At 45.3% G+C, this 115,343-nt stretch carries 92 protein-coding genes (1 of these 92 running past the window's edge); 36 read left to right on the top strand and 56 right to left on the bottom strand.

What is annotated here, in order from left to right; all coding sequences use genetic code 11:
- The 11 genes from ACYTPF_RS15080 to ACYTPF_RS15030 all read right to left on the bottom strand — a co-directional run.
- A protein-coding gene (locus ACYTPF_RS15080; RefSeq protein ID WP_461852799.1) for an alginate export family protein crosses the window boundary here: on the bottom strand, window positions 1-989 show its 5' portion. The gene continues 232 nt to the left of window position 1, outside the view; only the first 989 of its 1,221 coding nucleotides appear in the window; it begins with the start codon at window positions 987-989; its stop codon lies beyond the left edge, outside the window.
- 136 nt (window positions 990-1,125) lie between these two features.
- Window positions 1,126-2,001 carry an ABC transporter ATP-binding protein gene (locus ACYTPF_RS15075; protein ID WP_461852798.1) on the bottom strand — a complete coding sequence of 292 codons (876 nt, stop codon included), beginning with the start codon at window positions 1,999-2,001 and terminating at the stop codon, window positions 1,126-1,128.
- A gap of 16 nt (window positions 2,002-2,017) precedes the next feature.
- Window positions 2,018-3,013, bottom strand: coding sequence for an ABC transporter permease (locus tag ACYTPF_RS15070; protein ID WP_269917222.1), 996 nt, complete (start codon window positions 3,011-3,013; stop codon window positions 2,018-2,020).
- Between the two features lie 86 nt (window positions 3,014-3,099).
- Window positions 3,100-4,509: a CmpA/NrtA family ABC transporter substrate-binding protein gene (locus ACYTPF_RS15065; protein WP_461852797.1), complete on the bottom strand. Its 1,410-nt coding sequence runs from the start codon at window positions 4,507-4,509 to the stop codon at window positions 3,100-3,102.
- Window positions 4,510-5,089: 580 nt separating this feature from the next.
- A complete protein-coding gene (locus tag ACYTPF_RS15060; protein ID WP_461852796.1) occupies window positions 5,090-6,406 on the bottom strand; it encodes a methyl-accepting chemotaxis protein in 1,317 nt (438 codons plus the stop codon).
- 567 nt (window positions 6,407-6,973) lie between these two features.
- A complete protein-coding gene (locus tag ACYTPF_RS15055; RefSeq protein WP_461852795.1) occupies window positions 6,974-7,960 on the bottom strand; it encodes a glycosyl transferase family protein in 987 nt (328 codons plus the stop codon).
- The gene (gene cobA / locus ACYTPF_RS15050) at window positions 7,944-8,921 is read right to left on the bottom strand and encodes a uroporphyrinogen-III C-methyltransferase (protein ID WP_461852794.1); all 978 of its coding nucleotides are present in this window, start codon (window positions 8,919-8,921) and stop codon (window positions 7,944-7,946) included. The genes ACYTPF_RS15055 and cobA overlap by 17 nt, the downstream gene beginning before the upstream one ends.
- Before the next feature lie 12 nt (window positions 8,922-8,933).
- Window positions 8,934-11,807, bottom strand: a complete 2,874-nt coding sequence (locus ACYTPF_RS15045; protein WP_461852793.1) for a nitrate reductase — start codon at window positions 11,805-11,807, stop codon at window positions 8,934-8,936.
- A gap of 94 nt (window positions 11,808-11,901) precedes the next feature.
- A complete protein-coding gene (gene nirD, locus ACYTPF_RS15040) occupies window positions 11,902-12,270 on the bottom strand; it encodes a nitrite reductase small subunit NirD (RefSeq protein ID WP_179982348.1) in 369 nt (122 codons plus the stop codon).
- Between the two features lie 57 nt (window positions 12,271-12,327).
- Window positions 12,328-14,877 carry a nitrite reductase large subunit NirB gene (gene nirB, locus ACYTPF_RS15035; protein ID WP_461852792.1) on the bottom strand — a complete coding sequence of 850 codons (2,550 nt, stop codon included), beginning with the start codon at window positions 14,875-14,877 and terminating at the stop codon, window positions 12,328-12,330.
- 312 nt (window positions 14,878-15,189) lie between these two features.
- The gene (locus tag ACYTPF_RS15030; protein WP_461852791.1) at window positions 15,190-16,755 is read right to left on the bottom strand and encodes a SulP family inorganic anion transporter; all 1,566 of its coding nucleotides are present in this window, start codon (window positions 16,753-16,755) and stop codon (window positions 15,190-15,192) included.
- Window positions 16,756-17,214: 459 nt separating this feature from the next.
- Between ACYTPF_RS15030 and ACYTPF_RS15025 the strand changes: the two genes are divergently transcribed.
- Window positions 17,215-17,502 carry a hypothetical protein gene (locus tag ACYTPF_RS15025; protein ID WP_179982345.1) on the top strand — a complete coding sequence of 96 codons (288 nt, stop codon included), beginning with the start codon at window positions 17,215-17,217 and terminating at the stop codon, window positions 17,500-17,502.
- Between the two features lie 305 nt (window positions 17,503-17,807).
- Window positions 17,808-19,148: a nitrate- and nitrite sensing domain-containing protein gene (locus ACYTPF_RS15020; RefSeq protein WP_461852790.1), complete on the top strand. Its 1,341-nt coding sequence runs from the start codon at window positions 17,808-17,810 to the stop codon at window positions 19,146-19,148.
- 18 nt (window positions 19,149-19,166) lie between these two features.
- Here the strand turns inward: ACYTPF_RS15020 and ACYTPF_RS15015 are convergent, their stop codons facing one another.
- Genes ACYTPF_RS15015 through ACYTPF_RS15000 form a run of 4 tightly spaced genes read right to left on the bottom strand, consistent with a single transcriptional unit; the run spans window position 19,167 to window position 21,515 of the window.
- Window positions 19,167-19,808 (bottom strand): nucleotidyltransferase family protein, encoded by a 642-nt coding sequence (locus ACYTPF_RS15015; RefSeq protein WP_461852789.1) that lies wholly within the window; start codon window positions 19,806-19,808, stop codon window positions 19,167-19,169.
- 2 nt (window positions 19,809-19,810) lie between these two features.
- Window positions 19,811-20,503 (bottom strand): phosphatase PAP2 family protein, encoded by a 693-nt coding sequence (locus tag ACYTPF_RS15010; protein ID WP_461852788.1) that lies wholly within the window; start codon window positions 20,501-20,503, stop codon window positions 19,811-19,813.
- Between the two features lie 32 nt (window positions 20,504-20,535).
- On the bottom strand, window positions 20,536-20,856 hold the full coding sequence (locus ACYTPF_RS15005; RefSeq protein WP_025256584.1) for a BolA family protein: 321 nt from the start codon (window positions 20,854-20,856) through the stop codon (window positions 20,536-20,538).
- Between the two features lie 5 nt (window positions 20,857-20,861).
- Entirely contained in the window at window positions 20,862-21,515 is a 654-nt protein-coding gene (locus tag ACYTPF_RS15000) for an alpha-ketoglutarate-dependent dioxygenase AlkB family protein (protein ID WP_461852787.1), read from the bottom strand.
- 305 nt (window positions 21,516-21,820) lie between these two features.
- Between ACYTPF_RS15000 and ACYTPF_RS14995 the strand changes: the two genes are divergently transcribed.
- Together ACYTPF_RS14995 and ACYTPF_RS14990 are read left to right on the top strand one after the other, a co-directional pair.
- The gene (locus ACYTPF_RS14995) at window positions 21,821-23,053 is read left to right on the top strand and encodes a methyltransferase (protein ID WP_461852786.1); all 1,233 of its coding nucleotides are present in this window, start codon (window positions 21,821-21,823) and stop codon (window positions 23,051-23,053) included.
- Between the two features lie 74 nt (window positions 23,054-23,127).
- Window positions 23,128-23,736, top strand: a complete 609-nt coding sequence (locus tag ACYTPF_RS14990) for a peptidylprolyl isomerase (protein WP_179982338.1) — start codon at window positions 23,128-23,130, stop codon at window positions 23,734-23,736.
- Window positions 23,737-23,792: 56 nt separating this feature from the next.
- Here ACYTPF_RS14990 and ACYTPF_RS14985 read toward each other — a convergent pair whose 3' ends face one another.
- The 5 genes from ACYTPF_RS14985 to efp all read right to left on the bottom strand — a co-directional run bounded on the left by ACYTPF_RS14985 (window position 23,793) and on the right by efp (window position 29,435).
- Window positions 23,793-24,311 carry a GNAT family N-acetyltransferase gene (locus ACYTPF_RS14985; RefSeq protein WP_461852785.1) on the bottom strand — a complete coding sequence of 173 codons (519 nt, stop codon included), beginning with the start codon at window positions 24,309-24,311 and terminating at the stop codon, window positions 23,793-23,795.
- Window positions 24,312-24,350: 39 nt separating this feature from the next.
- On the bottom strand, window positions 24,351-24,974 hold the full coding sequence (locus ACYTPF_RS14980; RefSeq protein WP_461852784.1) for a gamma-glutamylcyclotransferase: 624 nt from the start codon (window positions 24,972-24,974) through the stop codon (window positions 24,351-24,353).
- Window positions 24,975-25,163: 189 nt separating this feature from the next.
- On the bottom strand, window positions 25,164-27,629 hold the full coding sequence (locus ACYTPF_RS14975) for a TonB-dependent receptor (protein ID WP_461852783.1): 2,466 nt from the start codon (window positions 27,627-27,629) through the stop codon (window positions 25,164-25,166).
- A gap of 165 nt (window positions 27,630-27,794) precedes the next feature.
- A complete protein-coding gene (gene epmA, locus ACYTPF_RS14970) occupies window positions 27,795-28,763 on the bottom strand; it encodes an elongation factor P--(R)-beta-lysine ligase (protein WP_461852782.1) in 969 nt (322 codons plus the stop codon).
- Between the two features lie 102 nt (window positions 28,764-28,865).
- Window positions 28,866-29,435 carry an elongation factor P gene (gene efp / locus ACYTPF_RS14965; RefSeq protein WP_179982333.1) on the bottom strand — a complete coding sequence of 190 codons (570 nt, stop codon included), beginning with the start codon at window positions 29,433-29,435 and terminating at the stop codon, window positions 28,866-28,868.
- Window positions 29,436-29,471: 36 nt separating this feature from the next.
- Between efp and epmB the strand changes: the two genes are divergently transcribed.
- Window positions 29,472-30,497: an EF-P beta-lysylation protein EpmB gene (gene epmB, locus ACYTPF_RS14960; RefSeq protein ID WP_461852781.1), complete on the top strand. Its 1,026-nt coding sequence runs from the start codon at window positions 29,472-29,474 to the stop codon at window positions 30,495-30,497.
- 1 nt (window position 30,498) lies between these two features.
- On the opposite strand, the gene ACYTPF_RS14955 is transcribed toward epmB, so the two are convergent.
- A complete protein-coding gene (locus ACYTPF_RS14955; protein WP_179982331.1) occupies window positions 30,499-30,690 on the bottom strand; it encodes a hypothetical protein in 192 nt (63 codons plus the stop codon).
- A gap of 278 nt (window positions 30,691-30,968) precedes the next feature.
- Between ACYTPF_RS14955 and ACYTPF_RS14950 the strand changes: the two genes are divergently transcribed.
- Window positions 30,969-31,301, top strand: coding sequence for a hypothetical protein (locus tag ACYTPF_RS14950; RefSeq protein ID WP_179982330.1), 333 nt, complete (start codon window positions 30,969-30,971; stop codon window positions 31,299-31,301).
- 96 nt (window positions 31,302-31,397) lie between these two features.
- On the opposite strand, the gene ACYTPF_RS14945 is transcribed toward ACYTPF_RS14950, so the two are convergent.
- A complete protein-coding gene (locus ACYTPF_RS14945; RefSeq protein WP_461852780.1) occupies window positions 31,398-32,693 on the bottom strand; it encodes a hypothetical protein in 1,296 nt (431 codons plus the stop codon).
- A gap of 188 nt (window positions 32,694-32,881) precedes the next feature.
- A complete protein-coding gene (locus ACYTPF_RS14940; RefSeq protein WP_461852779.1) occupies window positions 32,882-33,586 on the bottom strand; it encodes an HAD family hydrolase in 705 nt (234 codons plus the stop codon).
- Window positions 33,587-33,794: 208 nt separating this feature from the next.
- Between ACYTPF_RS14940 and ACYTPF_RS14935 the strand changes: the two genes are divergently transcribed.
- Window positions 33,795-34,469 carry a hypothetical protein gene (locus ACYTPF_RS14935; RefSeq protein WP_461852778.1) on the top strand — a complete coding sequence of 225 codons (675 nt, stop codon included), beginning with the start codon at window positions 33,795-33,797 and terminating at the stop codon, window positions 34,467-34,469.
- Between the two features lie 124 nt (window positions 34,470-34,593).
- On the opposite strand, the gene parE is transcribed toward ACYTPF_RS14935, so the two are convergent.
- From parE to nudF, 5 genes are all read right to left on the bottom strand, one after another.
- Window positions 34,594-36,489, bottom strand: coding sequence for a DNA topoisomerase IV subunit B (gene parE / locus ACYTPF_RS14930; protein WP_179982326.1), 1,896 nt, complete (start codon window positions 36,487-36,489; stop codon window positions 34,594-34,596).
- 119 nt (window positions 36,490-36,608) lie between these two features.
- Window positions 36,609-37,190, bottom strand: coding sequence for a YqiA/YcfP family alpha/beta fold hydrolase (locus ACYTPF_RS14925; protein WP_461852777.1), 582 nt, complete (start codon window positions 37,188-37,190; stop codon window positions 36,609-36,611).
- Window positions 37,191-37,236: 46 nt separating this feature from the next.
- The gene (locus ACYTPF_RS14920) at window positions 37,237-38,058 is read right to left on the bottom strand and encodes a metallophosphoesterase (RefSeq protein WP_461852776.1); all 822 of its coding nucleotides are present in this window, start codon (window positions 38,056-38,058) and stop codon (window positions 37,237-37,239) included.
- Complete coding sequence (locus ACYTPF_RS14915) at window positions 38,055-38,450, bottom strand: DUF1249 domain-containing protein (RefSeq protein WP_461852864.1); 396 nt, start codon at window positions 38,448-38,450, stop codon at window positions 38,055-38,057. Before ACYTPF_RS14915 ends, ACYTPF_RS14920 begins: the two co-directional genes overlap by 4 nt.
- 41 nt (window positions 38,451-38,491) lie before the next feature.
- Entirely contained in the window at window positions 38,492-39,118 is a 627-nt protein-coding gene (nudF, locus tag ACYTPF_RS14910; protein WP_179982323.1) for an ADP-ribose diphosphatase, read from the bottom strand.
- 296 nt (window positions 39,119-39,414) lie between these two features.
- Here nudF and tolC point away from each other — a divergent pair, with 296 nt between their 5' ends.
- Window positions 39,415-40,812: an outer membrane channel protein TolC gene (gene tolC / locus ACYTPF_RS14905; protein ID WP_179982322.1), complete on the top strand. Its 1,398-nt coding sequence runs from the start codon at window positions 39,415-39,417 to the stop codon at window positions 40,810-40,812.
- 117 nt (window positions 40,813-40,929) lie between these two features.
- Here tolC and ACYTPF_RS14900 read toward each other — a convergent pair whose 3' ends face one another.
- A complete protein-coding gene (locus ACYTPF_RS14900; protein ID WP_461852775.1) occupies window positions 40,930-41,082 on the bottom strand; it encodes a hypothetical protein in 153 nt (50 codons plus the stop codon).
- A gap of 188 nt (window positions 41,083-41,270) precedes the next feature.
- Between ACYTPF_RS14900 and ACYTPF_RS14895 the strand changes: the two genes are divergently transcribed.
- A complete protein-coding gene (locus tag ACYTPF_RS14895; RefSeq protein ID WP_461852774.1) occupies window positions 41,271-42,107 on the top strand; it encodes an ion transporter in 837 nt (278 codons plus the stop codon).
- 168 nt (window positions 42,108-42,275) lie between these two features.
- Here the strand turns inward: ACYTPF_RS14895 and prsT are convergent, their stop codons facing one another.
- Window positions 42,276-45,050, bottom strand: a complete 2,775-nt coding sequence (prsT, locus tag ACYTPF_RS14890) for an XrtA/PEP-CTERM system TPR-repeat protein PrsT (protein ID WP_461852773.1) — start codon at window positions 45,048-45,050, stop codon at window positions 42,276-42,278.
- Window positions 45,051-45,355: 305 nt separating this feature from the next.
- Here prsT and ACYTPF_RS14885 point away from each other — a divergent pair, with 305 nt between their 5' ends.
- The 3 genes from ACYTPF_RS14885 to ACYTPF_RS14875 all read left to right on the top strand — a co-directional run bounded on the left by ACYTPF_RS14885 (window position 45,356) and on the right by ACYTPF_RS14875 (window position 49,823).
- Entirely contained in the window at window positions 45,356-47,140 is a 1,785-nt protein-coding gene (locus ACYTPF_RS14885; protein WP_461852772.1) for a DEAD/DEAH box helicase, read from the top strand.
- A 129-nt stretch (window positions 47,141-47,269) separates the two neighbouring features.
- The gene (gene cysG / locus ACYTPF_RS14880) at window positions 47,270-48,655 is read left to right on the top strand and encodes a siroheme synthase CysG (protein WP_461852771.1); all 1,386 of its coding nucleotides are present in this window, start codon (window positions 47,270-47,272) and stop codon (window positions 48,653-48,655) included.
- Window positions 48,656-48,812: 157 nt separating this feature from the next.
- Window positions 48,813-49,823 carry a hypothetical protein gene (locus ACYTPF_RS14875; protein ID WP_461852770.1) on the top strand — a complete coding sequence of 337 codons (1,011 nt, stop codon included), beginning with the start codon at window positions 48,813-48,815 and terminating at the stop codon, window positions 49,821-49,823.
- Window positions 49,824-49,936: 113 nt separating this feature from the next.
- Here ACYTPF_RS14875 and ACYTPF_RS14870 read toward each other — a convergent pair whose 3' ends face one another.
- Window positions 49,937-51,334, bottom strand: coding sequence for a PhoH family protein (locus tag ACYTPF_RS14870; RefSeq protein ID WP_461852769.1), 1,398 nt, complete (start codon window positions 51,332-51,334; stop codon window positions 49,937-49,939).
- 308 nt (window positions 51,335-51,642) lie between these two features.
- A complete protein-coding gene (locus ACYTPF_RS14865; RefSeq protein ID WP_461852768.1) occupies window positions 51,643-53,718 on the bottom strand; it encodes an extracellular solute-binding protein in 2,076 nt (691 codons plus the stop codon).
- Between the two features lie 221 nt (window positions 53,719-53,939).
- Between ACYTPF_RS14865 and ACYTPF_RS14860 the strand changes: the two genes are divergently transcribed.
- Window positions 53,940-55,304, top strand: a complete 1,365-nt coding sequence (locus ACYTPF_RS14860) for a gluzincin family metallopeptidase (protein WP_461852767.1) — start codon at window positions 53,940-53,942, stop codon at window positions 55,302-55,304.
- Window position 55,305: 1 nt separating this feature from the next.
- Here the strand turns inward: ACYTPF_RS14860 and ACYTPF_RS14855 are convergent, their stop codons facing one another.
- On the bottom strand, window positions 55,306-56,097 hold the full coding sequence (locus tag ACYTPF_RS14855; RefSeq protein WP_461852766.1) for a DUF4019 domain-containing protein: 792 nt from the start codon (window positions 56,095-56,097) through the stop codon (window positions 55,306-55,308).
- Between the two features lie 332 nt (window positions 56,098-56,429).
- Here ACYTPF_RS14855 and rapA point away from each other — a divergent pair, with 332 nt between their 5' ends.
- The 6 genes from rapA to ACYTPF_RS14825 all read left to right on the top strand — a co-directional run bounded on the left by rapA (window position 56,430) and on the right by ACYTPF_RS14825 (window position 65,350).
- The gene (gene rapA, locus ACYTPF_RS14850) at window positions 56,430-59,291 is read left to right on the top strand and encodes an RNA polymerase-associated protein RapA (protein WP_461852765.1); all 2,862 of its coding nucleotides are present in this window, start codon (window positions 56,430-56,432) and stop codon (window positions 59,289-59,291) included.
- 50 nt (window positions 59,292-59,341) lie between these two features.
- Window positions 59,342-60,058, top strand: coding sequence for a bifunctional tRNA pseudouridine(32) synthase/23S rRNA pseudouridine(746) synthase RluA (rluA, locus tag ACYTPF_RS14845; protein ID WP_179982312.1), 717 nt, complete (start codon window positions 59,342-59,344; stop codon window positions 60,056-60,058).
- A 206-nt stretch (window positions 60,059-60,264) separates the two neighbouring features.
- Window positions 60,265-61,152, top strand: a complete 888-nt coding sequence (locus tag ACYTPF_RS14840; RefSeq protein WP_461852764.1) for a DUF3530 family protein — start codon at window positions 60,265-60,267, stop codon at window positions 61,150-61,152.
- Window positions 61,153-61,294: 142 nt separating this feature from the next.
- Window positions 61,295-61,618, top strand: a complete 324-nt coding sequence (locus ACYTPF_RS14835; protein WP_179982310.1) for a hypothetical protein — start codon at window positions 61,295-61,297, stop codon at window positions 61,616-61,618.
- 103 nt (window positions 61,619-61,721) lie between these two features.
- The gene (locus ACYTPF_RS14830) at window positions 61,722-63,068 is read left to right on the top strand and encodes an AmpG family muropeptide MFS transporter (RefSeq protein WP_461852763.1); all 1,347 of its coding nucleotides are present in this window, start codon (window positions 61,722-61,724) and stop codon (window positions 63,066-63,068) included.
- A gap of 104 nt (window positions 63,069-63,172) precedes the next feature.
- Complete coding sequence (locus tag ACYTPF_RS14825; RefSeq protein WP_461852762.1) at window positions 63,173-65,350, top strand: response regulator; 2,178 nt, start codon at window positions 63,173-63,175, stop codon at window positions 65,348-65,350.
- 10 nt (window positions 65,351-65,360) lie between these two features.
- Here the strand turns inward: ACYTPF_RS14825 and ACYTPF_RS14820 are convergent, their stop codons facing one another.
- The 7 genes from ACYTPF_RS14820 to rppH all read right to left on the bottom strand — a co-directional run bounded on the left by ACYTPF_RS14820 (window position 65,361) and on the right by rppH (window position 72,833).
- Complete coding sequence (locus ACYTPF_RS14820) at window positions 65,361-66,335, bottom strand: sensor domain-containing diguanylate cyclase (RefSeq protein ID WP_461852761.1); 975 nt, start codon at window positions 66,333-66,335, stop codon at window positions 65,361-65,363.
- Complete coding sequence (locus ACYTPF_RS14815; RefSeq protein ID WP_461852760.1) at window positions 66,332-67,402, bottom strand: response regulator; 1,071 nt, start codon at window positions 67,400-67,402, stop codon at window positions 66,332-66,334. Before ACYTPF_RS14815 ends, ACYTPF_RS14820 begins: the two co-directional genes overlap by 4 nt.
- Before the next feature lie 9 nt (window positions 67,403-67,411).
- A complete protein-coding gene (locus ACYTPF_RS14810; RefSeq protein WP_461852759.1) occupies window positions 67,412-68,245 on the bottom strand; it encodes a thymidylate synthase in 834 nt (277 codons plus the stop codon).
- An 8-nt stretch (window positions 68,246-68,253) separates the two neighbouring features.
- Complete coding sequence (gene lgt, locus ACYTPF_RS14805; protein ID WP_461852758.1) at window positions 68,254-69,066, bottom strand: prolipoprotein diacylglyceryl transferase; 813 nt, start codon at window positions 69,064-69,066, stop codon at window positions 68,254-68,256.
- Between the two features lie 4 nt (window positions 69,067-69,070).
- Window positions 69,071-69,877 (bottom strand): sulfite exporter TauE/SafE family protein, encoded by an 807-nt coding sequence (locus tag ACYTPF_RS14800; RefSeq protein ID WP_179982304.1) that lies wholly within the window; start codon window positions 69,875-69,877, stop codon window positions 69,071-69,073.
- Window positions 69,878-69,880: 3 nt separating this feature from the next.
- On the bottom strand, window positions 69,881-72,172 hold the full coding sequence (gene ptsP, locus ACYTPF_RS14795) for a phosphoenolpyruvate--protein phosphotransferase (protein WP_461852863.1): 2,292 nt from the start codon (window positions 72,170-72,172) through the stop codon (window positions 69,881-69,883).
- A gap of 118 nt (window positions 72,173-72,290) precedes the next feature.
- Window positions 72,291-72,833, bottom strand: coding sequence for an RNA pyrophosphohydrolase (gene rppH, locus ACYTPF_RS14790; RefSeq protein WP_118490338.1), 543 nt, complete (start codon window positions 72,831-72,833; stop codon window positions 72,291-72,293).
- Between the two features lie 112 nt (window positions 72,834-72,945).
- On the opposite strand from rppH, the gene mutH reads away from it, so the two are divergent.
- Complete coding sequence (gene mutH, locus ACYTPF_RS14785) at window positions 72,946-73,623, top strand: DNA mismatch repair endonuclease MutH (RefSeq protein WP_461852757.1); 678 nt, start codon at window positions 72,946-72,948, stop codon at window positions 73,621-73,623.
- Between the two features lie 28 nt (window positions 73,624-73,651).
- On the opposite strand, the gene ACYTPF_RS14780 is transcribed toward mutH, so the two are convergent.
- The gene (locus tag ACYTPF_RS14780; protein WP_179982302.1) at window positions 73,652-74,731 is read right to left on the bottom strand and encodes a helix-turn-helix domain-containing protein; all 1,080 of its coding nucleotides are present in this window, start codon (window positions 74,729-74,731) and stop codon (window positions 73,652-73,654) included.
- 59 nt (window positions 74,732-74,790) lie between these two features.
- The gene (locus tag ACYTPF_RS14775; protein WP_461852756.1) at window positions 74,791-76,296 is read right to left on the bottom strand and encodes a CYTH domain-containing protein; all 1,506 of its coding nucleotides are present in this window, start codon (window positions 76,294-76,296) and stop codon (window positions 74,791-74,793) included.
- 172 nt (window positions 76,297-76,468) lie between these two features.
- On the opposite strand from ACYTPF_RS14775, the gene ACYTPF_RS14770 reads away from it, so the two are divergent.
- The gene (locus tag ACYTPF_RS14770; protein WP_232091101.1) at window positions 76,469-77,071 is read left to right on the top strand and encodes a TIGR04211 family SH3 domain-containing protein; all 603 of its coding nucleotides are present in this window, start codon (window positions 76,469-76,471) and stop codon (window positions 77,069-77,071) included.
- 157 nt (window positions 77,072-77,228) lie between these two features.
- On the opposite strand, the gene ACYTPF_RS14765 is transcribed toward ACYTPF_RS14770, so the two are convergent.
- From ACYTPF_RS14765 to putA, 6 genes are all read right to left on the bottom strand, one after another.
- Entirely contained in the window at window positions 77,229-78,563 is a 1,335-nt protein-coding gene (locus tag ACYTPF_RS14765) for a sensor histidine kinase (protein ID WP_461852755.1), read from the bottom strand.
- Complete coding sequence (locus tag ACYTPF_RS14760; RefSeq protein WP_461852754.1) at window positions 78,557-79,297, bottom strand: response regulator transcription factor; 741 nt, start codon at window positions 79,295-79,297, stop codon at window positions 78,557-78,559. Before ACYTPF_RS14760 ends, ACYTPF_RS14765 begins: the two co-directional genes overlap by 7 nt.
- The gene (locus ACYTPF_RS14755; RefSeq protein ID WP_461852753.1) at window positions 79,269-82,496 is read right to left on the bottom strand and encodes an efflux RND transporter permease subunit; all 3,228 of its coding nucleotides are present in this window, start codon (window positions 82,494-82,496) and stop codon (window positions 79,269-79,271) included. Before ACYTPF_RS14755 ends, ACYTPF_RS14760 begins: the two co-directional genes overlap by 29 nt.
- Window positions 82,486-83,988, bottom strand: coding sequence for an efflux RND transporter periplasmic adaptor subunit (locus ACYTPF_RS14750; protein WP_461852752.1), 1,503 nt, complete (start codon window positions 83,986-83,988; stop codon window positions 82,486-82,488). The genes ACYTPF_RS14755 and ACYTPF_RS14750 overlap by 11 nt, the downstream gene beginning before the upstream one ends.
- Window positions 83,985-85,439: a TolC family protein gene (locus ACYTPF_RS14745; RefSeq protein ID WP_461852751.1), complete on the bottom strand. Its 1,455-nt coding sequence runs from the start codon at window positions 85,437-85,439 to the stop codon at window positions 83,985-83,987. Before ACYTPF_RS14745 ends, ACYTPF_RS14750 begins: the two co-directional genes overlap by 4 nt.
- 250 nt (window positions 85,440-85,689) lie before the next feature.
- Window positions 85,690-89,487 (bottom strand): bifunctional proline dehydrogenase/L-glutamate gamma-semialdehyde dehydrogenase PutA, encoded by a 3,798-nt coding sequence (gene putA / locus ACYTPF_RS14740; RefSeq protein ID WP_461852750.1) that lies wholly within the window; start codon window positions 89,485-89,487, stop codon window positions 85,690-85,692.
- A gap of 445 nt (window positions 89,488-89,932) precedes the next feature.
- On the opposite strand from putA, the gene ACYTPF_RS14735 reads away from it, so the two are divergent.
- The 10 genes from ACYTPF_RS14735 to rpoS all read left to right on the top strand — a co-directional run bounded on the left by ACYTPF_RS14735 (window position 89,933) and on the right by rpoS (window position 99,539).
- Window positions 89,933-91,555 carry a methyl-accepting chemotaxis protein gene (locus ACYTPF_RS14735; protein WP_461852749.1) on the top strand — a complete coding sequence of 541 codons (1,623 nt, stop codon included), beginning with the start codon at window positions 89,933-89,935 and terminating at the stop codon, window positions 91,553-91,555.
- Window positions 91,556-91,886: 331 nt separating this feature from the next.
- Window positions 91,887-93,602, top strand: coding sequence for a TIGR03545 family protein (locus ACYTPF_RS14730; protein ID WP_461852748.1), 1,716 nt, complete (start codon window positions 91,887-91,889; stop codon window positions 93,600-93,602).
- A gap of 99 nt (window positions 93,603-93,701) precedes the next feature.
- The gene (gene ftsB / locus ACYTPF_RS14725) at window positions 93,702-93,992 is read left to right on the top strand and encodes a cell division protein FtsB (RefSeq protein ID WP_179982290.1); all 291 of its coding nucleotides are present in this window, start codon (window positions 93,702-93,704) and stop codon (window positions 93,990-93,992) included.
- Window positions 93,993-93,997: 5 nt separating this feature from the next.
- Window positions 93,998-94,756, top strand: a complete 759-nt coding sequence (ispD, locus tag ACYTPF_RS14720) for a 2-C-methyl-D-erythritol 4-phosphate cytidylyltransferase (protein WP_461852747.1) — start codon at window positions 93,998-94,000, stop codon at window positions 94,754-94,756.
- A complete protein-coding gene (gene ispF, locus ACYTPF_RS14715) occupies window positions 94,756-95,229 on the top strand; it encodes a 2-C-methyl-D-erythritol 2,4-cyclodiphosphate synthase (protein ID WP_461852746.1) in 474 nt (157 codons plus the stop codon). The genes ispD and ispF overlap by 1 nt, the downstream gene beginning before the upstream one ends.
- Window positions 95,226-96,311 (top strand): tRNA pseudouridine(13) synthase TruD, encoded by a 1,086-nt coding sequence (gene truD, locus ACYTPF_RS14710; protein ID WP_179982288.1) that lies wholly within the window; start codon window positions 95,226-95,228, stop codon window positions 96,309-96,311. Before ispF ends, truD begins: the two co-directional genes overlap by 4 nt.
- Window positions 96,312-96,392: 81 nt before the next feature.
- Window positions 96,393-97,028: a protein-L-isoaspartate(D-aspartate) O-methyltransferase gene (locus ACYTPF_RS14705; RefSeq protein ID WP_118490353.1), complete on the top strand. Its 636-nt coding sequence runs from the start codon at window positions 96,393-96,395 to the stop codon at window positions 97,026-97,028.
- Window positions 97,025-97,603, top strand: a complete 579-nt coding sequence (locus ACYTPF_RS14700) for a YqaA family protein (protein WP_269917160.1) — start codon at window positions 97,025-97,027, stop codon at window positions 97,601-97,603. Before ACYTPF_RS14705 ends, ACYTPF_RS14700 begins: the two co-directional genes overlap by 4 nt.
- Window position 97,604: 1 nt before the next feature.
- Window positions 97,605-98,474, top strand: a complete 870-nt coding sequence (locus ACYTPF_RS14695) for a peptidoglycan DD-metalloendopeptidase family protein (RefSeq protein ID WP_461852745.1) — start codon at window positions 97,605-97,607, stop codon at window positions 98,472-98,474.
- A 72-nt stretch (window positions 98,475-98,546) separates the two neighbouring features.
- Complete coding sequence (gene rpoS, locus ACYTPF_RS14690) at window positions 98,547-99,539, top strand: RNA polymerase sigma factor RpoS (protein WP_118490355.1); 993 nt, start codon at window positions 98,547-98,549, stop codon at window positions 99,537-99,539.
- A gap of 138 nt (window positions 99,540-99,677) precedes the next feature.
- Here rpoS and folA read toward each other — a convergent pair whose 3' ends face one another.
- Window positions 99,678-100,187, bottom strand: a complete 510-nt coding sequence (folA, locus tag ACYTPF_RS14685) for a type 3 dihydrofolate reductase (protein WP_461852744.1) — start codon at window positions 100,185-100,187, stop codon at window positions 99,678-99,680.
- Between the two features lie 151 nt (window positions 100,188-100,338).
- Here folA and ACYTPF_RS14680 point away from each other — a divergent pair, with 151 nt between their 5' ends.
- On the top strand, window positions 100,339-100,704 hold the full coding sequence (locus ACYTPF_RS14680) for a hypothetical protein (protein WP_461852743.1): 366 nt from the start codon (window positions 100,339-100,341) through the stop codon (window positions 100,702-100,704).
- 171 nt (window positions 100,705-100,875) lie between these two features.
- Here the strand turns inward: ACYTPF_RS14680 and cgtA are convergent, their stop codons facing one another.
- From cgtA to rplU, 3 genes are all read right to left on the bottom strand, one after another.
- Complete coding sequence (gene cgtA / locus ACYTPF_RS14675) at window positions 100,876-102,042, bottom strand: Obg family GTPase CgtA (RefSeq protein WP_461852742.1); 1,167 nt, start codon at window positions 102,040-102,042, stop codon at window positions 100,876-100,878.
- A 256-nt stretch (window positions 102,043-102,298) separates the two neighbouring features.
- A complete protein-coding gene (gene rpmA / locus ACYTPF_RS14670) occupies window positions 102,299-102,556 on the bottom strand; it encodes a 50S ribosomal protein L27 (protein ID WP_012517170.1) in 258 nt (85 codons plus the stop codon).
- A gap of 15 nt (window positions 102,557-102,571) precedes the next feature.
- Window positions 102,572-102,883 (bottom strand): 50S ribosomal protein L21, encoded by a 312-nt coding sequence (gene rplU, locus ACYTPF_RS14665; protein WP_012517169.1) that lies wholly within the window; start codon window positions 102,881-102,883, stop codon window positions 102,572-102,574.
- Between the two features lie 1,055 nt (window positions 102,884-103,938).
- Between rplU and ispB the strand changes: the two genes are divergently transcribed.
- Complete coding sequence (gene ispB / locus ACYTPF_RS14660; RefSeq protein ID WP_179982283.1) at window positions 103,939-104,913, top strand: octaprenyl diphosphate synthase; 975 nt, start codon at window positions 103,939-103,941, stop codon at window positions 104,911-104,913.
- A gap of 204 nt (window positions 104,914-105,117) precedes the next feature.
- Here ispB and ACYTPF_RS14655 read toward each other — a convergent pair whose 3' ends face one another.
- The 3 genes from ACYTPF_RS14655 to ACYTPF_RS14645 form a co-directional block, all read right to left on the bottom strand.
- A complete protein-coding gene (locus tag ACYTPF_RS14655) occupies window positions 105,118-105,834 on the bottom strand; it encodes a ZIP family metal transporter (protein ID WP_179982282.1) in 717 nt (238 codons plus the stop codon).
- Between the two features lie 260 nt (window positions 105,835-106,094).
- Entirely contained in the window at window positions 106,095-107,426 is a 1,332-nt protein-coding gene (pepQ, locus tag ACYTPF_RS14650) for a Xaa-Pro dipeptidase (protein ID WP_461852741.1), read from the bottom strand.
- Window positions 107,427-107,598: 172 nt separating this feature from the next.
- Window positions 107,599-109,662: a transglycosylase SLT domain-containing protein gene (locus tag ACYTPF_RS14645; RefSeq protein WP_461852740.1), complete on the bottom strand. Its 2,064-nt coding sequence runs from the start codon at window positions 109,660-109,662 to the stop codon at window positions 107,599-107,601.
- A gap of 495 nt (window positions 109,663-110,157) precedes the next feature.
- On the opposite strand from ACYTPF_RS14645, the gene fadB reads away from it, so the two are divergent.
- Window positions 110,158-112,308, top strand: a complete 2,151-nt coding sequence (gene fadB, locus ACYTPF_RS14640; RefSeq protein ID WP_461852739.1) for a fatty acid oxidation complex subunit alpha FadB — start codon at window positions 110,158-110,160, stop codon at window positions 112,306-112,308.
- 18 nt (window positions 112,309-112,326) lie between these two features.
- Entirely contained in the window at window positions 112,327-113,490 is a 1,164-nt protein-coding gene (fadA, locus tag ACYTPF_RS14635; protein ID WP_024015658.1) for an acetyl-CoA C-acyltransferase FadA, read from the top strand.
- 75 nt (window positions 113,491-113,565) lie between these two features.
- Here the strand turns inward: fadA and ACYTPF_RS14630 are convergent, their stop codons facing one another.
- A complete protein-coding gene (locus tag ACYTPF_RS14630) occupies window positions 113,566-114,534 on the bottom strand; it encodes an integron integrase (RefSeq protein ID WP_461852738.1) in 969 nt (322 codons plus the stop codon).
- Between the two features lie 279 nt (window positions 114,535-114,813).
- Between ACYTPF_RS14630 and ACYTPF_RS14625 the strand changes: the two genes are divergently transcribed.
- Window positions 114,814-115,122 carry a DUF6980 family protein gene (locus ACYTPF_RS14625; RefSeq protein ID WP_461852737.1) on the top strand — a complete coding sequence of 103 codons (309 nt, stop codon included), beginning with the start codon at window positions 114,814-114,816 and terminating at the stop codon, window positions 115,120-115,122.
- Window positions 115,123-115,343: the final 221 nt, after the last annotated feature.

The following is a 115,343-nucleotide window of genomic DNA, read 5'->3' as shown; positions in this document are numbered from 1 at the left end:
TTAAGGTCTTGTAAGCCTTGTGCTGGCGTACCCAAAAACTGATCGGTCCAACCGTTGAACTTGTGTAGGGTAGCAAGAGGCGTAGCAAAACCATACAGTCCATCATCTGAACCTAGTACTTCATAATCGACTTTAGCCGTTACACCAGAGATGGTTGCGGCTAGATAAGCATTTAGGTAAGACGCATCGAAATCAGTGGCTGTTTCTCCTGCGCCAGCTTCGCTCGATTGCGTAGCAAACTCAGCGCCATAAGCCCAATTTACGCTGTCACCTTTCATCTTTCCATCATAGCTTACACCATACGTATCCAGAGCATTGTCTGTATCATTATCTACTTCTAATAAATACGCGTAGGCCACAAACTTACCGATTTTCGACTTATAAGTAGCGTGAAGGATATGATCTTTTGAATCTAAATCAGCAGCTTCGGCGAAAATGCGGTTACGCTTATATAAATAGCTGTAGAAAAGCTCTAGATTGTCAGTTGCCGCATACTTTGCGCTTACGGCATCAAAGGTCTGGCGGTCCTGTCTCCAACCAACGTGACCAACAAATCTGTGGTCGTCTAGCGTAATAACTTGGCGCCCAACTTTGGCTGTAAAGCCATCTGTTTTGTATTGAATAAAGGCTTGGTCAACTTCGGTCGTTTCCGGGTCAGCAATAACAGAGTATTCACCCACATTGAAGCCAGTAGGCCCTACGGTAAACTCATCTTGCCCCATTACAATGCGGCTGTCTTCAACCTCCGCGGTAAATGAGAAACCATTAACACTTCCTGAGCTAAAGCCTAAACGTGTACGTAAGGTCAACGCGCTTGCATCTTCTAGCGCGTTGTCTTGATCTACGGCCTCATAACGCAAATTAAGGTCAGCCCATGCCTTTGAGTCACTTAGTGCAGTGTGAATATCAGCAGCCATCGCACTGCCACCGAGTACTGCCATAACAGAGGCAGCTAACATATTAATGCTTAGTTTTTGAAACGTGTTCATGCGTGTTCCCTATCGGTTTTTCGGTTTTGTTTTTTATTAGTCAACACTTACCCGGCCAGCATAAAAATGCCGGTTGAAAAGTGAAAGTTATACGTTGTGGCGGTACAACTACCGCCCTTATCAGATGCCGATAGTGCTAGGCAGCATCTGATTTTTTAGTGTCTTTTTTTTCAGATGTCACCCCGCTGGGTTTTGATGTTCCGTTGTTAGTACGTGAAGTAACGGTTTCAACCTTTTTCTGCTTGTCGTAAAGGAAGGTTAATACCTCATGTCGGTAGTGGTTATATTGTTTGTTGTCGGCAAGTGCTAATCGGTCACGCGGGCGAGGCAACTCAATATCTAGAATTTCACCAATGGTGGCGGCGGGCCCATTGTTCATCATTACGATGCGATCAGATAGCAACACGGCCTCATCCACATCATGAGTAATCATGATGACGGTGTTACCCAAGTCAGCATGTATTTCCATTAAAGAGTCTTGAAGGTGTGCACGCGTTAATGCGTCAAGCGCGCCGAACGGTTCGTCCATCAATAGCACTTTAGGTTCCATTGCCAATGCACGAGCGATACCTACTCGTTGTTTCATACCCCCTGAGATCTCACTTGGCAATTTGTCGAGTGCGTGAGTCATGTGTACAAGCTCTAAGTTATGCATGATCCATTCGCGCATCTCGCCTTTACTCTTACCTCGCATGGTCGATTTAACGGCCAGCTCAACATTTTTATAAACAGTAAGCCAGGGTAATAGCGAATGGTTTTGAAATACTACGGCGCGCTCAGGTCCAGGCTGCTTCACTTCAGCGCCATCCAATATCACGCCTCCTGAAGTCGCTTGGTGTAAACCCGCAATAATATTTAGTACTGTCGACTTTCCGCAACCAGAGTGGCCAATCAATGAAACAAATTCGCCTTTGCTGATTTTAAGATTTACATCTTGAAGCGCAGTAAATGGCCCTTTGGGTGTTGGGAAGTCGATACCTACCTGCTCTAACTCTAAGTGTCTAGTCTGCATAAATTTCTCCTCAAAATTAGCGTAATACGCTCGACTTATCCCAGCTTACCGCGCGCTGAATTGATAACATTAAACGGTCCAGTACGAAGCCGATTACACCGATAGTTAATACTGCCACCATGATTCGGGCTAAGGATTCTGAGCTACCGTTTTGAAACTCATCCCAGACAAACTTTCCTAACCCTGGGTTTTGGGCAAGCATCTCTGCTGCTATGAGTACCATCCAACCGATACCAAGCGATAATCGAAGCCCAGTGAAAATCATTGGAATTGAAGATGGCAGTACTATTTTAGTAAGGTGCGCAAAAGGCGTAAGACGCAGCACTTTGCTCACGTTGATAAGATCTTTTTCAATGTTTGACACCCCTACCGCAGTGTTAATAAGGGTTGGCCATAGGCAGCAAAGCGAGACCGTGAAGGCAGAAGTAACAAACGACTTTGAAAACGCTGGGTCTTCGCTGACATAAAGCGCACTTACTACCATAGTAACTAGTGGCAACCATGCTAGTGGCGAAACGGGTTTGAATAATTGAATAAGCGGGTTTATAGCCGTGTAGGCTGATTTACTTAAACCACACAAAATTCCTAATGGGACTGCGACTACTGATGCAATAAAGAATCCAACCATAACCGTGTAAAGGCTGGTCCAAATTTGATCGAAGAAAGTAGGTGCACCGGTAAAGTCTCGTACCTTTGGCTCATAAGTAGGGTCTTGCGCCACACGAGCTGCATTTCGTTCTTCTTGGCGTTGATAAAACGCGTCTGCCTTTTCACGCTGGGCGACATGCTCGTCTATTAAAGCACCCGCTTGTTCAAAAACTTGTGCAGGGCCTGGAAATTGGCCTAACGATGTATCGATACTTTTTGCAACGCCATTCCAAATGGCCAGAAACATCAGCAAACCGATTACAGGCAGCAACAACGCAGGTGTGGATTGATATAAACGACTCAATAAAGAGTTCGCGTTTGACGGCGATGATGGAAGGCGAAGAATGGTTGTCATCTTGCTCATTGCTTGCTCCTGATATTTAATGTGCGCTATTGCGCTTTGAATGCCCCGTCTCACCTGAGGGTCGACGGGGCAACTTTACGAGACACTTACAGAACAGTGTCGCCTTTAAGACCAATATCAAATTGCTCTAAGTAAGCGTTAGGCTTGCTTCCATCAAACGTTACGCCATCAATAAACTCGCTCTGAGGCGGCTTATAACCTGTTTCCGTTCCAAACTCAGGGAAATCAGATGCCTTTGCTTTACCCTCAGCGATAAGCGCTTTAGCAGCTTGGGCATAAACTTCTGGCTTGTAGACTTTTTTGGCCGTTTCTTTGTACCAATCGTCAGACTTAGCTTCTGAAATTTGTCCCCAGCGGCGCATTTGTGTGAGATACCAAATTGCATCACTGTAGTACGGGTAAGTAGCGTTGTAGCGGAAGAACACATTGAAGTCTGGCACGTCACGCTTGTCGCCTTTTTCGTATTCGAAAGTGCCCGTCATGCTGTTAGCCAGTACGTCTTCGTCTGCGCCAACGTAGTTGCTTTTAGCAAGAATCTTAACTGCTTCAGGACGGTTAGCATTGTCGTTTTCATCCAACCACATTGCTGCACGAATTAATGCTTTCACCACGCGTATGTGAGTATTTGGATACTTGTCAGCCCAACCTTGGCTTACGCCAAACACTTTTTCAGGGTTGTTTTTCCAGATCTCATAATCGGTAATTACAGGTACACCGATACCTTTAAATACCGCTTGCTGGTTCCATGGCTCACCTACGCAGTAGCCATAAATAGTGCCCGCTTCCATTGTCGCTGGCATTTGTGGTGGCGGCGTTACAGACAATAGCGCTTGGGCATCTATTTGGCCTGCGGTATCACCTTTGTGAGGGGCGTAATAACCTGGGTGAATGCCACCTGCTGCTAGCCAATAACGCAGCTCGTAGTTGTGGGTAGATACAGGAAATACCATGCCCATGTTGAAAGGTTTACCGGCGTTGCGGTACTCATCAACAACCGGTTTGAGATAATCAGCTTTGATTGGGTGTACAGGCTTGCCATTTTCCTGTGGAATATGCGCCTTCATTTTCTCCCAAATCTCATTTGATACAGTAATACCATTGCCGTTTAGGTCCATGCTAAACGCAGTAACTACATGAGCTTCCGTACCAAAACCAATAGTCGCGCCAAGCGGTTGACCTGCAAGCATGTGAGCGCCATCTAGCTGACCATCAATAACCCGATCTAGCAGCACTTTCCAGTTAGCTTGTGCTTCTAATGTGACATAAAGCCCTTCATCTTCGAAAAAGCCTTTTTCATACGCCACAGCAAGCGGCGCCATGTCTGTCAGTTTAATAAAACCAAATTTCAGCTCTTCTTTCTCTGGCCATCCTACTGCGGGCGCTTGTGCTGAAACAGATGTTGAAAATGTTGCTACAGAGACGACAAGTGCAGCACAAACGCTTGCGCCCACCGTTCTAAAGCGTTTTAGTAATGATGTTGTCTTTAACCCAGTCATACGTGTTCCTCGTAGCCAAAAAAAAACCCACCAGCTATAGACATTTACATGTCTAGCACGGTGGGCTTCGTTGCCGTGTTAGTAACATCGGAGTAATTACTAACGCATCAAGTTGTAATTGGTAAGTCAGGAATTCCCGCTCACACACCTCATCTTAAAGGGAGGTTATATAAAAGCTTTAGCTTAATAAAACCATCTTTTTTATTGTTATTATCATTTGCCATAAATGTAGGAGAAGTTGGAGCTTCCTTACTACTCTCCACTGATTCCTAATAATTTTTCTTATTCACACTATGGAAAATGTTGCGCATGACACGACGCCTAATGAGTCGTGTTGCACTCGCTGCCTTACACGGCACCGTTATTTTGCACGTAAAGGTTTGCAGTCAACGTGCCAAAAATTCAAGATACTGATTATTATGGGAATTATTCAAAACAGGGGCGTATAGTTACAACACAATGAAAGATTTGGTGCACCAAAACGGGGGAGGTGTTCAACCGTGGTGCGAGCTAGTAAGCACCACTATTGAATAAATTTAAACGAGGAAATGCGCCCAACACGATTGGTAGGCGCAATGCCCTATAGACGTTTTGTGAACTGTCCGATAGCGCTCACTACCTCATTCGCTCCACTTTGAATTTCACCCATCGCGTTACCCGATTGTGTTGAATATTCTAATGCGTCGCGGGCTTTTTCCTGCCCAGCCTCAATAAGCTGAACGGCATTTTCAGTAAGTTTTCTGTTCTCTACCACAACGTTGACTATCTCTTCCGTAGCGCTACTTGTCCGTGAAGCCAATTGTCTTACTTCATCGGCCACTACAGCAAACCCTCTACCCTGATCTCCTGCGCGAGCGGCTTCAATAGCGGCGTTCAGCGCAAGTAGATTGGTTTGGTCGGCAATTCCACTAATACTTTTAACCAAATCAGCAACTTTTTGAGATTGCTCATCGAGGTCTTTGATGCCTTCGCTCGCATTCCCCATCTGTGTGGTAAGCTCGTTCATTGCTTTAACTGTAGCATTAAGTACTTCATTACCTTTGCGGGCCTGCTCCCCCGTTTCTTGCGATATGTTAAACGCGACGTTAGCCGCTTCAGAAATAGCAAATTCACGCTGCATTTGCTCAGTAATGACAGTGGCGAACTTAACGACTTTATAAAGGTTTCCGTCTTCATTTCTAATAGGGTTATACGACGCCTCTAACCAAACTTCGTTGCCTCTACTGTCTATTCGCTTAAACCTACCTGACTCTAATTTCCCTTCAGATAAGTCCCGCCAGAAGTGTTTATATTCTTCTGAGTTAGCCTCTTGTTCGGTGCAGAAAATTCTGTGATGCTTACCTTCTATTTGCTCTAGGGTATAACCCATACCTTTAAGAAAGTTGTCATTCGCTGTTATTATTGTTCCATCCAGATTGAACTCGATGACAGCAGAAGAGCGGTGAAGCGCAGCAATCATATCGCGCAATTCGTTGCTAAGAGTGATATTTCGCGTTTGTTCGGCCATGTAGAAGGCGATATATCTCACATTACCGTTTGCATCATCAACTGGCTGTACAATACCTCGCACCCACATTTCTTGACCTCTCGCATCCATAAAGCTAACAGCTCCGTGCCAATGGCGATGCGTTTTAATGGCGCCGAGCATATCCTGACCAGCAGGCTTTCTGAGTGCATTTGGGCTCATCATACTCTCAAGAGACTTTCCCTCTAATTCACCTATTGAGTAGCCAGTTGCTTGAGAACACAAGTCATTAATAGCATTAACCCTACCGTCAGGGTTCAACTCTATATAAAGCATTTCTTCGCGCAGCTCCTCCTGAACTGTCTGATATGCTTCAATTTCCTTTTGCAAACGTGAGTTTTCAGCTATCAACTCTTTATTTTTGAAAAACATCCTCTGCTCCTGATGAACTAAGCGCGCTTATTCTTCAGCCTGTAAGCCTTCGGTGAGGCAGCACACTACAGATAAGACGTGCAACGTCACTCGCAATTACGGTTAGTGTCTAAAACGATAAGCTAATTTTTTTCGGTTTTGATTAAAGATAGCAGAGGAATTGAAGTTTATACCAATCCGCATAGATAATTGCCCACTCAGAAGGCGCTGGCAAGTTTCCTAGCGAAGCGTGGGAATGCAGGAATGTGTTCCCTTTCAAATTCCCAGAATGAAGCTAGGAAGTTTGCCAGACCTTCCCGAAGGGCGAGTTTAAAACGTCCGTACTCTTTGTTGTGTCACCTTGATGTAGAGCCACTATACCTTCGGTAACACGCCGCGATTACGAACATTTTAAATCTCGCTGAGTGGGTAATTATCTATACGGACTGGTATGACATGAAAATAACGAAAATAAGGTCAAAATGGTAATATTAGTTAGAGCTTTCACAGCGCTTACTAGAAACGCTGCGAGCAAGAAATATTAAGCTGCAATTTGATAAAAACAAGGGCTGTGCCGCGCATGAAAAGCTAGAATGGCATTGCCGTTTTTTGTCTTTTTGACCAAAGCTCCCTAGCTTGAGATAAGGCATCCGCCACATCACAATTATGAAGAAGTACTAAGTAGCTGCTAAGCGTACTTAAAATGGCCTGTTCACCGTAGAGGCTACTCGCTTTACCTGTCCACACATCAAGCATGTCGTCTACGTTCATATCTTTATCTTTAAGCGCCCACTTGTCAGCAACCACCGGCATTTTTACTTCGTCAGTTTTACCATTACGGGTAATGAAGAGTTCGGTTTCTCGTTCTCCGTTAACCTCGGGGTCGCCACCATCGCCGCGGAAACAAAGGGCGTTTATCGACGGGTAATTTTCATTAACGCGACAATGCTTATGATCAAGGTGCATATGGTAAACCCCCTGCACACAAAACTCTGCGCTGGTGGGGTTCAATAGCCTGGCTAGGGTGTTAGCGCAAGAGCGCAGTCCAAACACGTCGCGCAGCTTAATAATGGTATCAAGCGCGGGCAGTAAATATGATAGGTCGAGATAGGTTACGCCTTTATCAGCAAGCTGCTGGTTTGCCTCAGCAATACTAGTAACCTCAACAAGGCCTAACTTGGGTAGCGCTATGCTTGCATAAAGGCGCCCTGAACCCGGCTCATGGGCACCGTGAAGCATAATGGAATAGCCGTTTTTGGCCAGTACGGCTACCGCCAGTAAGTACCAAGGAAGCTGGCGACGTTTTCCTGCATAACACCCAATATCTAACGTTGGGGTAAGTGTCTTGACTTCTGGCTCAATCAGTTCTCGGCACGCATCGACAAAACCAATCACTTCTTCTGGCGTTTCTTCACGGGTGCGAAGTAGCATAAGAAATGCGCCCCGTTGATCGCCGGTCACTTCATTGGCCAATACCATTTTCATGGCATGATAAGCTTCATCACGGGTAAGGCTACGCCCCCCTTTTTGACCCTTACCAATAATTTTTATGTATTCGCTAAATGGTTGCTGCATGCTCGGATGAATGTAGTAGAAGTGTATTTACCTGTTGTCGAGACTCTACCACCTTTCCAAATATAAGTAACGTGGGCCCAGTTAAATTTGCCGCCTTTACTTTGCCATAAATATTAGCAAGCTCGCCAGTAATTACGCGCTGTTGAGGTGATGTAGCATTTTCAATCGCCGCTACCGGCCACGAACATGGCACCTTGTGCTGCATCAAACCTTTGCAAAGCCCCTCAAGGCGGCTTAGCCCCATATAAACCACCATGGTTTGCTTTAATACATTCTGCGCCATTGGCGCCATTTCAGGCCATTGTTCTGCATCTTTAAAATGTGCAGTCATAAAACTCACCGATTGGGCACAGCGCCTGTCGGTTAGAGGGATACCCGTATAGGCAGACACACCCGAGGCGGCTGTAATACCAGGGACAATAGCAAAAGGAATGTTAGCTTTTGTTAGCGCATCGGTTTCTTCACAGGTTCTCGCAAACAAGGCTGGGTCACCACCTTTTAGTCGCACCACGGTATGCCCCAAACTGGCAAGTTCAACCACCCGCTTGCAAATAGCGTCTTGGGTAAAACTATGCTTCTTACAGCGCTTTCCCACGTACTCTTTCGCTACGCTAGATGGAATGAGCGAAAGAATATCTTCGCTTACAAGTGCGTCAAACAATACCACATCGGCTTGCTGTAAAAGGCGAAGCGCTTTTAAGGTAAGTAGCTCTGCATCGCCAGGACCTGCGCCTACTATAAATACTTGGCCCTGCTTCTGACGCTCATCGCCAAGGTTTGTTGTATTCAGCCACTTGTTCAGGTACGTATACTTAGCTAAAGATTTGAGATCGTCATTACGCTTACGAGTGGTCGAAGTCTTATTCGAAGTTTCATCGCGATAAAAAAGATTAAACAGAGGTTTCTGCTGTTTGAATAAGGTGCGCAAAAACGGTAAAGACCAACTAGATGCAATTGACATAATTTAACGCTCCTAAACAGATTGGGTTTCTATAACTAAATGCTTGTCTATAAGCTCAGACAAGGCGGGCTTGCAAGAACCACAGTTCGTGCCGCATTTTAACTGCTTACCAAGTTCGGTTACCGATGAACAGCCTTTGGTGATGACATCTGTAATCGTCTTTTCACGCACTTCAAAACAGCTACAAACTACATCACCATTTAAAAATGCTTCATCCGCTTGGCCTCGTAATAAATTGCGTTGTGACTCAGTGGAAATCGCCGTATTTAATAGGCTGGCAAGCCACGCATTTGGTACTGACCAAGTGCTTTGTGTGTGTGCCTCCGCTTGAGCCGAACCTGTATTTTCTGGCTCATCACCCAAAAATGCGGCGAAGCACAGTAGGTCATCGACAAGCGCAAGGCATACTGAAAAAGTGTGATGGTGGAACTGTAATAGCACCGCGTTTTCCGGTAACTGTGGTATCAAGCTTTGAGTAAATTCACGACGGCTTTTGTTCGAAGCTACGTTTAACACCGATAGTGCTTCTTCAGAACTACTTCCTTTTGATGTAGCGCCCTCTCCCTCAAGCGGTGTTTTATTCCAGTAATCACATACTTTCTTTAGCGTATCGTGCTTATCAATGCTGGTTTTTGAGTCGTATGCCGAATGTAGTTTTGATGATAAAAAGAGTTTTCCATACGTAGCGTAACGTACCGGTGCAATAGCCACTGCAGCATGTTTTAATTCCGGCTGCCCTGAAATCGGATCTACCGCGCTCGCGTAAAGTGCACCTAGCTTACTGTGAGACCCCCATTGTGCCGACCAGTGTATAGGTATAAACACTTCCTTTTCGCGCATGTCCGCATCTGTTTTTACCGGATAGATAACTGGGGCGTCTTGACACACCGCACTTGTCAGAGAAACGAGGTCATTATTTGCAACACCTAACTCAGCAGCGTCTTTAGGGTTTATGTAGACAGAGGCGCTCGGCATATGGGCTAGTAACTTTGCGGCTTTACCCGTGCGCGTCATGGTATGCCATTGATCTCGAGCTCGACCGCTGTTAACGACAAAAGGGTAAGCATCTGACGTAACCTGCAATGGGGCTTTATAGGTTACCGGAATGAGTCTAGCCTTACCGCTAGGCGTTGAAAACTGCTTATCTTCAAAAGGACGCTTACTGATAAGGTTGGGCTTTGTGTGTTCGTTAAGCTTGGTACCAGATGAGGGAATATTCAAAACGGTGTTTTGAAAAGGCCACTGGATAGGTGATAGAGCGTTGTACTGAGCTTCATTTAGACTTTGCAAAGGCGATAAGTCTAACTGGCGTTTGCCATTATTGTGATAGCCAGTTAAGCCAGCGTATTCACAGAATATTTGCGACGGATGAGTAAAGCTAAATGCCTCACCAAAACCCATTTTAGCCGCCACGTCGCACATAATTTGCCAATCGTGTTTTGCACTTCCTGGCGGGGGCAAGATGCCGCGCTGACGTGATATACGGCGCTCTGAATTCGTCACTGTGCCGTCTTTTTCCGACCACCCCGTGGCAGGAAGGGCAATATGGGCGTAGTTAAGCGTATCATTCGATTCAACAATATCAGACACTACGACCATCTCGCACTTTGCAAGTGCGCGCTCAACTTGGCCTCGGTTGGGCATACTGACAACAGGGTTAGTCCCCATTATCCAAACAAATTTTACCTTTCCTTCTTCAATGGCATTAAATAGGTCTACCGCTTTAAGCCCCTGCCCTTTAGGCATAACAGGGGCGTTCCAATAGGTTTTAACAGTGCTGATATGCTCAGGGTTTTCTAAATCCATGTGGGCAGCTAGCATGTTAGCTAAACCACCAACTTCACGCCCCCCCATAGCATTGGGCTGACCTGTGATGGAAAATGGGCCACAACCCTCTCTGGCAATTAAATCTGTAGCCAAGTGGCAGTTAATAATGGCTTGGGCTTTATCTACGCCAGCGGAAGACTGATTTACGCCCATTGAATAAAAAGTAATGGCACTAGATGCTTCACAGAATGCGTCGAAAAAGGCCTTAACGTTGCTTTTTTCTATATCGCATACGCTAGCCACGTCATCCAGCGTTAAGCCATTTACACTTTCAAGCGCTTCATCAAGCCCCTCGGCATAGCTCTCGACGGTGGTTCTATCTATTCTACCTTGTGCGTCTGCATAGCTAAGTAAGCCGTTAAACAGCGCCACGTCGCTACCTGGTTTTATAGGAAGATGTAAATCGGCTATCGTACAGGTTTCAGTTTTGCGCGGGTCGACAACGATGACCTTCATATTTGGGTTCCTCAACTTTGCCCGCTGAATACGTTGAAAAAGCACTGGATGGGCCCACGCCGTATTACTTCCCGTAATTACCAATAAATCTGTACACTCTAAGTCGGTGTAATCGCAAGGCACCACATCTTCACCGAAGGCGCGCTTATAAGCAGCTACGGCTGATGACATGCAAAGACGAGAGTTGGTATCGATATTGGCACTGCCGATATAACCTTTCATAAGCTTATTGGCAATGTAGTAGTCTTCAGTAAGAAGCTGGCCTGATACATAAAAAGCAACGGCATCCGCGCCATACTGCGCAATGGTAGATGTGATCTTATCCGCAATCACATCGGTGGCCGTGTCCCAATCCACCGATTGACCTGCTATGGTTGGGTGAAGCAAACGCCCATTTAGGTCGTTTGTTTCAAGCAGGTTTGTTCCTTTAACACACAATCTTCCATAATTGGCGGGATGCTCTGGCGTGCCTTTAACAGTGTCCAGGGTTACGGCACGCTTGCTTACGTTGCAACTGATATCTACACCACACCCTACGCCGCAGTATGGGCATGTTGTTTGTCTTAATTGTTCAGACATCATGTCGGGTTGTCGTGTAGCCATATTCATTTCATTACCTTTTTCGATATCGAAGTAGTTGAATGCGTTTTTGCAAGAAGGCTCTATTTATGTAGGCACTCAAATAGGGGCTGCTTGCTCAAACGCCTACAAAAACCTTCTCGCTCTCGACCTTCACAGGGTAAGCCGTTACGGATACATCATCGTGTTCTTTACACAATCCTGTTTCTAAAAAGTAATGCTCTTTGTACAACGGCGAAGCGACAACTGGCGCACCGCCTATAGACCCCAAAAGCCCGCGATAAAGCACATTTGCTTTACCAATAGGGTCGTAGTTACTAATGGCAAAAACCTGAGTTTCGCCCTTTATTTTCAAGCAGAAAATGGCCACTTGCTGTGAGTCAACAAGGGCGCAAACGCCGCTGTTTGTCACTAGGTCCTTCGTCTCACAAACAAGGTGCCATTGCACTGCCTGTTCTGACGCTATTACGTTTTGCGCAGCTGTCATAATTTGTATCTCCTAACAAGGTTGATAAGCCAGTGGCTACACCATTAAGTCTATGGACTACACCATAGAGACGGGAATAAACTGATCTTTCCCTGCTACTTTTTCAGCTTCAGTAGCTGGACGAACCTGCCCTCGCTCTGAAACAAACTGAATATTGGTGTCGCTGGCACTACTGTTTACAAATTGACGGAAACGCTTACGAGATTCAGGATCTTCAATCGTGGTTTTCCACTCACATTGATAAGCGTCGACTACAGCATCCATCTGTGCTTCAAGCTCTTCATTAATGCCAAGTGCATCGTTAATCACAACATCTTGCAGATAAGCTAACCCACCTTCTAGGTTGTCCATCCACACCGATGTACGCTGTAAGCGGTCGGCCGTTTTCACATAAAACATCAGCACGCGGTCGATGTATTTGATTAGCGTTTCCGTATCTAGGTCTGTGGCAAATAGGTCTGCATGTCGCGGTTTCATACCGCCGTTTCCGCACACATATAGGTTCCAGCCTTGCTCAGTAGCAATAACACCAATGTCTTTGCTTTGAGCCTCTGCACACTCTCGGGTACAACCCGATACGGCAAATTTAATTTTGTGCGGTGCACGTAGGCCTTTGTATCGGTTTTCCAAATCAATAGCCGTGCCTACTGAGTCCTGCACACCGTAGCGACACCATGTACTTCCCACGCACGATTTCACTGTACGCAGCGCTTTCGCATACGCGTGACCGGTTTCAAACCCACCGGCTACTAGCTTTTCCCATATATCAGGTAAATGCTCTACGCGAGCGCCAAATAAATCTATGCGCTGCCCACCAGTGATTTTGGTGTAAAGGTTGTATTCTTTCGCCACTTCTCCTAACAAAATGAGCTTCTCGGGCGTAATTTCTCCGCCAGGAACGCGAGGCACTACAGAATAGGTACCGTCTTTTTGCATATTGCCAAGGTAGATGTCGTTGGTGTCTTGCAGGGGTAGGTGTGAAGCTTTTAGGATGTAGTCGTTGTAGACTGATGCCAGAATAGACCCCACAGCAGGCTTACAAATTTCACAACCTAAACCTTCACCATGCTGTTCAAGTAACTCGTCGAAGGTGCGAATGCCGTTAACCTTAACAATGTGAAACAGCTCTTGTCGGGTGTAATTGAAGTGCTCACAAATCGCTTTTGATACTTCAACACCGCGCTTTTCAAGCTCGCTATCTACCACATTTTTAAGCAACGCAGCACAGCCCCCACAACCAGTACTGGCTTTAGTTTCACCTTTTACATCGCCAACGCTGCAACAGCCACCTTCAATAGCTGAAACAATGTCGCCTTTCGTTACATTTAGGCACGAGCATATAGATGCAGTGTCTGGCAGTGCATCGGCACCTAATGCTGGTGCGGCATCGGATGATGGCAGAATTAGGCTCTCTGGGTGTTCAGGCAATTCGATGTTGTTAAGCGCATATTGTAATAGCGTATCGTAGTCGCTGGTATCGCCAACGAGTACGGCACCAAGCACGAGCTTTTGTTCGCTATCTACCACCAGCTTTTTATACACGCCTTCAGGCTGATTTAAGTAGGTGTAACTTAGGGCACCTTCCGTACGTTCATGCGCATCGCCAATAGAACCCACTTCTACGCCCATAAGTTTGAGTTTAGTGCTCATATCTGCGCCAGCGAACTCGGCATCGCCACCTGTTATATGACTTACTGCCGTGCGCGCCATGGTATAACCAGGTGCAACCAAGCCAAAAATTTTGTTGTCCCACAGCGCACATTCGCCCACTGCGTAAATATTAGGGTCAGAGGTCACGCAGTGGTTATCAATGACAATACCGCCGCGCTCACCAAGAGTTAGCGCTGATTTTCTGCCGAGCTGATCGGAAGGTCGAATACCGGCAGAGAATAAAATCATGTCAGTTTCTAACGCAGTGCCGTCTGCAAACACCATTTTATAGCGACAGGTATCACCAGCTTCGATAGTTTGGGTTGCTTTTTGGGTATGAACGGTTACGCCTAAATCTTCAATTTTGTCTTTAAGTACGGTACCACCGGCTTGGTCTAGCTGCACCGCCATAAGCTGTGGTGCGAATTCAACCACGTGAGTATCTAGCCCAGCTTGCTTTAAGGCATTCGCAGCTTCTAAACCTAGAAGACCACCACCAACGACAACGCCTACTTTGCTCACCGCTGCTGACGCTTCAATAGCGAGTAGATCGTCTATGGTGCGGTACACTAAGCAATGCTCTTGGTCGTTCCCGGGAATGGGGGGCACGAATGGATAAGAACCAGTGGCAAGAACCAGCTTATCGTAGCTAAACACCTGCCCTTCTGAAGTCGTGACTTTATTATTATCACGGTCAATATCGGTCACTAAGGCATTGGTGACTACGTTTACGCCCCATTCAGCGTATTGAGCGGGTGTGGTAAGCGCTAGGTCATCAGCACTAGCGCCACTAAAAAATGATGACAGATAAACGCGATCGTACGCGAGGCGAGACTCGCCGCATAAAACGGTTATTTCTACATTGGCATCGCTTTGGTGAAGCTGCTCTACAAAATGATGCCCCACCATGCCGTTGCCTACGACGACAATTTGCGTTTTTGAGTCCAATGAAGTCATGATATTCCCCTTTTTTCGGGACAAAAAAAAAGCCCGCTTCAACTTTCGTTGATGCGGGCTTCGTTGCCTATTTTGCCAACGGTTTAGGTCGGCTAACACATTTTACGGAGTGTTATAAATCACACAATTTTCAGCGATTGACACAAATCACCAAAACACACTTTACGTTTATAGCTATCCAAGTTCAGTGCCAAAAACGTAATTCATTGTTTTTATTTGATTTACTGCAAAATAAGCATTATTCAGACTTCATAACTGCACCAAACAAACGCAAAACTGTGTTTACTTGGTGCATTGAGGCTATCAAATAACTTAGGCCAGCTTATCCGTCGCTACGCGGTAGCGAGGGTCTTCAACCACGTTAATTTCAACAAACTTATCAGCCTTACGAAGCAGTGAACGACATTCATCACTGATATGGCGAATGTGTAGCTTTTTACCCTGCTCTTCGTATTTATCAGCAAGGGTATCTAGCGCATCGATACCTGATGAATCCCAAATGCGAGAGTCTTTAAAGTCAATAACTACATCGTTAGGATCGTTGGCTATATCAAACAGGTCTTTGAAATGCGATACCGAGCCGAAGAAGAGCGGGCCGTCTAGCTCATAGACTTTCCAACCGTCGTTATCGATATGAGATCTCGCTTCGATATGACGAGCGTGTTTCCATGCAAACACCAGTGCGGAAACAATAACACCCACAACAACTGCAATAGCCAGGTCAGCGATAACGGTAACGCCTGTGACTAGAAATAATACAAAGGCATCTTCTTTGTTTACGCCGCGAATAATTCTGAATGAGGCCCACTCGAAGGTAGCGATAACTACCACGAACATAACGCCAACAAGAGCAGCAAGCGGGATCATTTCAATAAGCGGTGCTGCAAATAGAATGAAGCCCAATAGTACAAGTGCGGCAGTAATACCGGATAAGCGGCCACGGCCACCAGAGTTAATATTAATCATACTTTGACCAATCATGGCGCAACCGCCCATACCACCGAAGAAACCGTTAACAGTATTTGCAACGCCTTGGCCAACGCACTCTTTGTTACCACGTCCGCGGGTATCCGTCATTTCATCAATTAATGAAAGGGTAAGAAGCGATTCAATTAGACCAACCAAGCAAAGGATCACTGAGGTTGGTAGTACTATCATGAAGGTTTCCCAGGTGAACGGCACCATAGGAATAGCAAAGCTAGGAAGCTCGCCAGCAAGCGTTGCAGTGTCGCGCTGGTCAGCCGGTAGCAAGTCACGAACAAAGTCGATTACCGTACGTGCTTCAAGGTCAAGACCGTGTACTAATGCTGTTACCGTAACAATCGCTACTAGCGACGCAGGAACAGCTTTGGTTAGCTTAGGCAGTAAATAGATAATGGCCATGGTTAACGCCACTAGCCCTAGCATCCAGTATAACAGCGTACCTTCCATCCACTGCAATTCTCCAGCAGCGTTAGTAACTTTAAACTGGCCTAGCTGAGCTAAGAAAATAACGATTGCAAGACCGTTTACAAAGCCAAGCATTACCGGATATGGCACTAAACGAATAAACTTACCGAGCTTGAATATACCGCACATAATTTGCAGTAAGCCGGCTAAAATAACCGCGGCAAATAAATACTGCACGCCGTGCTGGGCAACCAGTGCCACCATTACAACGGCCATGGCGCCGGTAGCACCAGAAATCATTCCAGGGCGACCGCCAATAGCAGAAGTGATCAAGCCCATCATGAAAGCCGCATAAAGGCCAATCATTGGTTCTACGCCGGCTACAAATGCAAATGCGACGGCTTCAGGGACCAGGGCAAGTGCCACTGTAATACCTGATAGCACGTCGTTCTTAACGTTGCTGTCTTTACTGGTAATTAAATCGAACATGTTCTCTCAGAAGCTAAGATGTTAAACACAACAACCCACCGTGGCGTAAACCGCGTGATAGCAGTACACCAAGTAGGCAGGATGATTTTTCGGCGATTCTACCACCATTGTAGCTTAAAATCTTTTAATAGATTGTTACTGACGCATAAACACAGTTCAGAGGGGCCAGCGGCAAGACAACAAAAGCAAAAGCCATTTAGTTTCTTGTTAACGCGGCTTCTCGGTTTAGTTTCAGGTGCGCTAAATTTTTAGGGCCTTTGCTGACAAAAGGCCTCTTACGTGGCATCGTATTGCAGTATTTTAATAACCTAGCCCATCGGTGCGCTTAGCTCGTAGCATTAGTCCGTAGCATTAGCTCGTAGCTTTAGCTCGTGTAATTGGCCCGCTACTTTGCGCTGAGTTGCACTTAATGATGTGGCAATGATGTAAGGCATAGGTCTTATTTAACGAGGAGTTTACGTGGTACCTTATATTCTTACCATTTTGTGCGTGCTAGTAGCAGGCGCTATTCACTGGATGTCGCCAAAGGCTTATTGGAAAGCCACCATTATGTCTACCGCCGTTATCTTACTATTTTCTGTCGCTGCGCTGTTTATTTTCAAGGCTTCAGGAATGCTGGTAAGCGAACATACTGGGGAAAGTGCAGACTTCTCAGGGCAAATGCTCACCATTACTACGATGATTGCCTTCTTCGGCTTCTTGATTTCTCTCTTTGTCGGTTGGTTTCTCCGCGTAGTAAGAAACTAGCTTTGTATTAAATCAAAGTATCTACAGGCGCATTGCACCACTAAAGTGCAATGCCGCTTGCGATCTCTCCTAAAGTGCCCGGCACTTTCAACTCATCAAATAGCAAGTGATTTTGCTTAATACCTATAAAAGTCACGCCTATTGCGCAATCAGCACATTACGCCCCCGAACAAGGTCTTGCCTAACTACATTCTTATAAACAGGGCATAAGTGTTGCTTAATTTAGTGTGCTTTGAAGCAATACTTCGCAAAAAACTATCAATAAAAAAGCGAATTGCGTAAACCAACATTTAGCAGGGCCTCTTATGCTGCACGAACCTGAACAAACCATTGCGCTTTGTAGCGATGCGACCAAACGTTTTTTGCTGGCCGCAAAACATGCAGAAATCACGGTGTTAGAACAGCTTTCTAGTAACTGTCGTATTGTTATTGCGGTTCGTGAGCTCATACATGAACTGCAAAAAGAGCGCGGAGCCAGCAATATCTTTCTTGCGTCTAAAGCCGAGCGCTACCAAGTTGAGCGAATGCAGTATGTCAGTGCTAGTGAACAAGCAGAGTCAATGCTAAAAAGCCATTTGAAGTCTCTTTACTTAACTGATGAGATAACCTCTGGTAACCCGCGCCTATTAAGCAGTATTACTTTAGCCATGCAGGCGACAGACTATTTGCCACGCTTAAGAGAACAAGTCAGTAAGCAACAGCTAACGCCACTGGAATCAACACGAGCCTACAGCCGCTTAGTGGCAAGTTTGCTTACTGTCATTTTTGAAGCTGCAGATATAGCAAGCGACCCAACCATTACCCGTTTGCTGGTTGCCTTGTTCAACTTCATGCAGGCCAAAGAGTATGCTGGGCAAGAACGTGCGTGGGGAGCAATAGGTTTTGCAGAAACCCATTTCGACGCGCGTCTATGTGAAAAGCTTGCTGCGCTTCAGCAAGCCCAAGAACATCACTTTAATATATTCTGTGAGTTTAGCTGTAAGCAGCATAAAGAGGCATTGGAAGCATTAAATAAAAGCCCTGCCGCAATAGATATTAGACAGCTTAGAAATATGATCGCGCAGCTTGGAGACGGCAGCCCGATTGCCGGTGAAATATCAGAAGTTTGGTTCGATGTAGCGACTCGTCGTATAGATGCAATGCAGAGTATCGAGGTAGCACTGACCGAAGCCTTGACACAGCAAGCTAACAGTAAAGTAGCCAATGCAAAAAATGAAATGGCCAATCATCAACAGTTACTTACGCGCTTTAACGATGAGCACGCCAATGATGGCTCGCCGCTCACCTTACTGTTTGACCCCAGCATGCCCGGCTTAGCAGAAGATACAAAAGACGACGAGATTAAAACGCTGTCACTTAATGAGCAGACTAAAACCTTATCGGCCCACCGCTCTTTTTACGACTTACTGCGTTCACAAGCCCAGCATATAGAAGACATGGGGCGAGAGCTTGAAGAAGCTAAACGTGCAATTCAAGATCAGAAGCTGATAAGCCGAGCAAAGCTGGTAGTAATGGAACAATTTGGACTAAGCGAAAACAATGCGTATCGCCGACTGCAAAAACAAGCTATGAGCGAAAATACGACCATAGCGGCTATTGCCACTAAGATAGTTGATATTACTACGAAAAACTCTTTGAGAAAGTAGCTAAACCTATTTTAACCTCTATTCGCGTAGCTTAAGCAAAGGCCACACGTAAAGCCAATTCTTAGATGCGACTCGCTTTCTAAAAACATCAGGTCTTGGATATTGTGGGTTAATACTTATGGTGCCGGCAAAATTTGCTGCTAAGCCAAATGTTGCAAGTACGTCTAAATCATCATTCGCTAATAAGCGAACCGCTACGCATGTCTCACGCTCTGGCCAATATGAAATGGCTTCGTGACTGCTTTTATAGGGAGAGTGCCCGTGAGACAAATGCATACGTGCCTGGTTCTTCACCTGCCAATTAGCTTGGGGCATTATTTTAGTTAGCTGGTGTTCAATGGCTTTTTCTTGGGTTTTTATTTCTGATTTAGTGGCCGCAGTTATTAGTGAGTGTTCTTGTCGTTGAAATACTGGTTCTGTTGAAGTCTGGGCTATTGCAACATTCTGAGACACAGTGATTTCTTCGCTAAAGTAAATCACATCGATATCGTTAAGCGGCGTTGGTTTAACCCTTTCATGCAACTCATCCCATATTGCATTTCGTACAAACCCTGCACCTATGTAGCCCTGCGGTAAATCAAGCGACCGCAAGGCATGAAGGCAATCCATTCTGAAAGGATCCCGCTTGATAATATCACCAAGCCGTTTGAGTTCTTGCACGCTTAACCTTTGTCTTTAATGCGCAGTTTTCGCTTCCACTTAATCACGTAAAAGCAAAATGCAGCCATGCTTCCGCCAGCAAACCAGCCTGCGATAATATCACTAGGCCAGTGCACACCCAGTAGGACACGGCTAAGGCCAATGCAAAATACCAGCAGAGTAGTCGCAAGGTATATCCACACTCGTACCTTCGTACTTTGCGTTAATTGTGTGAGCAAATGAGCTACATAAAAGTAAACCAGGGTTGATAGCGTGGCGTGAGCCGAAGGAAAACTTTGGGTATACACATCAACATGTTGCATGTTCAGCGATGGGCGCGGTCTGTCGATCCCCGCTTTAAGAAGAAACGTCATCGCAATTCCCGCCGCAACAGCAATAATAAAGGTAACGGCCTTTTTCTTCTCTCCCGCCATACCTAAAGCACCAGCAACGGCTGCCACAACAAAAATTAGTACCGTATTGCTACCTAGCGCTGTGGTATCTCTAAGCACATCACGCTTCCACCCCGACACATTGCCTAGCGCGCTAATTGTATTAAACACTGCATTATCAAATGAAGTTAAAACGCCCATGTAGACAAACAGCATCATTAACAAAAAGCCTGTCCCAAGTAGTAAAACCTGAATAGCGGGTGTTTTTATCATACTTAGGTAATCGTCGATGGCGCCATTTTTTGTCTTTTCACTACTTGTCATGTTTCTACTTCCATTTAGTACGATTGAGGGAGCTACTTATCGTGCTTGCTGCCGCCTAAACAGTTAGGCGATGCTAGCGACTCTCCACCTCGCGCTTCCCACTCGGCAGGTGTATATGTGTGAAGCGCCAAAGCGTGAACAGGTCCCTGCAGCGCTTCTGCCGCAAGTCCGTTAATTTCTCTGTGCCTTGCTATTAAACGCTTACCTTCAAAGGCGTCGCTCACAACGGTAACTTTAAAGTGACTTTGCGCACCGTCTGGCACATTGTGCATGAAGCTTTCATCTACAACCTCAAGATAATGTGGACTAAGTGCAGACTCGATCGTAGTTTCTAGAAACGCTTTTACTTGCATTTGGCTTACCTAGCTCTTTGAATAAGATGTCGAAATGTAAGATTAATTCTACCACCGATAGGCTTAGCCGTCTTCGCAATACCGTGCACATAATGGGTTTGTGTCGCGCCTGCCATAACCAAGACGCTGCCGTGTTCAAGTACCTGCGTATGCTTTTCCTTTGTTTCTTTATGCTTAAAAACAAAGGGTCTTGCCTCGCCTAATGTAACTGATGCAATCACGGGGTTGATGCCTAACTCGGGCTCATCATCGGAATGAAAGCTCATGCTGTCTTGACCATCGCGGTACCAGTTGGCTAGCACGCTGTTGAACCTTACTTTGTACTGTGACGCGCACGATTTTTCACACAGTTGCTCACAGCGCGCTTTAATGTCTGCAAGGCTTTCCGTCCAAGGGTTCGGTGACATGGTTAAATTTGAATAGGTGTAAGTACATTCAGGATCGCCGTGCCAGCTTTGAAGCCGAGGAATTTTTACCGGTTTGCCAAATAGCCTAATCGTATCCTGACGCCAGGGTAGCTCTGCTTGCAGTTTTGCAAAAAAGGTATCTGCAGTAGCCTGCGATAGCGCGTTAGGGAAATAAGTGACATCGCCTTCAACTAACGGGAGCTTGTAAGACGTGCGCTTGTCTTCAGCCGTATCGAACAGGGAAAATTGCATGTGTAAGAACTATAATTCCTTTGATATTTAATACTCGCTATCTGCATAGCAGTTGACGGTGCCAATGCCCCTTTGGAGCTCATGTAATTACACCTTCTTTTCAATGAGTACGCATGCTTTTCCAGTGCGGATTGCTCTGTCATCGTTAAATATCGTGCTTCATACAAGGTCCATTCAATACCGAAGAATAACGGGTTATTCGCTAGAGCTAAGTGGTTGATATGATAAGATAGACATTAGCACGTAAACTGAATGAGCATTCCCTAGTAGATAATGCTTTGAGCCTTCTCTAAAAACAGACCCCAATGAATACAGAATTTATATTTGCCGACCGCCAGTTCTCGCTGATTCGCTACCCTGAAAAGCACCAGCATGTAAGCCTTCAAGCATGGGATAGCGCCGATGAACTTGTTATTGAGCACATCGAAACTTTATTAAGTGAAACATCACTCTCAGTTGGCAGCGATGAGAATGATGGGTCAATGATGATCTTCAATGATGACTTTGGTGCTTTAGGCTGCTGGTTTTCCCATTTAGCGCCTTACTGGGTGTCCGATTCCTATATTTCATTGCGTTCACTGTCCGAGAACTTGAAAGCCAATCAGTTACTCAATGCGTCAGTAGATGACAGTACAAATGAGCTAGCGACCGCACCGCTGCAAACGTTAACCAGTGTGCAAAGCTTAACGTTTAAACCAGAAACTACACCTAGCCTTATCGTCATAAAAGTCCCTCGCGCCCTCGCTTTGCTAGAACAACAGCTTATCGATTTACAGAAATATGTTACGCCTGATACTCGCATCGTAGCAACGGGCAAAGTTAAAGCCATTACGAAGTCGGTGCTTAACTTGTTTGAGCGATATATTGGCCCTACAACCACCTCTCTTGCTAAAAAGAAATCTCGGCTTATTTTTGCAACGCCACGTGAGTCTCTGAAACTCGCTGACTCTCCCTATCCTACGCGTTGGCAGTGTAAAAGCACCATGGGCGCAGAGCTTACTATCGATAACCTTGCCAACACATTTGCTCGGCAGTCGCTGGATATTGGCGCGCGTATTATGCTTGAGCACATGACGGTGAGTGCCAATGACGTAGTGGTAGATTTGGGCTGTGGTAATGGTGTACTGGGTGTAAACGCGCTATCTCTTGCCCCTGATGCCAAAGTGATATTTGTTGACGAGTCTTACATGGCGTTGGAAAGTGCCCGACTCAACGTGTTAAACAACTTTCCGGATAAAATTGACCAGTGCGAGTTTGTGGCAAGTAACTGCTTAGAAACACTCTTAAATCGCGAAAATAAACCTGCTGTTACCAAGATTTTGTGTAACCCTCCGTTTCATCAGCAAAACGCGATCACAGACCATATTGCATGGCAAATGTTCACTGACTCTCGTGAATTGCTTATTAAAAGTGGTCACTTGGTGGTGGTTGGCAACCGACACCTCGACTACCACATTAAACTTAAAAAGCTGTTTGGTGGCGCCAAGGTACTTGCGAGTGATAAAAAGTTCGTTATCTTAGGCACTGCAAAACGCTAAGCGCAAAGAAAAGTGCATAAAGAAAGCTGCGCAAAGAAGCGCTCAAATTAAGGAATATATTTAAAGGCATTTTTATGAAGAAAATACTTTTATCACTTATGACTGCTATTATGCTGATTGGCAGCAGTTCATCGGTTATGGCCAAGAAAGACGATGGGTCTCAGGTTCAGCCCGATAATTATTACCCACGAGTAAAGATTGAAACGACCATGGGCGATATCGTCGTTGAACTAGACAGAAGACGCGCGCCAATTACGGTAAATAACTTTCTTCGTTATGTGGACAAGCGAGCCTATGAAGACACGATATTCCATCGCATCGTGCCCGGCTTTGTTGTGCAAGGTGGAGGCTATACTGCTGACTTCAATGGCAAATCAAACTTCCCCGATATTTTTAATGAGTCAGGCAACGGTTTAACCAACGACCTACACACCATTGCAATGGCAAGACAAAATGACCCGCATACCGCAAACCGACAGTTTTTCTTTAATGTGAATGACAACAGTAGCTTAAACCCAGGGAGAGACTGGGGCTATGCAGTTTTCGGCGTGATTGTGGAAGGCGAAGATATTGTTGATGCCATGTCGGAAGTAGAAACTGAATATTCCCTTCGCCTTAACGCTAATAACGTCCCCATTGAGCCAATCATTATTAAAAAGGTGACCGTTTTACCACCGCTATAAGGTTGTAGAGGTTTAGGCCGAAAAGCGTTAGACATTCAGCCATAGAGCGGACTCATCTATGGCTGAAGCTCAACTCTAAACAAATGCTGTTTTGGGAAGGTTTTATCGAAGTAGAGGCCCTGCTTTTTAAACCCTAGTCGCTGCAATAGCTTTTGCGATGCCTTATTGTCTGGGTGCGTCATAGCGGTTAAAAAGCCATACCCTTCAGCAGTAGCCCAAGCTATAACCTTCTTGCATGCCTCGTGGCATAAGCCGCTTCCTCTTGCTTCAGGTAACATGGCGAAACCCAAGTCTGGGCATTCAAAGGCAAAGCGATTAAATAACCCACAAACTCCTAACGGCTGTTTAGTGTCATTTAACTCAACAGCAAGTAAACCGTAACCCCACTCTTCTCGTTGAGCATTGGTTTTACCAATGTAGTCGCAGGCGTCATCTAATGTATTTACATTCTTACTTCCAATGTACTTAAGCCACAGCTCGTCTTGCTGTAATGCTAATACCCAGTGTTGATCATCAAACGTGAGCGGTCTTAAAGTAATTCTGTCGGAGGTTAAAATTGATGCTTCAGTATTCACACTAAACTCTCTGCCTAAGGGCGTTTGTTACTGCTAAAACTAGCGCTTCGCTAGAATTCTGTCTATATGCTCAATAGTTTCATTATTTACTTTTGCGGCACGTGGGTATTTGGGTTGTGCTCTATCGTTTATTCTTGGGTGTTCCCATAGCGACGTGTGCATTACAAATCGCTCCGCTTCTTCAATGCCACCGTGTTCTAAGCAACCGGCCATACAAGTATCAACATAGGTTTGGCTAACAGGAAAAGCTTCGCTTGCTGGCTCGCAGGCGAGTGTTTCACAAATCCAGAAAGTGAACTGAGCCAATCGCTCATTTAACGTGTCTGTTGCTTCACACTGGTGAAGTTGAAAACTAAGCGCTTTAGGACTTACTTGTACAAATCGATAGTCTTTCTCGCGTTCCTGTAATGCGGGGTTAATTTGCGTGGGGATAAGCTGAGCGTTCAGCTGGCTATGAGCGTTGGCTACGGCGCCTACATAGGTTTGCTCTTCATGGATACTGCGCGTCACCCAAGCTCGCTCGAACCCTGATACGGTTACAGGGATCCCTTTTGTGAAAATGTTCGAGTAGCGCTCTCGACTATCTTTGCTGAGTAAGCTTCCGTAACCTAAAACTATGTGTTTTTCGGTTTGCGTACTTAACCAGTTCGCTATCTCATTCATTTGCACCTCTACTTCATAGCTGCTTCATCGTCACTATTTTAGGGCTGTTTACCTTTACTTTGTATAGCCCTAAGAAAAAATTGCGTTACGCATTTTTTCTAACTGCATAAATATTGTTTCACACTTCATAAATGACAAGGGCGGTGTAACACGTTACACCGCCCTTGCTTACTACAGTAAAACTGTTAATTAAAACAACGCTCGCACACCCATAGTAAAGTTTCTACCTGGAAGCGGTGCTTGGTCTTTCAAGAAAGATGTATGAACACGAGCTTCTTCATCAGTCAGGTTTTCACCACGAGCAAATAGCACCCAGTCGATACCTTGCGAACCAAATTCGTATTGAACGCTAGCATTGACTAGTGTGTAGCCATCGGTTGAGGTTTCAAACGACGCCACTTCATCTTGGTCGTCGTACCACGTAAAGCCCACGTCAGCACTTAAACCATCGTTCACATAGCTTAATTCACTACCGAAACGCATAGGTGGCGTGCGTGGAAGGTTGTCATCTTCTACTTCTGCGCGAATATAGTCACCAAATACAGTTAAGCGTAGTGTGTCTGTTAAGTCTACGTAAGTTTCTGCTTCAAAGCCCCAGATGTCAGCATCAGCTTGTTGGAAGTAGTAGATAGGCAAGCCTTCTTCATCGCTGTGCTCTTCGTGTTCGCCTTCTAGCTCTTCTTCCTCATGCTCGTCGTGTTCTTCATGTTCACTAAGTGCAATTAAACCCGTGCTCGTTTGGAATATATAGTCATCCGCCTGATTGTAAAAGAACGACGCGCTGTAGCCCCAACTTCCGGTAAATTTACGGAAAGTAATATCTAAGTTGGTGCTAACTTCTTCGTTTACGCTTCTTAAGTCTTCTTTAATATGGCCTTCTTCGTCCATATCGAATACCAAACCAACCTCGTAGCTTTGAGTCGCTAAGTGCTGACCTGCAGAGAAAAGTTCTTGCTGGCTAGGCGCGCGTTCGCTGCGTGATAAAGTCACTGCAATTGAGTGGCCTTCCTGGTATTCCCAGTTAGCGCCCGCTGAAAGCGACAGGCTGGTGAAGTCATAATCAGGGAAGTTGAAAGCAACAGCGTGCTCTTCACCCTCATGCTCTTCATCGTGCTCTTCGCCTTCGTGCTCCTCTTCTTCATGTAAAACGTCAAGCTCTACTTCGCTTGCTTCAGCATCTAAGGTTGTGCGTTCAAGTCGGCCACCCAACTCAAAGGTAACGTCACCTACTTTTTTCTGCTCAACTACATAAAGTGCATAGCTTGACGTGGTATTGGCTGGCGTGAAAGCTTCTTCGCCGACAGCATTATAATCGCTATGGTTAAACTGTAACCCGAATACGCCGTGCCATCCGTTTACTTCTTCATGGTAAGCAGACAGGCGAATATCGCTTGATTCGTTTGTGAATACAGTACCCGGCTCGCCGTCTTCAATTTCTGCGTGCTCATAATCGGTATAAGCCGCGGCAAATTTAAGGTTAGTTAGTCCCTCGAAAGGAGAATGCCATTCACCGGCTGCTTGGTAGCGAGTCATATCTACATCAAGTAGCACGCCTTCTTCTTCATGGTCGTGATCGTCTTCGTCGTGATCACCATCCAGCTCATCATGCTCGTCTTCGTCATGTTCTTCTTCGTGCTCATGACTGTGGCCCGGTACGCCATACTCGTTGTCTAACTGCTCAACCGCGAAGCCGAAGTAACCTTCTTCTGCTACATAAGATAGGCCTGCAACCACGTTGCGGGTCTCCATGGCGCTGCTTTCTAATTCACCGTAAGGTTCATCTTCATCAGGTTCGATAGACGCAAAGCCTGGGATGTCAGCATTATCTGTGTCGCGATAGAAACCGTCTACATGCCACACAATATTGCCACTACCGCCAGTCACATCAGCGCGGGTGTACGAACCATTATTCACTGTGCTGTAGCTGGTTTCTGCTTCGCCTTCCACGCCGTCTATCTGGTACTGAGGAATACGCCTGTCAACCACGTTCACCACACCACCGATAGCACCGCTGCCGTATTGAAGTGTTGCTGGGCCGCGAAGTACTTCTACCTGGGTTGCGCTTGAAAGCGTAGTCGCTACGTTATGGTCTGGCCCAACGCGCGATACGTCAGAAACATCTAAGCCGTTTTGAACTATCTTTACGCGAGGACCATCGTTGCCGCGAATAACTGGGCTACTTGATACTGGACCGAAATACGTGCTGTGTACACCCGGCGCGTTTTTAAGGGTCTCGCCTAGGGTTGGCGCTTCAATTTTACGTAGTTTATCAGCCCCGATGACAGTTACAGGTGTAACCGATTCAAGTACCGATGATTGAAGCGCATTAGCAGTTACAACAATATTTTCAACAGATGCGGGCTGTAAAACAAAGTCGACGTTTTGATCTGCGTTTACGTCACCTAAGTCGTTATCACCGTGGATATAATTTGAAGAGTAAACATGTAAATGTATATGTGGCTGTTTTACGTCGTTGAAGCGGTAGACGCCATTTTCATCGGTGTAAGCCACGCGACGGCTACCTTCAATTTTAACTTCTGCACCAGCAACTGGTTGGCCAGCAGTATCGGTTACTTTTCCCGTTACTGTAGTGGCATACACAGGCGCACTTAAAAGCCCTGCTATGGACAAACTTAGCAGCGAACGCATTTTCATGAGGTTTCCTTCAAGGATGTTATAACATTATCTAGTGATGTTATAACATTTTTCAGCATTGACCTGCTTATGTCAACCGCGGGCTAGCGTAACTTCCCTTTGTTCTAACGTAATTTAATGTTTTGTGACTATTTAACTTTTCGCCCCCACATACGCAAAAGTTGTTTAAGCTCTGCTTACATTAAAGTTAATAACTTCTTTAATATGTGACGCGCCTGTTTTCAACATCAGTAACCTGTCGACACCTAAGGCTACGCCTGCACATGCAGGCAACCCAGCATCAAGGGCACTTAAAAAATTCTCATCAATGGGCTTTGTAGGTAACCCGTTTTCTTTGCGCTTTTCGTTGTCCGTCTCAAAGCGAAGCCTTTGCTCTTTCGCCGCACTTAGCTCATGAAAACCGTTGGCCAGTTCAGCACCTTGGTAATACACCTCAAAGCGTTCAGCAACCCGCTCATCAGTAGAACTTAACTTTGCAAGCGCAGCCTGAGAGGCCGGAAAGTTGTAGACAAAACAAGGCCGTTCAATACCGATCTTGGGCTCGATAACATAGCTAAATAACAGTTGTAATTTGCTGTCATAGCTAAGGCTTTGTGGCGCATGAATATCTATATGGTGCTGCTCCATTGCGCTTAGCAAAATTTCATCATCAGCGCTTAGTGGGTCAATATTTAGATAGTGTTGAAAGGCTTGCTGATAAGTCATTTTATCGGCTGAAGCGGTATTTAAGGTTTCTTGCAATAAGGCGTCAACCTCGTCCATTAAAGCGAAGTGATCAAAGCCTAAGCGATACCACTCTAGCATGGTAAATTCTGGGTTGTGCCAGCGCCCTTCCCCTTCGTGGCGAAATGCTTTACACACTTGATAAATACTGCCGCTATCTGCGCACAGTAAACGCTTCATGGCATATTCTGGCGAGGTTTGAAGATACAACTTACTTGGCTTACCAGATGAGGCAAAATTAAACTGTGTATCAAACGCATCTAGGTGTTCGTCAGTAACTGTGCCATTTGAAAGTAAAGGCGTGTCTACCTCTAACACGTTTCTTGCGTAAAAAAACTCTCGGATGGTTCTGAGTAATTCTGCACGCGCTACACGCGCATCATGTGTGGTAGTCGGCTGCCAAGGTTGCATGTATTAAAACCTAAATAGTAAAGCTTAAACAAAAAACCGGTACACAAGGCACCGGCTTTTATACGTAAACAATATGCGCGTATAGCGCTTTAGTTTTCGCTATTATTTTTGTGCACGAGACACATATTCGCCAGAGCGCGTATCAACACGGATAACTTCGCCTGTTTGTACAAATAAAGGAACGCGAACAACTGCACCAGTACTAAGTGTCGCTGGTTTTCCGCCTGTACCCGCTGTGTCACCTTTAAGACCTGGATCCGTTTCAGTGATTTCTAGCTCAACAAAGTTAGGTGGCGTTACCGTAATAGGAGAGCCATTCCACAGTGTAATAGTACAAACGTCGTTTTCTACCAGCCACTTTTGGTTCTCGCCTACCGCTTTTTCGTCTGCAGCGATTTGTTCGAATGTATCGTTGTTCATAAAGTGGTAGAATTCGCCGTCGGTGTACAAGTAGGCAAGCTCTGTATCCATTACATCAGCGCCTTCTACTGATTCACCTGAGCGGAAAGTTTTTTCTAAAACTTTACCTGAAATAAGCTTGCGGATTTTTACGCGGTTAAACGCTTGGCCCTTACCCGGCTTTACGTATTCGTTTTCTAGAATGTTGCAAGGTTCGCCGTCCAGCATGATTTTCAGGCCGCCTTTGAACTCGTTAGTGCTGTAATTAGCCATAATTCCTCTGTCTAAACATAAGGTACAAAAAGTTTCGTGGAACAAATAATACCTAAAAAACCGATTTCTGTAGAGCATAACTGGCAAAAAGAATTGGCGAGTAGCTATACCGATCCTGCAAAACTGTTGCAGCACTTAGGTTTAGACGAAGAAAAATACGCTCAACATATTAAAGCACGCCGCCTTTTTCCCATGCGTGTTCCACGGCATTTCGCAGACCTTATGGAAAAGGGAAATCCCAACGACCCCCTGTTTTTACAGGTTATGCCGCTTAGCGACGAATTTCTCACCTCACCGGGCTACAGCGAAGATCCGTTAGATGAGCACGATACAGCAGGCAAGGGTATTTTGCATAAATACGATTCTCGTGTGCTGTTGATGGTACGCACTGGCTGTGCAGTAAACTGCCGTTACTGTTTTCGTCGCCACTTCCCGTATGCCGACAATTCGGTAAGTAAACATCAGTGGCTTGATGTACTTGAATACCTTCGCAGTAACAACAAGATTAACGAGGTGATTTTTTCAGGTGGCGACCCTCTTATGGCGAAAGATGAGCATTTGTCGTGGTTAGCTAATGAAATTGCAGCCATTCCCCACATCAAACGCCTGCGCATACATAGCCGCTTGCCTGTGGTATTGCCAGAAAGAATCAGCCATGACTTTATTGAATGGTTTACGGCCTTGCCTCTTCAAAAAGTGCTGGTGCTGCACGCGAACCACACGAATGAAGTCTCTGAGCCCTTAAAAAGTCGACTGCGCACATTGCGAGACAAGGGCGTCACCTTGCTCAATCAGTCGGTATTACTTAAAGGCATTAATGATTCTGGCGAGGCCATCAGTAACTTAAGCGAGTCACTTTTTGAAGCGGGTGTCCTGCCTTATTACTTACACGTATTAGATAAAGTGCAGGGTGCAAGCCATTTTTATGTCAGCGACGACGAAGGTCGCCTGATTATGGAAGAAGCGATAAAGCGTCTGCCAGGCTTTTTAGTGCCAAAACTGGTGAGAGAAATTGGCGGTCAACCTGGCAAAACGCCTATCGACTTACATTTGCATCCGTAACTTACGCGTAGGTATCGATGTTGGCGCCTAACGCGGGGTTTGAAGATGACGGTTTTGGTACGTCAGCGGCTGATTCCAGCAGCTGAAGCGACGCTTTACCCTCTTGCTCTTGTTGGCTTTTTGCCAACTTAAGAGAGGCCAACTCAAGTGACGCACCGGACGCTCCAGAGGCACTAGCACCTTGTAGATCCATACCATTTTCCTTTGTTGCTTGTAGCAAAGTAAAAAAATGGGCAGAATTGCCCACCCTTACGATGTGTTGAGCATTACGTAACCAGCGAGTTCGTTAGTGAACTGTAGGTTTTGTAATTTACAACATCGTTAAGTTATCGGCCTTGAAAGGCGAAACTTTAACCATTATTTACCGTAATACATTTGGCGTGGCAAAAAATAATTGCGACGCAAACCATATAAACTTAGGTGTGCAGGTAGTACGCACACCTAATCACATTAAAAATAAAAGGCGTGACTATGCAACAGAGCCAAGAGATGCAAGCTGTCCATCAACAACTTCAAGAAACACTTCAAACGCTGCACCGCAAAGCCGTTGATGCCGACCAAGTTTTAGATAACTTACAGCGCGATCAAAAAGGTAAGTTTGCAGCCGTATTCGCTGACGATAGCGGTTTTACCACATCAGCCAAGCGCTTTGGCCCCTATGTACAAGAGATAGCGAACGACTGGCAGTCGCTAAAGGAACTGGATGATGATGCCGCCAAGCAGGCACTTGCGCCTTTGGTTAAAAAAATAGAGTTGGCTCTTGTAACCATTGCACAGTTTCAGCAGTCTCTTGCTAAAAAGTAGCGTAGAACTGCAAGTGAGTAAAACAAAGCCCGCTTTAACAGCGGGCTTTTTTATATTAGCTTCTCACTTTCGGCGCACTCTTGCACGCCTTAGCGCTTATTTTTGGTAAAGCGGCAGCAAGCTGATTCTACGCTTAATTTCTTTTACTTCTTTTAAATAGGCTTCACTGTCAACGCGCTGATATTGTTCAGTAAAGGCTTGCTTACTCAAGCCTTCAGGCAGACCTTCAATAGGCGGGGTTATTTCCAATTCACTTTGAATGCGCGCCATCGCGTTTTGTACTTCCATTGCGGTGTTTGGATTTGTAGCAACCTTCGCAAACTCAGTACCTGACATATCTGCCGCTAAATCTACAAAGCTATAGCCCGAGCCACCGTTGCCTCGGTCCATTAACTCTTTAAACTCGCCAATTGCTAGGGACATACCTTGTTCGGCCATTAGCTCTAATGCCGCAGAGATAATAAAGTGACGAGCCAAGTCATTGCGATTATGAAGTACCGCGCCCCTGCGCGGCTTTAACGCCCTATCGGGATCTGGCTGGATATCGCCTACCAGTGCACCCACACGATGATGTCCCACGTAAACCGCTAGCGCGAGAATTACAGCATTGTTGTGAAGTACGGCATCTTGCGACGTTTGACTTTGCTCTCGCGCTCTAGCCATTCCTTCACGCAAGTATTCGATAAGAGAAACCGGTTTATTTGATAAAGCTATTTCTCTTCCAGACAAGTAGCGTAGGTAGTAAGCGGAAAGCTGCTGAAGCTCAGTCTGTTCGCTAACCGACATATTTGATGTCACGACGTTTAACTCACTTAGCAGCTCATCTAAGCGCCCAACATCAAGGGTTAGTTCACCGCGCCCCATTGTTACTCGCTCTACCCGAGACAGCGCAATAGTAGCTATTTCCGATTGGGTATAAGAGTTCACTGTGCGTTCTAAAAAGCCGAGTAAAAAACGGCCTGGAATGGTTAAGTCGCCTACTTGAACTTGCTCTATACGCAAGCTATCTCCGGGTAATACTAATGCCGAGGCATTAATGTAATAGCCCGTATTATCAATGGCGTAAGTAACATTTACAGTGCCTCCCAATGGGGTGATGTTTACTACGCCTTTAAACTCAGGTAAGGCCCGCTGTAACACGCCCACCAAGCTTTCGACTTGCGTTTCGGTAAGCGTTACCTGATGACCTTCTTCTCGGCGTGAAAATGCCTGCTTTAGCTGGCCGAGCAGCTCGTTAACACTATCAGCACCATCGAGCTGCGTCGGCGCTGTCGATGCCACTAAGGGCGCTTTTTGTACAGCCATAACGGTAACCGTAGCCACGCCTACTACAAGCAGAACAAGGATGATGGCGATAGTCATTAAAAGCCATTTGAGGCTACGCAAAATCATAAGAAATCAGCTTTACCTGTAATTACAACTAATCAAAAGAAATTAGCGCCCAAATGCGTTGTTGTGAAACAAAACACAATAGGCGCTAAGGTGCTGGTTATACTACGTTATCTATTTTCGCGCCACCAGTGACAAGTGGAATGACAAGTTGTCGTATATAACCTTTTTAATTAACGTATCTTTATTAATCAACGTGTCTTGAGCTCGCTGTCGCTCCACGCTTTCAAGCTATCGTAACGCACAGTAGCACGGGACAAATCGTGATGCTGCGATAAATCTGTAGGTATTACAATACAAGCCAACTTTGCTTCAAGTGCTGCTGTCATGCCGGTTTGCGTGTCTTCAATGGCTACACACTCGCTAGGCGACTTACCTAGCTTATCCATTGCTAAGGCATAACAATCTGGGGCGGGCTTACTGTTTTCTACGTCCTCTACGGCCACCACACAGGAAATATAATCACTCAACTCATATTGAGATAAGGTTTTTTCTACAGCCTTTTTACTTCCCCCCGTCACAATGCCAATAGTAAACCCCTTGTCTGCACATTGTGTAATGGTCTCCCTAGCAAATGGCATCAAAGGAAAAGCTTGTTTATCGAGGTAGTCACTCACGCTTTTGTGTTTCTGCTGAGCTAGCAACTGCGGTTCAATATCAATATTAAAATGCTCAACTAAGTCCACTGCATTTTGTTTGACCGGTATACCCGCCATCACTTCGCAATAAAAATCCTTGCTGAGCTCAACATCATATTTCAATAAAATGTCTTTCCAAAGGTCAAAATGTACGGTTTCTGAGTCAATCAGGGTGCCATCGTGGTCAAATAATAGCGTTGTGGTGTTATCGCTCACCGCTAACTGGCGTTTAGATGAAGAAACTGAATGCAATGCCAAAATAAACCTCTTTGCTATTAAAACTACATTTCGGTGTTGAAAGTACATAGAACGCTATCGGCACCGAAAAACCGATATCCTTCCACTTTAAGATCCCGACTTTATCCAATATTTCTTCGCGCCCAGCTTACTCCTGTAAAGCATAGGCGGGCTGCTACGTGGTACACTGGAAGCCTCTCACCAACAATTTTAACGTGGAGCTGACTGCGTGCTTTACCACATATTAGGCTTTGCTAGTGCCGCGCTTTTTTTACTGACTTGGTTAGGTTTATGGTCACAAATTAAAGCTATGACGCACCATCAAGTGTCCGTTGCAAGCGAGAAAAGCGATGCGAACCACAGCTTGTCGCTAAACCAGTTTGGCTCTAGCTATTTTGCGTTTTTCTCTATTTTCCTATTTGGCATTTCGGTAGAGCCTTTTAACCATTACTTGGTTTGGACGCGTTTTGGCGCGCTCATTCTTACGCTCATAATAATTTGGAAAATTTGGCAACACAGGCGAACTACAATTTCAGGCTACGTTGCCGCTATTGCTCTGCTTGCGCTTGTTGGCGGTACCCTTTCCATCGCTTTTCGCCCTTTCCCAACGCTTGCGCAACTTGGCGCAAACACGTTGATGCTGATTGTCACCGTCATATTATTTCAAGGTTCGCTGCATCAGTGGCTTGTGTTGCAGCGTAGACAAAAAGTAGGCTCGCTGTCCTTTGCGTTATTTCGAAACATTTTGATTAAAGACGTTAGCACCTTAATGTTTGGCTTAACAATGCCGTTAAGCCAAAGCTGGCCGCTACTCATCTTAAACGGCACCAGTGTTATAATGCGTGGCAGTATTTTGTTGCAGATGCACAAACTAAAACGCCGAGAAATTTCCGTATCAGGATAGTTTCTCGGCGTTTCTACTTTGTTTCGTGTAGCGAGGAGATTGCTTGTCTAGCTATCACTTGTATGAACAGCGTTATCAATACAAGCTTCTACAAATAAGTACAATAGCGACGCGTTTCTGCAATCTACAACGCCACTTCTGCCATATTGCCTTTGCTTTCAAGCCAGGTTTTACGGTCACCAGAACGCTTCTTAGCAAGCAGCATATCCATTAGCTCCATCATCTCTTCAGCATCTTCAATAGTGAGCTGAACAAGGCGACGGGTGTTCGGGTCCATAGTCGTTTCGCGAAGCTGTAGCGGGTTCATTTCACCCAAACCTTTGAAGCGCTGTACGTTAACTTTACCCCGTTTCTTTTCTGCTTCAATACGATCCAGAATACCCTGCTTTTCGCCTTCATCTAGAGCGTAATACACCTCTTTACCCACATCTATTCTAAATAGCGGTGGCATAGCCACATACACATGTCCCTGCTCTACCAAGGTTCTGAAATGACGTACAAAGAGCGCACATAGTAAGGTTGCAATGTGTAGCCCATCGGAGTCAGCATCGGCAAGAATACAAATTTTACCATAGCGCAAACCAGACAAGTCTGTTGAATCTGGATCTATACCCAGCGCCACAGAAATATCGTGAATTTCCTGTGATGCCAGTACCTGAGAAGAGTCTACTTCCCAGCTATTTAAGATTTTACCGCGTAGGGGCATTATTGCCTGAAACTCTCGGTCTCGCGCTTGTTTAGCCGAGCCACCTGCCGAATCACCCTCTACTAAAAACAACTCAGAGTAAGAAATGTCTTGCGATGAACAGTCGGTTAATTTACCCGGTAGTGCAGGGCCTTGTGTAACCTTTTTACGGGCAACTTTTTTCACCTGTCGAAGACGGCGCTGTGCATTGTTGATACACATTTCAGCAAGGGCTTCAGCAATTTCCGTATGCTGGTTTAACCAAAGGCTGAATGCGTCTTTCACCACGCCTGATACAAACGCGCTGGCCTGACGTGAAGACAGGCGTTCTTTAGTCTGCCCGGCAAACTGCGGGTCCTGCATCTTAGTCGACAGGATATAGGCACAGCGGTCCCAAATGTCATCTGGCGATAACTTTACACCACGGGGCATTAAGTTTCTAAATTCGCAAAACTCGCGCATCGACTCCAGTAAGCCTTGGCGCAATCCATTAACGTGTGTACCGCCTTGCGCGGTAGGGATAAGGTTAACGTAGCTCTCCGTGACCAAATCACCACCTTCGGGCAACCACATCACAGCCCAATCGGCGGCTTCTGTGTTGCCACTAAACGTGCCTACAAATGGCGTATCTGACGGTAAGGTTTCGAACTCTTCCACCGCTTGGTAAAGATAGTCTTTTAGGCCATCTTCGTAATACCACTCTTGGCTTTCTTTGGTAATTTTGTTATCAAAGCGAATGCGTAAGCCAGGGCTTAATACCGCTTTGGCACGCAGATTATGAACAAGACGACTAACCGAGAACTTTGCAGAATCAAAATATTGCGGGTCGGGCCAAAAATGAACACGGGTTCCTGTATTGCGCTTACCGCAGGTATCAATAACTTGTAAGTCTTCGACCTTGTCGCCGTTTTCAAAGGCAATTTGATATACGTTACTGTCTCGTCGAATTGTCACTTCTACGCGGGTTGAAAGCGCATTAACTACCGAAATCCCCACACCGTGAAGACCACCAGAGAAGGCGTAGTTTTTATTTGAAAACTTACCGCCAGCGTGAAGCTTACATAATATAAGCTCTACGCCTGATATTCCCTCTTCAGGGTGTATATCTACCGGCATACCACGACCATCGTCGATAACTTCTAACGATTGGTCTTCATGCAAAATAACTTTGATATTAGAGGCATGGCCGGCGAGCGCTTCATCCACACTGTTATCGATAACTTCCTGCCCTAAATGGTTTGGGCGGGTGGTGTCGGTATACATACCAGGACGGCGTTTTACAGGGTCAAGGCCGTTTAAAACCTCGATAGCTTCTGAATTATATTGATTTGACATAGTTATGGTTGTTATTTAAGCCAGCGATAAGGAAAGAAAGCACACACTACTGTGAGTAATTACAGCACTGCACGGCGTATATTTGATGTTAGCAGGGCTAGTAAAGACTGGCAATGCGCTTATTTTAGCAAAAACTCTGCGATAGCAGGTAAGTGGTTTTCGTAACCAACAAAGCTGTGATCGCCGCCTTCTTCAATAAGTAAGTGACTTTGCTGGTACTTCTCTGCAGCCAAGCGGTAGTCTAGAGTTTCATCTTCCGTTTGAAGCAGCACTTTGTAACTAGCTGGCTGTTTAATTGAAGCAGCCTCCAAGGCTTTTATAACCCCCATATCGCTTTCTACTATCTCAAACTTTTCTCTGCTGTATGGGTTCTCATGATTGCCTATGAAGTTTTGTAGCAGTTCATAGGGGCGTACCGCTGGATTTATTAATACGGCTTTGCCGCCGAACTTCTCTAGTAAAAATGTAGAGAGATAGCCGCCCATTGAGCTACCAATCAGTTTAAGCCCGTTTTCGAGCAGTGCTGGGGTGCTATCAATAAGCTCAAGCAGCTGACTTTCAACTTTACTAGGAAAATTAGACAGTTCAGGGATATGTAAAGTGACGTTTGAGTGATGCTGCTCAAAATATTGTTTAGTGGCTTGGGCCTTTATCGACTTCGGCGAACTCAAAAAGCCATGAAGATATAAGATGTGCTGCATACTGTTCTCTACTGTGTTGTTCTCTGTACTTTGGACTATTTTAGACCTAGACCTCGGTAACCCTAACGTCTACCGTTCCATCATCCATTAAATTAATTACTTGGTACCCAGGTGCCGCTTCGCTTACACCGAATTCAGCGCGCATTTGCCACTGCCAGCAGGTAGACGGGCTTCCGTAAGAAGGTGTGCTATTCGTTCCTATTTCTTGGCGCAATGGCGAATGAATATGACCGTGAATTAACGCCTTTATTTGCGGATATTCATTGATAAGCAACTCAAGGTGCTGCGCATTAGCCAAAAAATGTTTATCCATCCAGCTTTTCGAAGGCAATACATGGTGATGGAGCGCAACAAGGTGGTTAACGTTCGATGATGCATCTAGCGATTGCTTTAATGCAATTAAATCGCTGCCTTTTACCTCTCCCGCCGCCGTGTGCATATTGCCTGAAGCGCGGGTATCCATACCGTGTATTTGCCAGTTCGAAAAGCTCATCGGGTTGGTGCTCTGCAAGTGACGACTACCGAGATAGTTTTCGAAATGCGGATTGTTGTCATGATTTCCAGCAAGAACAAACCAGTCTATATTTTCTGGCTCGATATATTGCTCCATTAATGCGGTAAAGTGCTGATAGCTTTCGGGGGAGTTATCGCCGCTGATGTCTCCAGTAACCAGCACTATCACTTTCGGCTCTTGTCCAATAGTTTCTTTATTAGCGCTTTGCTTTTTTGAATCAGCAATATCTGCAAGGACCTGCCGAACAGCGCTAAGTACTCGGATTAGTGAGTGATAAGGCGCTATACCCGCGTAACCGGTTTTGTCTTTGTCCTTAAATAAGTGGCAATCACTTATCTGTATTAGTGATATCACGCTTCAGAGGTAACGTTTGTTGAATGTTGCAGGCAAAAGTTTAGCCACTCAGCTAAAAAGATATTTACCATATGCTTTTCGTTGCGCTGGCGCATCTTCAAATTAGGGTATTCGTAAGAAGGCTCAAGGGCCCCGGTATTTTGGCTGTTTATCACTTCAGCCATGCGCGCATCATGATATAGGCGAACCGTCATAGTTGGCGTTAGGTACGACGGCATATCTTTGGTAGTTTGCTTGATGCTTAGCGTGCTGGTATAGCGAGCAGAGTCCACTATCCTAATCTCATAAGACAACCCCACGCCAACGGAAAATTCATAACTCAAGTCTTCCGTATCGCAGTCAGGTAGCATTCTAAGAACGTAAGCATAGTTCAGTTCGCAAAGCGCCTGCATAGACGGAAGATGAGGGATGTATTTTCGGTGTTTGCGTTGTGTCACGATGTCTGCCACTGCTCCAGAAGTTGTGTTTTATGCATAAAAAACCATTGTAGCGCAATTACTGCTGCGGCGTTGTCTATATGGCCATTTTCTAGCCATTCAAGAGCGGTATTCTCTTTTACGCGATGCACTTTGATATCCTCAGACTCGCTTTCAAGCCCGTGAATCCCCTTTGCCAAGCTTGCATCAGTCTTTGCTATAAATATATGTAATCTTTCAGTAGTACCGCCTGGGCTCGATAAATAGCTTAGGGCCTTGGTCAAGTTTTGTAACTCTATTCCCGCCTCTTCCATCGACTCTCTATGGCACACATTTTCTGGTGTTTCACCCTTATCTATCATGCCTGCGATAATTTCTATTAACCAAGGGCTTGAAGATGTGGCTAACGCCCCAATTCTAACCTGCTCAATTAGCACGAATTCTTGAAGAATAGGATCGTAGGGCAAAACGCCCACCGCATGACCGCGTTCAAAAATTTCGCGAGTCACTGTGTCGCTCCATTCTCCATTGAAACACTTGTGCTTAAATTGATACTGATTCATGGTAAAGAAACCACGATACACTGGCTTAATGTCGGTGATTTCGACGTCATTTGAGGTAAATGAAAGGAATTCCTTGCTCATTTGCTGACACTTATGGTTCAAATAGATTTATCATACATAGTACATTTACACATCAACCATGTATACGCATGTAAAATGCGATGTTGAGTGTGTACGAATAACAGAAAACTCATATTACAAGTCGTCTATTACTATAAAAATTGCGTGGGTAGATCACATATTCTGTTACAGTTAAACGAATACTGTTACGAGTTTGGACTTTCGGTTTGTGGTTGAATTTTCATACACTTGGTTTTAATAAGTCGTCTTAACGAATAAATGACGACGCAACTTGAACACAACAGGAAGACGTAAGCATGAAACGAACACTTCTGTCGCTGGTTATCGGTGTTTCGATGACAACTGGTGCACTAGCCGATGACCTAATGCAGGTATATCAACAAGCACTGGCGAACGATCCATTGGTAAACCAAGCGAAAGCGCAACGTGATGCTGCGTTTGAAGGAATTAGTATTAGTCGTGCAAGTCTACTACCGCAAATCTCTGGCTCTGTGGGCTACACCATGTCAGATTCTGAACGCTTTCAACAAGCTGCTGGTGACAACGGCCTTCAGGTATTTACCACAGATACAGAAGTAGACACCATCGACTACGGGTTAACACTTTCAATGTCGTTGTACGACCACGCTAATTGGTTGGGCTTAGACCGCGCTGAAAAAATTGCTGAACAAAGCGATGCACAACTTGCGGCAAGCATGCAAGACCTCATTGTACGTACGGTTACGGCTTACTTTGACGTGTTGCGCGCCCGTGACAACGTAGAGTTTGTAGGTTCAGAAAAACGTGCGATTGAGCGTCAACTTGAACAAACCCGTCAACGTTTTGAAGTTGGTCTTACTGCGATTACTGACGTGCATGAAGCGCAAGCAAACTACGACAGCACAGTCGCTCAGGAGATTCAGGCTAAAAATGAACTTGAATTTGCTCTTGAAGCGCTGCGCGTGATTACAGGTAAATATCACGACCGTCTTTACGGATTAAATAAAGATAATTTCTCGGCCACAATGCCGGTGCCGGAAACCGTAGATAGCTGGCTAGAAACCGCTCAAGACAAAAACTTAGCACTGCTGGTAGACCGTTTAGCTATGGACGTGGCGAAAGAAGACATCGCCATTGCACGTTCGGGTCATTTACCAACTTTGTCGCTGTCTGGCAGCTATGGCCGCTCTAAAGACGATGTAGACGCTGAAATTCTTAACGACGATGGCTCAACGACTCCATTTGGTTATGAAACGCCTTATCTCGATAGCCAATCAATTGGTATCTCACTGAACGTGCCTATTTACCAAGGCGGCAGTGTAAGCGCGCAAACATCGCAAGCGAAGTACAACTACGTTGCTGCTAGCCAAGCTGCAGAACAAACGTATCGTCAAACCGTACAATCTGTTCGTAGCTCGTTTAACAATGTAAAAGCATCTATCTCAACTATTCGCGCACTTGAACAGTCAGTGGTTTCAGCAGACAGCGCGCTTAAAGCAACAGAAGCTGGATTTGATGTAGGTACGCGTACTATTGTTGATGTGCTTGATAGCACACGTAACCTGTTTGATGCGCGTCGTAATCTTGCTGGTGCGCGCTATGACTTCATTCAGTCTGTTATTACACTTAAGCAAGCGGCGGGAACCCTTACAGGTGAAGATGTGGCTATGATCAACCGCGGTCTTAAGCCAGTCGAGAGCAATAGCAACAAATAGGTTGTTTTATATCGCTAGATAAGCGTTTGAATACGACGTAAAGAGGGTAGCTACTGGCTGCCCTTTTTTGTACATGTTTAGCGTTTATACACTATATGTTGTGGTGTAAAAGCGTGCTTATTTGCCGCAAGAAAACTTTTGTAAAGCACCCAGCAGCTGCCGGTAGTCAGCACATAAGGCTTCGGCATTTTGCTTAGTCATTACAAAATTAGATAAACGCGTTGAAACGGCGCGTAATTTCTCTTGCAACAGCTGTAACTCATCATCCATGATTATGCCCTTTGAATTTGTCTCTATTTTTAGTGATGTTATTTTTGCCGGGTTTAAGGCTTTAAAGTCGCCTTTTTGCCCCTACATTTTGGCGCATAAAGTGTGCGAACAACAACTTTAGTATAACGCCAAGTAAGCTTACGACAAGCCTCTTGGTTTATTGTTTTTTTCTTGAGTGATAAATAAAAATGCAAGCCTCTGAACTACAAAATAAATTTGAGCGCATAAGAGCAAACAAATGGTTTGAAGCCTTTGTTATCAGCGTCATCGTGATATCGGCGTTATTAGTCGGTGCGAAGACCTATGAACTACCCACTGGCATGTCATCTATTACTTTGTTTTTAGACTGGTTTATTAGCGCTTTTTTTCTAACTGAAATCACAATTCGCTTTCTAGCGGAGAAGCAAAAGCGTTACTTTTTCAAAAGCTTCTGGAACTGGTTTGACACCCTCATTGTAGTTATCAGTCTAATCCCGGCAGACGACACTGAGCTTGCGCTGATTGCGCGTTTAGTGCGGGTCTTCCGCGTGCTTCGTATGATTTCAATCATCCCAGAGCTTAGAATACTCCTTGTTTCTCTAGTGAAAGCTTTGCCTCAGCTAGGCTATGTCATGCTGCTGATGTTTATCATCTTCTATATATACGCAGCGGTAGGCAGCACATTGTTTGAAAATATTAACCCTGTGTTGTGGGGCGATATCACCATCTCTATGCTGACACTCTTTAGGATCATGACCTTCGAAGATTGGACAGATGTGATGTACGAAACTCAAGAAGTGTACTCACTAAGTTGGATTTTCTACTTAACCTTTATATTCTTTACCGCATTCGCTTTCCTCAACATGGTTATCGGCATTGTGGTAAATGTGATGGAAAGAGAAAACGAAAAGGCAAGAGCAGAAAAAGAAGCCGCCTTACTTGAAGAGCAAATCGCACAAGGCAAGATCGAGCCTACGCTGCATGACGTGCTCAAAGAGTTACGGGATCTAAAAGCGCAGGTCGCGTCACGAAATAGCAGAGAATAAGTGCCTGAGGCTGTCTAGACACAGGTAGTTAATCAGAAGCTTCCCAAGCAGACAGGCAGGCAACCATAAAGAGAAGGCCACGATAAGTGGCCTTCTTTCATTTCAGTTTTTGCTACTAAAGAAAACTAACAAAGTCAGTTAAATAGCTAAAACCTTTATCAAAGCGCCTTACACGCCGTATTGCTGCTTAAGGCTTTCTACTCTTTGCTTCGCGGCTTCAGAGGTAAACTCCCTACTTGCTAAGCGTCGTTTTGCTAACTCTTTTTTATCGAGCTCAAGCAATAAGGCGACGTGATTTAAATACACTTCATCGCTAGCAATGGGCCCTGTTGATATTTGCTCATACAAGGTTAGCGCTTCTTCTTTCTCACCTTTAGCGATATAAATCTGCGCTAATGTGTCCACAGCATCAGCATTTTCACTTTGCAGCGATACCGCTTTTTTCGCTAGCTCTTCTGCTCGCTGAAGGTTTTTTTCTTCAAACGCTAAATACGCCAAGTTGTTAAGCACCACAAAATTATCAGGCGTTTTTGTAAGTATAAGCTCATAGGTATCTATAGCTGCGGCTCTATCATTACCTATTTGGCGCTCAGCTAACAACATTGCACTTTGTACGTCGTTATTGTGCGCATTTACATGCTTTTGCAAAAAGCTAAACGCTTGCTCTTTTTTACCTGACATCTCAAGGGCTGCAACAAGCAGCAAAGCATTGTCTGAGTTTGAAGTAGCGTCATAAGCGGCTTTGGCGTGATCTACGGCCTGCTCTGGTGCTTTATCTATAAGATGTAAACGCGCAATAATGCCTCTTACGAACGGCAATGCCTTAACCTCGTCAGAGACATTATTGATAATTTCCCATGCCGGTTTAGATTGACCAAGACGGCTATGAAAATACGCTTTCAAGAGGGTTAGTTGAGCGTCTGGGCGCTTAGATAACACCTTGTTTGTTAGCGCTAACCCTTGCTTGAATTGCTTTTGAGAGTCTACGATAAGCAGCTTGCCCAATACCGCATTTTTATCTTGTGGGTAAATTGATAACCAGCGGTCAAAGAAGGTCGTGGCTTCTTTTACGTTATTAGTGGCAATAAGTGCCTGGCCTTTTAAATTCCAGAAAGTCTGAGGTGATGACTCATCACCTTCAACAGCTCTCAACAGCGAAACGGTTTTATCTAATTGGTTATTAAGCGAGTACATTCTCGCGAGTAAAAGTCTTAGATTAATATCGCCTTCATTAGCATTAAACTGCGTTTGTGCATGCTTAACAACGGCGTCTGCATTGCCGCTTTCCATTGCGAGCGCGAACCACAGCGCCAAAGCTTGGACGTCAGCAGGGTTCTCGTCGATAAAAGCGCGGATAAACGCAACTGCATTTTCTTTCTTGCCCTCGGCAACCAGCAATTTAGCTCTGGAGTACGTAACCTCATTACCGGCGTCGTTGAGCTCGCTTGCTTTATCTAGGTACTGCGCCGCGTCTTGATAAGCCCCTTCTGCCGTTGCAATGTTTCCTAAATAGATCAAGGGAGCCGCAGTCTGTGGCGACGCTTCGTGCCACTCTTTGGCCGCACTTTTCGCTTTTTCAAGCTGGTTAGTCGCTATATAGGCGCGCAGTAAGGTTGCTTGTGAGGTGACAGACTCAGGCGCTTGCTCAACCGCCTGCTCAAGGTTTACTAACCCATCAATGTCGTTTAATGAAAGCTGTAAAACACCTAAACGTGATAAGTCTTCGGCTGTGGTACTAACCCCTTCTGATTTTTCTATCATCTGCTGAGCGCCAACAACGTTGCCTTCTCTAAGCAATTGATAACTGGCTTTCGAAAACAGGGCAGCATCAACACCTTGTTCACCTTCAACTCTAGCTAGAACCTCAAGGGCCTCATCGTTTTCACCGAGTTGGAGCATGCTGTCTGCCAGCATTCGAAGGCCTGGGTGATTATCAGGCAAGCTAGACGCCACCATGGTTAAGTGGCGCTGGGCCGCCTCGAAATCTTGAATTTGATACGCACTAAAACCCGCAACCAAACGCACAACCTGATCACTCCTACCGTTTTGAACGGCAATTTCCAAGTGTTCAAGGGCTTTCGCGTAATTCTCGTTTGCCGACTCAATAATGCCTTTAAAAGTATTTAGCAGCGGATGGTTTTCGTTTAGCACCAACAAATCATCCACAATAGGCTGAGCTTTATCCAGATCTCTTATTTCAATAAGAAGCGCGGCATACGCAAATTTACTGGTAACGTCATCTGGAAACTGACTAACGTAAACGCCATACACCTCTGCGGCTTTTTCGGGTTCGCCATTTTGCAGGTAAATTTTGGCAAGCTGTTGCAATACGTCTTTGTTGGTCGGCGCTTGCTCACGCAAGGCTTCTGTTGCGGCTAATGCGCCTTCCATATCGTTTTCTAGCACAAAAGCGTAACTATCAATAAGGCCCTTGTAAACCGAACTGGTATCTAGGGTAGAAAGCTCGGCTAGAAGCGCTTGCGCCTCTTCGTTTTTACCAAGCTGCATAAGTGCTTGAAGCTTATAAAAGCCCACTTCTGCGGATTCAACCGCGGTCATTCCTTCTGCGCGATAATCTACTTCAGCAAGGGCATTTTCTGCTCCTGACTGCTGGTAGGCAACTGATAACAATGGAATAACTTGGCTTACGGGGTGGCCTAAGTCCATTGCCTTGTTAAGTTCTTTTTCTGCTGCCGCATAATTATTTTGTTGTAGGTACAGTTTTCCAAGCTCAAAGCGAGGTTCTGCCGCATTAGGCCCCTTTTGAATAGCGTTTTTGTATTCAACGATGGCGGCATCAAGCTGCTGTTGAGAGGCATAGTTTCTCGCATCAGCCAAATGGCTTTCCATCGACTTCTCGCTACACCCTGACAAAAGTGCACTGGTTAACATAACTGCTAACGTGGTGCGTTTAATTAATTTATTAGTTCTATGCTTTGTCATTGTAATTCCTTGCCCTTCCTCAGATTTTTGTCGTCACATTCCAGCTCTATGTCAAAAGCACTGACTAAACTGCTTATTATTTCATCGAATTTGTGCAATTTCGTGGCAACCTGTCCATTATTCGAATATAATACTGTTTTTTGCAACACTGCTGGCAAGCATATCGCGAAATACGCTAAGAATACGCTTCATTAACTCGCCGGACAGGCCAGTTCAACGCTGTATAGCGTCTTGCGATAATAAACCGAAAAAGTACGGTTTAGTCGTATGCCGCACCCTCCTTACTTAATGCACCAGGACCCTTAATGACAACAACTGTCGACATGACATTTAAAGACCTCAATTTACCAGAACCAATCTTACAAGCCCTTGAAAAAGTTGGCTACGAGAAACCGTCTCCTATTCAGGCTGAGAGTATTCCTCTTATTCTTGAAGGACACGATTTACTCGGTCAGGCACAGACAGGGACAGGAAAAACCGCTGCGTTTGCCCTGCCTATGTTGGCAAATATCGATCCTGAGCAACGTAAGCCGCAATTACTGGTATTGGCCCCAACCCGTGAACTAGCTATTCAGGTTGCAGAGGCGTTTCAGGTTTATGCGAGCTTTAGTCAAAAAATTAAAGTACTTCCAGTATACGGCGGTCAGTCGTACGACAATCAAATTCGCCAGCTTAAGCGCGGCGTTCAAGTGGTTGTCGGTACACCAGGCCGTATCATCGACCATATAAAGCGCAAGACACTAGACTTAAGCGAACTTAAGTTCTTGGTGCTAGACGAAGCTGACGAAATGCTTCGTATGGGCTTTATTGATGACGTTGAACTTATTCTTAGCCACGCACCAGAAGAACGCCAAACGGCGCTGTTCTCGGCAACTATGCCTGGTCCAATTAAGAAAATTACTCAGCGTTACTTAAAAGACCCTAAGCACGTTAAAATTGCCTCAAAGGTAAGCACAGCAAGTACGATTCGTCAGCGTTACTGCCAAATCGCACCGCACCACAAACTTGAAGCGCTAACCCGCATCATGGAAGTGGAAGTGTTCGACGGTATGATCATTTTCGTACGCACGAAAACCGCTACTGTTGAATTAGCAGATAAGCTGTCTGCGCGTGGTTACGATGTAGAGCCACTAAACGGTGATATTCCTCAGGCAGCCCGTGAGCGCACTGTTGAAAAGCTAAAGCAGGGTAAAATCGACATTCTTGTAGCTACTGACGTAGTTGCCCGTGGTCTTGACGTTGAGCGTGTAAGTCACGTTATCAACTACGATATCCCGTATGACAGTGAGTCTTACGTACACCGTATTGGTCGTACCGGTCGTGCTGGTCGTCAAGGTGATGCAATCCTATTTATTTCTCACCGCGAAAAACGCTTGTTGTACTCTATCGAGAAAACCACTAAGCAGCCTATTGAAGCGATGCCTATTCCTTCAATCAGCGAAATCAATGAGACACGCTTAAGCCGTTTTAAACAGTCGGTTGCCGAAGCTACTCAAGACGATAGCATTGAATCATTAATGCCTATTGTTGAGATGATTAAAGAAGAAAACGAAGCATCGCCTGAAACCATCATGGCTGCGCTACTTAAAATTGCGCAAGGCGACGAGCCGTTAATTCTTAAAGAGTCAGATCGACCAGACATTAATAGCAAGCCTCCGCGCGATAACCGTGATAGAAACTCTCGCGATGGTCGCGAAAGAAAGCCAAGAGTACCACGTGGTAACCGCAAGCCAGAAGAAGGCATGCAGCGTTTCCGTATTGAGGTAGGTCATGTTCACGGCGCGAAGCCTGGCAACATCGTTGGCGCTATTGCGAACGAAGCAAACATAAACTCGAAGCACATTGGCGCTATCGAAATTTATGACAACTTCAGCACGGTAGACCTTCCTGACGGCATGCCTAAGGAAACCCGCGATACTCTTCAGGGCACCCGTGTTGCTGGTCAGCGTTTGAATATTCGCGAATGGTCTGATACGCCTCCTGCTAAAGGTCGTGGCGATCGTGGTAACCGTGGTGACAGAGCACCTCGCGGCAACCGTGAAGACCGAGGCAATCGCGGGGACCGCGAAAACCGTAAGCGTAAGAACTAAATAGCAGAACATTCAGCCTTTATATAACTAATTGCAATATGAAGGCTGTTTTCGTTGTTTTCTAATTAAAAAGAATTGGCGCAAAATAGTGTCAGTTCTTTTTCTGTATTTAAAGCTAAGAAAACCTTTATGGATTACTTTCCGCTATTCCTAGACGCTAGAAAACTCAATGTCCTTATTGTTGGGGCCGGTGAAGTGGCAGCCCGTAAGCTAGAGCTTATTATGAAGACGCCTGCAACCATTACAGTAGTTGCACCTTGGGTTTGTGACACGGTTAAGCAACTAGCGTTAAATGAGAAAGTCACGCTGATTGAACGTGAGTTTGAAAATAGCGACCTTACCCATAAAGACATGGTGTTTATTGCCACCGACAAGGGCAATGTTAACCAGCATATTCACGACTTAGCTCGCGCCAACAAAGTGTTGGTTAATGTGGTAGATAACACTCCACTATGCCAGTTTATTACCCCTTCTATTGTTGACCGCTCCCCTATTATCATTGCTATGAGTAGTGGTGGTGTAGCGCCTGTTTTGCTTCGCTATTTACGTCAAAAGTTAGAGACTGTACTGCCTGCTAACTTAAGTCGACTGGGTGCGTTTTCTGAAAAATTCCGCGAAAAAGTAAAACAGACGCTTAACGGTGTAACTGCAAGACGTTACTTTTGGGAGGACGTTCTTGACGGCGACATTGCAGAAATGGTTGAAAAGGGCCAAGACCAAAAAGCTGATGAAGCGTTTGACTTAGCGCTGCAAGCTGCCGCTGAAGACAAAAAAGTCGAAGGGCAAGTGTATTTGGTAGGGGCAGGTCCTGGCGATCCTGACTTACTTACCTTTCGCGCTCTTCGCTTAATGCAAAAAGCTGACGTTGTTGTTTACGACCGCTTAGTTTCACCACAAATTCTTGAGCTTGTGCGTCGCGATGCTGAAAAAATCTATGTAGGTAAGGCCAAAAGCAATCACACGCTGCCTCAGGACGATATTAATCAGCTAATGGTTGATGAAGCGAAAAAAGGTAATCGCGTGGTGCGCTTAAAAGGCGGCGACCCTTTCATATTCGGTCGTGGGGGAGAGGAAATTCAAACCCTTATTCAGCATGGTATTGAGTTTCAGGTAGTTCCCGGCATTACCGCAGCAAGCGGCGCATCAAGCTATGCAGGCATTCCGCTTACCCATAGAGATCACGCACAATCTGTGGTGTTTGCTACAGGCCATTTAAAAAACGGCAGTATAGAGCTCAACTGGCCTGCCCTTGCACAAAAAAACCAAACCGCTGTGTTTTATATGGGGCTAACAGGTTTGCCTATCATTTGTGAAAAAATGATTGAACATGGGCTTGATGCCTCAACGCCAATAGCACTAGTTCAGTCGGCCACTACTGAAAAGCAGCAGGTGTTAACAGGCACCCTGGCAGATATTGTTGCTAAGCAAGAAGAAGCGCAGCTGCAGCCCCCTACATTAATCATTGTAGGTAGTGTGGTAAGCCTTCACGATGAGTTAAACTGGTTTGATGATTAGGCGACGAATGTCGCCTTATTTTTATCCGAAAGACAACGCCTTAATTAATACGCGCTTTATACCGCCTGCTCATTTCGTTTGGGCATAAACTTGTTTTTTACACACAGGCGCGCATACTCAATACACTACGAATAAGTGAAATACGGTGCGCATACCAGTGGCAAATAAAACGCCTAGCAGCTATTTGTCTACATCGAGTGTTTATTTGCCTTGCGGCTTAAGGCCAGCGGGCGTACTTTTGCTGCTTTCCACCATGCTCTTTTCGTTTATTGCCCACAGCGAACAGCTTCAGTACAAGAAAACAAAAACTGATACAGGTGTTAGCTTCAGTTATGTTTGGTTAGATAACGATAATGCGAGACAATCGATTTCCTTTGAGCTACCCAACAGTGCGCTGAAAGAGGCCCCCTCGCGACAAGCTAACTACAAACCGAAAATAGCACAGCGATACATCATTGTTGCATTAACCAAAGAAGCTAAAAAAATAGACCCTAAAGTTGCGCGTGTGAAGATAACGCCCAAACGAGAGTCTATTGATATTCAGGTTACAGGCTCAGACGAAGCGCAAGTTGAAGAAATACTCGATAATTTAAAAGCTATTCAACAGCAAGAGTACGATAGGTACTTGCGAGACCATTACTTTACTCGCTTCACTACTTTGTTTAATCAAAAAGCGATAAAACCGGATCACGTGCGATATGTTGCCGAATCGGTAAAACCATTGATAGCAGCATCACAAGCGTTTTATGAAAAGGTGGCTTCTGAGTCAGATTCCAGAGCCTATTTCTCATTGATTCTTAGCTGGCTTCAAAGTATCCCGTACGACACTTTGGAAGATAGAGTTGCAAGCAACGGTTCTGGCTATGCGCCGCCTGTCAGCGTAATTATGCAAAATTTAGGTGATTGCGATAGTAAAGCGGTACTGGCGTCGTCGATGGTGCGCGCATTTTTACCGTCCACGAAAATGATCATGGTATTTTTACCAAATCATGCCTTGCTCGGTATTGCCTTGACGCCCATGGCCGACGACAGAACTATAGAGCACGAGGGCGACACCTACGTGCTCTATGACCCAACTGGTCCCGCACTCGTTCCGTTTGGACAAGTATCTGAAGATACTGAACGCCACATTGTGACAGGGCGCTATCAAGTGGAAACTGTCGAATAAAAGGAATAAATTCATCCTTGGTGTATTGGGAAAATATCTTCACTGAATGTAAAAATAAAAAGCGCCTTTTTGATTAAGGCGCTTTAAATAAAATACTTGGGAAGAGTAACTCGCTAGAGGTTTTCTTCTGCAAAGCTCGCTAGTCGACTTCTTACAACGCCATCTAGATTAATGGTGGCACTGCCCGAGAAGTCTTTAAATTTCTCAACTAGATAGGTCAAGCCCGAAGTCACAGCACTTAAGTAGTTACTGTCTATTTGTGCCAAGTTACCGCCCACTATTAGCTTAGTTCCTTCACCACAACGGGTGATGATAGTTTTAAGCTGTGACGCGGTTAAATTTTGCGATTCATCCAAGATTACAATCGCGTTTTGGATGCTTCGCCCCCGCATAAAGTTTACCGACTTATACTGGATATTGGCCTTTTCCATGATGTAATTCATAGAGCCTTTGGTGTTTTCATCATGCTTGTGAAGCACTTCAAGTGAGTCAGTAATCGCCGCCAACCAAGGCAGCATTTTTTCTTCTTCAGTACCCGGTAAGAAGCCAATAGACTCAGCAATTTCTGGCGTACTTCGCGTAACAATGATTTTGTCATACATGTTGCGTTCTACCACCATTTCAAGGGCAGCCGCTAGAGCAAGTAACGTTTTGCCGCTGCCTGCAGGGCCTGTGAGAATAACCATATCAATATGCGGGTCTAGCAAGGCGTGAAGCGCCATGGCCTGGCCAATATTTTTAGGTGTAATACCCCAGGCGTGGCGACCCATTAAGCGTTCGTAGCCTAAGTCCAGTACCTCTAGGTGATCGTCAGTAATCTCTTCTACCAAGCCTGCGAATTGTTTCGTTTCATCAAGCAAAAACTCGTTGATATACGCCTCTGGAAGCATGGATTTTGGTATGGTGTGAATGGTGTCACGGCCCTCACTGCGGCTATCCACACTTTTTACGCTGTCCCAGAAATTTCCCTCAAAGGTATGGAACCCGCGAGATAAATATTTGATATCGGTAATAAGCTGGTCGGTTCGATAGTCCTCAACATGAGCAAGGCCGGCCCCTTTTGCCTTAAGGCGCATGTTTAAGTCTTTGGTTACCAACACCACTTTTTGCGGCGCAAAGGTCTTTTGCAAGTGCAGCGCAACGTTGATAATACGGTTGTCGTTCTCGTTGCTGGTAAAAACTTGCTGGGCTTCGACCATATTGAGATCAGCAAAGATAGATAGGCTACCTGTAGGCGCAGTTTGCCCCGCGCCAAGTCCTTCCATCGATACACCTGCAAGCATATCTTCTGGCGTTGCGTCGTGGAGTAAGTCCTCCATCGCCCGAATGGATACCCGTGCATCGCGCGCCACGTCTTTCTTACTGTCTTTTATGTAGTCGAGTTCTTCCAATACGGTCATTGGAATAACAACATCATGTTCTTTAAAGGAGAGAAAAGCGTGAGGTTCGTGCAGCAGAATATTGGTATCGAGGACGTAAATCTTAGTATCGGTAGAATTTTTTTTTGGCATCCTTCACTCCGGTAAATAAAGCCAGGTTAGGCGTATAGTTCGTTTATGAACCCGCGCACTAACAAGCTACAGTTACGGTTGTAGGAGAATGCCGCTCGAAACAGGACTTCTTCCCCTACTCGCGTCGACTGAGAAGCAGTACTACACTTTCTGCCTCAAAGGTTCGTCAGTTGAATTAGCGAACCCTTAATTCCACCATAATCCAGTTTTTAAGATTTAGCACTGTTTTTTCTTTTTTTATTTTCATTTAGAACAAATGTAAAGCGCGATCGTCTTGGTCTTTTTTCACATACGCAATGCTAAACAAGCTAGTTCTCTTTGTTCGTGAAGTACCCAGCGCGCTCTAAAATTATCTCTGTTTGGTTTTGGGCGCTTTCTAATGCCGCCTTCACACTTTTTTTACCGGTAACCACGTCATTAATTTGTGCCCCTACTGCGTAGCCAATAGCAGTAAACTCTGGGATAGGGATAAACTGACTGCCTATCATAGAATTACTCAAGTCATCGCTTGAAAGTAACTTCAACGCTTGGTGTTCAAAAGCTGCATAAGGCACAGCTTGCTGATAGGCATTCGAATACGTAGAGTGCCTAGTACCTGAAGGGGCCGCGTACTCACCGCTAACTTTCTTGAGGTCATCAATAAAGGTTTTTGATGTTAAAAAATGCGCAAGTTGCTGGGACTCCTTCACATAGCGCGATTGTTTTGGAATGGCAAAATTCCATGACCAAAACCACTGCGCTCCTTTCTGTTGCTTTCCGAGTGGCGCATAAGTAACGCCAGTGAATTGAGTAACCTTAGAGAAGTTTTTATCAAATAGCGCGCCGCCTAAAGAAGAGGCATCAATGAAAAACGCTAATTTGCCTTGAGCAAAGAGTTTTTGGTTCTCTTGCCACCCCATATCTTCATTTCTTGGGGGGCCAACGTTCTTTGCAAGGTCAGCATACATATTCACGGCATTAAGCCACGCTGCGCTGTCTAGGGTAGGTCGCATTTTTTCATCTAACCACGATGCCCCATAGGTATTGGCCATGGTACTCACTAATGCCATATTCTGTCCCCACCCCACGCGCGTTCTAAGCCCTACGCCGTAAATTTCTTTTTCGGGCATATGTACTTGTTGAGCTAGTGCCTTAACGTCGGTATATGTAAGCACTGAGGGAAGGCTTAAATTAAACTTATCAAGCAGGTCCTTTCGGTAGAAAGTCAGTGTTGTTTCAGCGACAAACGGTAACCCGTAAAGTTTTCCGTCGACGGTGTTTGCATGAAGAGCAGCAGGAATGACGTCATTAATATCATAATCGTCAGGATGCGTGTTAAAAGGAACGAGAATATCTCGCTTCGCCCAAATAGGAAGCCCGTAATTACCAATTAGTACCAAATCAAAGCTATTTTCATTAACTGAAAAATTACCGAGCAATCGGCGGCGTAAAACGGTTTCATCCAATATTCGCCATTGGATATTTGACTGTGATAGAGGGGAGCCGTATTTATCTAGGTATGCTTTGGCATGAAATACAGCATTGATATCGGGTGCGCCAACAATTAATGCATCTTCGTTTTGTGAAGTGTTATATACACCATACTTTTCGAGTGTGCGCGCCAAAAGCCCATTCTGTTTTTGTTTCTGTAACGCTAGGTTGAACTTCTCAATAAGCTTGGAAGACTTAGGGTTTTGTTTTGAAAGCGCTAGATGAAAGGAGCTTTGCACTTCCTCCCCAGGGATAAATATAAACTCACCTATGAGGCTAGGTCGCTCGTTAACTAATGCTTCCTTGGCGCTATACTTATCAATAAATAAAACATCAATTCTCTCTCTTCCAAGTAAATCTAATAGATTAACCGTAGACTTTCCTGGGTACATATTGAAAAACGCTTCATTTGATAGAAATTTCGGCGCTACTGTGCCTCTGAGGTACCCAATTCCTCGCAAGTTTTGTCGTTTGAGCCATTCAATTAGATTAGGTATTTCACTGCTACCCTTAAAGTCTTTCGTCCTAATTAAAAATCCACTCGATCCCGCTGGGATAGCATCAGATAGAAGAAATGCATCATTAACACGTTCGTAGTCATGAACAGGAAATACACCGTCTAAGGCGCCCGTTTTCGCCAACATTAAAGCTCGGGCATGAGGGTAACGCTCTACATTAAGCGGCTCGCCGAGCTCTTCAAAAGCCTTTACCACTATCTCATTCACGTACCCTTTCGACACGTCTTGGCTGTCGCTAAAGGGGCTTACCTCTGATGTTGCAAGCGCAATAGGGCGTGCATAGGTAAAATTGGTGCCAAGTAGAAAAACCGAACATAGCAAGTACAACCCTATCGCCTTTTTAGGTATCGACGTACGGGTAAGAAGGTAAACAACATCACCCGCTAAATTTGGCATTATATAGTTTCCAGTATTCATTAGATGTAAGTTTAAATAGCAGAAAAAAACAAAAAGTGCGTTACTATCACTAAATAAACTAACATTAAATTAGCCAATCCTCATTAACATTATTTTAACGCCGTTTGCGGGAAATACACGCAAATACTGATATTGGCTACATTTGTAATACGCTAAAGAAAGCCATTATCACTACACTTAAAAAGGACCTTTTAGTTTTGATGCCCTCCTTACGAACTATAGCTCATCCCTTTCTTATCCTTTTAGTGTTGGTAATCACTAACTTTACGAATGGCGTAAGTCTCGCTAGTCAGGTCGACACCGTAATTGAAAAAACTCAGGCAGAGAGCGGTGCTACCTGGGAGCTAGGTTATACCCTTGATAAGCCTTCACAACAGCTAGTATTTGTCCGAAATCCTGACGCTTCTAGAACCACTCGCTGGCTACCAAAAAGTAGTGACATTGAGATTGCCTACGACACCACTTCACAACAAGAAATTGTGCGATCTAAAACGGGAAAGCCTATTTCTAAGGTTTCTTTTGTACTCACCCCCACTTACAAACACTTGGGCAAAGACTATGCGCCGTTTTCGCCCTTTTCGAACGGTGGCAATACTTTTCATTCTGGTCGTCTGTTTGCTTGTGCTAATACTTGTGAAGATGAACATAATGAATGGCCTATCACCCTTAAAGTGCCAAGTGGCGAACACATCGTTTTAAACGGAAAAGTAGTTAGTGGCAGCGCCTCATGGGTAGATAAAAATAATGGCAGACAGGTTTATGTAGGTAAGCAGCAACCTATTATCACAGACAGCGCTGTTGCACTTATTGACCCAGCTCTACCTGAGAGCATACAAGCGAAGCTTGAGTACGACATGCCCAATATCATGGCTTATTTCTCACACTCTCTTAACCCACTTGCCACCGAGAAACCTATGCTATTTGCTTCTTACGCCATGGTTGACGGTCATTCCTCACAAGGCGGTACTCTGCCAAATCAAATCTTTATGCACTGGAACAGAAGTGATTTGGACAAACGCGCTGAGAATAGCGACTTTGCCAATAAGACATTATGGTTCTTTGCCCATGAAGCAGCACATTTATATCAGCCAGGTAATACCGCTGGTGTTTCAGCGAATGACGAACAATCATGGTTACATGAAGGTAGCGCCGACTACTTTGCGGCACTAGCCATGAACTACCTTTATGAAGATGCCAATAGCTATGTGGAAAGGCGTATAACCCACGCGTACGAAAGCTGCACGCAAGGTTTAACGCAAAGCACACTTGCCAACGCTTACAAGAACGGACGCTTCAACCTCTATTACTCGTGCGGAATGATAATACACCGCGCCGTCGATAGCGTGGTGCAGCAAAAGACGTTAGGTGAGGAGTCGCTGTTCACCGTATGGAAACGACTGCAAAAAGCGGTGCATAGTGGCATGCCGCCTGGCACAGCGACGTTCTTAACCTTGTTAGAGCCCTACAATGCACCTGAACTTATCAAAGCCATCAACAATGCAACGAGCGATGATGCTATAAAAGCCATTCAAGGGATTGAAACTTTGTACCAGTTACCTGAGTAGGCTACTTGATGAAGTAGCCTATTGCTTTATATTCGCCATCAACTTCCACCATAGAAAGGGTCTCTACTTTCATTGTTGTTTTTGAATCAAAGTCAGTGGTAAACGACAAAATCAGGTAGTTTCCTTTAGGCAATCCTGGCAGTGAAGTTGGCGCTTGCGCTAACGCAATTTCCCTCGATTTCGCTACACCCAATGGCTCCCTGACTAGCTGCATTGCCTCTGCCCATTTAGCTATTGAAATACCGCTTCTAAAAATAGCCCCACTCTCTTTCCAGCTTTGTTCATATTCGCCGCTGTCGATAAGTTCCAACCAGCTTTTTGCATCTTCAAGGACTTCGCTACTAACATTCACTGGCTTGCCCGCTTCAATTACTTGGTTGCTACCATTGTTCGCATTGACCGTTTGAGCATAATAAATAGCAAAAAACAAACTGATGGCGAGCGCTAGCGTGATCCAAAGAACATGTTGGGGATTCAACGACGTTGGGCGGTCATCCTGCTGAGTAACGCCATGCTGAGCTACCGCACTGTCACCCGCAGTAGAAATTTGCGTGGCTGGCTGCCTTTGAGCATGACTTGGGGTGGCGTAGGATTCCCCCATTAAAAGCGCATCGGGCGTCGTTTCGAAAACCGAAGCAAGTGCGCCTATTGAATCGTGTGATGCAGATTGTGTTTTCTCAATTCGCTGAATAGTACGCAAACTCAACCCAGACACATCTGCCAGATGCTGCTGACTCCATGCCTTAGCATTGCGAAGTTGTATAAGCTTTTGACTGTCTACTTTCATATCCATCTCGCGCTTCCTCCTGTTAGCTGCGCTTCACATACGTTAAAAACGTAACGCGGTTAACAGTAAGAAATATCCATGGTCAGTGATACGACAGTTTTACGCCAACCCTGTGACAAAGCAAGCCTGATGGGCACGTTAACGTTCTTATTCTTTTGCTACCAGCATTCTATTTATGAAGTAATGAAGGCTTACTAGTGCTAATCGTCTTGTTGACGCAGAAGCGTAGGTACTCAATCAATCCCTTACCTGCAACCGTAAATCAAATAAGCTAGTATTAATGACTTATCACAACGCAATGCGTACAATACCGCCCCCGAAAAACAGGTTGGTGATTTATGAGTTCAGATAGTCAATTTTTAGTTGGTCAGCGTTGGTTAAGCAACACCGAAATAGAGCTGGGGCTGGGCGTAGTTATCGGTAACGATTTCCGTTCAGTTGAAGTGTTGTATCCGGCAACAGGCGAAGCGCGAAAATACACAAAGCAAGACGCGCCGCTTACGCGACTAATATTCGAAATTGGCGAAACGGTCAAAAGCCAAGATGGCTGGGAAATGACCATTACTGAAAAAGAAGAGAGCCAAGGTTTATTTATTTATCACGGGCTCAGGGAAGATACCAAAGCCCAAGTGCGCTTACCTGAAACCATGCTAGACAGCCACATTCGCTTAAACCAACCTGAAAAGCGCCTGTTTAGTCAGCAACTAGACAATCCGAAATGGTTCGACTTACGTGAACGCGCCCTAGATCATCAATACGAATATTTGCGTTCAAGTACTATCGGCCTTGCCGGTGCCCGTATATCGCTTATCCCGCACCAGCTACACATAGCGTCAGAGGTAGGTGGAAGACACGCGCCTCGCGTATTGCTTGCTGATGAAGTAGGGCTTGGTAAAACTATTGAAGCAGCGCTAATTATTCACCAGCAGCTTAAAACTGGTCGTGCCGAGCGCGTGCTTATCTTGGTTCCAGACTCGCTCATGCACCAATGGCTAGTTGAGATGCTGCGCCGCGTAAATCTTCCTTTTGCCATTTACGATGAGAGTCGTTGCGAAGCAATTGAGAAGAGCGAAGGTCTAGAAGATGACGATACAGCTGACACAGGCGCAGTAAACCCATTTGAAAGCGATCAGCTGGTACTTTGCAGTATCGACTTTCTAAGTAAGAGCGAAAAACGCCAGCAGCAAATTCAAGCCGCAGGTTGGGATTTGATGGTTGTCGATGAAGCCCACCACCTTGCGTGGTCAAGTGAGGCTCCTTCTGCCGAATACCTGTGTGTTGAAGCACTAGCCAACCAAACGCCTGGCGTATTGCTACTTACCGCAACGCCTGATCAACTTGGTCACGAAAGCCACTTTGCACGCTTACGCCTACTCGACCCGGCTCGCTTCCATAGTTACGACGCTTTCTTAGATGAAGAATCGAAATACAGTCAGCTCGCCGATGCGGTCGCGCCATTACTTTCAGACGCCGAGCCTAACGACAAGCAACGTAGCAAACTTGCTGAGTTTGCGCCTGACGTAATGGAACATGCGGGTGATTTAAGCTCGCCGGACAATCGCCATGCGTTGCTGCATCAACTTATTGACTGTCACGGTACAGGTCGCATGCTATTTAGAAATCGCCGCGCCAATATCGAAGGGTTTCCAGAGCGTAAACTAAGCGCATATGAATTGGCGTTGCCGGAGGTTTATTCAGAGGCAGTGAGCGGCGGCGACCTAACCTATTCACTCTACCCTGAGCGTATGGCAAGTGTTGTTAATAGCTGGACTAAGCACGACCCTCGCGTTGAATGGCTTCTAGATTTTATGCAAAGCGTTAAGCCAGAAAAAATTCTGCTTATTTGCGCCAGCGCTCGTACGGCACAAGAGTTAGGCGAAGTCATTCGCACGCAAACCGGTATTCGCCATAGCGTATTCCACGAAGGCATGAGCATCGTAGAGCGCGATAAGGCGGCCCATTACTTTGCTGACGAAGAAGACGGCGCACAAATTCTACTGTGTAGTGAAATAGGCAGCGAAGGTCGTAACTTCCAGTTCGCTCACCATTTGGTGCTGTTCGATTTGCCTATTACGCCAGATCTGCTTGAACAACGTATTGGTCGTCTTGACCGTATTGGCCAAACTCAAACTGTACAAATCCACGTACCGTATTTAGCGAAAACCGCGCAGCACGTATTGCTAGACTGGTATCACGAAGGGCTGAATGCCTTTGAGAAGACCTGTCCGACCGGCTCTGGCGTGTTTGACGACGTGAAGCCATTGCTTATTGGTGCCTGCTTACACCCTGACGATATGAGCGCCCGTGATGAGCTAGTGAACATGAGTGTTACGCTTAATAGCCAGCTCGTGGCGCAACTAGAAGCCGGTCGCGATCGTCTTCTAGAGCTTAATGCTTCTGGCGAAGGCCGTGTAGAGCAACTGCTTGAAGATATTATCACCCTTGATAGCGAACAAGATTTATCTCGCTTTATGGGCCGTGTATTTGACGCTATCGGCGTCCAGCAAGACGAGAAAGGCAACGATTGCTTTATCCTTATGCCAACCGAATCGATGGTGAGTCAGCTTCCAGGGCTTGACCCAGAGGGCATGACGGTGACTTACAAACGCCGTGTTGCTACCACGCTTGAAAACGTACAGTTTCTAAGTTGGGATCATCCACTTGTGCATACTGCCATGGACGTAGTACTTACAGACGTTCACGGAAAAAGCAGCATGGGCTTTATTGCTGAGCCTTCTCTGCCGAAGGGAGCCTACTGGATAGAAACCCTTTTCGTGCTGCACGCACAAGCACCGAAAGCACTTCAGTTAAGCCGTTTCTTGCCACAAACGCCAGTGCGGGTATGTTTAGATGCGCAGGGCAATCCTTCTGACTTAAGTTTTGATGTTAAGCGTAAAATTGGTCGCAAGATTTCTTCTCAACTTCTAAAAGCACTGCAGCAGCCCCTTGAACTTGCTATTGAGAAAGCGCGTAAGCTTGCCCATCACGAGGCTAACCAAAAGCAGCATGATGCCCTTAACGATATGCACAGTACTTTGAATGACGAAATACAGCGCTTGCGGGATCTTCAAAAGCGCAATCCCGCTGTGCGCGATAGCGAAATTGAATTTATTGAAACGCAAATGAATGCGCTCGATAAGGTCATTCAGGAAGCTGATGTTCAGCTAGACGCAATACGTATTGTGGTGAACAACCCGTAAATGCGAAATGTTAAGCACTGAAAGAACAACGTTGAAGTAACGAGTACATAATGCCAAACCCGAGTTTTGTTTATAACCCGCCTATGACGCCTTATCTTGATATCCTTTATCAAGATGAGGATATGCTGGTAGCGCACAAGCCTAGCGGGCTATTAAGCGTGCCGGGTAAGGCCTTAGAGCACCGAGACTCGCTTATTAGCCGTGTTAATTGTGTATATCCTACTGCCACGGTAGTTCATCGGCTAGATATGGCGACATCGGGTATCTTAGTGCTGGCACTGAATAAAGGTAGTCATCGCCATATATCAAAACAATTTGAGCTTCGACAAACTAAAAAGCGCTATTTTGCCCGAGTGCACGGTCATGTAGCACAAGACAGTGGAGAGGTTAATTTACCCCTCATTTGCGATTGGCCGAACAGACCGAAGCAAATGGTAGACTTCGAGCGCGGTAAGAAAGCAGTAACGCATTTTGACGTTGTCGAGCGTTCCCATGATGAAAAAGGTTTGCCCTACTCTTTAGTTGCCCTTTACCCCATCACAGGTCGCTCTCACCAATTGCGCGTGCATATGCTTGCTTTAGGCCATCCAATTTTAGGTGACAGACTTTATGCCCATGAAGAAGCGTTATCTATGGCCTCTCGCTTACAGCTACATGCAGAAAGCTTAAGCTTTTCCCATCCCACATTTGGGCATTGGCAGCATTTTCATATCCCTATCCCTTTTAGCCAGTACCAACCCAAAGCCCTTTCTGAAAGTATTGAGTAATAATACCTTCGGTAACACGCCGCAATTAAGAACATTGCAAATCTCGCTGAGTGGGTAATTATCTATGCGTACTGGTATTGTCTATAGACTTCATTTTAGTTTTATAAGGCACTGCCGATAACCTTCGTAGAATGCTTGGTGTATGAATTGATTTGATGCTGCCCTAACCGCGCAAATCAAAAATTGGTAAAGGCAAACCGTTTTTTATGAAAAGGCACGCTCTTCTTATAACATTTGCAGTTATCGTCTCGCTGCTGCCTGTAACAGCACATTGTGATTTTTTCACAGATGTAAGTAATGCCTATTTGCCCGGAGAAGTGGACGCGTTAATGGTTGGCGAAGAGAAAGCCCCTGTTAATGTCATCGAGGCACAAACTCCGCTTCCTTTGGGTGTTGCTGTCGTACTCACTGAGCCCTTTCCATCTAGTCTTACTCTTGCTCAAGGTAACAGCTTAGCGAGTATGCTTGCAGAGAAAGGATGGAACGTAGTTATCAGCCCTTTTAATTTGTCGACAAATTCACCATCGTCTCTAACTACTGAAGAACAAACCGATGAAGCTCAAGCAGAAAGCGCGTCATCATCGATGGAAAGCGAATCAATAATCCACCCTAGAAGTGATCAACTTACTCAGTACCTTGACTTTGAATCAACGACGACGGCACTAACGCTGCAACTCAGTGCTTTAGATAATTATTTGCAAGATAGAACGGGATACCGCATGGTGATTGCGCAAGGAATGCTTGCAACGGCCTACTTGTCTGCAGTCGAAATGCAGCCTGGTTTACAACCAGATTCGTTTGTCGCTATATCGCCATTTTGGCCTCAAGAAAAAACAAATAACTTAGTGATTGATACTATCGCGAAAGCCAGCTTTCCCATTCTTGACTTGTCTTTAATAAACTTTAACGACTGGGAAGCAAGCACCGCAATGAAAAGAAAAGTTCGCGCAAAAAACGAACTAAAGTTGCACTATAGACAAGTCCACCTGCCAAATAATTCTTTAACCTTTAGTATAAAAGAAATCAACAAAACCCCAAATATTCATATAGTTGCAAATAGCATCATAGGCTGGACTAGACATCTAGGCTGGTAATTCCTCTATCTTAGGATTAGGCTAAATCATTACCCAAAACAGTTACCTACCTATATTCACACGAATAATGGGGTGTTGAAGTCAAAGGTAATCATGTAATGGGCTATACTATTTTTAGCAAACAACGACGGTTGAGTGACTTGTGAATGTTCAGAATTTTGTAGATAACAAAGCGAAACAGCTGTGTTTCTATTTGAGAGCATTTTGGCAGGGAGAGCTTCCTATCGAGGAGATCGAGCTATTCTTTTGGGATAGTATGGAAGAATGGGGGCAAATTGAATGCACATTAACCCAGCCATATACCCAAAAAGAGCGTGTTTTTTGGCATTTGCTTCATCAAGTGCATTACTGGAATGAAGATAAACTAACAAAAGACCAGTTCCTTGTTGATGAGTTAACAAACTGCGTTAACTTTCTGGAAGGTTTGGGGCATTGCCCTTTAGACTGTGTTGGTATTCGCCCGTGAACAGGGTTCGCTTTACAGCGGCTCACCTCATACTATTAGCTTATCCTGCTTACCTCTATTATTGATATCGCCTTCACAGTTTTATTGCTAAACACAGTGGTTCGTGGCTCAATATACTTTTGAGTTACCGCTGAAGGCCGAAGTATTGCTTACTGCATTAAAAACGTTCAACGACAAACGCTACCTAACGATTTTTCTATTTGGCATTTCCAGTGGTTTTCCTTGGATCATGATTGGTTCAGTGTTATCGGCTTGGCTAAAAGATGAAGGTTTATCGCGTTCGGCTATTGGCCTCTTCGGTATCATCTTCGCCACCTACTCATTTAATTTTTTATGGTCGCCCCTTGTCGATAAGCTTAAGCCGCCGTTGCTAGGACAACGACGCGGTTGGATCTTTTTGATGCAAAGCGTTGTTGCTTCACTGTGTCTGGCGATGTCCCAACTTACCGCAAACCAAGACCTATTCTACGTAGCCTTTATTGGTTTACTCATTGCCATTGCTTCTGCCACCCAAGATATTGCTATTGATGGCTTTCGTATTGATTGCATTGAAAAAGAAGATAAAGATGGTATGTCTGCTGCTTCCTCAGTAGCAACAGCTGGATGGTGGACGGGCTACGGTGGCCTTGGCGCTATCCCCTTTTTCTTAGCAGACCTCACTTCCTGGACTTGGCCAGATATTTACTTATTACTTGGCGCTATCATGGCCTCTTTGGCAATAGCTACCTGGTTTGCTAATGAGCCCGCAGTTAATAGGGAAGCTTTGCTTGAGCAAGTAACGGATGTAAACGCAAACAACTCTGCAGTGATTAACTGGGTAAGAACAACGCTCATAACACCATTTTCCGAGTTCTTTAACCGCAATGGCATCAAGCTGGCCGCTTCATTCTTACTGTTTATTTTTCTTTTTAAAATTGGTGAAGCGTTTTTAGGTCGTATGAGCATAGTCTTCTATAAAGAAGTTGGTTTTTCAAATAGCGATATCGCCACTTACTCAAAGTTACTTAACTGGTGGGTGACCATTATATTCTCTCTACTTGGCGGGTTAGTAAACATCCGCTATGGCATTTACCGAGGGCTAATGATTGCTGGTGTCGCCATGGCGGCTTCAAACCTTCTTTTTGCTCTTATCGCACAGACTGGACCTTCAACTTCACTGTTGGCCATCACTGTAATTGTCGATGGTTTTACTGGGGCATGGAGCACTGTTGCTATGGTCGCCTTTATATCGCTTTTATGTAACCGCGCTTTTAGCGCAACACAATATGCGCTTATGGCCTCACTAAGTGTTGCAGGACGAACATTGGTTGCTTCTAGCAGTGGTTTAGTTGTCGATAGTCTTAATGGAAATTGGAGTTTATTTTTCATTTTGACCGCTGTCATGGTGGTCCCTAGCCTTTGCTTTTTATATTCCATAAGAGATCACATAAAGCGCGTCGAAGCGCCATAAATTTTTACACTCTGTTGCAGTCTACATTTAGTGACCTTGCAAGTTTGCATTAGTTGCCTACATTTAAAGAAGGTAGTTAATGCAAACTCTTGCAAGGAAGAAATTTGAGCGCAAACAAGGCTGATCCACCGCAACGCAAGTCATCATTGGTATCCACCGCTTTTACCTTTTCAAAAGTAAACGCCACGGCTATGTTTTTCGCTGCCATTATTATCTCAATATTGCTTGTGTTAAACACCAAACAGCAGTCTTTCATTACTAGCCTTAAGCAAAAGAGTGATTTAGAAAACAGTATAATTACCGCTGAATATCGAATACACCAATTCAACAGCCAAACTCAAAGCAATAATGGCACTCATACCGCTTTAGCCCATCAGTTACAGGTAACGTACCAAGGGTTAAATCGATATGTAGAAGACAGGTGGAGGGTAAGCGACAATCTAGCCTCTGTTTCTAAAGAAGAGTTTACAAAGGCATATAAAGGCTTAAATAGAGCCACAGCCGAAGAAAGCGCCAAAACAACACGAATATTGCTTTACACGCTTATGGCGCTTCCCCCTACTGAAATGAAGTCCTACATCGGTGATGGCTTTAGCCTTCTTCCTCTTCTTGGCACCCTACAAGCAGAAGAAAACGCGGTGTTACTCCGAGTTCAAGGCCTGCGTGAAAAGATGTTGCTAACTACTTTATTTGGCACGGTTGTTATGGTTCTTTGGTATTTTGGTGCCTGGCTTGTTAGTAAAAGCTCACCCAAGAAATCTCTGCGAAAGCTCCACAAGTCGAATGTACGGCTTGCTGTAGCTGATTATGGTCAAGACTTACAGAACAAAGAATTTTTAAAGCTTATCAGCCATGAGTTTCGAGCGCCGATTAGCGCCATAATAAGCGCCTTAGAGCTCATTCCCAATTTGGAAGACCAGCGTATCCGGTTAATCCAACAAGCTGAGCAATCAAGCTATAGACTGCTTAATCTAACCAGCAACCTTACGGATATACTCAATAATCATGTAGAGGATGACCTACAGCTTTCAAAGGTAGACTTGATAAGTTTGTTAGACGAATGCATCTCGCCTTTTTCGGTAAGAGTGAAAGATAAAAAACTCGAACTTAACATGCATTGCAGTCATAGCGTGCCAAGTTATGCAGAAACCGACGCTATGACCCTTTCCAAAGTCATAACGAATATTCTCGATAATGCCGTGAAATTTACTTCAACGGGATTAATTGACGTGACCGTTACAACGCTGGTTAAAAACAAAAAAGTCTTTCTAGTAATCATTATTAACGACACGGGTATTGGTATTGATGAACAAACCCAAAAACGCATGTTCGAGCGCTTTTATAGAGGGGAGCACTCGCAAAGTCAGCGCTACCCAGGGGCGGGAATTGGGCTATCGGTTGCCAAACGCAGTATTGATAAACTTGGCGGTACGTTACAGGTAAATAGTACAGTAGGCGTCGGGTCCGAGTTCAATATATCACTGCCAATTACGCCCCTAGAAGACTCGCCGTCAATAACATCGACGCCTTCTAGTGCCAAGTTTGCTATCGTCGATGATTTAGAAATATCAAGGCTACACCTACAGTCTATTGTCACAAAAGAAGGCTTTAGCGTTCGCACATTCTCCTCTGGTGCCAACCTTTTAAACCTTCACGATGAGTTGCTCCAATTCTCGGGTATCATCGCAGATCTCTATATGCCTGGAATGAATGGTCTTGAATTGGTTAAAACACTAAAAGCCATTTACGGGGAGCGCGTGCCGCCGGTTATCGTGTTGTCTGCAACGCCGGATATCGCCAATATTATCGCCAAAAGTGAACTACCTATATTTCAGAGCTTTGTTAAGCCCATCGACAGAAACCGGTTTGTAGACGCCATACATCAGCTTTCAGGGAATAGTACAAAAGCCATTAAAGCGTTGACCAAAGCAAACATTCTAGTGGTAGAGGATGAGCCAATAAATGCAGAAATGGTGGAATACATGCTACAAAGTATGGGACACGATGTCACCGTATGCTACACGGGCGACGACGCAATAAGTAGGGTTAACGAGACAGCCTTTGACTGTATATTACTTGATATTAACTTGCCTGATATTAATGGCTTAGAAGTGGCTAATATTATAAAAGAGGGCCACCCTGACCTGCCCATTATCGCAATTACCGCCAACGCTCACAGGAACGATAAAGAGGCTTCACTACGGGCTGGAATTCGATATCACCTCGTGAAGCCTGTTACATACCAAGAACTCAAAAATACCTTGCGGCTAGCGCTTTCTTAACAAGTCTTTTTTAAGTGTAGATACAGTACTGGTTTCGACCGTTTTCTTTTGCCTGATAAAGCGCTTGGTCAGCACATTCAAGCCATGCCATTGGTTCTTTAAAGTCGGGAGAGAACTGTGCGAGACCAAGGCTTACAGTGAAGTTTATTGATTCGCCCTCATGCTCAACCACTAAACGCTGTGCAAATTGACGAATACGCTCGGCTACCGCTTTTGCATCGTCTACTGTTGAATCGTTTAGGATAATAGCAAACTCCTCACCGCCATAACGCCCAGCAAGGTCGGTTTCCCGCACACAACGTTTAATCAAGGCAGCAAGCATTTTTATAACTTTGTCACCAGCTTGGTGGCCGTAGGTATCATTAACCCGCTTAAAATGATCGATATCTAGCATAAGTGCGGTGCTGGGCTTTTCTCGGCGAACGCATAACTTGTGCATTTCATCAAAGCGTTCTTGCCAATAGCGGCGGTTAAATAGCCCTGTAAGCCCATCGACCCGGCTTGCCGTTTTCAACTCTTCGTTAAGATGCTCCATTCCTAGCTTACCTAGGGCCTGTTCGGTAACATCGTAAACCAGCATACAAAACCGCTCTACTCGCCCGCTTTTATCTACGATAGGGAACATGGTCACGTTTTGGTACATAAACTCTGCGGCGCAAGTGACTGGACGATTACAATCGAATTTTAATAAGTAAGGACGCTGCTCCCAAATGATAAACACCGGGCTTTTTAAATTAAATACAGGGTCAATTTTGGTCCTGAGCCACTTCTCTTCTATTTCTGGAAAGTGAGAAAACAAGCTAGTTCCAATAATAGCGTTTGCTTTTTTAGCGCTATGGTTCTCAAGAAATTTATTCCAGACCTGAACGTTGAAGTTGCGATCAATTACCGCAATGCCTACTTCAATTGAATGGAGTAATTCTGCAGGTACGTGAGATGAACTAACGAGGGTTTCTGCAGCGAGTGTACCAGTTGAAGCATTCATAGACCTTCCTTGTCTTGTTTTATAAAGCCATCATCGAACAGCCGCGCATAAATGTGACTCATAGCATCACCGGGGAACAACAATAGAAGGTCGAAGGAAATATCTTTCGACTTTATCGCATAGCCAATCTCAATGGCCATCAATTTCCCCCAGCGCTGTACGTTATCACTTAAAAGCGTTGATAAGCCTTGGTGCTGCCCAAGTAAGATAGGATGCGTATGACTAAAAGCAACATTGAGCTGCTCTGACAAGCCATTTAAACAAGCACCGATTAGAATATTCGATACGTCCATAAGGGCTTCTAGGGCAAGTTTATCTGATGAGGCAGACGATGGGTATTTCAACAGCTCAACAATGTTTTGCGTATTTGTATCGTTGAAAATAACTAGGGCTTCACCACTTATACCTTCGCTAATAAACCCTTTTGAAACCGCAGAAACGCTGTCATTACGATTAATTTCGGCAATCGCCATAGACAGTTCGTTGCTTTCAATTAAGTTGACATTGGGTATGGGTAAGTCAATAAACTCACCTAGCAGCTGGGCTAGATTTTCTCCCGCGCGCCCCATGGCGATATTGACCATTTCACGGCATGCATCTAACTGCTCTTCGTTGCTCGTTGGGCCCTTGGCTTTAGGCGCACTTGGCTCACTTTGCCCCTGCGCCTTTTGTAAACTAGCCCCTGATGAATGGCTCTCACCACTGTAAATACCGTAGGAAGATAAGATATGACTGAGCTTTTCATTATCAATTGGCTTTCGAATGAAATCTAAAGCACCAAGGGCAAGCATTTTTTCCCGCGCTTGCGCCTGAACATCACCAGACACTACCACCACTAAGCACGGCAAGTCCTGTTGACGAATGGCTTCCATAGTTTGGTAGCCATCCATTACCGGCATGTTTAAATCGAGAAAGACCACGTCGCCCTTACCTTCTTTGATAAGAGCTAGGGCTTGTTCACCATTTTCGGCAAACGAGACATCTACATCCCACCCATCGGGTAAACTGCGCGCCATTTGTCGCCTTGCGAAGCCCGAGTCATCGCAAATCAATATTGGAGTACTCATGGTAACTCCTTAAATAGCGACAGGGGCTTTAATATGCGGGTGTGACTGATAATTCTTTAGCGTGAAGTCGTCGTAGGAAAAACCAAAGATATCTTTAATATCTGGGTTAATTTCCATCGTTGGACGAGCAAAAGGTTCGCGACTAAGCTGAAGTTCTACCTGCTCAAGGTGATTTGAATACAAGTGTGCATCACCTAGCGTATGGATAAAATCACCCGGCTCTAAGTCACACACTTGCGCAATCATCATGGTAAGCAGTGCGTAGCTCGCAATGTTAAACGGAACGCCAAGAAAGATATCACCGCTACGTTGGTAAAGCTGGCAGCTCAGCTTGCCGTCTAAAACGTAAAACTGAAAAAGCGTATGGCAGGGAGGTAACGCCTGCTTTCCCATTGCCGCATTTTCTTTTGGTGAATAGCTAGTATCAGGCAATACCGCCGGGTTCCAGCCGCTAACGATAAGACGACGTGAATCAGGGTTATTTTTAATTTGCTCTACCACTTCGGCAATTTGGTCAACGGAGGTACCGTCACCGCGATCCCAACTACGCCATTGATGGCCATATACAGGGCCAAGCTCGCCTTCATCGGTAGCCCATTCATCCCAAATTTTTACGCCATGCTCTTTTAAATAGGCAATATTTGTTTCGCCTTTTAAGAACCAAAGTAGTTCGTGAATGATCGATTTAAGGTGACACTTCTTTGTTGTCACCAAAGGGAAACCTTCCTGTAAATTAAAACGCATCTGATAGCCGAATACACTTAATGTACCTGTACCAGTTCGATCTTCCTTTTTCACACCCGTATCACGTACATGGCGCATTAATGCGAGATATTCTTTCATCGTTATTCTTATATTTTTTGTTGTTCAACACGGTCTTTTCCGCGCATGTATGCACGGACTATTAATCCTATTCCTAAAGCTATCATAGGTAAACAAAGAAGTTGCCCCTGGCTTAGGCCCATTTGGTATAAGCCAATATGAGCATCAGGCTCTCTGAAGTACTCAACGATAAACCTAAAGCTACCGTAACCGAGCAAGAATAAGCCACTGACCGCCCCTACTGGGCGCTTTTTGGCAGAATAAAGCCATAGGATAATAAAGAGCAGCACGCCCTCTAAAGCAAACTCGTAAAGCTGTGAAGGGTGGCGAGGCACATAACCTGCGTTAGGGAAAATGACAGCCCAAGGTACGTCAGTGGTGCGCCCCCATAGTTCTGCGTTTAGGAAATTGCCGATTCGCCCAGCCCCCAAACCAATGGGCACAAGTGGTGCAACGAAATCCCCTAAACGTAAGAAGGTAGTATTCATACACTTTGCGCGCCAAAACAGAGCTGCTAACACCCCTAACAAGCCGCCGTGGAAAGACATTCCACCCGCCCAAATTTTAAATAGATACAGAGGGTCATCTAAGAACATGCCAAACTGGTAGAAAAACACATAGCCAATGCGACCACCCAAAATCACGCCCACAAAGCTCCAGAAAAGTAGGTCACTTAACTGCTCACGGCTCCAGTTGGTTTGAGGTAGGCGCTTTTGTGCTAACAAATAAGCTGCAATAAAACCTACCAAATACATTAAGCCGTACCAACGGACACTTAGTGGGCCGACACTGAAGATAACGGGGTCGATACTGGGAAACACCAGATAACTGCTCTGTTCCATTATATTATTCAATTCCTAAAATCATTCTAATGCTTACTAAAACAAGTAAACATGCCAACATCGCTTTTAACACACGTATATTAACGCGCTGTCCAAGCTTCGCTCCTATGTTTGCGGTAAACATAGAGGTTGCAACAATACCAGCTGTAGCAGGCAGATAAACATAACCCATACTGTATTCTGGTACATCTATCTCACCCCACCCAGCGATAACAAAACTGGTGGTACCAAAAACGGCAATAACCAGCCCGCAAAAAGCGGCACAACCTATAGCCGCGCGTACATTAACACGAAACCACACTAAAGCGGGTACAAGTAATGCGCCACCGCCGATCCCCATTAGCGCACTTAGCATGCCTGCTCCACCGCCAACAGCGGCTAACGAACCTTTAGAGGCTTCGTTCTCAGACGCTTTTTGTTTGCCAAAAATCATTTGCAGCGCTATCAAGATAACCAGTACGGCGAACACATCTTTAAGTACTTCGCCCGAGATATAACTTGCTACCTGCGCACCGGCAATTGCACCAAACGCAATCCCTAGCCCTGTATAAAGCACAATATGACGCTGAATATTACCCAGTTTATAATGTGCTAAAGCCGACGACATACCCGTGAAAATAATGGTAGATAAAGAAGTTGCAATAGCGACAGGCATAACCGTTTCGGTGGTCATGCCCAGAAAGTGAATCATTAGGTACGACAGCGCGGGTACGATAATTAAGCCGCCACCGATACCCAACATACCCGCAAGAATACCAACAATAGAACCTAAGATAAGGCAGCTGGCAACAATTACAACGAGTGGATCCATTTTTTAAGCACCTGCTCGGATAAGGCCTCCCAGGCCCTTAGTTTCAAGATACTGATTCAAGTGCACAAAAACTTCGTCTTGGCTAACAGAGGTTAGCGCTAATGAAAGTAACTGCTTACACTCATCAAGCGTCACTTTACGAATAAGCCAGTTTATCTTTCTTAAGTTGAAACCATTCATACTCAAACGGCGGTAACCCATCCCCATTAGCAGCAGCGCTCCCGCGGGTTCCCCTGCGATTTCTCCGCAGATAGTCACAGGCACTTGATTTTGGTTAGCTTTTTGAACCACATCGTAAAGTGCCCCTAATACGGCCGGATGATAGCTATTGTAAAGCCCCGCCACCCGCGTATTGTTTCTATCGACTGCCAATAGGTACTGGGTCAAGTCATTACTGCCAACTGAAAAGAAATCAACATGCTTGGCTAGCTGAGGTAATTGATAAAGTACCGATGGCACTTCAAGCATAATGCCTAATTTTGGCTTATTCAGAGTTTGCCCTGATTCTGCAATTTCGTCAGATATCTCATAAAACGCCTGATTGATAAGACGCTTAGACTCCTGCACTTCAGATACTGTAGATATCATGGGCAGCATAATTTGCAGATTGCTTAGCCCGACGCTTGCCCGAAGCATAGCGCGAACTTGAACCAAGAATATTTCGGGGTGATCAAGGGTAAGTCGAATACCTCGCCAGCCTAAAAACGGATTCTCTTCGTTAATAGGAAAATAGGGTAGCGGCTTATCGCCCCCCACATCCAAAGTACGCATGGTGATGGGTAATGACGGTACAGCCTCAAGGACTTGGCGATACAGCTTTACCTGTTCTTGCTCCGAAGGGAATCGCTCGCGCAGCATAAAGGGGATTTCGGTGCGATATAAACCCACGCCTGCCCCAATCTGCTCGGCGTTAAGTTCTACTTCAGCAGAAAGGCCCGCGTTGATGTATAAGGACATTCTGCAACCATCAACGCTTTCACACGGTTTATCTGCCTCTGCGTCAATTTTCTCTGCAATGGCAGACTCTTCATCAATAAGCTGAATAAACTCAGTCTTAATATTGCGTTCTGGAGAAACAATGACTTCCCCAGAGTAGCCATCAAGCAGAATTTCTTTGTCTTCAAGTAGCGCAGGTGTAACGTTTTGACAGCCCATTACGGCAGGCACGCCCATAGCCCTTGCTAATATGGCTGCGTGAGAGTTGTTCGAGCCACGAATTGAGATAATGCCTTTGAGCTTATCTCGCGGAAACTCAGCAAGCATGGGCGCTGATACTTCATCAGCAACCAGAATACTGGCCTCAGTAATAACCTGTTCAGAAACTTTTTGTCCGTTCGCTTCATACAAAATATTGGCTAAGATACGGTCTGATAAATCGACAATATCAATAGCACGCTCTTGCATGTAAGGGTCGTCCATAGCCTGAAAACGGGCAGCGTAGCTTTCAACTACCATTTTCAACGAAGAGGCAGCGTCCCAACCTTGGCGAATTTTTTCTTCTACCTCACGCCCTAAACTATTGGCATCTAAAAGGTGATGATAGAGCTGAAAAATTGATTTAACGTCGTCGGGAATACCGTCATCTAATCGCTGAGATAGCGCGTCAACATGGCCTCGTGTTACCTCAACCCCTTTGCGGTAAAGCTGAATTTGCGTTTGTGGTGATTGAGTGCGCTTAACCACCCAGTTTTTGAGGTTGATAGACTTATCGGGTGAGACCCCTTTACCTATAGCTAAACCAGGCGAGCCAGCAATACCACGAACGTTTTTTTGCCGTGCCGTATTGTCGTTAGAGTTTGATAACGTTAATGCGCCACGTATATCCGCATTGGTGATCTCTAGCGCTAACTGTGCAGCGAGGGTAACTAAAAACGCTTCTTCATCTTCGCTAAAGCGTCGCATTCGAGATTGCTGAAGTGTGATAACACCCAGTACACGCCTTTGATTGATAATGGGCGTACCTAAAAAAGCATTATACTTTTCTTCTTTTACTTCAGGGTAGTGTTTGAATCTAGGGTGGTTGTGCGCGTTTACGATATTAAGCGGTTCTTCCCGTTGACCAACTAAACCGATAAGGCCTTCCGAAAAACCAATGCGAACTTGTTCTACCGCATCGGGGTGAAGGCCGTCAGTGGCTTTAAGGATGAATTCTTGCGTATCGTAATCGGCAAGGTAAATAGAGCATGAGTCAACACTAAGAGTATGCTTTACACGTGAAGCTAGCCTAAACAAAGCGGTATCGAGTGCAGGAATTTGATTCATTTCCTGCACGATACGTTTTAATGTAGTTAACATTGCGCCTTGTTGGCTCTGAGGGCTCACTGGTTTTTCCTTGTGTAATCGCCGTTTGCTCGTCGCTTACTATTGCATATCGCTATATTTGGCACTTTTACCATCTCGCCACCTTACACCTTTAGCCGCGTCTACGCTTTTTACCGCGCTTATGCGGGGCTACATTTTGGCGCTGTTGAGGTCGATGTTGCGCAGACATAACTACAGGCGAGAACTCTTTCATTACTCGCCTGTATACATCTCGCTTGAACGATACAACATTTCTAATGGGATACCAGTAACTTACCCACCTCCAGTCATCAAATTCAGGATGGCCTGTTTTAAGCACATTAACATCGCGCTCGTTGCAATCTAGCTGCAACAAGAACCATTTTTGTTTTTGCCCTATACAAACAGGGTTGCTGCCTTGTCGAATTAATCGCTTTGGTAGCTTATATCTAAGCCAGTTACGGGTAACACTTAAAATGGTGACATCTTTCGGTGTCAGCCCTACTTCTTCGTGAAGCTCGCGGTACATAGCTTGTTCAGCAGATTCCCCTTCATCAATTCCGCCTTGAGGGAACTGCCATGAATGTTGGCCATAACGTCTTGCCCAAAATACTTGACCCATTTTGTTGCAAATCACTATGCCCACATTCGCACGGAATCCATCGGCATCTATCACATAGACTCCCGGGCACACTATACTTGTATATGTTTTCATTCTTCCACAAACTATGCTCCAATCATAGTCTTAATGTTCGCCTTCGCTTTTAAACAGGAAATTAACCACCTTTATGCAACCTCCTTCATCGCCTCCATCTTCGCCAGACAGCCTTTTGGCGCGATGTCACGCCATTGCAGGTTTAACCTTAGGAGAGTTGGCTGACATGGCCAATGTTGCTATCCCTGCCAATTTACAGCGCCACAAAGGCTGGCCGGGTATGCTTATTGAAAAATGGCTTGGCGCCAGTGCGGGTTCTAAACCACAGCAGGACTTCCCCGAGCTCGGTATTGAGCTTAAAACCATTCCTATAGATGCCCACTTTTCACCGCTAGAAACAACCTATGTATGTTTTGCCCCCCTATTAATGGCGCCGGGTATCACGTGGGAAACATCAAATGTGCGAAACAAGCTACAGCAGGTATTGTGGCTCCCCATTGAAGGCGACAGAGCCATTCCTTTAGCGCATCGTCGGGTGGCTACTGGTTTTTACTGGCGTCCCAATGAGCATGAAGACGCAATGCTAAGACACGACTGGGAAGAATTGGTAGAACAAATTGCTACGGGACAGGTGGAATCTATTACCTCTCGGCAAGGCGAGGCACTTCATATTCGCCCAAAAGCTGCTAACGGTAAGGTGCTTACCGACGCATTAGGACCAGAGGGCCAGCGTATTAAAACTCGTCCTAGAGGCTTTTACTTGCGCAAAACCTTCACCCACCAAATACTGCGTAATGCATTTGGTGTTTAAAGGATGCGGGATGATATAAAAGTATTCTTCACTTCGTAGGAGCAGCATTCAGATGCTTAACGAGGTATTCGCTTAAGAACTTTTCTGAGTTAACACCAAGCCGTTTTGCCACTGCTTCTAATTTGGCATCGCTATGGAGCAACACTTTTTTCGCATATTCCAAGCGGTAGTGGAATATAAACCGCCTAAAGTTCTTCTTTTCAGTAAGCTGAAGCGCGATAGCCAAAGATGTAGGGTCGATATCAGCCCCTTTGCAAAACTCGCTAAGTGTAAGGAATCGGGTTTTATAGGCTTTTGACTCAATGGTATAGCGCTCTGCTTTAGAAATAATATTGCTTATCTCATAGGGTGTGGCTTTACCTTCATCCAGTCGCTCGTAGTTTAATGGCGATGGCGCTGTCCGGCGGATAAAAGTTAGTGAAAACAACACCACTAACAGTGCGCAACCAATCATTAAGTGATGAAAGCTCTCCCAAAAAGGTACGGGGAAAAAGCCAAAAGTTGCGGCGGTAACAAGTAAAATACTCATAAAGGCAACACCGACCAAACTTCCCATTACTCCGGCAAGCTTAGGCATTCTTAAATTTTTAATGTCTACCGCCTGCTCAGGTAAATGTCTGTGATACATTTGAATGTGTTCGGTAATAAGAATACCAATAAGCAATACACTAAAGCCTGTTAGAAGCGAGGCAAAATAGGCAGGCCATAACAGTAAAGGCTCGCCGTTCGGCGACGACGAGAGCCATTGTTGTTTGTCATCTATCGGTATCAATAGCACTGTGCACTGGAAAATTGCCGTTACCACAGCAGGCCACCATAGCCGCTTTCTTGCCGTGGGATAAGCCAATAACATGGGCTTTATGGCACGATAACAACAAGTGATTGCGATAACCGCAAATACGTCTGATAAACCATACAAACCTGCTAATGAGCTCGCTTGTGCTATTCGCAGCCATTCATCTAGCATAAATAGTGGCCAGCAGATAAAGGCACCCACTAGCCAGCGCATGCTGTTTAAATTTACTTTCTGAACGAACAGACGCGCAAAACAGAAAACGTAAACGCCTAGTAGCGAATAAAGAAAATAATCATAGTAGCTTGAAGTCATCAGCGCCCTCCTTCCCTGAGATAAAATTTGCTAACGCAATACGTGTCCATCGGCACGGGTTACCAATAGATTTCACGTTGCATAGCCACAGTGCGCGTTCGCTCCATAATTCGAATTAACGTACTGAGCTTCTCTGCTGTCCATTTGCGTACCTCATCATGAGAGTCTACTTCCGCATCGTCGATTGATTGCTTCAGCATGAGCAATGCGTTTAATTCATCAATGCCGGTAAGTAAGTCTAACCAAGGCGCACGAAAGTTACCCCGCTCTTCAACAAACAAGTCACCAAGTAAAAAACCACTCCACAGGGTTTGTCTTAGCATTATTTCCACTGCGCTGTAATTAGCTGGTCCCATGGTTTTACTGAGGGGCATACTTTGCTGCACGGTTTGCCACCCTTGCGATAACCACCCTTTTGCATGGTCAAGTACAGGGTGATCAAACCCCGTCGCTACCTTTTGCCAAGGCTTATTTTGTATAAGGCTTATAGCGTGAATCTTAATGTCTGTAGCGTCATTGTCGAAAAATAGCTTTTCAGGCTCATGGGCTTGCATCAAACCTGTTTGGCGCCCTTGCAGGTAGCTTACTACCGCTGGGTGTTTGCTTAATGTTTTGTTAAACATGCTTTTTTTAGACAGCAAGTAGCGCAAACTTTGTAGATCGTCTTGCCAGCCCCACTTTTGCGCATGGGTTACCAGTTTTTTGTGCAAGGCTAATAGCTCTGGGCACTGCAATACGGGTAGATAAAGCGACACACTCTGAAGCAGCAACCTAACGCTTTTAGCAACCTCAGCCAGCATTTTTATCGAGCCGCTCTCGCAAAATACATGCTCGTGATGCTGCCAATGTGCCAGAGCGGTTTGCACTGCTTGGCCGAATGCCTCTTCTGTGGTGGTGGTCTCTTCAAGGGCTAGAAAGTTTGGTAGAGGGCGAATTTTAGCGTTAAAGCCGTGTAGCAACTGATAGCCCTGAGCGGCTTTTGACACATCACTTAGACGCACCGGCATGTTGTCGTTTATTAGCACAGCGAGAGAAAACAGACTGTTGATCTCCCCTGACATCAATTCAAGCTCAATCTCATTGATGGGGGAGCTGGCTTTATCCGTACTAGCTTCACCGCAGTCTAAGACAATTTCAACTAGGCTATCGCCTAAAGCAACCACATAGGCATTGCGCGTAAAGTGTGTACTAAATTGTTTAGAAAGACTCGCATTCTTAGTTGCGATGTCCCAACCTTCGGGCCATACATTTGACTCGAACAACGTGAGATCCGGTCTTGCGTTATCAAGACTTACGTTATACTCCATGCGCTTGTGCAAGCCACCGCTTACTACACCGTTGGTTTTTAACGTTTGTTCGTACTCGCCATTATTACCACGAACCCGAAAGCCCATTTTGTTGTTTTGAAAATCGAGCTTATCCGTATCGTAATAGTCATTCTCTAAGCGCATTTCGCGATGAGAATTAACCTGGATATTGTGTTTTTCAAAAAGAGGGAGTACACGTTGGGTAAACGCCTGGTGAGCATTGTCACCCGTTACAAATTTTAATTCTATTTCTGACATGGTTGCGCTAAGCACAGCTTATGATGCTGACACCTTACCTTTGTCGCTCACTTTTCGCAATGTTGCTGCTGTTAAAGAAGTCGCTTAAATTAGACAAAAGTGGAACAAACTTGCCTTTATCGCGGTCAACCAATACCATCTTCACGTTTTAAATTCTAAAATTGGACTTCATATGATTCGAAAGTGGTTAGCAGCAGCCCTTATTGCATGCTCTTTTCAAGCATTTTCGCTACAAGATACCGCTGATTTAGAAGCGTCTTCTTCGCACTATATAAGAGATGACTTGTTTATCTTTATGCATACTGGACCTGGTCGTAACTATCGCATTCTGGGTTCAATTGAAGCCGGTACACCTATTACGGTGCTCTCCCGCGACAATGATGCTGAATTCACGCAAATTACCGACGATGAAGGACGTAAAGGCTGGGTTGAAAGTAAGTTTGTGTCTAATACTATGTCGCAAGCAGAGCAGTTGCCGATTGTTAGTGAGAAGCTTGCTGAGAGCCAAAGTAGTTTGCAAGCGGCACAATCAGAAAATGCCAAACTTCGTCAGCAGCTTAACGATGCTCGCCAAAAGGTGTCTAAACTTACCACCACAAACGACGAGCAAGCATCTCAAATTATTCGTTTAACGGCAAAAGTTGAAAGCGCGAATAAAGACGAGCTTGTTACTTGGTTTACGCGCGGCGGCATAGTTGCAGGCGTGGGGATATTGCTTGGTGTAATGCTCACTTACCTTCCTAAACGCAAGCGTAGAAACAGCGAATGGATGTAGTGCTAGCATTTATAAAAAGTGCCTAAACAGACACAAAACGCCGATGTTAAACATCGGCGTTTTTTGTAGGTGCCTTTGGAAGGTTTAGTACAATATCTCTACGAATAGACCAGCAATAATAGTGTATTAACTTATGCGTACTTACCCTGTTTACGGATTACTTAAGCGTAAGAACAACGCTATATCCTTTCGCCGAAGAGTCCATTTCGCCATGGTTGCCCTGAGTATCCTGTGTAATAACTTTTTTGTGTGAATACCCCCATTCTAGCTTCGCACATAGCTTATCAATAAGCTTTAAACCTATCCCAAAACCGCCATCTAACCCACTATTAGGCGTAATCGATAGCGAGGCATTTTCGTCTTGCTCTAAACCTTCTTCTTCGTTAAGTACAGTAAGCGTTGCACCTGAAAGTGTGATTGTGACATTGCCTTGCTGGGTATGTTGGTAAGCATTTCGAATAACGTTGCCTATCACTATTTCGCTTGCTGTTTTTGGTAGCAACAATGTACATTCGCTCAAGTTTAGCTGTACGTTTACGTTTTTCCCTGAAAGCAAATACATTAAATCTTGGCTAAGCGCCTCAACCATGGCTTTTAGGTCAACGCTCTCTTTAGGCAGCGCAGCCTCTTCATTTCTTCCTAGCCAAAGTAAAGTTTCCGTCAAATCCGCCATGGTTTTTGAGGCGTGATCCACCCGCGCTAGTGCGTTATTGCCTTTGGTATTCCCGCTATCTATCACTCTATGCAGCAAAGCCGCACTGCTTCTAATAACGGTAATGGGCGTTCTTAGCTCGTGACTGGCGTGATTAACAAACTCCCGCTCTCGGTTAAGCGTAGTGCGTACGTTTTGCAAGCTACCGTGAATTATCGCCGCAAGCGCGTTAAGCTCTTTGTAGCGAAACTCAGGAATAGGCTTATCGAGCTCTTTCTCATCAAGAGAGGCAGCCCAGCGCTGTAATGACTCTATGGGGCGGGATACGCTGCGCATTAAAAATAGAAGCGCGACAGAAAACGAAATAAGCGCGATAACCCCGACTGCCGCGCTGTAAACAACATGGTTAATACGGAATTTTTTATAATCCTCAGGAGGCGGTGCCCTAAAGGTTTGCGATACGTAACGCGTTTCACCATTGCCTAAAGTAACCATTAAAGCAAAATGTGCCCAAGTCGGGCGGGTAAGCCAGTTAGGTTTATTTATGTTTTTTTTCAAAGCAAATGGTGTGAAACTATCTTGAGGAAAGCTCTGTTTTATTTCATCGGGCAAATTATCGTAATTTGCGTATACATGTAAATCTAGGATTTGCGCATGATTACTGTTATCAAGCTCTGCACTTTGTGCCGCTCGAACCATGGTATTTCTCAGCATGCCGTCCATACCATCGAAAAAGCTATCGCTGCTCTGTATAGAAAAAAGCACAATGACTATGGTAGCTAAACTCAGTAAAGACCATAAGACATAGCGCCTTAAGCTAATGCGAAGGCCGTTTACCATTGGTCAGTGTCCTTATTTTTGTTTGGCGATAAAATGTTACCCAAGCCCTCATTTGCCATTTGATCAGCTTTTAAGGCAACGTAAAACCCTGCGCCCGGTACAGCTTTAATTTCTATGTTTGCGTTAGCTTGAACGAGTGATTTACGCAAATTGTGAAGGTGGACTTTTAGCGCATTACTCTCGGGCGCGTCTTCTCCCCACACCGCATCAAGTAACCGCTGTCGAGGCATAACTTTCCCTTGTTGCTGCAATAAGGATTTTAGCAGGGTAAAGCCCGTAGGACTTAGCTTAATAGGCGTGCTATCAACACTTGCCAACTCGCCACCTAATTCTAAACTTACATTGCCGAAGTTTAGCCTCTTCACTTGCGATGAGCGCCTATGCGCCAACACTGAAACTCGTGCAACGAGTTCAGGCATATCAAAGGGCTTTACTAAATAATCATCAGCCCCCTTTTGAAACCCTTCGAGCTTATTTTCTAGCTGGTCTCGGGCGGTAAGCATGATAATAGGTGTATCGTTGCCGTCACCGCGTACTTTTTCGCATACGCTTAAGCCATCAAGCCTTGGTAAATTGATATCTAAGACCACAACGTCATACGGATTATTTTGAATAAACGTTAGTGCTGCCACGCCATTAGCGGCGTGGTCACATACCATATCTTCAAGTTCTAAATAGTCGATAATATTGCCCGCCAGGCCCATATCATCTTCCACTAGTAACACGCGGATCATTAACCGTACTCTCCGTTAAGGGTTTAACAAAATACCTTGCCATTAAACGGCTTACATCTTCATAAATTAACAGTAATGCCGGAATTAATAAAAGCGTGATAAGGGTGGCAAACAAAATACCGTAACCCAAAGACGCCGCTGCCGGAATTAGGAACTGCGCCTGTACCGAGGTTTCCCCCAATATGGGATATAAACCTACAAAGGTAGTAATTGACGTTAAAAGCACAGCACGTAAGCGACTGGTGCACGCTTCAACAACCGCTGCATTCGCAGGCATACCATTCTCACGTAAAGCATTAAATCGCGAGACCAATAACAAGCTATCGTTAACTACCACGCCGCTAAGTGCCAATATGCCGTTTAACGAAAGTAGGCTTATCATAAGGCCATTTGACCAGTGTCCGATAATGGCTCCCACAATACCAAAGGGAATTGCAGTCATGATAATAAGCGGCTGCACATAGGATTTAAGCGGTATCGCTAATAATGCAAATATAGACAGCAAAGCCAAAATGAACACGCTTTGCATTGAGCTTTGTGTTTCCGCTTGTTGTTCAGCCTCACCGGCAAAGTAAAGCGATAAGTCTTGGTATTGGCGTTCCAACTGAGGTACAAACTCACTATTAAGATAGCTAACCAACTCTGTAGAAGTAATAACATCGCTATCCACCGACGCACTTACTGTCAGGGCACGCAAGCCATCAATACGTACAACCTGTTTTTCTTGTACATCTTGAATAACATTCGCCACTACAGAAAGTGGTACCACTGTGCCATCGTCTAGGCGTACTTGGGTATTCATTACATCTGACGGATTCATCCTATCTTTTTCTGGATAACGCACCCTCACTTTTACTTCATTTTTATCTCGCAAATAGCGCTGAACAATTTCACCGCCGAATGCTTTTAGAAGTTGCTGCGACAAACTTTGCGTATTTAACCCCAAAGCTCGCCCTTCGGGGGTAAGTTCAAAGCGCATCATGGCTTCGCCGGGTGTAAGCGAACTTTCTACGGCATATACGCCATCAATATTGTTAAGCGCCTCAACAAAAGCATCGTTGGCGGCTGTTAGCGTATCATCGTTGATGCTTTTAATTTCAACGTTGAACCCGTCGACCATTTCTCGTCGAGAGCGTATTTTTAAGCTTTTTACGCCTTCTAAGCTGCCAGTTAAGGCGTTCCAGCGTGAAGAGAGTTCATCTAACGAATAAGGCGAGTCTTCATCAAGGGAAATAGTAATAGTACCGCTTTGATCGCCACTTGCCGTCACCTGTAAACTACTAATACCGCTTTCATCTGCGCCGCTTTCTTGGGTTAGTTGGCGATCTGCTTCAAGCGCATTTTTCTCTAGCAGCATTAAGTTGCGTTCGTTTTGCCCGTAGCTAGCATCGCTATAAAGCGACATATTGGCCGAAACAGTATCACCTTGCATACTGGGGAAAAAGCTTACTCGTACTGCACCCGTTAGCGGTAAACTAACAACGAAGATAAATAGCGCGATAAACAATAAAACGGCTGCATAGCGGTAGGCTACAGTGACTTTCAACAAGCGTTGATAGACTCGATAGTTAAACCATTGAAGTCCTCCATCTGCTTTTTGCTGCACTTTATTCCACAGGCCGCCTATCCCCTTGCGGGTTTTCTGTTTGGTTGGCAGGTGGGCTAAATGCGAAGGTAGAATTAGCTTTGATTCCACCACCGACAGCAGTAAACACAAAGTAACGATTGTGCCAAACTGCGAGTACAAGGTACCTAAGCCGCCCGATACGTTCGATAGCGCGAAGAAGGTTGCTACTGTGGTCAACACCCCAAACAGTGTGGGCACCGCCACTTTATGTGTACCTAAAATAGTGTTTTGAAGCGTATCGCCGTGCTGTTTTCGCGTGGCGTAAACGCTCTCTCCAACGACTACAGCATCGTCCACTACAATGCCGAGGGCCATTATAAAGCCGAACGTGGTCATCTCGTTTAACGTCATGCCCGTGTAGCTATCGGTCATGAAGTACAAAGTGCCGAAGAAAATAAACGGCAAGCCAGCCGCCACCCAAAATGCCACACGCAAATTAAGAAACACAGCAAGAGTAACAAACACCAACACAATACCCATTAGTGCGTTACTGGTAAGCAATTCCAAGCGCTCGGTAATAAGCGTGCTTTTGTCATACCAGGTTTCGAGTTCGACACCTTGAGGTAGTAAACCTTTATCATGCCACGCATCCACTACCTCGTGAGCCTGCTGCACCATTTTCGTTACATCGCCGTATTCATCCATAAGCACCTGAATACCATACCCATTGGTTCCGTTGTAACGGGCCAAGTGGTAGCTGTCATCGGCAAACATATCGCGTACCGTCGCCACATCGCCAACGGAAAGTATTACGCCACTGGTATCGGTAATAAGGGGAATGTCAGCAAAATCTTTCGCCCAATAAGACTGCTCAGAGGCTTTTAAACGAATCACTTTTTCTTTGTTACGCAAACTGGTTGTAAGGGCGGTATTAGACTCTTGGTTTACCGCATCTGCCACATCAGATAGCGTTAAACCATAGGCCTGAAGCTTACCCTCATCTATTTCAATAGACATCATGGGGTCAACAAAACTACCCGCGCTCACTTCCCGAATGTCGTCTTTTGTAAGCAAGTCTCGCTCTAATTGCTCACCTAAGTACTGCAGGGTAGCGTGGTCGACGTCACCATAAAGCTGCACCCAAATAGCATGTTCTTGCCTACGGGCTTTGCTAATAACTGGGTTTTCAGCATCCGACGGGAAGTTAGAAATACTATCCACTTCGGTTTTAATGTCGTTGAAAAGCGTGTCTAGATCGTATTCTGTTTCCTTTTCTACCTGCACACTCGCACCGCTGGCGTTTGAGGTAGACGTGATTCGCTTAATGCCGGGGATGGCCTCTAGCGCGGTTTCAATTTTGATGGCAATCCCCTCTTCGGCTTGCTTGGGGTCGCCGCTGTCATATGTCATTGAAATGGTCACGAAGCGCGGCTCCATACTGGGAAACGCCTCTTTACGTATATCGTTCATGGACACCAAACCCAGTACGATAAGACTGACCATCAGTAAGTTGGCCGCCACCGAGTTTTGCGCGAACCAAGCGATAATTCCTCGAGGATTATTTTTGCTATGCTCGCGTCCGTTGCGATTATTACCCTCGTCGAAAGGCCCTCCATTTCGATTATTGGTCATTGGCTTGCCCTCCCGTTTGCCCTTCTACAACAGGCTTAACTTTCGTGTTGATGAGGTAACTGTTTAAGGGGCGCGCAACGACCATCGCTTGACGTACTTCGCTTTCAGGTTCTCGCTCGGCTTCACTGCCAGCATTGCCCCAAGACTCACTTGCAATATTGCCCTTAATATCACTTGCCTTAGGTGGAGTGATGTAGGCATAGCCATTGCTTTCAAAAAGCACTGAGGGAGTAAACTTCGCTAGTTGCCCGGTGGCCGGCATCACCAACCATACTTCTTGTTTTTGTGAAATGGCAGAAGCCGGCAGCTTCCATACATTTTCGAGCTGTCTTCCTTCAATTTCTGCCTGCACAAAGCTACCAAATAAAAGAGGAGCTGCTTGGTCTAATGGATTTTCAATAACCGCAATAGCGTTGCGCTGGCGCGTGGTATTGCTTTGATGCCATTCGGCGCGAACGATATTGGCATTCCATTTATTGCCTGTGGTGGTATCGGTAAGCGTTACCGACCAATTGAGAGGTGTATCATTAGATAGCTGCGCTCCAGAAACCGAAGGTAGCTGAGTCCATTGGCTTGGAGAAAGCCCTATAGCAATTTCGGCAACATCAGTAGAATAAAGTGTTGCGACAGCACTGCCGGCCTGAACAAAGCTTCCCAACGCTATATCACGGCTAACCACCACAGCATTAAAAGGTGAACGTAATGCTGTAAAAGCTAAGTCTCGCTTCGCCGAGTTTACCGTCTGCTCGGCTTCATCCAAGGTTGCTTGCGCAGCTTCTAGCTGTGGTTTTCTCAATACCAATGCGGATAATGGCTCACCGCCAAGCCCTGAACGTGTCCACTCGTCTTTAGCTTGTGCCCCCTGTAAGCGCTCTTCTTCTAGGCTTACTACAGCGGCTTGATAAGTCGCATTAGCACTTGCTAACGCCTGCTGATAGCTGGTGTCATCAATGCGCGCTAAAATTGTGTCACTTTTAACTAGCGCGCCCGTCTTAAAAGCTGGCGATACGTGGGTAACTTGCCCGCTAACCTGTGCGACTAAGCTCAAGCTATCCTGAGGAACAACCTGACCATACCCCTTCACTTTGGCCCTATAGTTGTCGATGGTTACCTTGATAACCCCTACTTGAGCCAGTTGAGAATCAGCACTTTGCCCGTCTTTTGGGCTGCGATAAGCAGTGCTATCTGCAGATAGCCTTTCACTTGCTTCGTTGGCTACTTCCGTCTCGCTTTCTCTAGGTGGACGACGCATAGCGCTTTCAGCCAGTTCTCCTTCAGGTGGCCTTTCCCCCCTTGTCGGTCTCGTTGCTGCAACGCCACCTTTCAATTGCTCAGCATCATCGGGTAATTGCGAAGACGGTGGCGCTGACTTAGGCGCCCCCTGCGGCCGAGCGCCAGGATGCTGAGCCCCCATATTCATCATGGTATACATGACTGCCAGCGCAATACTCACAGCCGCAATTAAGGTTACAATAATTCGTTTGTTTCTCATTGTGACACTCCAAGGCCAAGAGCCAGGCCTAAGTCAATTCGGTTTTGTAATTTTTGGGCGTGAAGTTCAACAGCTTGAGCTTGTAAGTCAAAGCGCGTGTCATACACAGAAAGTAAATCCAAGATATCAGCCAAACCTTGTCGATATTGACCTTCAATGGTAGTTACACTTCGCTCTGCATTGGCGAGCGCCACATTTGTGTGGCCAATTCGCGCGCTGTAGGCAGTCTCACTATCTAGTGCGTTTTGGGTTTCCTGCACCGCAGTTAATAGCGTTTCGCGATACTGCCACCAAGCATTTGCTGCGGTAAGCTTTGCGTCTTCAATTTGCGCCCTTAACGCGCCCCCCTGAAAAAGAGGTGCCGTCATCTGTCCAAGCAATGTCCATACAGGGTTTGTAAACAAAGCTTGAGAGGGTGTAGAGGCTGTATCAGATAGCGATGCCGATAAACTGATGCTAGGCAGCAAAGCTTTATAGGCCACATCAACTTCAAACTCTGTTGCTTGTATCGCATAGAATGCCGCCTGAAGATCTGGTCTGCGGGCAAGGTCTTGTTTTGGCAAATTAGCAAGCGGCAATAAGACATCTGGGAAATTTACCTGCGTATCAAGCTCGCTCAGCGATTGGTCCTGCCTGCCTAGAAGCACTGCCAATGTGCGCTTTGCTGATAACAGTGCATTTTCATATTGAACAATGGATGCACGGGTATTTGCGCTGCTTGTACGCGCGGTATCTAAATCGTCTAGGCTTCCTAGCCCGGTGCGATAACGCATTAAAATCACTGCTTCATTGTTTTCTAGTACCGATAACCGAGCCTGTTCAATATTTAGTAATTGCTGTTGAGTGAGCACATCGATATAGCTTCTTATTACGCTGGCTACCAGAGAGTCTCTAGCCGATTGATAACTAGCTCTGGCACTTGCTGCATCGAGGTTTGCGGCACTTATGCCATCGCTAATTTTTTGCCACAAATCCAGCTCCCAACTAACGTTTAAACTTGCGCTATAGCTTGGGTTGTTTAGCTGACTACTTGTATCTGTATTCGCGCCCGTACTAGTCGATGAACTGCTGCCTGTAGTTTCACTTTTTGATGACGAAAAGCTTGCGTCGACATTCAGGTTTCTGTCTGCTTTTGCGCTATCTATGGCAACTTGTGCTTTACGAAGTGTAATTAGCGATTGCTGCAGGTTTGCATTGGAAGACAGAGCTTCTTCAATAAAGTCTGCTAGGTGCGGCAGCTGATTGAGGTCTATGACGTCGGTTAGCGCAGTATCTGAATTTAACATTAGGGTTTGCGCCGAAGCTTGCTGCTGTGCTTGCGACTGCCACACAACATCATTCCCCGTTGTTAGGGATGCAGATTCGCTCAACGCTCTGTCATCAGTACTTGTGCATGCAGACAATAAAATACAAAGGGTAACAATGTTTACCGTCAGTTTTGCCTTGCCCATAATTTATGCCTATTGCTTGGCGCACAGCCTACTTTTAAAGGCCTATACGCAACTTTTTTAATTAACTGACGCTAGTATTTCAAACACGGGGTTAAGGCAGGGTTAAGGCTTAGAAAAACCTAGAAAGGTACAAAAGAGGTAGCATTGAAGGAAAAGAAAAGGCCAGCGCTATACAGCGCTGGCCTTTAATTCGTATTTAGTGTGAAAACAACAGCTTTATTAGATAGCCGCTGGTGAAAAGCCCCAGAGCTTATTCATCATCTTCGACAAGGGTCATTAGTGATGTGTTACCACCTGACGCCGTTGTATCAATACTGATAGCTTTTTCAGTCATCAAACGCTGAATAAGGTTATCGTTATACTCAGCCGTGATTACGGGCAAAATAGCCCCTTCACGTGACGAGAGCATTGCAGTAATACGCGCTGTACGATCAGTACCAGAATCGACCACTACGCCAGACAAGTCTTCATCCATTAGCAAGGTATCTAAATGCGCTAGACGTGCTACTTGGAATAAGCCTTTTGGTGCGCCAGTTGATTCAAACTTATTTTGAATTTCAACGGCTTCTTCGTAGAAGATTTCAGACACAACTGATACTACCGGGTTACCCGTTGATAGCGCGGTCACAATAGACAGTAACCAGTATTCGAAGGTTACCTCTTTATCGGCGAAACATACCAAGATACCGCGAGGCTCTAGGTAAAGCTTGTTCGATTCACCTGTAGGCCCTGGCAATACCTGTGGCTTGGCAAGCTTGCGTTCAACACTGGTTAGCTGTTGACGCGCCGTTGCCAGCGTGCGGTTTAAGTCGTCAGCCAGCTCGTCAACAATGTCTACTTTCGCAATTTTTGCTAAAAGCTGACGTACCATGGAAATGCGGTCATTAAGCGGCGTATGACGCCACTGTACTTCCACCGCTTTTGCCTTGTCCATCATGACATGGGCACGCTCAGCAATTTTTTCATCACCTACAAGCGCTGCATCGGTACCGTCTACATCGTCAATGCGCGAAGGCTTAGGCGTTGCGCGTTCCATCATTAAGCGAGGTAGATAGTTTGGACCACCCGCTTTTGGACCTGTGCCAGAAAGGCCACGGCCACCAAAGGGCTGTACGCCAACAATAGCACCAATCATGTTGCGGTTAATATATACGTTACCCGCGCGGCTTTTCGCAGCAAGCTCGTTAGCACGTTCTTCAATTCGCGAGTGAATGCCCATAGTCAAACCGTAACCTGTACCGTTAATTTGCTCTAGTACACCATCAAGGTCTTTCGACTTAAAGCGAACAATGTGCACCACTGGGCCGAACACTTCTTTTTCAAGCACATCAATGTTTTTGATTTCATACAAAGTCGGCGCAAAGAAAGTACCGTTTTCAAAACCTGTTGGCATTTCGTTGCGATAAAGCAACTTAGCTTTGTCTTTCATGTAATCTTGATGATCAGTAAGGCTCTTAAGCGCTTTTTCATCGATCACAGGGCCAACGTCGGTGGCAAGCTGTGTTGGGTCGCCAACGGTAAGCTCTTTCATGGCACCGATTAGCATATCGATAAGGTCATCAGCAATTTCTTCTTGTACAAACAAGACGCGAAGTGCTGAACAGCGTTGACCAGCACTCTGGAAACCCGAATGAATAACATCATCAACCACCTGCTCTGGCAATGCGGTTGAATCAACTATCATACAGTTTTGGCCGCCCGTTTCTGCAATGAGGGGTACCTGCTCACCACCACGCTCTGCAAGCACCTGTGAAATTAAGGTACCGGTTTGCGTTGAGCCTGTGAACATGACAGCTCTAATGCGCTCATCAGGTAGCAAGGTTTCACCCACTTCTTTACCTGGTGATACGATAAGCTTCAGTGCGTCTTCCGGTAAGCCTACCGAATGCATAATATCTACCGCTCGCTTAGCAACCATGCTGGTTTGCTCGGCGGGCTTGGCAATAACGGTGTTACCTGTTACCAGTGCAGCCGTAACTTGACCCAAGAATATGGCCAGTGGGAAATTCCAAGGGCTGATACAAAGCACAACACCACGCGGCTTTAAGCGCTGATCTTCAGCAAGCTCTTCGGCGCGCGCAGCATAATAGCGACAAAAATCAACCGCCTCGCGCACTTCATCAATACTATCTTGAGCCACTTTACCTGCTTCACGCATACAGATAGCGATAAGCTCAGCCATGTGACGCTCAAGTGCATCAGCAGTACGATTAAGAATTTCAGCACGTTCGCTGACATCGCGTTTAGACCATGCTTCAAACCCAGCGTCAGCTTCATCTAGCGCCTTACGCATGTCATCAGGTTTTGCATAGTAGTGATAACCCACCACGTCATTGTGGTCTGTTGGGCTAAGTACTGCTGTTGCCCCCTCTGGTACTTCACCCGTTACTTTGTAGTAATCCTGCCAGCGCTCAAGCTCGTGTTTAAGCGCCGTTACCGCATTGGTGTCGGTAAGATCTAAGCCTCGTGAGTTGTCGCGCTCTGGCGCATACAACCCACGTGGGGTTTTAATTAGCTTGTTATAACGAACTTTCAAACGTTGAGTTTTCTCTACTGGGTCTTCAAGTAACGCTTCAACTGGCTTTTCATCATCAACGATAGCGTTAACGAATGATGAGTTCGCACCATTTTCAAGAAGACGGCGCACCAAGTAAGCCAATAGGTCTTCGTGTTCGCCAACTGGCGCATACACGCGGCACTGAATCTTATCCTGTGTTACCACCTGATCGTACAGGGTATCGCCCATGCCGTGCAGACACTGAAACTCAAAACCTTCTTTGTCGTCACCAGCAAGCTCAACAATCACAGACGCTGTGTAGGCATTGTGAGTGGCAAACTGCGGGTAAATGGTGTCGCGATACTCAAGTAAGCGGTTCGCACAGGCATGGTATGACACATCTGTTGATGACTTACGGGTAAATACAGGGAACTCTTCAAGGCCCGCTTGTTGGGTAAGCTTAATCTCAGTATCCCAATAGGCACCTTTAACCAAACGCACCATTAGCGGACGACCTACCTCAAGGGTAAGTTCACGTAAGTGTTCTATAACGTGGATTGCGCGTTTTTGGTAGGCCTGTACGGCCAAGCCAAAGCCTGTCCAACCATTTAAATCTTCGTCGCGAAATACGGCTTCTATGATATCTATAGAAAGCTCAAGACGGTCGGCTTCTTCCGCATCAACGGTTAAGCCAATATCGTATTCTTTCGCCATCATACACAAGGCTTTTAAGCGCGGTGGAATGTCAACCATGGCCCGTTCGCGGTGAGAAAACTCAAAGCGAGGATGAATAGCAGAAAGTTTTACAGAAATACCTGGCGAGCGCTTTGGTCCGCGACCATTGGCCGCCTTACCGATAACTTTAATCGCTTTTTCATATGACTCATAGTAGCGATCAGCGTCAGCCATTGTCCGAGCTGCTTCACCTAGCATATCGTAGGAGTATACGTAGCCTTTAGTTTCCTTTTCTTTAGCGCGCTCTACCGCGTCTTCAATGGTTTCGCCCATAACAAATTGGCGACCCATAACACGCATAGCAATGTTCATTGCGCGGCGGATAACTGGCTCACCTAGGCGACCTAGCGTTTGCTTTAGCAAACCAAACTGTTCTTTTTTGCGCTTGTCGGCATAGTTCACCATGTTACCGGTGAACAATAAGCCCCAGGCAGATGCATTAACAAATAAAGATTCTGAATTGCCTAAGTGCGGTGTCCACTGCCCTTGAGACAGCTTGTCACGAATAAGCTCATCTTGCGTAGCTTTATCTGGTACGCGTAGCAAGGCTTCAGCCAAGCACATCAATACCACACCTTCTGCTGTAGATAGCGAGTATTCATTTAATAGTGCATCAACACCACCGTGTCCCTCTTGCTCCCGGCGAATTTGAAGTACCATCTTACGTGCGCGTTCCCATGCACGACTTCGCGCACGCGGGTTGACCTCGGCGATAGGAAGAATCTGGTCCACAGCCACTGACTCACTAATACGATAGTAGTCTCTTATACGCTGGCGTAGGGGTGATGTTGTATGAAGTGTGTCGTTAATGAGCATTGCAACCCTTTCATAGAAATAGCTGTAACAAAAAGCGTTCCCGCCGTGTATGACTGCCCACGGTTACATGGAAGCCGCTAAATAACAAGCAAAGTCGTAACCCTGCATTGACCTGTCGTTCTTCTTTAAACTTTATACTTTTGGATGAAGATCACGACGGGGCCAAATTTTCGCGGATAGTAGCACACAAAATTGCCCTGCCAAGCCCCCGCTCACAAAGTTTTTCAGTTTCTCTGTCAAGCTACGTAGTCATTGCGTTAGATGACATATATCACCCTGTAAAAGCCGCGCTATTTTTAGTTCATCAGTCCGTTAATCCTCTACGCCAAAGGTCGTAGTAAAAGATTTTTGAAAATGATGTATTTTTAATTGCAATAAAAAGCGGCTAACTAAAAACCGTCTACACTATAAAAAAACAAAAATATAAGTAGATAGGTATTTGCCAATGTGGTTACGAAAATTTAGTTTAATTCAACGTTTGGGCATTATTGTTGCCCTAATTACTCTGCTGTTTGTATTGCTAACCGCTGTTGTCTTAAACAGGCACTATGAAGCTTTAAAGCAAAAGTCCTATGACGAAAACCAACACTTGGTTGAAGTAGTTCACACTATGCTCGCCAGCTTCGAAGCGCGTAGCGACGTAGACGAGGCTACGGCTAAACAACAGGCGTTAGCAGCGGTAAAGAAGCTGCGATATGACGGCAGCAATTACTTTTGGATCCAAGACCAAACCCCCTCTATGGTTATGCATCCCATTAAGCCGGCGCTCGATGGTAAAGACCTAAGAACATTTAAAGACGGAAACGGCAAAGCCTTTTTTATAGAAATGGCGCAGAAAGTTAAAGCGCAAGGGGACGGCTTTGTCGATTACGTGTGGCCTCTTCCCGGCGAAGAAACCCCTACTGACAAAATTTCTTATGTAAAAGAATTTAAACCGTGGGGCTGGACTGTCGGTTCAGGAATCTACCTTACAAACCTTGAAGAAGAGTTCGCGCACCTTCGCAACCTAATCTTGGTATTTTGCCTAGTGAGCATTGTATTAGTTGTATTGCTGGTTTATGTGATAGGCGGAAGCATAGTAAAGCCTGTCCAAGAAGTGTCTGAACGGATGAAAGATATTTCTCAGGGAGAAGGCGACCTCACTCGCTCTCTTCCTGAAACTGGGCAAGACGAAGTTACTCGGTTAGCCCGCTACTTTAACGAGTACACCGATAAAATGCGTCAATCTTTGCTGGGTATTCGCGAAAATATCAGCTCTCTTACCCAGCAAGCTGAACTCGTAGAGACGTCCAGCCAAAATAGTAATGCACAAGCGCAAACACAAAACGAGAATATGCTGCAGGTTGCTGCAGCAATGGAAGAAATGACAACGCAGATTAACGATGTCAGCAGTAATGCGGATTCTGCAGAAAAGAGTACAAGTCGTGCCCGAGTTAACGTTCAAAACGGTGCAGCAGTGGTGGATAGTACAGTACAAGATATCCGCTCGTTGACCTCTGATATAGAGAGCGTGAGCACCGTGGTGACTGAACTTGCTGCACAAACAGACAGTATCGGAGCTGTGCTTGACGTAATTCGAGGCATCGCGGAACAAACCAACTTACTCGCACTTAATGCCGCTATTGAAGCCGCTCGAGCCGGTGAACAAGGAAGGGGCTTTGCAGTAGTAGCAGATGAAGTTCGCACCTTGGCAAGTCGAACCGGACAAAGTACCGATGAAATTCAGGCTATGATTGAAAAGCTGCAGAGTAACGCGAAAAGTGCGGTAGACGCAGTACAAATCAGTCAGTCTGCGTCGAACAAAACTGTAGACAATGCCATACAAGCGAACCAGAACCTTCAGGAAGCTGACCGCCTGATGACGGAAATTGCGGATATGAGCAGTGAAATTGCCCGAGCCACTGAACAGCAGGCGGAAGCAGCCACTGAAGCAAATGTGCGAATAAATGCGTTGTCGGGTGCTGCTGATAGTAGTTTGAAAACAGCAGATGAACTGGCAGCTGCAAGCCAAGCACTTAAAAGCAGTTGTCTGGCAATTATGGATATAGCAAACCGTTTTAAGCTTTAAACCTCTTTTCGACCGCGGCCTAGAGAGCCCGCGAAGCAATTCGCGCATGTTCAGGCCGCTCATACCTTTCTTTATGTCCTTCCTTGCTTTAACTCGAACTTCAAATGCGATTATTTTCGATACTAAGAACGAAACTTTGTAGCATTTAGACGCTCTTAAACCATCAGTGACAAGCTCTGCCTGTGGAACAAAAGGTCTGAGTGCATTACACTCAGAATCACATTAAGTGGCCGAGTGCCGATTTCTTCTAAGTAATCGGCTATGCTATCGCAATGTGGCAATGGCTTAAGCGCTTGTAACGTTAGACGCGTATCAAATCAAGGAGTTGAATATGAGTAGTGGTTCTAAGGGGAAGCCTATTTTACTATGGGTTGCCGGTTTTTTCGTGTTGCTATTCTTGGTGTACTTTTTGTTCGCCAACACCATTATAAAATCTATTCTTGAATCAAAATTAGGGGAATCATACGGCGCCGAAGTTAATATTGACGAATTCGACCACTCTCTTTTCCCCACTACCGTTACCCTAAAAGGCATCGCGCTAACCAACCCAACCAAGCCATCTCACAACCAAGTTTTTGTAGGCGAAGCTAATGCGGACGTCGAGTTAAAGCCACTGCTTGATGATCAGGTTATTGTTAATAACCTAAACCTTTTAAAAGTACAGTTTGATACCAAGCGTGAGTCAGAAGGTGAAGTTTATCGCGTTCCAGAGCGCTCACTGTCGTTCGATGAAATCAAAACGAAAGCGAAAGAGGCCGTGCCTACGGTTGATGAACTACTTGCACGCAACCCGCTAAAAACGACCGCAGCCATCGAAAATGCCAAGTCTGCCTACGAAACGTATGGCAAAGGCCTTAAAGATGATTATGAATCTTTGCCTGATAAATCGCGCATTGAGTACTACAAAACGCAGGTCGCTCAGCTAAAAGAAACAAACTACAAAGACCCGCAGGCGCTGGTTCAAGCGAAGTCAGCATTCGATAAGCTGAAAGAAGAAATGCAGGCAGACCGCGCGCTTATTAGCAACTTCACTGAAAAGGCTAGCGATGCAAAACAGGCCTTGAGTGAAAGTGTTGAAGCGCTCAAAAAAGCACCTCAGCAAGACTATGCTTTACTTAAAGGTGTTATTGCTGGCGATCAGGCCGCCCTTTCTCAGGTAACCTATTTTGTATTTGGCGATAAAGCAGCGGAATACACCGAATACCTGATGGCGGCAATGCAAATAGTTATGCCGCTTATTCAGGGCGAAGAAAAAAGCGAAGCGCCTGCTGACGTACCCTCAATTTTAGTAAAAGAGGCTAATGTCTCTGTACTATGGCAAAACGAATCTATCACGAGTAAGTGGAACAATATTACTAACGTTCACGAAGTATTTGGTAACCCTACCACCTTCACCATTGAAGCGGCTGGCGATTTATTAAAGTCGTTTACCTCTAGCGGTGAGTTTTGGATTGACGGTGAAGGTGTTGATGCTAGCCAGGTATGGGAGCTAGCTGGCGTGAACATGTCTGACATTTCTTTTAGCGGCAATGAAACACTTAATGCGGTGCTTAAATCGGCGCTAATGAAAACCAACGGGTCGATGAAAGTCACTGACAACATGCTTACCGGTACCGGTGAAGTCGATCTACAGCAGCTTGTCATGGAAGCAACGGGTACTAGCGATATCACTAGCGCTATCGCTCAAGCACTGCAAACCCTAAGTAGTCTGAACATGACCATGTTGCTTGATGGCACCCTTTCAGACCCTGGCTTTAACATTAAGTCTGACCTTGACAATAAACTTGCAAAAGCAGCACTTTCGCAACTTACTGCTAGCCAGAAAGATAAACTAGACGAGTTAAATACTAAGCTCAACAATATGATAAGTAGCGAGCAGTCCCTTCTATCTGGTGAGCTTGTTGACGTAAACAGTATGCTTAGCGCAGCCCAAGGTGACAGTGCTGCCCTTCAGGAACTACTTCAAGCTCAGCTTAACAACGTTGTCGAGCAGCAAAAAAGTAAACTGTTTGATAAATTGAAGGGTAAATTTGGTCAGGGTGAATAATGCACCTTTGACTCGGCGCTGCTTCGCGGCATAATACAACACAGCAGAGGCATAGCGCCTCTGCTTTTTTTCCGCTTAACCATATTGTCAGGTGAATCTGTGTTACAAGGTAAATGGCTTCCCATTGTGTTAATAGTACTTCTTGGTCTATTGCAATACAGACTATGGTTTGGAAAAAATAGTATTCCCGATTACTTCAACCGAAAACAAGAAGTTCATACACAAGCCCTTCAAAACGCGAATCTTGCTCAGCGCAATGCGTTACTTAAAGCTGATATCAGCGATTTAAAAATTGGACTAGAAGCCATTGAAGAAAGAGCGCGAAATGAACTCGGTTTGATTAAGAAGGGAGAAACCTTTTACCGTATTTTGCCCGCAGATGCTAAGTGAATAAAATGACATCGCCCCGCGTTGTTGCGGTTATCCCCGCAGCCGGAGTTGGCAGCCGCATGAAAGCCGACCGTCCCAAACAGTACCTTACCTTAAACGGTAAAACCATTCTTGAACACACCATAGACGCATTGTTAACCCATCCGTTAGTTGACGAAGTTGTGGTGGCCATTAGTCCAGGCGATGCATACTTCGATACCTATGGACTGAGGGAAAAACCAATTCATGTGGTAGACGGTGGCAAAGAACGGGCAGACAGCGTACTTAGCGGCATCATGTCTTTGGGCGAGAATGATTGGGCTTTAGTGCATGATGCAGCCCGCCCCTGTATTGAAAAAAGCGACATTTCAGCGCTTATTGCCTTAACAGACAATGAGTCGGTTGCCGGCGGTATTCTGGCAACCCCCGTTAGAGACACTATGAAACGAGTTGCGCTTGATACGAATACCGACACCAATGTTATTTCTCACACCGAGGACAGAGATGGCCTGTGGCACGCGCTAACTCCACAGTTCTTTCCCGCAACACTTTTAAAGCAAGCCCTTCAGGAAGGTTTAGCGAAAGGCGCAGCGATTACTGACGAAGCGTCGGCTATGGAGCTTGCTGGCTACAAAGTAGCTATGGTTAATGGAAGCCCTGCTAATATAAAAATTACCCACCCAGCCGACCTTCCTTTGGCAGAATTCTATCTTAAGCAAAAATTTAACGCGCAAGGCGACAATCTGCAAAGCCAAAGCGCGCAAGATCAAAAGGCAAATTTATAATGCGAATAGGACACGGTTTTGATGTACACAAATTTGGCGGCGACGGCCCCATCACCATAGGTGGCGTGCGCATCGACTACGAACAAGGCCTTGTGGCACATTCTGATGGCGACGTATTGCTTCATGCACTTTGCGATGCAATGCTAGGTGCGGCAGCACTTGGTGATATTGGCAAGCATTTCCCTGATACAGACGATGCCTACGCAGGTGCAGACAGTCGCGTACTGTTGCGCCACGTTGTGAATGTAGTGAAAGAAAAAGGCTACAAGTTAAGCAATGCCGATATGACGATAGTGGCGCAGGCGCCGAAAATGGCCCCACATATTGAAGCTATGCGCGATATCATCGCGCAAGACTGCAACGTAGCGCTTGACGACATTAATGTAAAAGCTACGACAACGGAAAAACTCGGTTATACCGGCCGCAAAGAAGGCATTGCCTCTCACGCTGTCGTGCTATTGGAAAAACTATGAAGCCCTTAAACACTGATCACTGGCAGTACTATTTCACAAAGCCTGTATCTACTGGCATATTTAAATTCCAAGCCGACGACTTTCAAGTTGTTGAAGATTTAGGCTATACGCCCTGCGGTGAAGGTGAGCACCAATTTGTGTTTATTGAAAAAACCAACACAAATACCGCATTTGTGGCAGAACAGCTTGCGCGCTTCGTTAACTTGCCACTACGCCAAATTACTTATGCTGGTCGTAAAGATAAATACGCAGTAACACAACAGTGGTTTGGCATACATGCCCCAGGCAAACCTGATTTCGATTTTAGCAATTTCGAACTGGAAGGCGTTAAAGTACTTAAACAAATGCGCCATAACAAAAAGCTGCGTACGGGTCAGCTTAAAGGCAATCACTTCACGATTACCTTGCGTCAGGTATTACACCCAGAAGCTATTGAAGAGCGTTTGCAAGAAATTGCAGAGCATGGGGTACCTAATTACTACGGCGAGCAACGCTTTGGTGTAATGCGCTTAAATGATATGGGTGAAGTGCAGCGTGGCGGAAACCTGGTAATGGCCGAACGCATGGTAAATGGTGAAACCATTAGGCACCGTAACAAACGCTCTATGGCACTTTCTGCTCTGCGCAGCTGGCTGTTCAATGAAATGCTTTCAACGCGCCTTGAAAAAGGAACATTTGATAAAGTAAACCAAGGCGATGCACTGGTGCTTTCCGGGTCTAATAGCTTTTTCATTAATGAAGGTGCTGAAGGCTCAGAACAGCAACAAGATGCACAACGTCGCTTTACTGCAAAAGACGTGTGCCCTTCAGCGCCACTTTGGGGTAAAGGAGCACTCGTTACGCAAGCTGACGTATTAGCATTGGAACAGTCTGTTGCTGCGCAAAATAGTGAAGTTATCGATTTTTTAAGTCAATGCGGGTTCGAACAAGAGCGCCGAGCGATAAAAATTTGGCCTTCACAGCTTGAATGGCAGAGTAAGGGTGATACATTTACTATCTCGTTTGCGCTTCCGAGCGGCTGCTTTGCAACCTCGGTCCTTAGAGAATGCGTGGAGACCTTATCCCCCATTAACCGGGTTTAAAAAGTATTGATAAAAGTGTGGCGCGCAACAGATTTAACCTCGCGTAGCTGTGAATAAAAATAAAGGAAAGTACGCAACATCATGAGAGCTTCTAGAAAAGGAGACGCGTTAGCACAACTGCTTTATAACGAGGGAATACGTTCACAAGCAGTATTAAACGCCATTGCTGGTACGCCGCGGGAGAGCTTCTTGCCCGACGCGCTTAAACATAAGGCTTATCAAAATACGGCATTGCCTATAGGCCAAGGCCAGACAATTTCGCAGCCTTATATCGTTGCGAAAATGACTGAGCTATTGCTTGATAGCCCCAACAAACCTGAAAAAGTGCTGGAGATAGGCACAGGCTCAGGTTATCAAACGGCTATTCTTGCACAGCTATTTGCGAAGGTTTTTAGTGTAGAGCGTATTAAGTCACTGCAGTTTCAAGCGAAGCGCCGAATGAATCAACTCGACCTTCACAATATTGCAATGAAACACGGCGATGGTTGGAAAGGCTGGGCGTCAAAAGGCCCGTACGACGCTATTATCGTTACCGCTGCTGCTGCGAGCCTTCCCCAGGATTTGTGCGAACAGCTAAAAGAAGGTGGGCGACTTATAATTCCCGTGGGTAACGAACAACAATCGTTGCTGTGTATTGATAGGATTGAAGGGGAACTAAAAACGTCGACCATTGAATCGGTTCGATTTGTTCCCCTTGTAGCAGGAGAGCTAATGTGAAGCTTTTTGAGCCGTGTTATGACATGGCGTTACGCTGGGCGAGGCATCGCCACGCAACCAAATATTTAGGTGGGTTAAGCTTCTCAGAGTCGGTTTTCTTCCCCATTCCCCCTGACGTGATGCTTGCACCAATGGCCTTGTCGCAGCCTAATAAGGCATGGCAGTTTGCTCTGATTACTACCATTGCCTCTATTTTGGGTGGTATTGCGGGCTACTGGCTTGGTTACTTTGCGTTTGATGCTTGGCTCGCTCCGCTTGTAGAAAGCTGGGGGTATACCCATAAAATTGAAACCGCAATGCAATGGTTTAAAGACTATGGTGTATGGGTAGTCTTTCTTGCGGGGTTTTCCCCCATTCCCTATAAAGTATTTACGGTAAGCGCCGGTTTCTTGCAAATGGCTTTTCTACCATTTTTACTTGCATCTGCAGTAGGGCGTGGCGCGCGTTTCTTTTTAGTCGCGGGCCTAATGCGCTGGGGTGGAGCTCCCATGGAACAAAAATTAAGACAGTATGTAGAAGTGCTTGGGTGGGCAGTTGTCATCCTTGCAGTACTCGCCTATTTACTGCTGCGATGATATGCATAAGCCTCTTTTTTATATAGGTTTTTTGTTATATTTTTGTGTACTTATTGGGGGATGCGCAGGAAGAACTGCTCCTGCCCCTGTTGTTTTATTAAATAGTCAAGTTTCAGATGGAAGCGAAGAGTACACAAAAAAAACCTATAAAGTGCAACGAGGCGACACACTTTATGCAGTAGCTTGGTACACCGGAAACGACTATCGCGATCTAGCAAAATACAACCATTTATCAGCCCCTTACACCATTTTTCCTGGCCAAATTTTAAAGGTTACACCACCGTCAAATGTAGCTCTAGCCCCCGTCAAATCTAAGGTTAAGACCAAACGGTCAACAACTCCGACCACATCTAAAGTAGACGAAAGTTTGGTTGACCCCCCATCGCCACAAGCGTATCGTGAAAGTGAAAAAGTTGTTAAGCCACAAAAAGTTACGACTGTCAAGAAGCCGTCACGAAGCGTCAAAAAACAAACGCCGACGAGCTTTCCAAGCAAAGTACAAAAGTGGGTTTGGCCTGCAGAAGGTAAGTTAGTTGGTACTTTCAGTAAGGTAGAGTCAGGCAACAAAGGAATTGATATCGCTGGTGCCAGAGGCAGTAAAGTCGTCGCAGCAGCAGATGGAAAAGTTGTTTACTCAGGGAGTGCCTTAAGAGGTTACGGTAAGTTAGTTATTATCAAACACACCGATACTTTCTTAAGTGCTTACGCCTACAACGACACTATTTTAGTCAAAGAGCGAGAATGGGTGTCAGCGGGGCAGCAGATTGCAACCATGGGTGATAGCGGAACAAATTCGGTAAAACTTCACTTTGAAGTTAGGTATAGAGGGAAATCATTAGACCCGATGAAATACCTGCCAGTATTAAAATAATAAAAATAAATAACAATAAAAAAAGACAAAGGAGAAACGTCATAAGGTAAACCTTGTAGCAGGAGATTCATGATGGGTAAGTCAAATAAAGCCTTGGAATCAAAACCGCAAGATGACTTAGATGTCATCGATATGCCAGCTGATATGAAAGCTGACGAAACCTTAACCAACGACGCTGAACTAGAAAATGACGATGCCATTTTCAGTCAGGATGACCAACCTAAAAACCTAGATGCCACACAGCTTTATCTAGGCGAGATTGGTTTTTCACCACTGCTAACCGCAGAAGAAGAAGTTTATTTTGCGCGCCGCTCACTGAAAGGCTGCGAAGCCTCTCGCAAACGTATGATTGTTAGTAACCTTCGCCTTGTTGTTAAGATTGCTCGCCGTTATAACAACCGCGGACTAGCACTTCTCGATTTAATTGAAGAAGGTAACTTAGGTCTAATCCGTGCCGTAGAAAAGTTTGATCCTGAACGAGGATTCCGCTTTTCAACGTATGCAACCTGGTGGATTCGCCAAACTATCGAACGCGCGATTATGAATCAAACGCGTACTATTCGTTTGCCTATCCACGTAGTAAAAGAACTAAACGTTTATTTACGTGCTTCTCGTGAACTTTCACAAAAGCTTGACCATGAGCCAACTGCAGAAGAAATTGCGGCGGCCCTAGATAAGCCAGTGGAAGATGTAACAAAGATGCTTCGCTTAAATGAACGCATTACCTCTGTCGATACACCTATCGGCGGAGAAAATGATAAAGCACTGCTTGATATTATTGCTGATGAGAAAGAGTTTAGCCCTGAAGAGAGCTTACAAGATTCTGATATCAAGAGTAATATCGTAACTTGGCTTGAAGAACTAAACCCTAAGCAGCGTGAGGTACTCGCTCGCCGTTTTGGTCTTATGGGATATGAGCCTTCAACCCTTGAAGATGTGGGTGCAGAAATTGGATTAACACGTGAGCGTGTTCGTCAAATTCAGGTGGAAGCACTTCGCCGTCTTCGCGATATGCTGGGTCATCAAGGCCTTTCATTAGAGAACTTGTTCGACCAAATGAAGTAGCTTTTACTCACATTGTAGAGTAGAACGTAAATGCCAGTGTTGTGGCGCTTTTAGACAAGCGTTTCAAAACTGGCATTTTTATTTTAGATTCACGGTAACCTAGCAGCCCTTTGCTAGTTCCATCTATACGGGTTGGTATTAGTTTCTCTCAAGCGTTACAAAAGTATAACCATGTGCATTCTTTTCATCGGCGCTATGTACCTCTCGCGATACTTCAGTCCAACTTGCTGCTGCCTCATAATCAGGGAACTGGGTATCTCCCTCTACTGAAAGATCAATATGTGTAAGGTACAGGGTATCCGCTTTATCTAAAAATGACTGGTAGATAGTACCGCCACCAATAATCATTATCTCGTCATTCTGTCCATTATCGTTACTTAGCGCTTTTGCGACCTCAAATGCTGATTCCGGCGAGTCGACCACGGTAGCGTCAGATAAGCTGTAGTCAGCATTACTGGTAATGACGATATTTGGCCTACCAGGAAGTGCTTTGCCAATTGACTCGTAAGTTTTTCGCCCCATGATAACCGCCTTCCCCAGAGTAATAGCTTTAAAATGCTTTAAGTCAGCAGGTAAATGCCACGGCATATCATTGTCTGCGCCAATAACTCTGTCCTTTGCCATAGCAGCAATCATCGCTATTTTCATTTTTTACACCTTCAGGCTAAGTTCTAATTCTTCAAGGCAAAGTATATCAATATCAGATAGGAAATGCGCCAACACCTTAAGGCAAATAATAACAATTATCATTTGCATGAGTTATAAAAGTATTTTAGTGTAGAGTTAGGAGGTGGCTACCATGCTTATAACTTATTTATGCCCTAAACATGCAGACTGGGTTTACAACAATCCAGAGCAAGCGCTACACGGAATGGCACGGGACGAAATGCAGGGCACTATGCTTATGCAAAGCGGTCAGTTAAGTGAAGCGATTCCCTATCTTGGATGTGCGTTTGATATTGCCGTTATATTGCTTGAAGTTGACGGTGGCGAAAACAGCGCTATGACGTCTAAAATTATGAGCTTGACCAGTTTACTTGAAGATATTTATTTTCATTTGAGACTTACCCATCACAGAAATGCCATAGTAGACAGAGCCCACACGATAATAGAAGCTTCTAACAATATCGCGAACAACGAAATACCTCTGCGATTTGCGGTGTAGAATTGGTACGCACCTAACAAAAAGCTCGCACTTTGCTTTGGCAAATGTACGAGCTTAATGTTTTGTGAGTTGATTGATTGTGACTGTTTAAATCACTAACTCACAGAAACTATCTTCGACCAGTGCTTCTCGACGATTGTTTCTCAACGACTGTTTCTCAGCGATTGTTTCTCAACGACGATACTCAACTTCCACGTCGTAGTCGTCTTCGTCCCAGTCGTCGTCATCGAGGTCATCTTCAAATTCATCATGGGCTTCTAGTGTATTCTTATGGTAAGTGTCCCATTTGAATTCCACTTCTTTCTTCTCTTCTTCCTCTTCTATTTCTGCTGGAAGGGTTTCGATGAAGTCCATAATGTCGTTACACAAAGGATCTAGGTTCATCTTTTGGAACGCAGATATTTGATAAACTGGGCCATCCCACTCTAATGCTTCAATAACATGCTGACAGCGCTCTTCGGCTTCTTCTTCAAGTAGCAAATCGACTTTATTAAATACCAACCAACGAGGCTTTTCTGCCAACTTAGGGCTGTATTTTTCGAGCTCTTCAATGATCGCTTTTGCGTGTTCGGCAGGATCGGTTTCATCAACAGGGAAAATATCAACCACGTGAAGCAAGATACGACAACGCTCTAAGTGCTTTAAGAAGCGTATGCCTAATCCAGCACCATCCGCAGCACCTTCAATCAAACCAGGAATATCAGCAACAACGAAGCTGCGCTGTGAGTCTTGACGAACTACACCTAAGTTAGGCACAAGGGTGGTAAACGGATAATCAGCCACTTTCGGCTTCGCCGCCGATACAGAGCGTATAAAGGTTGATTTACCTGCGTTAGGCATACCAAGTAAGCCCACATCGGCTAGAAGCATAAGCTCTAGCTTAAGATTGCGAATTTCACCTGGCGTACCATTGGTTTTTTGACGTGGTGCGCGGTTAGTACTGCTTTTAAAGCGAGCATTACCTAAACCGTGAAAGCCGCCCTGTGCCACTTTAAGCTTTTGACCATGACGCGTTAGGTCACCCAATACTTCACCAGTGTCGCTATCGGTTGCGCGTGTACCCACGGGCACCATCACGGTAAGATCTTGACCTTTCTTACCGATACAATTACTACCTTGGCCGTTCTGACCGCGTTCAGCGCGATGAAAACGTTCGAAGCGATAATCGATCAATGTATTTAGGTTTTCATCGGCTTGTAAGAATACGCTGCCGCCGTCACCACCGTCGCCGCCGTCTGGGCCACCTTTAGGTACGTATTTTTCCCTTCTAAAGCCAATGGTACCGTTGCCGCCGTCACCGGCTTCAACGCGAATTTCAGCTTCATCTACAAATTTCATTTATCACTCCGGGCTGTAATGCCGTGGGTTGTTAACTTTTTAATGCGAATACTAAGTTTACACCAAATTACCCTTTGGCGCTTTTGTGTCTGCTCAGTATTCTAAAAAACGAGAAGTAAAACCTTGCCTAGCGTTAATTCGTTCTAGAATTTACACGCTACAAATAAGAACAGTAAAAGAAAGAAAGGTTTCACAAAACAAAAAACCCCGCTTGCGCGGGGTTTTTCTAAGCCTGTTCGGCGAGAAGCTTTCGCGCTTACTCAGCTACGATGCTTACAAATTTACGGTTCTTCGGTCCTTTAACGTCGAACTGAACTTTACCGTCTTTTAGTGCAAACAACGTGTGGTCTTTACCGATACCCATGTTGTCACCAGCGTGGAAACGAGTACCACGTTGACGAACAATGATGTTACCAGCAAGAACAGATTCGCCACCAAAGCGCTTAACACCTAGGCGTTTACTCTCTGAATCACGACCGTTTTTGGTACTACCACCAGCTTTTTTGTGTGCCATGTGTTCGTGCTCCTATTATGCGTTGATACCAGTGATTTTCACTTCTGTGAACCACTGACGGTGACCCGCTTGCTTACGAGAGTGCTTACGACGACGGAACTTAACGATTTTTACTTTATCGCCACGACCGTGTGTAACAACCTCAGCAGTCACCTTACCACCAGCAACGATTGGTGTGCCGATTTTTACGTCGTCACCGTTGCTTACCATTAAAACTTTGTCAAATTCAACCGTTTCGCCTGGGGCTACTTCGATTTTTTCAAGACGAACGGTTTGGCCTTCGGCCACACGGTGTTGTTTACCGCCACTTTGGAAAACCGCGTACATAGTTAACTCCGCTCTGCGTCCACTGACGCTTCAATTCAAAAAACAGGGCGCGAATTGTACGTGAAACATCCGTAAATCACAAGCCCGATTCGCAGAAAAAATGATTATTTTTCCAACATGGGGCGAATTATGCCTCAATTGCTTATTTGATGCAGCTTCAAATGCTCTGAAACTATTAAAATTTCAAAAATAATTTCGATAAATCAGCACAAAAGTAGGATCGCTAACTATAAAAACTTTGGCTATTTCTACAAAATATTGGTGAAAAGTGCGGGCATAACTACAGCGAATTGATAAAAGCCGCTGACGGTTGGGCTTGCGCCGCTAGCGATCCGAAAAAGCAACTGATGATCTGATTAAGCCATTAGCGGTCAAAGAAGCCATTAGCGATCTAGGAAAAAATTAGCGATCCAATAGAGGCTATTTGCGATCGCCTAAACGAGATCCCAAATAGATCGGCACAATCGGTTAAAGGATAAAAGATTGTTTCTTACGAGATGAATTGTGCCCCTACTTACTATCTAGTCGTAGTGCTACTTTTTGTAGTTTTACTTTCCGATTGCCTATTGGATCGCAAGTTTAGATAGTTACGCTCCCCTTTCGCTTGATACAGGATCTATGAATTTACGTAAACGATCATCCGGTTTAATTGCTCGGCTAAATAGCTCGCTTAATTGCTTGGTTTAGTCGCCAGTGGAGCGTATTTCTATTCAGATATAAAACGTTAAAAAATCGCCCTTTGAAAGGAAAAACAATTAAGAGCGCCTATAATTATAAGAAATTGTATACGGAAGTATTAATGGGCAAACCTCAAGTAAGCGAATAACGCAAATTGAACACTATTGAAAAAACAATATTTAAAAGAGTTGAGAATCTCTGATGAAAAATGCTTTTGTGCAATTTCTAAAACGAGTTTAAGCGTAATTAAGAAATTACACGTAAATACGTTAAGCCGTCATTTTTTAAGACAATTTGGTGGATAGTACAGATGATTAAGGTACAATCGCCAGCAACCATTGCCCAAGACGTAAGAGTAAGTATTTATTGCCATGCCTATGGATATAGATCAAATCCGCGCCCTGTCTAATGATGATATGCAGGCGGTTAACCAGCTGATTCAACAACAAGTCGATTCTGATGTTGCCCTTATTAATCAGCTTGGCTTTTATATTGTAAACAGTGGCGGCAAACGCTTACGCCCTCTACTTACCGTGTTAAGTGCGCGGGCAATGGGCATAGGTAATAACGACCATCACACCCTTGCAGCTATTGTAGAGTTCATTCATACCGCGACCCTGTTGCACGACGATGTGGTTGACGAGTCGACCATGCGCAGAGGTCGGGAGACTGCGAATGCTATCTTTGGTAATCAGGCCTCGGTATTAGTAGGTGACTTTCTTTATACCCGCTCTTTCCAAATGATGGTTAGCCTTAAGCGCATGCGCGTTATGGAAATATTGTCGGAAGCCACGAACCAAATAGCAGAAGGCGAAGTGTTGCAGTTGATGAATTGTAACGATGCCAGTACTACCGAAGCGCGCTACTTTGACGTTATTTATGGTAAAACGGCCCGTTTGTTTGAAGCAGCAACACAGTTAGCGGCTGTTTTGACTGACCAAAACGAGCACATTGAACATGCCATGCAAGAATATGGTAAGCACTTAGGCACAGCCTTTCAGCTTGCTGATGATATTCTTGACTACATGGCTGACAGCGAAGAAATGGGTAAAAATGCTGGTGATGACTTAGCAGAGGGTAAACCTACCCTTCCATTACTGTACGCTATGTGGCACGCAAAGAATGATGACGATAAAGCACTTATTCAAGAAGCCATTGAGCAAAGTAACGGCCTACCACATTTAACCCGTATTCAAGGCATTATGGAAGAAACCGGCGCTTTGGACTACACACGAGAATGTGCCCAAAAAGAAGTGCAAATGGCGATTGATAGTCTAAACGCTGTCGAAGATTCTGAATACAAAGAAGCGCTCATTGCGCTGGCGCATATTTCAATTGAGCGTACGAGCTAATTACCAATAAATGGTGTGAGAAGGCGTGTTATGACCAACACGCCTTTTTTGTGGCTGGAACTTGGGTAGTACTTATAACGTAGACTACTCACTTTTTGATACACAAACGTTTTCGACGCTCTGACAGACAATTTCAGTACAGAACGTTCTCTGTGTTGGCTCAATATGAAAACACACGTTTAGGCTAAGCGCATGTTTAACAAGCTAGCCCTCAAGCATGAAACCTACAAGGCCTACTAGGAAGCCAAGAATACCGCCTAGAGGTGGTAACCAATGGTTTTCCATACGAATTTGCGGTGCTATATCCTGGAACACTGAATAAAGAATACCGCCTGCAGCAAACAGCATAATCCCACTCATGACCACTGGGAACTGGGCTAAGTAGTAAAAGCCTAGCAAACTGAATAACGGCCCGAGTAACGCCATCAGAACAAAGATAACAATGAGTTTATTACTGCGCTGTTTGTTTTTGGGCAACATTTCTCTGTAGGCGTTAAACCCTTCAGGTAAATTTTGAACCGCAATCAATAGGCCTAATAACATGGTACCTCCACCTAAAGCTGCCGTGGTACCAAGGGCGATAGACTCTGGCACAAAGTCACTGAGCATGGCGGCTAACTGACTGCCAGCGGTTTTCTTTTTCGCTAGATAAATATCAAGGGCCATAAAAGCGAAAGCGCCACCAATAAAACACAATATGGCAGCAAATACCGATACGTCTTTTATCCCTTCGGGCACAAGTACTAAGCCTACTGCTGATATCAGGGCCCCTGCCCCAAGTGCTAAAATGCCGTGGCGTAACTCTTTTTCTAACCACTTGGGTTGAATACCTTGGTACGTTGCTAAGATAGCGCCCGCGGGCATGGCTAGGCCAGCTACCGTTGCCATTACTAATAAACCTACAATATCGCCTTGTGACATAAAGACTCCTTTCTCGCTTTTGTCAGTACACGTCTATTTATTGATTACTACACACAGCAGCATTGGTTTACAAATAATACAAGTCCGCACAGATTATTACCCACACAGCGAGATTTAAAATGTTCGTAATCGCGGCGTATTACCGCAGGTATAGAGGTTCTACATCAAGGTGACACGATAAAAAAGAGCAGCCTTACGCTGCTCTTTGCATTCATGAAAATAGTTTGAGCTTGCCGTTAGCTATGCTCAGAAAAGCCCGATTAATTTAAATCTAAATCTCGGGTCATATTTTCGTTCTTATCGCGATGCACAACAATATTGTCTTCAATACGAATACCGCCAAACGGCTTGTATGCATCAATAGTATCCCAGTTGATGTATTTAGACGCAGGCGTCGCTTTCAAGTCGCGCAGCAAGCTTTCGATAAAGTATAAGCCAGGTTCAATAGTGAACACCTGACGAGCTTCAACCATTCGCGTACAGCGTAAAAATGGGTGATCATCAGGAGCCGGCTTAGGCGTGCCTCTGTCATCATTGACTAGACCGCCTACATCGTGCACCTGTAAGCCTAAAAAGTGCCCAATGCCATGTGGGAAGAAAGTACGGGTAATACCCATTTCCACGATTTCTGGCGGCGTTAAGTTCACCATGCCGGTATCGTGAAGAATTTGTGCAATACCGTCGTGGGCTAACAAATGTATGTCGGTATAAGCTACGCCAGGCTTCAACGAGTCGACCAAGGTCAGCGTTACCTTGTCTACCGCCTGAATAAGGTCGCGAAACATTGCTGAATTTTTAACACCGTCTTGAGCATAAGTACGGGTAATATCTGCCGCATAACCATGATAATTCGCCCCCGCATCAATCAAAAACGAACGTGACTCTTTTGGCGCTACGGTATCGCACTGCATGTAATGCAGAATTGAAGCATGCTCGTTAAGTGCCACAATGCTGGTGTAAGGCACATCATTATCACCTTGTCGACTTGCCGTTGCGTAAGCAAGATTAATATCAAACTCACTTTTTCCTTCACGAAAGGCTTGCTCAGCCGCTTTGTGCCCTGCTACCGCCAGCTTGTTAGCTTCACGCATGCAGTCAAGTTCATAATCGGTTTTATAAGCACGTTGATAGTGCAAATAATGCAACACGCGGTCTGGATTTACATTGTCAAAACCCAGCGCTTTAGCCACTTCAATATATTCGCCTACATAGGCAAAACGGCTTTTATCGTAAGGCAGAAATTTCTCTACCGCATCGGCCTGTTGAAGTAGTTTAATGTCGAAGCTATCAGTCCAAAAGTCATTTGGCTCTGGCGGCACTTTGTGCCAGAAATCTTCAGGGCGATAGAAAATAAGCGTAGGCTTGTCTACACCGTTTACCACCAGCCAACAGTTAGGGTTATCAATAACAGGCACCCATGCTTTGAACTGCGGGTTTACCTTAAATGGGTAGTGATTATCGTCCAAGAAAAGACGTTTGCCCTGCCCTGAGTGAATAACTAGTCCGTCTAGCCCTTCTCGTTGTAATGCTTCACGGGTACGAGCCTGAAGCTCTTCGATATGCTGTTGGTAGGTTGCTTTATGTTGCGACATAGCCCCTCTTATCTTTTTAGTCGTTAGATGGAACACATTAGTCACTAGTGTATCACGAGGCCAACATGACGTGCATGCTGACCCCGACCATTGCGCTGTCGTTTACGGTAAGTCGCCAGAGCCAGCCGCCGCACAAGGTAAACCAAGGCGTACCTGTGTACGCCTTGCATCGCTATCGTGGTGCTAGTTGCAGTGTGCCTGTTACCGGATGTGTACTGACCGCATCAGCCGATGGGATCATATCGCGGGTAAGTTGAGGGAAGATATTCTCGTTGCCACCTAGCTGTTGGTCGTAGATATGCTGATACGCCATCACCGCTTTCACATACGCACGGGTTTCCTTATAGGGAATATTCTCAATCCAGATATCAACCGAAAGCGCTTCATTAGCAGGCAGCCATTCCAACACTTTACGCCACCCCGCATTGTAAGATGCAGACACCAGCACTGGGTTGTTGTTTAACTTATCCATTAAGTAACGAAGGTACTGCACACCATAATCAACGTTATCATCGACTTTAAAAAGCTTGTTTCTACTTACTTTCTCTTTTGCCACATAGCGTGCTGTTCCTGGCATTAGCTGCATTAAACCTGCCGCTCCAACCGGCGAGATGGCATCACTCCTAAACGAGCTTTCGCGGCGTGCAATAGCCATAGCCAGTGACTTAGATATGCTATAGGCCTGCGATTTTTCGCTAAATACATCGCTAAACGCTAGTGGGAATCGGCGTTCTACATCGTCCCAATAGCCGCTTCTTGCGAAGCTGGTAATTGCTTGGTCGTACAGCCCCCACTCATAAGCGAGTATGCCTGCATCAGTCACGTTCGACTCAGGCAAATGGGAAAGCAAGTAGTACCACTCTCTACGCGCTTCTGTGGTTCTGTCTAATCTGAAAAATTCTACAGCGCGCATAGTGGCTGGGGTTTTAGCCACACTAGCAATAGCCGCCGTGTCTCTTGGTGCTGGCGTGTGTGCAAGCGACGGAATTTCGCCTATGTGCGCACTTGCCATAAAGCCATAATAATGGCGTTCTTGAGAAAGCTCTTTATACAACACAGTTGCCTGCATAGTTTGACCAAGGGCTTCTAAGGCACGGGCTTTCCAGTAACGAAAATTTTCTTCTTGCTGCAGGTTAACCGGGGCGTTATCAATAACATCAATCACCTCCTGCCATTTCTTCATGCGCAGCAAATGAGAAACATGCCATAGCTTTACATCATCACTGGCACCCTGAACATCGGCAAGTTCTAGCCACTGGTGGGCTTGGGGAAGGCGGTCTAACGTGTAGCTAAGTGCAATCGCTCGACGCATAATGTGCTGCTGGGCTTCTGAGAATACTTGCTTAGCCTTGTAGCGATTAAATACCTTGCCGGCTAAATCTGGGTTTCGCCACGCTAGTTTTTCTATTGCCCATATCATTACCTCAGCTTCATGTGATGTATTTTTTAGCGGGAAAAGCGCGGTTTTATTAACTCGGCTGGTGTCGCGGGTGACCGATAACCATGCATCTGCAATGTATTGCTTATCGCTGGGAAGTTGGCGTTTTAGGTAAGAGATAATACTTCGGTTATCTTCTTTCGCCGCAATTTCAATGCGTTTTATCACCATGTCTGGTGTCATCATGCCCGCTTTTTTCCATTTCGCAAAAAGCGGATCGCATTCGTCAGGCTGGGACTGGCCATGAAGCCAAAGCGCATCTACTTCACGGAGAATATCTTGTTCGCTTTCACCTTCTTTCAAACGGTAATTAAGCGCAGTACATGTTAGTCGTGCGCCCATGCCGGGACGATAACTGCTTAAAAATGTACTGCGATAATTGTTCTTTGCGAGATACTTCAGCCACTTGTAACGCAAGCCATAGCTAACCGGTTGACCGTTAAAGTCATCTAAAAACTGTTTAACTTCGCGCTTTGTTTTGATTGACATGGTGCGCTCTAATTTAAGCCGTAGCAGGTACGGATAGAGTGGATAATGCGCTAACTCATAAATGTCGTTATCAAGGTGTTGAAGGCGGTGTTTCGAATAAGTAAGCAGCTTCTTTTCAACTTCTAAATAGCGGGCACGATCTTTTTCGAAAATATCATTGGGTAGCGTTAATGGCTGTGTGGCCCATGCACTAATAGAGAAAACTAAAGAAAGCGAGCAAACTAGCGCCCCCACTAGCGTGGCGAGTAATTTATCGTTTTTTGCCAGCGAGTGCTGACCTAACCTCGAACTAAAATAAAAACCAGACACAATAGAACTCCTACCCTGCTCTACACTCGAATGGCCTATGAAAGCCGGAAAATTAGCTAATCGAGTTGATTGTAAAATGTTGCTGATAAAGCAGCATTACGACTGACCCACTACATTTGTTTTATAAACAAAGGGAAAATTTCAGTCTGGCTCCGTGCCAAAGAAGATGTTGTGCCAGCTGTCGTTAGCTATGCTTTACAAACATAGTTGACATGATTGTAGATTATTCTTTTGCTGGATTGGCGCTTTGGGCCAATAACGCTCATTATACAACCACCAATACCGAAATGAAGCTTGAATTCGATATTTGCACTTGAATTTAAGTCATCGGACCACTACCTTAGACAAATTGAAACGCTTGTTTGATTTTTTGTTGAAATTTTGTGTGGCTTTGTAAAGAATCTAGCCACCCTAACGCGTTAGTGAATGCATACGACCCTACAAATTAGTTGGATTACTTCACTAACATCCTGGCCAATGCCGAAGGAGATGATAATGATATACACAGGCAAAAGTCTTTCCGTCAGCCTGTTAGATGACGGCTTTGCTGAGCTGGTATTCGACGCCGAAGGTTCAGTAAACAAGTTCGATCGCCAAACAGTGAGCGAACTTGACGAAGCAACTCAAGCCCTACTTGCTAAAGGCGATGTAAAAGGCTTAGTAGTACGCAGTGCAAAACCTGCATTTATCGTAGGTGCAGATATCACCGAGTTCACTGGCCTTTTCGCTATGGACGATGCTGAAGTACTACAGTGGGTTGCCAATACGTCACAAGTATTCGACCGCTTCGAAGACCTACCTTTCCCTACCATTGCTGCCGTTAATGGCTTTGCGCTAGGTGGTGGTTGTGAGATGGCATTGGCATGTGACATGCGTATTGCCGACACCACAGCGTCTATTGGTTTACCAGAAGTTAAGCTAGGTCTTATGCCTGGTTTTGGTGGTACGGTTCGTCTACCTCGTCTTATTGGTGCAGATAATGCTCTAGAGTGGATGACTACTGGCCGCGACAGAAAAGGTGCGAAAGCCCTTGCTGAAGGTGCAGTTGATGCCGTTGTTGCACCAGAGGCGCTAGTTGAAGGCGCGCTTTCAATGGTGAAAGACGCCGCTGACGGTAAATTTGACTGGCAAGCGCGTCGTGCGGTTAAGAAAGCCCCACTACAGCTAAACAAAAACGAAGCCATGATGAGCTTCAGTACTGCTCAAGCAATGGTATTTGCGCAAGCTGGCAAACACTACCCAGCACCGCACAAAATGGTTGAGACTGTTCAAAAAGCAGCGGGCCTAGACCGTGACGGCGCACTTAAGCTTGAAAATGAAGGCTTTGTAGCTCTTGCGAAAACCGACGCTGCGAAAGCGCAAATTGGTATTTTCCTTGCTGACCAGCTGGTTAAAGGTAAAGGTAAGAAGCAGGCAAAAGCAGCCACTAAGCAATCTAAGCTTAACGCTGTACTAGGTGCAGGCATCATGGGTGGCGGTATTGCATACCAAAGCGCTGTGAAAGGCACACCGGTAATCATGAAAGACATTAACCAAGGTGCACTAGACCTTGGCCTTTCAGAAGCCTCGAAAATTCTTGGTAAAGGTATGAAACGCGGTAAAGTTGATGCGACTAAAATGGCGCAAACACTAAACGCTATCACGCCTACCCTTGAGTACAGCACGCTTAAAGATGCAGACCTTGTTATTGAAGCGGTTGTAGAAAACCCGAAAGTAAAAGGTATTGTGCTTAAAGAAGTAGAAGACAATGTAGCGGACGACGCTATCATCTGTTCAAACACTTCTACTATCTCTATCAATCAGCTAGCTGAAAGCCTAGACAAGCCAGAGCGCTTCTGTGGTATGCACTTCTTTAACCCAGTGCACCGCATGCCGCTAGTTGAGATTATTCGTGGCGAGAAAACGTCTGAAGAAACCATTAATGCAGTAGTAGCCGCTACCCTTAAAATGGGCAAAACCCCAATTGTAGTTAACGACTGCCCAGGGTTCTTAGTAAACCGCGTATTGTTCCCATACTTTGCGGGCTTCAGTAAGCTACTTATCGACGGCGCTGACTTTGTTGCTGTTGATAAAGTAATGGAAAAAATCTTCGGCTGGCCTATGGGCCCAGCTTACCTAATGGACGTTGTAGGTATCGACACTGGCGATCACGCAGCAGACGTAATGGCAGCAGGTATTCCAGAGCGTATGGCTCGTCTGGACAATGACCCGGTAACACTGTTCTACAAAGAAGAGCGTTTAGGTCAGAAGAACGGTAAAGGTTTCTACAACTACGGTGTTGATAAGCGCGGCAAGCCGTCTAAAACACCTGCTGAAGAAGCATATGCACTAATGGCACCACACGTAGCTGAGAAGACAGATTTTGAAGCTGACGACATTATTGCACGCCTTATGATCCCTATGGCAAACGAAGCAATTCGCTGCCTAGAAGAAGGCATTGTAGATAGCGCAGCTGAAGCAGATATGGCGCTACTTTACGGCTTAGGTTTCCCTCCATTCCGCGGTGGTATTTTCCGTTGGATTGAAACCATTGGCTTGGCGAACTTTGTTGCGATGGCAGACAAGTACGCTGAACTTGGTCCAATTTATCAGATTTCAGATGGCGTTCGTGAAATGGCCGCTGCTGGTAAATCATATTTCGCATAAGACCCGGAGGAAAAACTAATGAAAGAAGTGGTCGTAATCGATTGCGTACGTACCCCTATGGGTCGTTCAAAAAACGGTGTTTTCAGAAATGTGCGTGCAGAAGACCTATCTGCTGCGCTAATGACCGCGCTATTAGAGCGTAACCCTGGCGTAAACCCAGCGGAAATTGAAGACATCATTTGGGGCTGTGTTCAGCAAACTAAAGAACAAGGCTTCAACGTTGCACGTAACGCGCAACTATTAACACAAATTCCACGCACAACAGGCGCGGTAACGGTAAACCGTTTATGTGGTTCATCAATGCAAGCCCTTCACGATGCAACAAGTGGCATCATGAGCGGCCGTGGTGACATTTACATGATTGGTGGTGTTGAGCACATGGGTCACGTACCGATGAACTACAACATCGACTTCCACCCTGGTCTTGCTAAGTACACGGCAAAAGCGTCGGGCATGATGGGTATGACTGCCGAGCTACTTGGCCGTCAAAACGGTATTACTCGTGAACAACAAGACGCATTTGGCGCGCGTTCGCACCAGCTAGCGCACAAAGCACACCTTGAAGGCCGCTGGGCTAACGAGATTGTGCCTGTTGAAGGTCACGATGCAAACGGCGTATTAAAGCTAATTGACTACGATGAAGTAGTACGCCCAGAAAGCACTGCCGAGAGCATGGCCGCACTTCGCCCAGTTTTCGATCCAGTAAATGGTACAGTGACTGCGGGTACGTCTTCTGCGCTGTCTGACGGTGCATCAGGTATGCTACTTATGTCAGCAGACCGTGCGAAAGAGCTTGGCCTAACGCCACGTGCGAAAATTCGCGCAATGGCTGTGGCTGGTTGTGATGCGGCAATTATGGGTTACGGCCCAGTTCCAGCAACACAAAAAGCCCTTAAACGCGCTGGCCTTACTATGGACGACATTGAACTTGCTGAGTTTAACGAAGCGTTCGCGGCACAGGCACTATCGTGCATTAAGCAACTAGGTTGGATGGACCACCTAGATACTAAGATTAACCTTAACGGTGGTGCGATTGCACTTGGTCACCCGCTAGGTTGTTCTGGTTCACGTATCTCAGGTACGCTTATCAACCTAATGGAATCACAAGACGTAAGCCTAGGCTTAGCGACCATGTGTATTGGTTTAGGCCAAGGTATTGCTACCGTATTTGAGCGTGTATAAGCGTTTATATAAAAGCTTTTAAAGCTAAATTTTGAAAAGGGCCTTCGGGCCTTTTTTGTTTCCGTAAACAAAAAACTAAAACGCTAAATTAGAAAGTGGGCTGACAACACCATTAGCCCCTTGTTGAAGTATATGGGTATAAATTTGAGTAGTTCTTACATCGGCGTGACCTAGTTGGTCTTGCACTGTTCTGATGTCTGCACCTGATTGCAGTAAATGCGTAGCAAATGAGTGACGAAGCGTGTGTGGCGTAACATGCTTAATTATTCCCGCATCACTTGAAGCACGACTTACCGCGCGCTGTATCTGTTTTTCATCTATATGATGACGCCGTAATAGCTTGCTTTCTGGATCGATACTTAACTTTGATGCAGGGAACAAATACTGCCATTCCAGCGTTTTATTACGCTGTTGATACTTTTTCCTCAATCCATGTGGAATCCAAGCACCAGCAAAGTCTGGCACCATCAAATCTCGTTGTAAAAGTTTTTCACTTTCACTGATATGATTTCTTAAAAGTGGGATAAGTGATTCTGACAGCGTTACCACTCGATGCTTGCCCCCTTTCCCAAACCAAATTCTCACACACTTGTAGTCGAAGTCTATATCTCCCGTTCTAAGACGCACGCACTCCATTAATCTAAGGCCACTTCCATAAAGGAGTGCTACCGCTAAGTAATGATGGGTAGGCACCCTACCAAGCAATGCTTTTACTTCTAACTGGGTTAAAACAACTGGCAGCTTCCTTTCCCTTCCGCTCCCCACAAAATTCATGTCGGAAGGAAGTGGTTGTTCTAAATATTTATTGTAAAGAAACACTAATGCGTTAAGTGCGGTGGCTTGTGTAGACCGCGCATTCTTTCGCTTGGTAGATAGATGGGTAAGGTATGCTTCAACATGCAACACGTCGAGATCTTTCGGGTGCTGAAATTTGTGAAAACGAATGTAGTCTGAAATCCAGTTTATGTAGGTTTGTATAGTACGCTTTGCATAGCGCTTCAGCATCATGTGCTCGTACAGGGATTTAATAAACTGAGACTTCATATTCGACTCCAAAATAAAAGAAGTCTATTTAAAAAATCACAATGAAATAACTGACTTTAGTACCTGTTTTGTTGCAAAGGCACTCACAAAATATCCCAAAATCACCTGCAACCCGATTTGGTGTCTTTAGCTTTTGAGTAAAATACACCAAAAACGTATTTTACTAATCCTATCGATAGGTTATGGTTTAATCATATTTATAACCAAACGGACAAAAACCCCGTTCTGGTTCGTTAAATCGCCCTGTTTAGGGAACTATTAAATTGTTAGGTGTCGCGTGTGATTAAACATTGCTGTAATGAAATGGAATTAGCAATCAAGTTTGATTGCAACCATCACAAAGATGAATATGAGTGTCCAGATACACTGATTTCATATAATCCAAAATTCGACGAGTACGGCATAATCATCCATGATGGCGGTACCGCTACTTCGGGTATCTCATATTGTCCTTGGTGTGGTTCAAAACTACCAAAGTCAAAAAGAGATCTTTGGTTTGACACCCTGGAAGCCCTCGGCTTTGATGACCCGAGTGAGCAAGATATACCAAAACAGTTTCAAGGGAGTGATTGGTATCGTAACACCTAACAAACCACTCAAGGCACTCGCGCTGCTCGCTGGGACGCTAACACATGGGCTGCGTCACTTCGTTCCTAATTTTAGCCCATGTATTATCGCCCCTTAGTGGGAAGTTAGGTGTCAGCGCACACTGATAAATCAGTGGAATAAACGAAGAAAAGGAACTTCTATGAATTTAACTATTTTAGCAATTTCTGGATACATTACTTGGATGTTAGTGCTATTGCTTA

The sequence above is a fragment of the Alteromonas sp. HB246098 genome (assembly GCF_054890645.1).
The sequence above is the reverse complement of the archived record's forward strand: the minus strand, read 5'-3'. Positions and strand labels throughout refer to the sequence as shown.

Coding starts and splice junctions, on each gene's coding strand:
- ACYTPF_RS15075 (WP_461852798.1), bottom strand. CDS start 2,001: ATGCAGACTAGACACTTAGAGTTAGAGCAGGTAGGTATCGACTTCCCA.
- ACYTPF_RS15070 (WP_269917222.1), bottom strand. CDS start 3,013: ATGAGCAAGATGACAACCATTCTTCGCCTTCCATCATCGCCGTCAAAC.
- ACYTPF_RS15065 (WP_461852797.1), bottom strand. CDS start 4,509: ATGACTGGGTTAAAGACAACATCATTACTAAAACGCTTTAGAACGGTG.
- ACYTPF_RS15060 (WP_461852796.1), bottom strand. CDS start 6,406: ATGTTTTTCAAAAATAAAGAGTTGATAGCTGAAAACTCACGTTTGCAA.
- ACYTPF_RS15055 (WP_461852795.1), bottom strand. CDS start 7,960: ATGCAGCAACCATTTAGCGAATACATAAAAATTATTGGTAAGGGTCAA.
- cobA (WP_461852794.1), bottom strand. CDS start 8,921: ATGTCAATTGCATCTAGTTGGTCTTTACCGTTTTTGCGCACCTTATTC.
- ACYTPF_RS15045 (WP_461852793.1), bottom strand. CDS start 11,807: ATGGCTACACGACAACCCGACATGATGTCTGAACAATTAAGACAAACA.
- nirD (WP_179982348.1), bottom strand. CDS start 12,270: ATGACAGCTGCGCAAAACGTAATAGCGTCAGAACAGGCAGTGCAATGG.
- nirB (WP_461852792.1), bottom strand. CDS start 14,877: ATGACTTCATTGGACTCAAAAACGCAAATTGTCGTCGTAGGCAACGGC.
- ACYTPF_RS15030 (WP_461852791.1), bottom strand. CDS start 16,755: ATGTTCGATTTAATTACCAGTAAAGACAGCAACGTTAAGAACGACGTG.
- ACYTPF_RS15020 (WP_461852790.1), top strand. CDS start 17,808: ATGCTGCACGAACCTGAACAAACCATTGCGCTTTGTAGCGATGCGACC.
- ACYTPF_RS15010 (WP_461852788.1), bottom strand. CDS start 20,503: ATGACAAGTAGTGAAAAGACAAAAAATGGCGCCATCGACGATTACCTA.
- ACYTPF_RS15005 (WP_025256584.1), bottom strand. CDS start 20,856: ATGCAAGTAAAAGCGTTTCTAGAAACTACGATCGAGTCTGCACTTAGT.
- ACYTPF_RS15000 (WP_461852787.1), bottom strand. CDS start 21,515: ATGCAATTTTCCCTGTTCGATACGGCTGAAGACAAGCGCACGTCTTAC.
- ACYTPF_RS14995 (WP_461852786.1), top strand. CDS start 21,821: ATGAATACAGAATTTATATTTGCCGACCGCCAGTTCTCGCTGATTCGC.
- ACYTPF_RS14990 (WP_179982338.1), top strand. CDS start 23,128: ATGAAGAAAATACTTTTATCACTTATGACTGCTATTATGCTGATTGGC.
- ACYTPF_RS14980 (WP_461852784.1), bottom strand. CDS start 24,974: ATGAATGAGATAGCGAACTGGTTAAGTACGCAAACCGAAAAACACATA.
- ACYTPF_RS14975 (WP_461852783.1), bottom strand. CDS start 27,629: ATGAAAATGCGTTCGCTGCTAAGTTTGTCCATAGCAGGGCTTTTAAGT.
- epmA (WP_461852782.1), bottom strand. CDS start 28,763: ATGCAACCTTGGCAGCCGACTACCACACATGATGCGCGTGTAGCGCGT.
- efp (WP_179982333.1), bottom strand. CDS start 29,435: ATGGCTAATTACAGCACTAACGAGTTCAAAGGCGGCCTGAAAATCATG.
- ACYTPF_RS14955 (WP_179982331.1), bottom strand. CDS start 30,690: ATGGATCTACAAGGTGCTAGTGCCTCTGGAGCGTCCGGTGCGTCACTT.
- ACYTPF_RS14950 (WP_179982330.1), top strand. CDS start 30,969: ATGCAACAGAGCCAAGAGATGCAAGCTGTCCATCAACAACTTCAAGAA.
- ACYTPF_RS14945 (WP_461852780.1), bottom strand. CDS start 32,693: ATGATTTTGCGTAGCCTCAAATGGCTTTTAATGACTATCGCCATCATC.
- parE (WP_179982326.1), bottom strand. CDS start 36,489: ATGTCAAATCAATATAATTCAGAAGCTATCGAGGTTTTAAACGGCCTT.
- ACYTPF_RS14925 (WP_461852777.1), bottom strand. CDS start 37,190: ATGCAGCACATCTTATATCTTCATGGCTTTTTGAGTTCGCCGAAGTCG.
- ACYTPF_RS14915 (WP_461852864.1), bottom strand. CDS start 38,450: ATGCAGGCGCTTTGCGAACTGAACTATGCTTACGTTCTTAGAATGCTA.
- nudF (WP_179982323.1), bottom strand. CDS start 39,118: ATGAGCAAGGAATTCCTTTCATTTACCTCAAATGACGTCGAAATCACC.
- tolC (WP_179982322.1), top strand. CDS start 39,415: ATGAAACGAACACTTCTGTCGCTGGTTATCGGTGTTTCGATGACAACT.
- ACYTPF_RS14900 (WP_461852775.1), bottom strand. CDS start 41,082: ATGGATGATGAGTTACAGCTGTTGCAAGAGAAATTACGCGCCGTTTCA.
- ACYTPF_RS14895 (WP_461852774.1), top strand. CDS start 41,271: ATGCAAGCCTCTGAACTACAAAATAAATTTGAGCGCATAAGAGCAAAC.
- prsT (WP_461852773.1), bottom strand. CDS start 45,050: ATGACAAAGCATAGAACTAATAAATTAATTAAACGCACCACGTTAGCA.
- ACYTPF_RS14885 (WP_461852772.1), top strand. CDS start 45,356: ATGACAACAACTGTCGACATGACATTTAAAGACCTCAATTTACCAGAA.
- cysG (WP_461852771.1), top strand. CDS start 47,270: ATGGATTACTTTCCGCTATTCCTAGACGCTAGAAAACTCAATGTCCTT.
- ACYTPF_RS14870 (WP_461852769.1), bottom strand. CDS start 51,334: ATGCCAAAAAAAAATTCTACCGATACTAAGATTTACGTCCTCGATACC.
- ACYTPF_RS14865 (WP_461852768.1), bottom strand. CDS start 53,718: ATGCCAAATTTAGCGGGTGATGTTGTTTACCTTCTTACCCGTACGTCG.
- ACYTPF_RS14860 (WP_461852767.1), top strand. CDS start 53,940: ATGCCCTCCTTACGAACTATAGCTCATCCCTTTCTTATCCTTTTAGTG.
- ACYTPF_RS14855 (WP_461852766.1), bottom strand. CDS start 56,097: ATGGATATGAAAGTAGACAGTCAAAAGCTTATACAACTTCGCAATGCT.
- rapA (WP_461852765.1), top strand. CDS start 56,430: ATGAGTTCAGATAGTCAATTTTTAGTTGGTCAGCGTTGGTTAAGCAAC.
- rluA (WP_179982312.1), top strand. CDS start 59,342: ATGCCAAACCCGAGTTTTGTTTATAACCCGCCTATGACGCCTTATCTT.
- ACYTPF_RS14840 (WP_461852764.1), top strand. CDS start 60,265: ATGAAAAGGCACGCTCTTCTTATAACATTTGCAGTTATCGTCTCGCTG.
- ACYTPF_RS14820 (WP_461852761.1), bottom strand. CDS start 66,335: ATGAATGCTTCAACTGGTACACTCGCTGCAGAAACCCTCGTTAGTTCA.
- ACYTPF_RS14815 (WP_461852760.1), bottom strand. CDS start 67,402: ATGAGTACTCCAATATTGATTTGCGATGACTCGGGCTTCGCAAGGCGA.
- ACYTPF_RS14810 (WP_461852759.1), bottom strand. CDS start 68,245: ATGAAAGAATATCTCGCATTAATGCGCCATGTACGTGATACGGGTGTG.
- lgt (WP_461852758.1), bottom strand. CDS start 69,066: ATGGAACAGAGCAGTTATCTGGTGTTTCCCAGTATCGACCCCGTTATC.
- ACYTPF_RS14800 (WP_179982304.1), bottom strand. CDS start 69,877: ATGGATCCACTCGTTGTAATTGTTGCCAGCTGCCTTATCTTAGGTTCT.
- ptsP (WP_461852863.1), bottom strand. CDS start 72,172: ATGTTAACTACATTAAAACGTATCGTGCAGGAAATGAATCAAATTCCT.
- mutH (WP_461852757.1), top strand. CDS start 72,946: ATGCAACCTCCTTCATCGCCTCCATCTTCGCCAGACAGCCTTTTGGCG.
- ACYTPF_RS14780 (WP_179982302.1), bottom strand. CDS start 74,731: ATGACTTCAAGCTACTATGATTATTTTCTTTATTCGCTACTAGGCGTT.
- ACYTPF_RS14775 (WP_461852756.1), bottom strand. CDS start 76,296: ATGTCAGAAATAGAATTAAAATTTGTAACGGGTGACAATGCTCACCAG.
- ACYTPF_RS14770 (WP_232091101.1), top strand. CDS start 76,469: ATGATTCGAAAGTGGTTAGCAGCAGCCCTTATTGCATGCTCTTTTCAA.
- ACYTPF_RS14765 (WP_461852755.1), bottom strand. CDS start 78,563: ATGGTAAACGGCCTTCGCATTAGCTTAAGGCGCTATGTCTTATGGTCT.
- ACYTPF_RS14760 (WP_461852754.1), bottom strand. CDS start 79,297: ATGATCCGCGTGTTACTAGTGGAAGATGATATGGGCCTGGCGGGCAAT.
- ACYTPF_RS14755 (WP_461852753.1), bottom strand. CDS start 82,496: ATGACCAATAATCGAAATGGAGGGCCTTTCGACGAGGGTAATAATCGC.
- ACYTPF_RS14750 (WP_461852752.1), bottom strand. CDS start 83,988: ATGAGAAACAAACGAATTATTGTAACCTTAATTGCGGCTGTGAGTATT.
- ACYTPF_RS14745 (WP_461852751.1), bottom strand. CDS start 85,439: ATGGGCAAGGCAAAACTGACGGTAAACATTGTTACCCTTTGTATTTTA.
- putA (WP_461852750.1), bottom strand. CDS start 89,487: ATGCTCATTAACGACACACTTCATACAACATCACCCCTACGCCAGCGT.
- ACYTPF_RS14735 (WP_461852749.1), top strand. CDS start 89,933: ATGTGGTTACGAAAATTTAGTTTAATTCAACGTTTGGGCATTATTGTT.
- ACYTPF_RS14730 (WP_461852748.1), top strand. CDS start 91,887: ATGAGTAGTGGTTCTAAGGGGAAGCCTATTTTACTATGGGTTGCCGGT.
- ispD (WP_461852747.1), top strand. CDS start 93,998: ATGACATCGCCCCGCGTTGTTGCGGTTATCCCCGCAGCCGGAGTTGGC.
- ispF (WP_461852746.1), top strand. CDS start 94,756: ATGCGAATAGGACACGGTTTTGATGTACACAAATTTGGCGGCGACGGC.
- truD (WP_179982288.1), top strand. CDS start 95,226: ATGAAGCCCTTAAACACTGATCACTGGCAGTACTATTTCACAAAGCCT.
- ACYTPF_RS14705 (WP_118490353.1), top strand. CDS start 96,393: ATGAGAGCTTCTAGAAAAGGAGACGCGTTAGCACAACTGCTTTATAAC.
- ACYTPF_RS14695 (WP_461852745.1), top strand. CDS start 97,605: ATGCATAAGCCTCTTTTTTATATAGGTTTTTTGTTATATTTTTGTGTA.
- rpoS (WP_118490355.1), top strand. CDS start 98,547: ATGGGTAAGTCAAATAAAGCCTTGGAATCAAAACCGCAAGATGACTTA.
- folA (WP_461852744.1), bottom strand. CDS start 100,187: ATGAAAATAGCGATGATTGCTGCTATGGCAAAGGACAGAGTTATTGGC.
- ACYTPF_RS14680 (WP_461852743.1), top strand. CDS start 100,339: ATGCTTATAACTTATTTATGCCCTAAACATGCAGACTGGGTTTACAAC.
- cgtA (WP_461852742.1), bottom strand. CDS start 102,042: ATGAAATTTGTAGATGAAGCTGAAATTCGCGTTGAAGCCGGTGACGGC.
- rpmA (WP_012517170.1), bottom strand. CDS start 102,556: ATGGCACACAAAAAAGCTGGTGGTAGTACCAAAAACGGTCGTGATTCA.
- rplU (WP_012517169.1), bottom strand. CDS start 102,883: ATGTACGCGGTTTTCCAAAGTGGCGGTAAACAACACCGTGTGGCCGAA.
- ispB (WP_179982283.1), top strand. CDS start 103,939: ATGGATATAGATCAAATCCGCGCCCTGTCTAATGATGATATGCAGGCG.
- ACYTPF_RS14655 (WP_179982282.1), bottom strand. CDS start 105,834: ATGTCACAAGGCGATATTGTAGGTTTATTAGTAATGGCAACGGTAGCT.
- pepQ (WP_461852741.1), bottom strand. CDS start 107,426: ATGTCGCAACATAAAGCAACCTACCAACAGCATATCGAAGAGCTTCAG.
- fadB (WP_461852739.1), top strand. CDS start 110,158: ATGATATACACAGGCAAAAGTCTTTCCGTCAGCCTGTTAGATGACGGC.
- fadA (WP_024015658.1), top strand. CDS start 112,327: ATGAAAGAAGTGGTCGTAATCGATTGCGTACGTACCCCTATGGGTCGT.
- ACYTPF_RS14630 (WP_461852738.1), bottom strand. CDS start 114,534: ATGAAGTCTCAGTTTATTAAATCCCTGTACGAGCACATGATGCTGAAG.